This is a genomic window from Schaalia sp. lx-260, assembly GCF_021083645.1.
GTDB lineage: Bacteria > Actinomycetota > Actinomycetes > Actinomycetales > Actinomycetaceae > Pauljensenia.
In genome coordinates this window covers 173,015-288,357 of sequence record NZ_JAJNRQ010000001.1, presented here as the reverse complement: position 1 = coordinate 288,357, position 115,343 = coordinate 173,015, and the positions used below count along the sequence as shown (strand labels likewise).

Genomic DNA, 115,343 nt, shown 5'->3' with positions numbered 1-115,343 from the left:
GAAAGCGCGTTTTCTTTGGCCGCCAGAGAGGGCACCAATTTGTCGGTGCCGTAGGTCTGTTAGGCCGACCATTTCTATTGCTTGATCGACTGCGTTTTTATCTGCTTTTCGGGGGCGTCGTAGGAAGCCCATATGTCTTTGACGACCAGAAATCACAATATCTTCGACGCTGATGGGGAAGGTGGTATCGACATCTTCGTTTTGAGGTACGTAAGCGATTCTTCCGGCAGCTCGTGCTCGGGCTGGGTTCAAACCGCCGATGGTTATTGTTCCGGTGGTTGGTTTGACGAGTCCGAGTATGGATTTCAGGAGGGTTGATTTACCTGACCCGTTCACACCGACAAGAGCACACAGCTTTCCAGATTGCAGTGTCAAATTGACATCATCTAATGCGTGTACGTCACCGTAGTCAACAGATAGGTGTGTCACTTTTAGAGCTGTGTGCTCTTGTGTAGGCGTTGTCTGGGTCAATTTTTTGCTCCGGTAAGGGCGTGAGCGATGAGTTGAGCATCGTGTGTAATCAGGTCAAGGTAGGTAGGAACCGGACCATTTTTATCACTGAGGGAATCGACGTAGAGTACTCCACCAAATTGCGCGTCGGTGGCATCGACGACTTGTTGCATGGGAGCGTCTGAAACGGTTGATTCACAAAATACTGCGGGAATGTTATGCTCTTTCACAAATTCAATGGCTGAGGCAATTTGCCCTGGGGTTGCTTGGTTTTCTGCGTTTACTGCCCACAGGTATTTTTCAGTGAGTCCTGCGTCTTTTGCGAGGTAGCTGAATGCGCCTTCACAGGTAACTAATGCGCGTTGGTTTTCGGGTAGAACAGAGAGGGTATCAATGAGGTCTGTGCGCACTTTGTCGAGTTTTGTTTTGTAGGTTTCAGCGTTGTTTCGGTATGCCTGCGCGTGTTCTGGGTCAATGTCAGCAAATGCGCGCGCCATATTATCAACGTAGGTTTTTACGTGCGTTGGTGACATCCAGGCATGGGGGTTGTCGTGCCCTTGAGCAGCATCTTCAGCAATAGGAATCGAGGGGACTCCTTGAGAGGCCACGATATGTGGGACGGCTGCTTCGGCGATAAATTTTTCAAACCATAATTCAAGGCCAAGGCCGTTGTCGATGACAAGGCGAGCTTTTGAGGCTTTTGCGATATCCCCCGGTGTGGGTTCGTATCCGTGGATTTCTGCGCCTTCTTTGGTGATAGAGACAATGTCCAAGTATTCACCAGCGACGTTGCGTGCAATATCTGCGAGGACTGTGAATGTGGTGGCCACTGTTGGTTTATCGCCTGTGGGTGTGGCGCTTTGTGTGCCAGATGGTGCTGTGTTTGTTGAGCTGCATGCAGCAAGGAAAAGGGCTGCAATGGATATGGTGCTCACGACGGTTGCGCGGATGCGGGAAAATGTACGCACGATACCTCTTTCGTAATTTTTCGGGTACCCGAAATATTACCTACTTTTTTCAGGAAACGCCACCTAAAAACAGGGACTATAGGCCAAAAACAGCAATCCCCTTAACAAAACAACGCAACACGCGCTCTTGTAAAGGGGATATAAAGGACCTACGTCCGCTAATTTCTACTGGCCAACAGAGGTTAAATCTGCCTGCGCTGGATCGACTTTTGGCTGTCGGGTAACAACTTTATGTATCAGCCACACGCATAAGAACAATGGCAAACCAATATAACTGGACAGTAAAGCTGTCATATCAGCATTTCCTAGCAACGCCTCTACGTTCTGCCCCACCACCACGATGGCACACATCACCAAGGCAATAATCGGACCCGCAGGATACAAGCGCGCCCGATAAGGCAAACGCGCAACATCAAAACCTTGAGCCGCCAAAGCCTGACGGAACTTCATATGCGACCAAGCAATACCCATCCACGTAATAAAGCCAGCCAAACCTGAAGCATTCACCAACCACGTATAGGCCGCACCATCACCGATTAATGAGGAAATGAAACAAATAGCACCAATTGCCGCAGTCGCAGCCAAAGCAAGAACAGGAACACCGTACTTATTTGTGCGGCCAAATACCGCTGGCGCCGAACCGCGTTGAGCCAAAGCGTACAACATACGAGTAGAAGCATACAGACCCGAATTACCAGCAGAAAGAATCGACGTTAAAATCACCGCATTCATCACCGCCGCAGCAGCAGCAATCCCCGCACGATGAAATACCAAAGTAAAAGGAGACACTGAAATATCTGAAATCTCAGAGTTCAACAAATTCGGATCGGCGTAAGGAATCAAGAAACCAATGACAGCGATCGTCCCAATATAGAACAGCAAAATACGCCAGAAAATCGTACGAATAGCTCGCGGCACTGTCTGAGAAGGATTATCAGCCTCACCAGCGGCAACCCCTACAAGCTCAGTCCCTTGGAAACTGAAACCCGCCACCATAAAAATAGCGAGGATCCCCATTCCACCGCCCACAAAAGGCGCATCCCCTTCAACCCAGTGAACAAAACCCGGTGATTCTCCACCAAGAATACCGAGGATCACCAATAACCCGAGGACAAGGAATACAATAACAGTCACTACTTTAATAAAAGCAAACCAGAATTCACCTTCCCCGTAGGCCCGCGCCGACAGCGCATTCAACAGAATAAGGACTGCTAAAAAGAGCGCTGACCAAACCCAGCCGGGAGTATCCGGAAACCAGAATTTCATGACAAGCGCCGCTGCTGACAATTCTGCTGCCACCGTAATTGCCCAGTTAAACCAATAATTCCACCCCAAAGCGAAACCAAAACTTGGGCTAATAAAACGTGTCCCATACTCCCCAAAAGAGCCAGCCACTGGTAAATATGTCGCCATTTCACCCAGAGACTGCATCAGCAGGTACACCATGAAACCAATCAAGGTGTAAGCCACCAGAGCGCCACCAGGACCGGCTGTGGAGATAGTTTCACCGGAAGCAACAAAAAGGCCAGTGCCTATCGAACCGCCGATAGCAATCATCGTTAAATGTCGTGTACGCAATGTGCGCTTCAATGTATGACGCTCTGCAGGCGTGCCGCTGTCAGGCATTCCAATCTCCTTGTATTCACTGTGTCCGCATATGCGTATGTGGAACACACCTGCCTATTGTGAAGTATTGCTTTCCAGTAGCGCTGTTCGTTCTAAAATATGGCATTTCCGCTTATCAGTACACTATGAGCACTTTTGTTCACGACAAATCTCGATGCGCTAGTGCCGCCTGATATAGGTCATTTTTTCTTGCCCCCGTAGCCTGAGCAACCTGACCTGCGGCCTCTTTCAGTCGCATACCTTCAGCAGCAAGGGCAAGAACAGCGCCCACATGATCTGCAGGATCAGCCATGCCACGATAGCCCTCAACAACAATAGTGATTTCACCGAGTACGTCATTTTCTGTGGCCGCAATTAAGCTTTCCAGATCTCCTCGGATAATTTCTTCATGGCTTTTCGTCAGTTCACGACAGATCACTGCTCGGCGTTGTGGGCCAAAAGCTTGTGCCATCTTCTGTAGGCTCTGGTGGAGTCGCCGCGGAGATTCAAAGAATATGAGCGTATGAGAATCTCGTGCGAGCCCGTCAAGGAAACGTTGGGCTTCACCTTCTTTACGGGGTAGGAACCCCTCAAAACTGAAACGATCTGATGGCAGGCCAGAAACAGCTAAAGCCGTCACGGGAGCCGAAGGACCCGGCAAGGCTGTGACTCGCACCCCTGCTTCCACGGCTTCACTGACTACTCGATATCCGGGGTCAGATACTGTCGGCATTCCCGCATCAGAAACAAGCAGAACATGAGCACCGTTCTGCGCTTGAGCAACAAGGCTATGTGCGCGGTCTTTCTCGTTGTGATCGTGCAAACTTATGAGGGAACCGACTACTCGTACATCTAACCGGTGAGCTAAAGCTAAAAGGCGGCGGGTGTCTTCCGCAGCAACAATATCTGCTTGCGCTAGCGCATGTACGAATCGGGGGGATGCGTCACCGATATCACCAATAGGTGTAGCAGCAATGGTGATGTATCCTTCAGCAGAATTGCGCGCCTGTTGCGTCGTTTTCATTGTTTTATTGTCCCACGCATGTCATAAGAGCTCCACGTTTTGCCCCGCTCTTTCAGACTGATAAGCTGAGGGAAGTTCGTGAGGGCGCGTTGTACTGCAAACGACCTCTCGCGTAAACGGAAGTGGTTATTCGTTTTTAGGCGGCGACCACTTTTCAGATATGTACAAGTGAGCGCAGGTACCCAACACCGATTTTCGGTTGGGAGAGGATAATGACATCAGAAAAACCGGCGAAGGAACAAGATGCCACCGTGTATGAAAATCCATTAGGCGGTGGTAACCCTCATCTGGACGGCCCTCGCTCACGTCAACTCATGATCGCTGAAGCTGTAATTAAAGGCGGCACGACCAGCGTGGAACGCCTTGCAGAGCTGACAGACGTATCCCTCATGACGATCTATCGTGATATCGCTATTTTGGAAGAACGCGGTATCCTTCAACGTCACAGGGGCCAAGTTGTTGCGGTAGCAAGTGGCTTACATGAAGCTGATGCTGAATTTCGCCTCGAACAGTCCTCGGCTGCCAAACGAGCAGTGGCTTCAGCCGCGGTGTCACTCATCCCCGCAGGTAGTTCACTGATGCTTGACGACTCCACATCTGGAGTGTGGCTGCTTCGCGCTCTGGGCGATCAGGCTTCTATCACCGTGGTCACGAATTCTTTACTTGTAGCCTCTGAAGTTGCTCAAAGCCATTCCAATAAGCTCGTCGTAACAGGTGGCGAATATCAGCCGTGGTCACGTGCGCTCATGGGAAATGCGGCTACCGGTTTCATTCGTTCCCTTCATGCTGATTTTTGTGTTATTTCAACATCGGGGATTTCTCGTTTTTCTTGTTTCCATCCTTACCAGGAAAATGCTGAGATTAAACGGGCTATGCTCGATTCAGCTGAAAATAAGATTCTCCTCGTCGATCACACGAAATTTACTCGACGCGCACTCTATGAGTTCGCCACGCTTCAAGAATTTACGCATGTTGTCATTGATGCGCACACGCCAGAGAAAATCATTGCCACACTTGAAAAAGAAAAAGTCAATATTTTGGTGGCACGTTAATGCGCGTCGCAATATAAGGGAGGGAACCGGAAAATCCGATCCCCTCCCCCATTATTTTTCTCAGTGCTTACGTCTTTCCCGCATATGAGAGGCATCGAGTGATCCCCTCAGCGAAAAATACGCAGAACTCAGGTCAGGCCAAATGGTCCACTGTCTTATGAATTGATTCTTGGAGTGCAGCGTAGTTATCCATGTAGCGTCCAAGGAAGAACTGGTATTCTTCGTGTAGCTCTTGATTTGGTTCAAGCACATCAATTTCGTGAACCATATGCTGAGCGGCTTCTTGCAGATCGCTGTAGAAACCTGCGCCTACCGCTGCTGCCATACAGGTACCCAAAGCAACAGCGTCGCCCACCTCAGTAAGGCTGATAGGCGCACCGGAAACATCAGCGTGCATCTGAATCCAGTCGCGGCTCTTTGTTGCGCCACCGCAGGCCACCATCTTGTTGATGGAGAATCCGGCTGCTTCCATAGCCTTAATATTGTGCGCGGTTCCGTAGCATACTGCTTCCATGATGGCACGGTAGATATGCGCTGGAGTGTGCATGAGGGAAAGGCCCGAAATAATTCCGCGTGCCCGAGAATCTGAATATGGTGTGCGGTTGCCTTGGAAGTATTCATTGATGACCAGGCCATCACAGCCAGGAGGAATATTCGCAGCCTGTTCGTCGAGTACTTTGTAAGGATTCAAGCCGACTTTTTCTGCCGCGGCGACAAGATCAGCAGCAAAGTTATCTTTGAACCATTTGAGTACTGAACCTGTGGACACGCCGCCGCCTTCAACAGTGTATTGACCAGGAACAACACCATCAGTGTAGGCACCAAAGAAGCCCTTGCCATGGATTTCTGTGGCTGATTGAGCTGAAAGCACATGGGAGGAACCGGTGATTAGTGCTGCTGAACCAGGGTTGAGTACGCCAAGACCGATCTGACCAGCCCATGCGTCTGCTGGACCTTGAGCAACCGGAATACCCGGACGCAACCCAAGTAACTGTGCTGGGATAAGGCCGAGGGTACCGATCTGTCGGCCGATATCCTCAACACGTGTGGGAAGTTTGTCGAAAATGTCACCGCACCCAATGGTTTCGTAGAAATCTACTGGCCAACCGCCGCGATCGCGGTTGTAGTACATGCGGTGAGCAGCAGAGTTAATGTTAATTGTCCATTCGCCGGTGAGCTTGTAGGTCACCCAGTCTGGGGCATCAACGATATGAGCGGCTTTTGCCCAGATTTCTGGCTTATTTTCACGTAGCCATGCAGCTTTGAAGGGAAGCCATTCAGCGATTGCAGGGGAAGTGCCGCCCCCGTTATATAGGCGGGCAACTGATTCAGATTGCTCAGCGCGTTTGGCTTGTTCGGTGGCGCGCACGTCCATCCACATGATGGCGGGGCACAGTTCTTCACCTTTTTCATCCATGACAACCATCGTCAATGTGGTGGCGTCATAGGAGATTCCTGCAATTGATGAGGTAGGGATTCCTGCTGCAGCAAGTGCTTTGTGAGTGGATGCTTGGAGTGCTTGCCACCAGTCTTCAGGCTTTTGTTCGGCCCAGCCTGGACGAGGGTAGTAGGTGCGATAGGCAGTGGCAGCAAATGTGAGGGGATGACCATTAAGGTCACAAATAGCGACGCGGCATGATTCTGTACCGAAATCAATGCCAAGCAGGTATGGTCCTTCGGTGTTATGCATGTGACTCTCCCTTGAGTTGTCAGGTATTGATAAAGGTCTGCGTGCAAGAAAAGCTCAAGGCTTTCTGCACTCAGTGCTGAGCTCGTTTGGCTTTTGCACGTGCTCACGAAACTTTCAGGTGGAGGTTCACCGTCTTGAAGCTGTGCTGAGCCTGTTCACATATCTGACTCACGTGAAACAACAACGTCTCGAAATCACATCATGACTGATAAATTTAACAGTGTCAATTGATAATAAGTTGAGATTCATGCTTTGAAACAAAGACTTATGCGCCGAGAGTGCGAAGTAAAACCCTACTACACAGCAAATTTTTCGCATGCAAGAATCTGCAGAAAACATGATTTTTCTTTGAATTTTAGCGATTTTTACTGAAGATTCCCAGCTGACAATCCCTAATTTCGCAGCGGAGGGTTAGGTGAACAAAAATTTCAGAGCCTCACAAAAATTTTTCACATTTTCACAATTAATGCGAAGAAATCCGGAGAAATTCACAGACTTCACATAAAAATCTATACAATAAAACTATGGGCTAGATTACATTCTAGAATAATAAACGTCCAATAATTCTAGTGAGGATTGCTCATAATTTACAGTTTAACAATATCTATATCAAAGTAGCACAATAAGAAAAGAATCCTTGAATCGCACGCACATGTCTACCTTGAAAAAATAAGAAACAGCTTGCACGATGTTCTTAACATGATATATGTTAATTTCAATCCGCAGGAGGACGTAAACCACTCAGCGCGGTACACAGATCACACACATGTCGCAAGGAAGGGACAAACCATGGGGTATCGAATTGTAGTGGCCTCAGACTTTGCAGGTTTTGACTACAAAGAAGCCATCAAAAAAGACCTAGAAAGCGACCCCCGCGTCGATGAAATTATTGACGCCGGCGTACTTGCTTCCGACGACACAAAGGAATACCCGCACATCGCAGTCACAGCAGCCCGTAAAATTGCCGACGGCGAAGCCGACCGCGGAATTTTCGTCTGCGGCACAGGTATGGGCGTAGCCATGTCAGCCAACAAAGTCAAAGGTATTCGCGCCTCAACAGCCCACGATTCCTTCTCTGTTGAACGCCTTGTCCTGTCAAATAACGCTCAAATACTCTGCCTTGGCCAGCGCGTCATCGGCCTTGAACTCGCCCGCCGACTCGCACGCGAATTCCTCGGATACACATTCGACCCCTCATCACATTCAAAAACCAACGTAGACATTTTGTGCGCATACGAAGACTGAAAACTTCTTCCCCACACCACGTGCAAAGCTGCACAACGAACACACAATCTCATTTTCAGATCACATGCGGCACACCCGCAATCACCAGAGATTAAGGAACAATGATGTTAACAACCTCGCTCACAGTATTCTGTATCGGATTACTCGTAGCATTAGCCGGAGGCGCTTTCGGTGCCTCAATCGGCGCTAACTACGGTTTCATCCTCACAGGCTTCGTCGTACTCGCATCATGGGGTATCGTCGTAGCCACCGGCAGCACCTTCAGCCTCGACTACATTGCATTCGGCCCATTCATGGGTCCCCACATCGTCTTCGCTGGCGGTGTCGCCGCAGCCATTTACGCCGCCTACAAAGGCCACATGGATAACGGCAAAGATGTGAACTCCCCTCTCGCTGGCCTAGGCAAACCCAGCGTGCTCTGGGTAGGCGCACTTTTTGGCGCAGGCGGACACATCGTTCAAATCGCCATCACCTACATCCCCTGGTTTGGCTCTCACACCGACTCCATTGCCCTCACCGTCCTCCTTTCCGGTATTACTGCTCGCCTCCTATTCGGCGGCCTACCCGGGAAAGGCCTTTTCAAAGGTTCACTCCACAACCTCAAAGGCCGCTCAGGAACTTTCGCGCAAAAGATTGCTCCAAGCGACGACTTCGGCTCACAATGGCTACGTTGGCAAGAAAAACCAGGACAACTCAGCGCAATCGGCCTTTCCTTCGGCACAGCAGCTGGCGCGGTTTCCTTAGTACTCGCCTCAATGGTTTCTAGCTCACTCACCGCACGCGGACTCGACGGCTCAGTTGCCATATCCTCAGCAAACACCTTCGCTTTCGGTATTTCAGCCGTTATCATCCTTTTCCTCATCACCAACCGCAACATGCCGGTTCAACACCACGCAACAAATATTGCTGGCCTTGCTGCCATACAGTTCTTCCCCATCGTCGGCGGATCCTTCACCGCCACCGAAGGACTTGGCGCATGGTTCCACGCAAACGAAAGCGCAGTACTCATCACGCTTGTGATCTCAGCAATTGCCGGTGTCGTCACCATGTTCGCCGGCGAATTCTTCGCACGCATATGGCACTCACGCGGCACCTCACACATTGATCCACCAGCTGCCGCCATCTGGATATGTAACACCGCGGTCGTCAGCTTAGCTGCCCTCTTTGCCTAAACCCAATCCTTTGCTCTGATACCAGAGCTTTCCCTACAAAATGACAGCACCCATTTCCACTCACACACAGAAAGGTTGAGACGATGAAACGTACGGCTCCTACTGAGCTATACGACGCATACATCTTTGATATGGATGGCACGATCTACCTCGGGGACGACCTGCTCCCCGGTGCCAAACGCCTCATTGAAGGGCTACGTGAACTCGGTAGGCCCGTACGTTTCCTCTCAAATAACCCCACCAAAGATCCCGAACTTTACGTCGACAAACTCAAAAAACTCGGCATCCCCACACCAATCAACGAAATAGCTAACACCGTAGTAACCACCGTGCGCTGGCTTACAGCACACCACCCAAACGCTACCGTTTTCCCCATCAGCGAAGAACCCCTCAAAAAGGCCCTACGCGACGCAGGAATCAAAATAAGCGAAAACCCGCAAGAAATCGACATCGTTATCGCCTCCTACGACCGCACTTTCGATTACCGTAAACTCCAGATCGCCTTCGATGCTATCTGGTACCACAAACGCGCATTCCTCATCACAACCAACCCCGACCGTTACTGCCCATTCCCCGGAGGACGCGGAGAACCCGACGCGGCAGCAATCGTCGGAGCCATCACCGGATGCACCGGCACCACACTCACAGCCAACATGGGAAAACCTGAACCCATTATGCTCTCAGCAGCTATTGATGGCCTCAATGTTGATCCTGCCCGTTGCATCATGGTGGGTGACCGGCTCACCACCGACATTGGTATGGCAATAAAAACAGGAATGTACTCCTGCCTTTTACTCACAGGAGACTCCACTCTCGAAGAAGCCGAAGCGCTAGACAAATCCCAGCAACCAACCTACGTTCTCGACCGGATCGATCATCTTATTCCTCAGCAAATCCGCGACCAGTGGGGCTGGAAAGACAGCGATAACTAAAACCGCACGCACCACATGAAACATGCCTCACCTTTTCCTGCCGCAGCTACCACCGCAACAGGAAAAGCCAAGCCTCCCACACAGCACCCCAATTCAATAAACACATTTCACACACCCAGCAAAGAAGAAAGATACACAAATGTCGAGTGAATTAATTGAGAAAGCACTCACCACCGCAACCGAAACCCGCGACATCATCTTCGGTGATAACGTAACAAAACAAACCGGTACCCTATTTGCCAAACTATTCCCAGGCGCACAAGTACTCCTAGTCGCTGATGGCAACACTTTTGCCGCAACAGGCGAAGCAGTTATTCAATCTCTTCAAGCCGCAAATGTGGAATTCGCTGACGAACCCTACATTTTCCCCGGCACACCCACCCTGTACGCAGGCTACGAAAACGTCGAAATCCTACGCGAATACATCCGTCCCTTTGAAAAGGCAATCGTATGTTCAATCGGTTCAGGATCCCTCAACGACATCGCCAAACTCGCTTCCGGTGAACTCGGACGCGAATACATGAATGTCTGTACCGCTCCCTCAGTAGATGGCTTCGCAGCTTTTGGCGCCTCGATTGCGCGCGACGGTTTCAAAATCACTCGTTCATGCCCAGCGCCCGCCGGCCTTATCGCTGACACAGAAGTCGTATGCAATTCACCCCAACGCCTCATCGCTACCGGATACGGCGACCTCATTGAAAAAATACCCGCCGGAGCTGACTGGATACTCGCAGACGCTTTAGGTATCGAAGCCATTAACGAATACGTGTGGAATATGGTGCAAGGGCCTCTGCGTGATTCTTTAGCTGACCCTGAAGCCATTGCTCAAGGCGACAAAAAGAGCATCGAAAACCTCATGGAAGGCAATCTCATGTCAGGTCTGGCTATGCAAGCCGGCCAGTCCTCACGTTCAGCTTCAGGTGCAGGCCACCAATTCTCCCACACGTGGGAAATGGAAGGTCACGGTTTAGATTGGGAACCACCGCTCTCTCACGGCTTTAAGGTCGGAATCGGCACAATCGCCTCATGCGCCATCTGGGAAGAATTCCTCGCAATGGAAGCCGACGACTTCGATATTGAACACGCTCTTGCCAGCGTAAAAACGCCAGAAGAAATCGAAACTCAGGTACGATCCCTCCTGCAACCTCGTATGCAAGACGAAGCATTACGCCACAGCCTCACAAAACGCATCGAAGGCGAAGAACTCGTTGACCGAATCAACCTTCTCAAAGAAAAATGGCCCGAACTGCGTGAACGCTGCAAAGCACAACTCATGTCTCCATCTGATGTCATGGCACGCCTCAAAGCCGTGGGAGCACCCTACCACCCTGAACTCATCAAAATCGACTGGGATCGTTTCCGTGAAACCCACATCAAGGCCCAAATGATCCGTGACCGTTACACGGTCTTTGACATTCTGGTTGATTTAGGTATTTACGACAAGATCATTGAACACCTGTTCTCCAAGGACGGTTTCTGGGGACAGCACCGCCACCCAGAAGCCTGATTTCAACGCACCCATTTACTTTTTGCAAAGGAGATAACAATGTCCAAGAAATACCTCATCGGTATTGATTTTGGTACCCTCTCCGGCCGCGCCGTCATTGTTGATGCCGCAAATGGAGAGCAGGTAGGCACTCACGTCACCGAATACCCTCACGGCGTGATGGACCGCACCCTCACTGCTGGCGACAACCAGCAGCTTCCCCCCGAATTTGCTTTACAAAACCCCGCTGACTACATCAAAGTACTCCGCGAATCCGTGCCCGCAGCAATAAAAGATGCCGGAATTGACGCTAAAGATATCGTCGGCATTGGCGTAGACGCGACCTCAGCAACCGTGTTCTTCACAGATAAAGAAGGAACACCCCTGTGCGAAAAACCCGGTTTTGAAAACAATATTCACGCCCACGTTAAACTGTGGAAACACCACGGCGCACAAGACCAAGCAAACCGCCTAGTCCAAGTAGCTCAAGCTCGCCGCGAAGACTGGCTTTCACGCTACGGCGGCGTACTTTCCTCCGAACTGCTTTTACCTAAAGTTCTCGAAGTATTTGAAATGGCGCCCGATGTTTACGAGGCAACCGATTACATCGTCAACCTCTTGGACTGGCTCACATGGAAAATGACTGGCCGACTCACAGGTGCCGCCGGCGATTCAGGTTACAAGCGCATGCTCCAAGACGGTGCTTTCCCTTCCTACGAGTACCTTGAAGCCGTCAAACCGGGCTTTGGCACAATGTTCACCGACAAAATGAACTACCCGATTGTGCCTCTCGGCGGTAAAGTCGGCGGCCTGAACAAAGAATTTGCTGATCTGATGGGATTACCTGAAGGTATCGCCGTCGCAGCCGGAAACATTGATGCCCACGTCGTAGTAGCTGGTGTGAATGCTGTTCGTCCCGCACAGCTCACTGCCATTCTTGGCACTTCCTGCTGTTACGTTTTGAACAGTGAAAAATACAGTGACTGTCCCGGAGTTTTCGGAATCGTTGACGGTGGCGCTGTAGATGGCTACTGGGGTTTTGAAGGCGGTCAAACGGCTGTAGGTGATATCTTCGCTTGGTTCGTTGACAACTGTGTACCCCAAAGCTACAAGGACGAAGCTGATGCGAAAGGCATCTCAGTCCACCAGCTCCTTGTTGAACTCGCCAAAGACCAAGAAGTAGGCGAACACGGGCTTGTGTCCCTCGATTGGCACAATGGCAACCGATCTATCCTCGCAGACGCGCGTTTATCCGGCCTGACAATGGGCCAAACGCTTACGACACGTCCTGAAGAAATCTACCGTTCTTTACTTGAAGCAACAGCTTTCGGTTGCCGAGTCATCATTGACAACTTCGAGAAGCACGGTATCAAAGTCGATGAAATCGTTGCTGCAGGTGGTCTGCTGAAAAATAAGTTCTACATGCAGCTCCTTTCCACTGTTACTCGTCGCCCAGTCACTATTTCCACCTCAGATCAAGCTGGAGCGCTCGGTTCAGCAATTTTTGCGGCCGTCGCAGCCGGAATTTACCCTGACATTTTCTCTGCTGCCGACGCAATGGCTCACGTACAGAAAAACGCGTACACACCTCACCTTGAAGATTCAGCTAAATACGATGAAATCTACGCGATCTACAAGGAACTACACGATTACTTTGGGCGCTACACACAGGGAGAATCACCTATGCATCGCCTCAAAGATATTCGCGCTCGCATATTCCGGGACCGTGCGGTGGCTGAATCTGAAGCCGAAAACCCTCATGAGGCTCAGGACGTGAAGTGATCCGGCTTAGCGAATTACCTGAAGATATTCAGGAACGCGTCCACGCAACAAGGGAACGGGTAGCTCGTCTCCACGGCGAGTTACCCGCCAATAACCTTGTCGTGTGGACAGCCGGAAATGTTTCCGAACGAGTGGAAGGCACTGATTTTTTCGTTATCAAACCTTCAGGTGTGCGTTACGATGAGCTGTGCGCAGAAACAATGGTCGTTTGCACATGTGATGGAGAAAAAATTGATGACGGCACGCCTGCCGAGCTTTCACCATCTTCTGACACAGCGGCCCACGCCTACGTTTATCGTCATATGAGTAAAGTGGGTGGCATTGTGCATACTCATTCCACATATGCCACAGCTTTCGCCGCTGCCCATCGTCCAATTCCATGTGTACTCACAATGATGAGCGACGAATTTGGCGGTGAAGTTCCCGTAGGACCTTTCGCAATTATCGGTGACGATTCTATTGGGCGAGGCATCGTTGAGACTCTGAAAGATTCACGTTCCCCTGCCGTGCTCATGGCTAATCATGGCCCTTTCACCATAGGGAAAAATGGCGAGGCAGCAGTGAAAGCCGCTGTCATGGTGGAGGAAGTTGCACGAACTGTCGCAATCGCTGAACAGTTAGGAACCCCGATTCCTGTTGCTCAAAAACACACTGATACGCTCTATGAACGCTACCAGAAGGTATATGGTCAGCATTGAGATTATTGAAACAGGCTCCAAGGGCCGCCGCATGTTGAAAGGACAACAATGGCAAAAATAGCTGTTCTCGGAACCGGCATCATGGCTACGGCTCTTTCGTTCCCAGCCTCAGAGAACGGGAATGAGGTCCGTCTGATCGGCACTTTCCTTGATCGGGAAATTATTGATTCAATTCAAAAAAGTGGAATTCACCCAGATCTTGGCCTTCACGTGAATGAGGGTGTCACGGCCTTCCAGCTTGAAGATGCCGCTCATGTTATCGCTGATGCTGATGTTGTGATGTGCGGCGTGAATTCTTTTGGCATTGAGTGGGCAGGTCAGCAGCTAGCGTCCTTCATGAAACCCGGACAGAAACTCTTGTGTGTTACTAAGGGGATGCGTGCCGACGAAGATGGGACGCTTCATATTTTGCCTGATGTTATTCGTTCCTATTTTGATCCTCACCTTGCTGACCAGATTTCGTGGAATGCAATTGTTGGTCCTTCAATTGCCGGTGAACTGGCTGTTCATCACGATACTTGCGTGGTTTTTTGTGGCCGTCATGCTGAGGATGTGGAGTATCTTGCTGACCTTTTCCGCACAGACTACTACCATGTGTGGACTTCTACAGATTTCGTAGGCCATGAAACTGGTGCGGCAACAAAGAACGTGTACGCTTTCGCTGCTGGTTTTGCTCAGGGGCTCCTGCGCAAAGCGGGTAAAGAAAATGACCGTTACGTTATGTACAACTACGGAGCCGCCATATTCGCTCAAGGTCAAATGGAGTTACGTTCGTTTATTGAACTCATGGGCGGCAATCCACATACCGCTGACGGTTTAGGAGGGGTTGGCGACATGTTCGTGACCTCGATGGGTGGGCGTAACGTCAAAGCAGGAGCTTTTGTTGGTGAAGGTATTCCTTTCTCTGAGGTGAAAGAACGCTACATGAAAGGTGTCACTCTTGAAGGTGTTGCGGCGATTCAGGTGATTGGTCAGGCTCTGGGGCCGCTCACTGAACGCGGAATAATTGGTGAAGACGAGTATCCGCTCTGTCGTTTCCTTTATTCGGTAGTGGCACAAGATGCCCCACTTGATGTGCCGTGGGACAAATTTTTTCGCACCGTGAAGTAAAAGTATTCGTCCGTCTCTGCTCGCAATAGCCTGTCAGCTTTCCGTGCTGATGGTTTGTGTGCGAAAGTTTCGTCGGTTCAGAATTTTCCTACAAGGCAAGACGGCGTTTCACCAGCACTCCAAGCAATACAGGCAAAGCTGAGGCTACACTCAGAGTACCTACTCCAAGGGCGATACGTCCCGGAGTGTCTTTCCAAGGCTCTGGAGCACGTAGCGCAGAAGTCTCATTCCTTTTTTCCCGAGCAGGTTCGCTGGTTTTCTTTTTCTTCGCTTCTTCAGAACCTAAAGTTTTGTCACTCTGCCCTTCCTCCGCATTACGTGTTTTCTGCGAAGATTGCTGGTCAGGGTTTACGGGTTTTTCTTTGTTCTGACGAAAATTCTGGCTCCGTGCCTCTGCGTTGTTGGGAGGATTGTGCGCTGCTCCTTCATTTTCTTTCATCTGAGCATCGGAAGGAATAGTTTCAGACGGTGGAACAGGAGGAGCTGACTGGGCTGGATCCGCTTCATCTTTTGGTTGAGGTGCGCTCAGATTTCCCTCATTCTGCGCTGGGGGCAGGGTAAAGGCGGAAGAAAATGACACATTCATAGGGGAGGCAACTTTCGCGCGGTCACGCTGACCATTTGAAGAATACCAGTAGGATCCTTGCCCCGTCAGCCCTTGAAAATCCACAAAATCTTGAGGAAAAGATCCCCAAAAATCCTTGTTTTGTTCAGTACGAGGAGCCTGAGCTTCACTTCCGTTCGGCGTGCGGATAGCAACCCCCACGTATTCTGGAGTATGGCTGAAACCACCCGCACGGCGAGCAGCACTCATATCAACTCCACGTAACTGCGCCAAAGTGATTTCTTGTTCAGGAATGGCTTTCCATTCCTGCGTGTTTTCCCGATCAGCTCCGTACCCTGATGCCAGTGCTCGAAGTGTCCCATTTCCCTGCGCGTCCAAAGTTAAAACAGGGTTTTTAGCGCTCCAGTAGGTCATTCCTCCGTAGTAAACAACCGTCCAGCTTCCTGTCCATGACACACGTAAAGAACCGTCACTTCGGACTTCACCTTTTCCTTCAGATATTTCTACCTCACTCTGAGTGGTCCACCCGATCGGTTGTAAGCCAACTTGACGACCGTTACGGTCAAGGCAACGCGTTGCCCAAGAAGCCTGCGTCCATCCGCCGTTGCTATCCGCTTTAACGATGCGAACATGACCGTCTTGTGAGGAATATAAACCGTCGGCTTCGGTCCACACCGCGGAGCTTCCTTTGCTTCCAGATGTGCCCGCAGACAGGAAATTGCACGTCCCCGGGTTGAAAGAGGCTGAAGAACTTTCGTCATTCATTCCCCACCGTATTTTTACACCTTCAAGAGGAGTACTACTCCCCTGCTCATCCGAAGGAGCAGGTGTTTCCTCAGCGTGAGCAGGAGCGAGCAGCCACCCGCTTCCAGCCAGCAGAACAGCGGCGGCACAGATGTAGCAGGCTTTCTTCAGAGCATGTGTCATTGCCTCAATCATTCCCCTTTTCCTTTCACCTGATCTGTGAAGAAGCTGGGCATTGTCCCTGCCTGCGCGCGCGTGTCTTCTACATCTTCTAACGCGGGGAGGACACGGGTTTCTTCCGCTTGACTGCTTCGAGGTAAAGACAGCGAAGGAGCAGACTCATTCTCTAATTCTCTGCGACGGTAGCTGCGGCGGGATGGGCGCTGTTCACGTTTTTCCTCGCGTACTTTACGGCGTTCTTCCTCGCGCTGAGCAGCTTGAGGGGATATCCCCACGATAAGAGTTTTTATTGCCAGATAAGCACCCGTGCCTATGGCAAAAAAGACAAGAGTGGCAGCGGCAATTACTGCGGAAAAAATAAGAAGCCACGTGGAGACTCGATTATCTTCACTCACCTGCACATAAGGAGTTCCCGCGTCCTTTGTTGCCGTTGTTCTCCTTATCGTGGTGTCCTCAGCGAGCGAGGCAGACTCTCCAGTTTCGTCTTCTTCAGAAATATTGCTCTCATTATCTGGGGTTTCTTTAAGAGGCTCGTTCGTGTTCTCTTTATTTTCTGCCGTAGCGTTCTGAGTGTTATTTCCTGTAGTCGTATCATGAGAAACCCCGGGGGCCGCTGCGGGAACGGGCGCGGTGGAAGTAGAGAAATTCACGGGAGTGAAACTCTCATTATGAGCGTTCTTTTGTCCGTGCGCTCCGATTGTAATGATTCCGCATTGAACTTGGGTGCAATCAACCTGCGAGGCATTTCCTGAACGATCGTAGGTGGTGAACTGTGCTCCTGGAATCGTTAGCTGACCGTTCCAGGTTCCATCAGCATTAATCTGGCCGCCGTTGGCTGCAAAAGAGGTAGAAGAACCAGGGAAAGCAACAAAAAGCTGGTAGCCTGCGGGGTTGGTTTCGTCGTCGTAAGCGTAACGATAGTTCACGCCGGTAAGGCCCCCGTTGCTGGGTGACCAGCTCATCCCGTAAGGATCATCTACCCATCCGAAAAAGACGTAGATACCGCCGAATCCTCCTTTCACGGATTGGAAGCCTGATCCTGCTATTTCTAAAACGCTGGGGGCGTCTGCAGCGAGTGTTCCTGAAGCGATGCTGTAGCTCACCCGGCCTCCGGCGTGCGCTGAAGCTGGCATGAAGAAAAGCCCGAGCAGGGTGCTCATAGTTACCAGCCCTGAAATTATGAGAGTCCTCATTCCTTTCTGGCGAGGCGAATACATGGTTTTCACTTGTTATGCTCCTTCAGTGGTGGCTGGGTAAATGATCGCTAGGGGACAGTGGCGAAAAAGGACGTTGAGGAATAATCAGGAGATTTGCGGTGTCGGGGTCTTCTATAACTCTGATCGGGTGAGAATACACTGTGCTCAAAATTTCAGATTTCAGCACGTCTCGGGGTTTTCCTTCTTCGACGATAGTGCCGTCTTTCATGAGGATAATACGGTCGGCGTAGGCTGCAGCAACATCGAGGGAGTGGACGACAAGAAGAACACCTCCCCCTTGGCGCGCGTAGTCTCTGGCAATTCCCATCACCATTTCCTGATGGCGGATGTCCATAGCTGCGGTAGCCTCGTCAAGAAAGATGAGTGGTGTTGCTTGCGATAGGACTCGCGCGAAAGCTACTCGGCCTTTTTCTCCCCCAGATAAAGTGGTGTAGGAACGTTCACGTAGTTCTTCCACTTGGGTCATACGCATAGCGGCTGAGACGATTAATTCGTCTTGTGTTTCCGCTGGTGTTCCCGCCCAGGGAGAACGCCCCATGCGTACCACTTCTTCCACGGTGAAGGGGAAAGAAATACCGATATTTTGCAGGAGAACAGCGCGACGCATAGCAAGTTCAGTCGTATTCCACCGAGATATTTCCCTCTCATTTATCAGCACTTCCCCACGGCTCAAGGGCAGATCTGCGCTGATTGCGGCAAGGAGTGTTGATTTTCCCGCACCGTTAGGACCGACAAGAGCAACTACTTCCCCCGCGTAAAGGTCAATGTTAATGTCGTGAATAATGCGTTTCCCAGCGATTTCCACTTCCAGATGACGCGCACGAACGAGGCGCTCCCCTACACGGTGAGTATCGGGGATGCGATGATGTCGATTCAGCATCAGGCCCACCCTCCTGAACGTGTGCGTGAACGCCGTAAAAGGTAGAAGAAGAAAGGCCCGCCCACCAGCGAGGTGAGCATACCGATTGGCAGATCAGCGAAAGTAATCAGCGTGCGTGAGGCAAAATCAGCAACAACAAGGAGGAAAGCTCCGCCTAGTGCGCATAGGGCAAGAAGATACCGGTGAGAGGGGCCAACGAGGAGACGTAAAAGGTGTGGGACGACAAGGCCTACGAAAGCAATGATCCCAACAAATGCGACGGCTGCGGATACGAGTAGCGCAACGAGTCCCATTGCGCTCAGGCGCAGCATCTCAACATTGACTCCTAGGTGTCTTGCGGCTTTTTCTCCCAGTGAGAGAAGGTCCAATTGACGGGCCAGAAAAAATGAGGAGCAGATAGCCACAATTCCAAGGGGCGCAATGATTGCTACTTGCTCCCAGAGACTCCCGTTGAGGCTTCCCATCTGCCAGAAAACAATCTGTTCTCTGGCATGCGTAGGCGCGTGGAAAACAATGAACGAAATGATTGCTCCGGCGATAGCGTTCACCGCGACACCGGTCAAAATGAGTGTAATCACCTCAGTACGGCCGTGGTGTCGTGCGAGGAAATAGACTCCCATTGTTGTGACGAAACCACAGATAAAAGCAATGGTAGGTGTCGTCATGGCACCAAGAAAGTTCCATCCGAAAACAATGGAGGATGAGGCTCCCACGGCAGCGCCTGAGGAAACTCCTACGGTCCCGGGTTCTGCCAGAGGGTTACCGAAGATTCCCTGCATAATTGCTCCCGCAACTGCGAGCGCGGCTCCAACTATCACAGCCATGGCGATACGTGGAAAGCGGACGTTCCATAGGGCTTCGTTACCGAAAGGGTGGGAGGGTTCTGGAAGCCAGTGGATTCCCAGGGTGTGCAGGATGCTCCCTGCTACTTCGCGTGCGGGAATAATGAGCTGCCCATATACTGCGGAGATTCCTACCGCGCAGCACAGGCCAATGATAAGAAGTAGGGCAAGAAAAGCGGGGCGTATTCGTTTTTTCATCAGCATCCTCACCTCGCTTTTCCATCGGTGGAGGTCGAGTCTGACTGGGCGGAGTGCGCATTGTACGTGCCGTAGTCGGTGGCGGAAGGGAAGGTAGCGCCGGAAGATATAGAGTTTGAGGAGTCAGAATCAGCAGTAGGTTTGGAGGCTTCACGCTGTATTTCTTCTGCGGCTTCGGGCGCGTATATGGCTGTTGCGAGGGCGGCAATCACTTCAGCTGTCCGTGGGCCAAAGCTCATCACTTCGTAGTCGCTCATATCCACGATGCGGCGGTTTTGTCCTGCTGGCGTTTGGGCGACTCCGGGGAGGGTAACAAATCCTTCCAGTCCGCCGGCTGATTCCAGTCCTTTTGTCATGGCGATAATGATGTCAGGCTGGGCACGTATCAGGGCTTCAGAATTTGTTGGTACCATGCCTTTGAGTCCTACTTCTTCTGCGACATCTACTGCGCTAATGGCACGAATAAGAGAATCTGCTCCTGAGCCTTCTCCGAACCAGTAGTAGGTGCTTTTTCCTCGAACGTAGAGGAAAACAATGCGGGGTTTTTTCGCAGGGTCAGTGGGGGCAATTTTTCCGATGGTTTGAACGGTTCGTGCTATTTCTTCATCGGTACGTTGTGCGAGCCGTTCTCCTAGTTCAGGTACTCCTAGGGCTGCCGCGACCGCGTGGATTTGAGGGGCGACTCCTTGGATTCCTTCGTGGAAGGAATGGGGTATCATCACCACGGGGATTCCTGATTGGCGTAGTTGAAGTTGCACGTCGTAGGGGCCAACGGTTGTGTCGGTGATGATAAGTGTAGGGCGCAGAGCAAGGATGGATTCTGCGTCCAGTTCGTGCCCGTTTTTAGTCACCAGCGGCAGGTGTTCTGTTCCGGGAAAGTTTGTTGAGGTGTCTTTGCCGATAAGGGAGCATCCAAAACCTAGTCCAGCAACGGCCGCAGCGAGGCCTCCGTTTTGGTTGAGGGCAAGAATCCGAGTGGTATCACGTATTTCCTGCATAGGCCCATCGGAGGATTCAACGTGTACGGGAAGTTTTTGGTATTGAAGCGGGTTGTCGCTGATTGGCACTATCCCATGTGTTGCTGTGCGAGCGGTGGTGGGGCCGTGATAGTGGGCTGGTTCTGCGATGAGTTGATCGGGACGGGGCAGGACAGGAATGCGTGCTTCTTCGGAGGCGGGAATGTTCTGGCACTGTGAGGTGTAGTTTTCGTTGAGAGTACCGATATTGGCGCACCCTGCCAGAGCGGGTACGCATACGAGTAGAACACAGAGTATCCCCGTGTAAAAGGAAGGGGCAGCGAGGCGGTGTGCGCTGAATCGTTGCAAAAAGTTCGTCATGTATCTCAGATGCTTATGCGGAGCGGAAGGCCTAAGTGAGCGGCGCGGATTCCATAGCTTCGGGAGGGTGCTCCTGCGGGCGGTGCGTGACCAACCCGCAGGAGCGCGCTTTTTCAGGGGAGTTTCAGCCCTGTAAACGGCGCTTTGTGAGGATTCCTCCTGCGAGGACAAGTATCCCGCTTCCTAAGAGGATAGTCAGGGTTGAGGCACCTGTGACTGCGAGGTGTTGTCCGCTGTTCACGTGGGAGGTAGTAGTTTTCTTCTCTCCGTTGTGTTTTGCTTCTGCGGCTCCAACGGTGATCTTCTGGGATAAAGTCACCATCTGTTCCTTGCCGTCTGCGCCGCGGGCCAGACCCGTAGCGAGTATGGTGTGTTCACCTGCAGGGAAGGATGCGGGTACTTTCCATGTGAGGCGTGCGATTCCTTGCGCATCGGCTGTGATAGTGCCGATGGTGAGAGGATCAGAGTGAGCCTCGAAGGTCACGTCAGCTCCGGGCATAAATCCTGAGACGACAATTTCTAAGGATTCTCCCGCTGCCACTTCAGTACGCGCAAGGGTGAGCCTTGGTTGAACAAAAGCGGGTGTTGCCGGGGTATTTTCTGCCTCTGGTGAGGACGGTTGGGTATGTGAGTCCTCAGGCTGGGTAGTGGATGAGTTTTCCGGCTGAGTAGCAGATGAGTCCTCAGGCTGGGAAGGCTGCGGGTTTACGGAAGGAGTTTCTGGCTGAGCAGGCTGGGAAGGCTGCGGGGACACAGAAGGAGATTCCGGTTCAGGCTTTGAGTCAGTGGAAGCATCCACGCCTACGTAAACCTTGTCAGAAACCACCCATTCGGTTTCCTTGTAGTCATTTCCGTACCATCCTGCGGAGCGAACGGAAAGAGTGTACACGCCATGAGGAACCGCGGTGAAGGTGGCAGAGCGCGCATCGGGATCATTGATGCTCTTTTGTTTGCTCTGATACAGCGGATCGGAGCACTTCTCTACACAGACGATTCGTACGTCCCATCCGTGGGACGGGGTTTGTCCGGAGTAGGTCCATTCAGCGCGAACATCACTTTCGTTGCTCAGGCTTCCCGTCACGGTATCCGGAGCAAAGATTGCGTTGGGATCGTAGGAGATCGTGTTGAATGTGAGCTTTTCTGCTCGGTCGAGGGAACGCTCAGTCAAAGCAAGAGCGTGCGCGGCCATTGTCCCTGCATAGTAGGTCTTAGAACGGTCCATACTATTAGCGCCCAGAGTGAGCTTCACTGTGAAGGCACCATCTTTGGCTTGGAGTTGTTCGGGAGTCACCCAGCTGGAAGCAAGGAATTCGCCTTCACCTAAGCCTTGGGTGTGGATGTATTCTCCCGGCTTCCACACACGTTCTTCACCGACAACCACGTACACACCGTTACGCGCGGCATCTCCCACAAAATCCTTACCGGTAATGGTGAGGATATTTTTCGCTGCTGGGTCAAGATTCTCGTGCGGTTCAACGGTCACAGAGGGCTTGGGGCGAGTAGTAGGAGCAGCGTTAGGCGCAAAAGTTGCGGTGATCTGCACTGCTGAAGCAGGCATGGTAAAGGTTGTTGTTGGGCTGGTCCAAGCGGTCGGGGTAACATCAGGGGTTTCAGTCGTCCAGCGAAGGAAGTGATGATTTTCTGGGACTTGAGCTGTGATGGTCACGCTCTGCCCTGCACGCGCCGTATCCGGAGAAGCTGTGCCGCCGGTGACGGTGATCGGATGGGCAGCTAGTGCCGGATCGTCCTCATAGGTTGCTGTGATTGAAACCGCGGAGGCAGGCATAGTGAAGCTGGTATTCGCATCTTTCGCGTTGGCAAAGGATACGCCGGCTGTTTCGGTGCTCCATTCAACAAAACGTTTGCCCTGAGGAATCGTTGCGCTCAGTGAAATATTCGTTCCTTCTTTTGCGTTTGAGGGAGACGCTGTTCCACCGTCAACGGTCACTTCAAAGCTGGGAGTAATTTCATCTGTGTAGACGGCTTTGATGGTTACGTCAGATGCCGGCATAGTGAAAGTGGTTGTGGGCTGTGAGGGGTCGGCGATAGTTGCGCCTCCGTTAATTCCCTGCCACCCGGCAAAGCGTTTACCTTGAGGAACTTCAGCGGTTAAGGTGACTTGGGTTCCTGCGGTTGCTTGAGTAAGGGAGGCTGTTCCGCCTTCAACTGAGATGGCGTATGACGCGGGCGTGGCAACACTGTAGGTGATGCCGATTTCCTGGGGGATTTTACGTGCGTCTGCTGCGCCGCCGCTGGAGTACCAGTAGGGTGCTTGCCCAGTTTCACCTTGGAAATCAACAAAGTCTTGTGGCCATGAACCCCAGTTTGCTCCGGAGCGTACCTGGGTTGCGCCGTTGGGAGGAGTAATCTCTACTCCCTTGTATTCGGGGGTAACTTTGATACCGTTTTCGGTTACCGTGACATTTTTCAAGGTGGCGAGGGTGACTTCTCGGCTACGCAGACCTTTCCATTGGCTCTGGTCTTCCATGGATGTCCCGTATCCGGAAACACGTCCTTTGAGGGTGCCTTCACCGTTGACTACGCTGAGTTTAGGATTGACAACGCTCCAGTAGGTCATTCCTGAGTAGTAGACAACTGTGAAAGAGCCGTACCAGCGGATTTCTGCTGAGTTTGCGGCAGGATCAACCGTTCCTTGTCCTTTGACGATACGAACAATATTTTCTGATGTTTTCCCTGAGGTATTTGTTTTAGAACCGTCTCGGGTTTGGCATTTGGTGTCCCAGGTGGTTGGAACTAGTTCTCCGCTGCTATTGGGTTTGAGGATGGAGGTGTTGTCTTCGTTTTGCCTCCACATCACGTCTTGGTTTTCAGTGTTGACAAAGGCTGCGCCGTTTTCCCGTAGTTCGCCTTGCCATACGCTGGAAGATTCGTTGTCTCCGGCTACGCCAGCGCCAAGGAAGTTACAAGTGTTGGGTGCGTATCCGGCGCTTCCTGATTCTGCGTTCAGACCCCATTGGAAGACTGCGTCTTTAATTTCTTGCTGGGAGGCTTGAGCTGCCATTGGAATAAGGAAGGAGGTGGCTAGTGCCCCGCAGAGCGCGGCAGCGGCGATACTTCCTTTCCATTTTCCCCTGCTTCTTTGCATGTCTTTCTCCTCACGTCACTTTGACATTTGAACTTAGGTGAGCGTAAGTAAGTATAACCTAAGTAAATACAACTTAGGTAGACCCTTAAAGCATTAGTCACCTAAAAAATTTCTGCGCGCACAACCGAGAATAACACACTTTTAATAGTCATAAAATGACAGCTTGTAAGGAAAAAATAACATTAACATAAGAAAAGGATATGACACTCAATCAATAAAAATCAGCGCAAGATTTACCCGCTTTCCTTCTCAGTCACCTGTACAAATAGACAGCATCAGCCTCCACACAATGCGATTCCACGCAATACGCAAAACTGCCAGCCCACGAAGCCGGCCCTCCCATAAACACGCGTCACACTCTATGCGCGCGACACCACACACTATCGCAACGGTCACGTTGCTGATAAAATCATGCAGCACCACAACAGTGTTGCAGTGCTGCATGAGGTGGGGTGGAGTACTACTCCCAGTGAGCAGGAACGTCTACGATCCAGATGTCCTTTGTGCCGGTTTGACGAGACTCTTTACGGTATTTCGTCACAGTTTCATACTTGGCGGGGATTTCAATTGGACCTTTGATATATTTTTCGCTAAAGTTACCAATTTTATCAGCGTACATGAGTTCTAGTTGATGAGCATATACTTCTTTCCAAAAAGCGTCATGGTTTGCTTCATTTTGGACAGGATCAGCAACCCTGCCAATAGTGAATAGACGTTTGCTTTCAGGGAAATAAATCTCTACTCGTACAGTTACATACTCCGTACGAGCTTCCTCAACGAGAACGTTCTCGGTGTAGGGAACATCCACTTCCTCGTACACCGGTTGCTTATCCCAGTGACCTTTTTCAGCAACCCACTTCTTAGGCTTTGCTGCTGGAGCAGCAGGCGTTGCAGGCTTGGGCGTGGCAGGGGACGCGTTAGGTGCAGGCTCGGCAGGCTTTGGAGCAGACGGTGTGACGTCCACATGAGGTTTATCCTCAGGTGCAGGGGTGACAGCACTTGTGGTTTCCTCCACCTTGTTCTTATCATCCTCACTCATGTTCGGGTTTGCCTTGCCGTTCTTTTCAACGGTGTCCAAAGCGTTCTTACCAGCATCCCCCGCAAGAGTAGCGTCACCGGTGGCAATAGCTTTGCCGGTTTCTTCTGCGATCTTATGGATCACATCAGATGGAACATCAGCGGGCTTAACGTTGGCAATTGGAATCTCAACGGTAGAGAGTTCATTGCGAGCAGACACGTCGATAGGAGTGGAAACAGCTTCAGCCTTGGCAGGATCAGAGGTGACTTCAATCGAACCATCAGCGTTGATTGGAGAGATAAGAGAGACATTATAACGTCCAACAGGCACCTCAACAGTGCTCACGCTTTGTGGATCGTTTGGACGCACAGCATGATGGAAGTCCGTGCTCTTATTGGATTCTTCAGCGCCTTGGATACGCGTGATCGCAGGCGAAGATGAGTCTGTCCACGTCTTGTCTTTCGACTGGACATCGAGCTTGAGCTTCGCCTTAGGCTTAGGAGTGGGCTTAGGAGTGGGCTTAGGAGACGTAGCTGGCGTGTCAGCGCTTTGAGCAGTGATACTCTCAGGCTGGGAGCCAAGCTGTGCGACAGCAACTCCACCTGCAACAAGAGCGAGAATCGTTGCAATGCCAGTTAAGGCAGACAGCAGCTTGTGTTCTTTAATTGTGAGCATCAGTGTTGATGCGAAACGTCGTAGTGTTTTCATGAGTGTTCCTCCGCGTCATGTATGCCGTTCCCCGTCCGAAGGCCTCCACGTGATACTCGCTTAAAATTCCTCGATGGGATCAGATAAGTTCAGGTAAGCGAGTATCAGTAGAGAGCCTGGAAGTAATAGCAAGCTGTGAGTGTGCGGGTAAGAAATGAGATAAACACGCGACTAGTAGCACCAGAAAAATACTCACAATTCCCGCACATCAGGCACCTGTCTTAGCCCTTCTGTGGACTCTTGAAACGACATGCCAGCATTATCTAGTTTTGGTCATTAAGCCGGTTTTCGTTTTGAACCTGCATTTGTTGAAGCTGCATCTGCTGCAATTGCATTTGCATCATGCGTGCCATTTGAGCTTCATCATGCCGTGTCGCATCCAAATCAGCAAAAACTCGCCCCTGAAGCTCTTTTGCGAACTGCTGAAGAACATTCTTATGCAAAATTGAAACCTTTACCGACGTAACACCGCCTGCATGATTAACCACATTAAGCTGCGCCGGAAAAGCCATCGCAAGGAACATCACCCCAAAAATCACAAAAAGAAGGGCCTGACCGCCTAGCCCAAAACCAGCAAGCACCAAAGCAACACCTAGGATTATCCGGCCAACTTCAAAAGACGTAGAAGTATTAACAGAAGCAATCGCCTTAAGCGGAACCGTATTCTCCGACGCGCCAGCCGGAATAAGACCAAAAATGGTGTTAGGCACCTTGTACACCAAACGGGTCGAAGAACACATAAGCTCACCCTTAAGGTAGGGTGTCAGCAACGATGGCGCGACCTTTGCGCCGTACACATTTGTTTCACCAGGAGCCAGCTGGAAAGAAGTCGTATTCTCGGTTGACATTTGTCACCCTCCTATTCTTGGCTTTTATTTCAAGACCAAAACTACCCCCCCCCCCCCGAAAACTGTCAAGCAACAGGTTTGACAAAACGTGAATGTGATGTTCAATCACACTGCATTCTTTCAACAATCACTTAAAGTCTTAAGACAAATTTGTACTTTAACTGCCACTTAAAAATGCGACAGGACTAGAAGAAAACAGTGTTGACGAACCTCCATAGGAAAAGTGGGGATGAATGAAATTAATGGATCATCCTGCACAAAGACGAGTTGCATGGCGCTATTGCTGAGCACGTAACACACGCACCACGTATCGTTCTGTACCAGGGCGCAAAGCGACAATCAGTTTGTTAGCCGGGGCGTAACGGCACGTATCGTTTTGTACCGGCGTGCAAAACAAGCGCAGAAACGATGACACATCAATCATTGGATAAAAATCGGATCAATCCTGCGTCCTTGACTTACTCGTTCAAGACAGCAATTGACGAGAAGCCTCGTGCGAATTGACATTGGACTCAATCGTTCAGCCCGGCTTCACCTCTTGTGGTGTGAGTACGGGCTGGATTTCTGTCCAGGAGCGTCCCGTGTTGAGAAAGATGAAGCGAGCTAGCACCATCCAAGCGATCGCTATGCCCAACGCTTGGTAACGCTTTACACACTAGGTCCTTTAGGGGAATTTGAGTCACTCTTAAGTGTTTTTCTAGCCACAAAAGTGACAAAAACACCCCCTAAAATTGCACCCAAAATTGACACTGGGTCAAAGAATGCCCAATCTCTAGCAAATGAGATAATCACCCAAAATGCCGGCACAATAGTGGCGAAAAAACCTAACGTAAATACAGTATTCGCACGCATCGGACTTCCCCTAGATTAAAGAGCACAGGATACCGCTGCGACAGAGAAGCCTGCTCCCAATTAATTTGAAGTGCTATTGAAGACCGCCGCGACTGTGCGAAAATCTTCAAGTTGATCTGCGTAACCATCTTCAATGACGGCTTCTTCGTTTACGATATATTTTCCATCGACTTGAGGTACGTACTTGGTGAAAAGCGTTTCTAAATCTTCCACCAATTTCGCTACTTCAGCTTCAGACACTGTTGCACTAGCGCTCGCGAAAAGTTGCTTACCACCAGAATCAGTAGCGTATGCCGTTCCAGAGATGCCTCCTGACCCCAAAACAAGAGCAACAGCAGTGCCAGAACCGATCAGCGCTTTAAAAGCACCTACTAGAATTTTTGTCATTGTAATTCTCCTTGTGCTTATTTTCGTTTTCTCGGTGTTCGTGTAGGAAATGTGCGTAAAATTTATTAACCCGAACAAGCCGTACAGTGACTATAAACTCGTCATACATAGTGACGTATCCAACACCACTACTCAGAGAGTACCTGAGAGTTTCATCGCATGCAGCATATAACTTGACATTACATGAAAAAAATATGCTTTTTGTTGTACGCGCTCTTGCTGCTCGTAAACCGATTCACTGGCAGGCCCACTGCATCTGATGGCACGGTCTAGGCCCATGATGGTGGTGACGACGCCGTTGATTTTCTCGGTGGATTTTTCTTTGTCGGATTTGATGCTCCCGGCAGGGTCGCTGCGGATAAAAATGTTGTCCATCATCCACCGCAGTACCGGGTGTCCGTCATGAGTGAACTTGCCCTCCAACGCGAGTTTCATCAGCTCCTTAGCGGGAGGAGACATGTCTTTGAAGCCTTACTTGAACGGGATAACCAAGAACACGACACGTCTTCGAATACGAATGCACTTTCCGATACGTCGCGATAGCAACACGACGCTGCTCAGACGTATAAACAACCTTCATCACAGTCTCCTAAAAACTCCAAGAAACTGTCCGAACCCCCAAATGACCAATAAGCTCCTATTTAGGACCACATATGCCAAAAGCTGCAAAAGTCCTAATTTGCACAACTTGCTATTTTCCGCTTTATTTCAACGAAAACCCCGTGATCTCAACGAAATCACGGGGTGATTGTGGAGCTAAGGGGATTCGAACCCCTGACCTTCTCATTGCGAACGAGACGCGCTACCAACTGCGCCATAGCCCCAAAGGAACTCACCCATTTTAGCACTGAAGTAACCACGGGGTGAATTCTTCACCGTTTCTTTCGTCATATTTCGACACGTTATACATACCTTCAAACGGCATCGAAAAATATAAGTCCCGGCCACTATTCGGACCGGACTGCTTAGCCTTGCGCAGTCCTATATTTCACGCTTAAAGCCAGCCCCCTATTCGGGCTGCCTTCGTCAAATGCTTCGTCATCTCCGATGGACAACCTTAAACCCACACCTCTGTTCGGACCGTTTGCTTCGGCACTATCCCCCTACTTGGGTACGATATTTCAGCGATCAAATCATGAGCACCGTTACTTGAGCGCGATCCGAGAAGTTCGTTAACCCGGGGCTACAGAGCACATGGGCACCGTCAAATGGGAAACGACTCTGATGTGGCATATGCGCTCTGGCCCGCACCAGACACGCGCACGTTACTTGAGCACAATACTTACTGAGCGCGACGAGCTTCTAGGACAGCTTCAAGGTCCAAACGCACAGCCTGGTCTGCCACTACTTCCTCGGTGGTTTGTGTAGGCGCAGATACCTGCCCAATCGCAACAGGACGCACAGGTACGCGAGCGCTGACTTGAGGAATACCCCTCATATCCGTATCAACATGAACCATGCGTCCTGCGACACGGCTACGAGTCGCATAGGTGGGCGCAGGAATCGGTGTCACTGACCATGTCATTCCGCTCGTTGTGGCCGCGCCTGTTTCTTCCTCAGATTGACGTGCGATAGCGGGTGCTGCGTCTGAGGATTCTTTCGTTTCGTTTTCGTCGTATTGGTTTATGCCTGTTTTTCCCGTATGCGTTTGTGAGGTGCGCGTGACTACTTCATCGATTGTGCGCGCCGTTGATTGGCTGGTTTCCTTGATTTGTTCAGTCGAAACATTGGTGACAGAACCATTGATTGTGTAGGCATGAGGTTCCGCAGTCACTTCGTGGGAGGCTTGGTCGCGTAGTTCTCGCAGGCGCGTAATTTCAGCCTGATTGCGACGTTCGGAGCGCATAGCAGCTACACGTGACCATGTTAAAGCCCCTACCAAAGGAAGCGTTCCTGCCAGCGCCCATGCCCATGCAAGGGAACCCAGCACGGTTGATATACCTAAGATAACTGTCAGTGCCGCGCATATAAATGTCACGATCATGCGGCGTTGTCCTCCTGCCGCTTCACGTGAAAGTCGTGCGGCGCGCTCGGCACGTAGTCGCGCAATTTCACGGACCACGTGAACGCGTGAGAATTGCGCGGATTGTGGTGAACCTTTTTCGTGTGCCATAAGGCCCCCATTGTGTGAGTGGACAGGGCGTGTTCCGTTAAGCAAAATGCCGTGTCCTGTTGTGCAGCTTTCTTCGGTATGCGGGTGGGAGGTGTTCAGTAATCGCATTTGCGGTGAGAATCTATCAATTTCACGTGATTGTGCGATTGCTGTTCGTCGGGTGACGAGGTAAGGAATAAGTGAGATAACTACCCCCAGTACTGCGACGATAAAAATTCCTCCATACTCCACACGTCACACGGTATTGCGTAGGAGGCATTGGATGAGGAAAAGAATCGCGCGTGTTGAGAGTTTCTTTGTGGTCTTTTCTGTGAAAAAATCACTTGTGTCACACATGCCCCACTGGTCCCTCATACATCATCTAAAAGCCGTTTCGTGATGCGCAGGCACACACTCCAAGCTCTGCCGCATAGGGCCGCCGAGACTGTTTGACAACGCGCCTACGCACGTCTTTCTCACGCAAACCCGCGTGCACGCATCAAAGCCATCACGTACCCGCCTTCAGGCATTGATTCTTGATCCGCATACCATGCCACGTGATCTGCCCATTGGCCAGCGATATGCAGATATCGAGGCCGTAGTCCCTCACGAATTAATCCAATCCGCCGACACAATTCTAAAGAACGCACATTTTCCGGGCGTACACACACTTCAACACGATGTAAACCCAATTCACCTAAAGCTAAATCCATCATCATCGCAGCACAGGAAGCTCCGATACCTCGTCCAGCTACTTTCGCTGATATCCAGTATCCCAGTGAGCCCATACATGCAGCGTCCCACTGCACGTTACTCAACGAAAACTGGCCGACAATTTCCTCATCGAGTTGAACCTGCATGAAAAGAGCCTGCGAGCGAGCTTGTAACCGATCCGAGCGTCGAATAAATGCCGCCATTGACGTAAAAGGTTGATTGTTTTCCGGCGGTAAAGTAGCTTCCCACGGTTCCAACCATTGATAGTTGGCGCGCCGCACAGCATCCACACGCATATGGTCAGAACCCACAATAGGACGCATCACTAAAGTACGGGGATCTTTCTGGCCCTGGAAAGGGTGAATATATCCGCGTGCGACCGGTGAATCTACACGCAACTCATAGGTGCGCGGCGATTGCCCCCACACGTGTGTCCGACGGAAAAATCCCATGCGATATTTCCTCACCTATTGGCATGATGACTGACAGCGGCCAGTGACAGTTAAAAGCGACGAGGAAACGCCCCTCATGCTTTTCTTTTATTCAAGAACCATGCACTGCAGTTCATCACCGGCACGCACATTCGTTACTTCTTCTGGAACAACGGCTAAAGCATTTGAATCGGCCAATGCGGATAAAAGCAAGGAAGCCGGAGCGCCCATCACTTTCGCTTGGTAACCGCTGCGAGGATCACCCAGTAAACGCACTCGCACAAATTCGCGCCGACCACGAGGGGAATACCATGAACGATCAACACGTGCGCGAACGCTCGGGCGACTTAAAGCCGTCCACCCTTGCATATGACGTAAAGCTGGACGCACGTACACTTCAAAACATACTTGAGCTGAAACAGGGTCACCTGGTAGACAGAAAATGGGGACGCCGCCACTCCCATCCGTATTTACCCCTACTGTTCCCACACCAAGGATGTGGCCGGGCCAGGCTGCGACATTATCAAAGCGAACAGTACCCAACGCACCTAACACTTCACGCACGGTATCGCCTGAACCGTAGGAGATTCCACCGGTTGTGAGAATCAAATCTGCACGAACAAGCTGGTCTTCTATGGTTTCACGCAGTGCTTTACGTTCGTCAGGAACCGCAGCGACACGGAAAGTCTGGGCACCTGCATCTGCGATAGCGGTTGATAACGCGTGACCGTTCGCATCAAAAACAGTGCCTGGACGTGCTTGTTGACCTGGCTCAACAATTTCATCTCCGATTGAAAGGATGACTACGCGCGGACGGGGGTGAACTAAAACACGCGAGCGTCCCACTCCCGCAAGTAATGCGACTTGGCGAGCGCCAACACGCGTTCCTTTACGTAAAACAACCCGGCCTTCTTCAACGTCTTCAGCGCGGCGACGAATATTTTCACCGACTGCGGGCTGGGTACGTGCTGCCACCTGCGATATACCGTGATCGGTGAAATCGAGTGCAAGTACCGCATTGGCTCCGGCGGGCATAGGAGCACCCGAGGCGATACGGATAGCGTTGCCTGGTATCAGCGCGGCAGGATTCACGTCACCGGCACAGACTTCTTCGATAACTGGTAAATGGATGGGAGCATCCGGACGTGCTCCTTCCAGGTCAGCGGCGATGACCGCGTATCCGTCACAGCCAGCAAGATCAGCTACGGGCAGGTCAAAAGGAGCTTCCACATCCTCAGCTAGGACGCAGGACACTGCGTCTGCGAGTTGGACATCGAGGGGAGGTTGTTGACTGACAGCGGCGATACAATCTTGATAAAAATCAGCAACAGTACGCATGTCGTCCTTTCAGCTTCTGTGGGTTCAGTGGCTTTTGTATTCACTTTGACTAAAGCATGTTTTTCAGTGTCGAGCATAAGTTTTTAAGGGGAAGGACCGGGTTGGTTTCGTTATCTTTTGGTCCTGTGTGTCTCGAAAAGGTATCCCCATCCCTACGCCGGTTGCTTCAGTGGCCGCGTATTGATGTGTGTGGCGGCCAATAATTGGGAATATTCTTTGAGGTTTTACTTTCGTTGCGGGCAAGAAACACGTTCCTTCGTTTGTAGCAGGATGCGCCGTGTGGCATACATGGTGAGCGTGTTCTGGCATAATTGCCAGACTAGCAGAGCAAAGTGAGGGGCAAAGCAGTGACACAGGAAAAGAACGTATTGCGGGCTCATTTTCGTGCTCTACGAAACAAGCGTATTCCTGATACTACTGAAGCTGACGCTCTCCTGAAGTTATGGCGTTCCTTATGTCATCAGATGCTTCTGCCTGATTCAGAGGGTATTCCTACTGTATTTTTTCCTACTGCTCATGAACCTGATGTGCGTGCGATTGTTGAAAATTCACGTCCTTGTCTTTTACCTGCACTCGTTGATGATGAGGGGCGTCCATACGATACTCCTCGCTGGGCTTTGTATGAGAGCGGTCCTGATGGTTGCTTATGGAAACCTGAGCGCGCTCCTGCACAACCTCGTGGAAATGTCATGTCGCCTACAGCTATTGCTCGTTCCTTAGTCGTATTAGTTCCCTGTCTTGCTGTGGATTTATCTGGAACTCGTTTAGGACAAGGTGGGGGCTGGTATGACCGAGTCTTACCTCATGTACCTCCTCATGTGCCCATTATTGCTGTCGCACATGATGAGGCGGTGTTGCCTGCGGGTTCTTTGCCCCGTGAAAGGCATGATATTCCTGTACATGCTTTTCTCACACCGACCCGCTATGCGATTGTGAATAAATTGCGTGATCCGTTACTCTGATGTTCTTTTGCTTCCGCATTGAATTGTCCTTATCTGGTCTTTCAGTTTCATATTCAGCATATGCTTCACCGCAGGTGCGCCTTCAACGTGGGTAGTACTTCACCACAGATAAAAAGTAAAGATACTGAACTGCAATCTCCACCTAGTGAAAGCGAAAATCCTTTATCAGTATCAGGGAACACTGTGTTTTCATACCCTCTATCCACAGATGGCAATTCTGTACATCATTTTTTCCACAGAATGCTTATAAAAATCTCTGGTGTTCTTGGGGATATGCTCTGCTATTCCTATGAGGTTCTTACATACTTGGCCCCTTGTGCGGCGTTTCCTGTACGGGCTCACCATCGTGACGGCTTTGGCTGCTGCTCTTTATGTCTTCTGGCCTACGCAAGAGCGTCACGTCCTCATAGCTGCCCGTCCCCTTATCACAGGAACACGTATTGAAGAAGGCGCATTAAAAACCGTACCAGTTCCTTCTCGTTATGTTCCAGAGGATTTTCTTTCTCCAAATGCTGTCCTTCCTGAAATGTGGGATGGCATCTCCTTGAAAGCAGGGACAATACTCACAGAATCCCTTTTAGCAGCTTCTCCTGCAGGACGCGCTATTCCACCCGGCTTTGCAGATATTCCCCTGCTCATTGACGCGGCACATACCCCAGAACTCGAAAATGGGGACCTTGTAGATATCTGGGCTTTACCTTCATCATGCGATTCTTCTGAGTGCGCAGCCACACGTATCGCCCAAAATATTTACGTCGTATCTTCTGCTGCCAAAGAGGGAACAAGCTGGGCTTCTTCCGCTCAACGAAAAATTATCCTTCGCCTTCCCGGTAGCGACACGGAAAAAGTCTTAGGCTACGCTGGGGGCGGCATATTGAGCGTAGTTCTCCATTCGCGTGGAGGACCACCCCCTCTATAGAAAGAAAATGATGATGCTTAAAGGATTCCGAGATTTTATTTCCCGTGGAAATGTCATTGACCTAGCGGTTGCGGTTATCATCGGCGCTGCCTTCACTCCTATCGTGAATGCTGTCTCCAACCTCATCACGCAACTGATTGCTTCCATCATTGGCAAGCCAAGTTTCGATAATGTCCTTGAATTCACCATCAATGGCACCCTCATCCAGCCGGGCACAATCATTACCGCTATTGTGAACTTCCTGCTGATCGCTGGGTCAGTGTACTTTGTTATTGTTCTGCCAATGAATAAGTTCAAGGAACGCCAAGCAGTAAAAGAAGCTGTTGAAGAAGCCGCCGCAGAACCTTCAGCAGAAATTCAGCTTCTCACAGAAATTCGTGATGCTCTCACTGCAAAGAAGTGATCTTTCATAGAGCCTCTACGAAAGCAGTACGGCCCGCCACTTACCGCATGGTATTCGGTGGGCCTCACTTTTTGTCCCATACGTTTTTGTCCCATACGTCGCGCTTTATACCCGCACGCCCTTTCACGGCTGGCTTGTTTGACGTTCGGGATATCGTTGAGTGTACGGGGAGGCGCATTTCCTTTCACGGGTGGCTTATTTGGTGGCAGAAAGCGCTGTAAAGAAAGGGTTGTTCACACTCCCTTTCACGGGCGGCTTATGCTCACATAATCCTTTTATACTCACACACTTGTGCCTTTTCGTAGAAGCACCACAAGCACCCAGCACCATCCCTCTCGCGCTTTAGCTGCCCTATCACAGTAGAAAACCCACTGAAATACCTACAAAGGCATATGCCAGTGAGGGGGAACTTCCTCGCGTAAACGCTGCTCATTCCCACCCTGAGGCTCCCCTATTTTCCCTGTGCCACCAAGCGGGACCCCTACATTCATTTCAGATACACGTGATAAACGAGCCGCAACATGCGCGGCTCCTGCACACTCATCCCATGACACAGGCAAACCATGTTCACGTAAACGCTGATCTACCTTACTGAGCATAACAACACGACGACGTTTCCGCGGCCCTTGAGCATACTGAGTCGCCCTGCCTGCCACAGCTCGATCACCTGCTATGGTTTCATTTTCCTGCGTCACGCCCTTGCCCCGTCACTCGTAATGATCCGCGTTCCCTTCAACGCCAGCATCTTGCTGCGATTCTTGCGAGAGTTGAGATGTAGGCGCAGTACGACGCACAACATTACGTAAAACAGCATCCGACTGAGCGCCACGCCGACGTAAATCTAACGCTGAACGTAATTCTTCAACAAGTTCATCATCTGTGCGTTCCACACCATCAGAACGTACCCACAGCGCTAATTCATCCAACTGGTCATCACCGTAAGCCGCTAAAGGTAAGCCCTGAGCAATAGGCGGACGTGGACTACGCGCAGACAGCGACGGAGTAACCACCAGAGGTTTTTCTGTTGGCAAAGCATGAGCCAACACTTCCTGTGATACTTCATCATGACGTAAGCGCAGACCATCAGCTTCACGTTCAGCCTGAGAAGGGACAACAGAAATAACTGTTTCCTCCACAATGTCATCATCTACCTGCGGTACTTCCACTTCCTGAATAAGTGAATCATTCACCTCATCAACAGCATCAAGAACCAGCTGAACAATAGAATCGGCTTCCTTCCCCGGATCAATGAATACCGGCATAGATAAAGCCGTGTACACCTTCCATCCTTGGGCTTCTAACATTGCAGGAAGCAAACGATCACGCATACGCAAAGACGGCTCCGCAACGTATTCTTCATCGTCAGTCAAAACTGCGACAAGTAGGCGACCCGGAACCTCAGGATGCCCAATAGCTAACGGAATACGTAAACCTCCGGGAATACCCACATTCGGCACTACTTCCAAGCCCATGCCATACAGACGCTCCGCTAAATCGACCAGTAAACGATCTGGAGCCGCTTCCAATGTCGGCCACGCATCATTCCCGCGCCCTGACTGCCCTTGAGCGATTTCTAGCAGGTCCACCAGCATTTGGGCACCCTGAGCGCTCACACGAGCACGATCAATTTCCTCAGAGCGAACAGAGGAAATAATGGTCATATCGCCACGGACACACGACAGTACGGCACACATATGCTTCACGCCTTGAGGCGTTGAGAAGATACCGAAATCATGCAGAATACGACCATGCGGGGTCTTTGCAAAACCAACAGAAATAATCACACGATCACGGCTCAGACCGCGCGCTTGTTGCGGGTCAACAACAACGAATGGTTCCACCACAGCCTGGTCAAAGAAAGACGCAACCCCTACTTCGGTGGCGATAGCACGGTGAATCGCATCCTTAATACGTTCTGCATGTCGCGTATTCAAAGCAATCACCATAAGGCTACGTTCAGGCTGTTCAACAGCGTGAGCCACAACGGATTCGACCACTGCAGATACTTCCTGCGACGTTGATTCCACCGCATGAGCACCGGGAGCAGGCATACCTGTCCCCTCCGTCCACAGGGCTGTTACCGGGGCCGTCGCAGTTGTCCAAGGAATTGGCACACCTGTATGACCAATACCGTGACGCGCCAATAGCAATGCCACTTGGTCGTTCAAACGTGTAGGCGCTACGCGAATATGCATCGTCGGTAAAACTGAAGCGATCTGCTGTACAGCCTCACCAACACGGGCAGAATCCACATCAGCGATCAAGACGACTTGTTCTGCTCGCGCAATAATTGGGATCAATTCCGCTAGGGGAAGCATGTCGATATCATCGAGAATCAGCAAGTCAATCCGTGCCTGACCTGGCAAAATCCACGGAACAAGTGTCGGAACTGTCAAGGCCACAGGAATAAGTCGCCTCACCAGAGGGTGTTGAGCGTATACATCAGCCGGATGAGCGTTGCCTGCAAGGACCGTTTGAATATCCGTTTGAGCGTCAGGCGCTCCAGCTAAAGCCGTGCGGCGCATACGACGAAGCTGACTAATGGTTTGCGGAGCAAGTGTTGCTACTTGTTCTTTATCAAGGTCACGGCCCTGCGCTAAAGCCGTTTCAAGATGAACAGGGTCAAAACCACCAAGAGACGGATCTGCAGCAATCATCAAAGCTAAAATTGAGGCCCACCATGCGAGGTCAAGTTCAGCGTCAATGTGTTCAGGCTGAATATGCCTCTGGCGTAAATCCTGCGTAAGGCCGTCCAGCCCTAAATCTGTGAGTGCTTTGAGGACGGCAACACGTTTCGGCAGTTCATGCGCCCCTTCAGGGTCAGCCGCCAGACGATCAAAGATACGGGTCACCTCATCTAAAGGCATACGTAACATTTCTGGGTGAACTGTCGAGAAAATAGGTGACAGCCATTCAAAATCGTCACGTACCTGCTGGGTAACTTGCAAGATTTCATCCATATGTTGCGGCAGAGTCGGCCAACCGTCTGCGTCACAGTGATGACGCCACACGTCACGCCGTTCTTGGACAAGCAAAAGCTCCTTGTGGAGGTCTTTCACTGTGATTCCTGGGCGCAGCATTTCTTTTGCTTGTTTGACAAGGCGCCCCCGTGCAGCGCGAGACATGGAAATCCCATGACTGTTACGCCATTGCCGTGAAGCGGTGGCAAAAACCATATCGGCTGCGGAGCGTTCAAATATTTTTGGTTGAAAGACTTGAAGAACGTCACGTACTCCGGCGAACATAGCAAGCTGAGCTTCCCAAGCTGCCATTGATTCTGCAGGGCGGATCTTGGTTTCGCGGGCAACAGCAGCGATATATCCCTGTAAGGCTGGGAGGGTTTCTTTTGATAAGCGTTGAACACGTGTCAGGATTTCTTCGACTTGTTCATGTGAATTAATCACAATGCCTTTCCACGCGCCGTGCGTGGTTGAGCGAGAAAAAATTCCTAATGTCGCTGCCCGGTGCAGCAGGGTACGTGCTCGTTCGCCTCGGTCTGAAGCAATATCTAAAAGGACTTCTTCACGTAATCGTACTTTTGTGCGTGGTTTCGGATGTGCGCCTGTGAGGTCTGTGAGGACTTGAAGTGCATCAAAAGCGCTCACACCAAATTCGTGGAAGGGTTTATGTAAATGCGTCATGTGTTGCGAAAGCATATGTCGTACTTGAACAAGTTGCTTACGCATGTCATCTACTTGAGCGGGGTCTTCCACCCCTGTCGTATCAACGATTGCACCGGTTAAACGGTCACGCATAATGTCTGCGCTTTCGGTGCTTCCGTCAATGCGGACAGCAATTTCGTCAAGGCCTAGTTCACGTAATCGTGCTTCAGCTCGTGCTGTTCGCGAGGGGGAGCCTGCGATATGGAGGGTGCTTCGGCCGTGCGCTGCAGCGTCAGCAAGCAGGGCACCAAGTATTGTTCCACCGTCGGCTCCTTCAGGAACATTGATGACGAGGGAACGGCCTGCGGCCACTGTTTCTACAACGTCTTGTTGTTGGGGTGTCAGGTCACCTGCGCCGCGTTCTTTCCACGGGTCACGATCATGAGGATTTGGTTCAGGTAAAGGCGCGGCGAAGTTTTTTTGAGCTTCTACTTCCCCTGCAAGGGCGCGGATAAGTGGAGTGCTCAAAAGCGGGTTTGATTGGGTCAGTTCTCGAAGTAAAGTGGAAGCCGGATGCTCAAAGATTCCTAGAATCAGTTCATCTGTTAAGTTAAAGTTTTCTAAGCGTGAAGCTGCTTCACGTAGTGCTGCAAGAGCCTTCGTTGAAGAAAAACCGTGAACTGTTGTGGCTTGTGTGAGAAGTTTTTCTAAGTCGATGTGAACACCTGAAGCTGTTAAGGCCTCATGAATCACAGGAGCCAGTGTTGTTCCGGAGCGAAGCGTTAAAAGAACATCGTCTCCGTCTTTTTCTAAATGGAGTGGACGTAAGAATACGGCTGAGGACATGCGTTGCCCGTTTTGGGTCCATGAGGCTCTGCCGATTGATAAGTGGACGGGTCCTACGCCGTGATGAATGGTGAGGTCTTCTGCGCGCGCAATGATGGTGCGTGCCCGTTCCATTGCGCGTTGCTGTGATGCGGGTTCACGCACCAGATTAGACAATCGTGTCGTGTGATGTGCGTATAGTTGCGCTAATCCTCCGGGGTGGGCAGTACCGATTGTCAGGCGTGGCGCACTGTCCCCTCCCTCATCTGCGGTAATGCGCGCAAGATCGTCACGCCATTGCTCAATGGCGTTGTTCATAGCGAAAGGACGATCAGATGTCAGGCTTTTTTCAGTGGCCGCTGTATCTGCATGTCGCGTATTTACACTTGTTGGACGTGAAAAAAACGTAGGCACCCTTTAACGGTAGTGCGCCTGATTCATTCAGTCTCTTGGAAGCGCCGAGGAAGTACATTTTTAAGGCACATAAAATCCCTATCAATGTAAGAAGCAGGGCAGAGCCACGAAGGACCCTGCCCCACCGGTGCAAAGGAAAACAGAAGTATGAAGGTCAGAGAATTCCGTTGAGCAATTGCGTCGGATTACCGAAACGATGATTTGTTGCTGATACTGACTGTTCTTTCAGGAAAGGCAACAGTTCAACACGACCACAGTGAGTCACCGGTTCAGAGTAAATAGCAACATCAACACTCCCCTGAACTGCTTGTGCTACAGCGTCAGCTTGCCCATCGAGTACACGGTAGCGCACACCGCGTGGGTTATGTGCTAAAGCCGCTGCTCGGTTCAGGAAAACCTCAGCGCTTTCCGTCAGCACATTCACCCCGTTTTCTTGTAGGAATTCAGCCATTGGGCGTGGCATCTCTGTGGCACATGACAGTACTGGTGTTGCGCCGACCGCTAACGCGCCTACCGCAAGAGCTATAGCATCGGTGAGGTTGTCACCGCCACGGATCACTACATTTTCTTCTGGCAGATATCGCAGGACGTTCTTTTCTACACCTAAAGCACAGACATCTTCAGCACAAAAATGCGTGGCGATAGCTTCCTCCATGCTTTCAAGCATGGCTGTTATACGGTCCGTATCTGCATGTGGGCATTGAGTAATGGCACTTAAAGTCTTGCGGAAGATCGGGATATTCAAAGAACGTCCTGTAGGTGCCAGTGGAGCATCTTTGACATGGCCGAGGCCGATCAGGTAGTTCGGCCCTCCAGCTTTCGTTCCGCTCCCCACGCATGAGCGTTTCCAGCCGCCGAAGGGCTGACGACGCACAATTGCTCCGGTGATGGTGCGGTTGATGTATACGTTTCCAGCTTCGACACCTGCAAGCCAGATTTCTACTTCGGTGGGCTCCAGCGAGTGGATACCTGCTGTCAGGCCGAAATCCACCGCATTTTGCCATTGCATAGCTTGCTCTAACGTATCAGCGCGCATAACACCAAGGATCGGACCGAAGTATTCTGTCAGGTGGTATTCGCTGCCAGGTTTCACATTGACGCGCACGCCTGGGCTCCACAGCGTATCGCTGATCTGGCGTGGTTTGATTGCCCATGCTTCGCCTTCACCTAGAGTTGTCAGGCCGCTGAGCAGTTTGCCGTGAGGTGCTTCAACCATTGGCCCCATTTGCGCTGAAAGATCATCAGGGTAGCCTAGTTTCAAGGAACGAACCGCATCAATGAGCTGACGTTGGAAGCGACGTGAGTATCCGACCGAGCCTACGAGAATCACTAAGGACGCGGCTGAGCATTTTTGTCCGGCGTGCCCGAAAGCGGAAGCAACAACGTCTTTCACCGCGAGGTCGATATCTGCGTGCGGTGTCACAATGATTGAGTTTTTCCCTGATGTTTCAGCAAATAGGCGTAGGTTTGGTCGCCATGAGCGGAAAAGACGTGCGGTGTCGATAGATCCTGTGAGGATTACTTGATCGGATTTTTCAACCAGGGTTTGTCCGCACACGTTTTCAGCGGCAATTGCTAAGGCCAGAACGTCACGTGGTACACCGGCTTCCCACATCAGGTGAGCGATGTAGGCGCCAGTGCGTTGGGTCAGGTTCGCTGGCTTCAAAATGGCCCCTGAGCCTGATGCGAGAGCTGCAAGTACACCACCAGCAGGTATGGAAAGCGGGAAGTTCCATGGTGGTGTGATGAGCGTGGTTTTGACGGGCGTGTATTCAGCGCCTTCGAGGGCTTCAAGGTCAAGAGCCAGTTGCGCGTAATAGGTGGCAAAGTCAACGGCCTCAGAAACTTCCACGTCACCTTGATCGACAGCTTTCCCTGCTTCGCTTGCGGCGACTTCGATGAGTTCTGCTCGGTGGTCCTCGAAAGATTGCGCGACGTTCCGTAGGATTTCTGCGCGTTGCGCTGCGGGGGTTTGTGCCCATTTTTGCGCGGCTTTTGCTACAGAGGCTACAAGGTTTTCTGCTTCTTCGGGGGAGTTCACGGTGTGTTCAGCAACAATATCTTCACCTAAACGTGAAGTTGTTACTCGGCTCGCGATGTCCTCTGCCCAGGCAATATTGGCGTGCAGTGATGGGTCTGTGTCGCGTGAGTTCTCAACACCGGGTAAAAGTTCTGTGCCTTCACAGCGATTTTGTTTACGACGAGGCCCGTGGATGAGTTTTTCCGCTTGGTCGGCAGCTCGGCGGAAGCGTTGTTCTTCAAGGAGGACCGTGTCGGCGGTATCCAGGTCAAAAACATTCGACATGAAGTTATCAGGGGTTGCATTTTCTTCGAGTCGTCGAACAAGGTAGGCCACTGCTACGTCGTATTCTTCTGGCCGGACAACTGGGACGTAGTACAGGACCGACCCTACGGTGTCACGTATTGCGTGAGATTGTGGTGTTGCCATACCTGAAAGCATTTCGAAGTCCACACCGCTGGTTACGCCGCGTTCGCGCATTGTTTCCAGTCCGAAGGCGATGGTAAAGAGGTTCATCCCTGCGATTCCAATATTGACTGCGTCCAGTCGTTCAGGTGTGAGGGCCGTATCAAGGACGGTTAAGTAGTTCGCGTCTGTGTCGCATTTGGAGGGTTGTACTGTGAGTTCCCAGCCGTGAATGATGGCATCGACTCGTTCCATTGATAGGTTCGCGCCTTTAACGATCCGGACTTTAATGGGAGCGCCTCCGCGTGCGCGGCGAGCTTGAGACCATTGTGTGAGGTAGTTGAGGCGTTCAAGAGTGTCAGGTAAATAGGCTTGTAGCACGATACCGGCGCGGTAGTGTAGGAATTCCTCCATATCAAGGATGCGTGTAAAGACATCGATTGTCAGGTCGAGGTCTTTGTATTCTTCCATGTCAAGGTTGATGAAAGTGTTTTTTTCTTTTGCTATCCGGTACATGGGGAGCAGTTTTTCAACTGCGTCTTTCACTGCTGCGGCGTGTCCGAAAGGCGCGTGTGGGCCAATAACTGCGGATACTTTCAGTGAAACGTAATCCACGTCGTCTCGTTCAATGAGTTCTCGCGTGTCAGCCATACGGCGGGCTGCTTCTTCGTCACCGAGGACTGCTTCGCCTAGGAGGTTCAGGTTGAGTCGTGAGCCGTCTGCACGAAGTTTCGCTATTGCGCGGCCGAGTTTGTCGGGTGTGACATCGAGGACTAGATCTCCGACGAGGGCAGCGAATACTTTATTTGCTGTTGCGGCGGCAAGTTTGGGCGCTAAAGGAGCGAGGCGGCCGCCAATAGCTGCGGGGGCGCTCAGGTAGGAAGGTAAGAAAGAGGTGTCTTTCTGTGCGAGGTTTTTCAGGTGGGCGGCTGCAACTTTTTTGTCTTCAGGTCGAATCACGTCATCAACGAAGGCGACGGTGTATTCGAGGCCGTCTGGGTGGTCGAGTACTTCCGCGAGTAGTTGCGCAGAGCGGGGTGTGGGATATTGCCGAGATGCCTCGATCCATGCGTGAGCTTGTGTAACTGCACGATCGATTCGATCGGACAAGAAAGACATCTTTGACCTCCTTGAGGGGAAACGTACTTGTCCACTATATACCGCAATCCAGATTTTTTGGGACTTTCAGCCCATGAGATTCTTCCAAGTTTTTGCGTACTGTTTCACAGGGCCTGAAATAATCTCGTCGTTACATACTCGCTCAGACAGCGTTCTTACTTTGTTCTTACTTTCCCGTACAGCGAAAAAACACTATACTCACTAACAGCCCTACGCTTTGAGGGCTTTTCGACCTCGGAGGATAACAATATGAGTACCCCCCCCCTGTAGTTCCTGAGAGCGGTGTTTCACCAACGTATAGCAATGGAGCTACTCACAAGTCAACAACCGTTTCTGGAATCGCTGGCCTCATCCTTGGCATTCTTGCGCTAGTCATCAGTTGGGTTCCGATCATTAATAATTTCGCTTTCTTCCTTGGCGGGATTGCCCTGATCCTCGGCATTGTCGCTGTCATTGCCACTAAACCACAAGGAAAGCGTCAAGGCAGGGGCCTTGCTATCGCGACTGTTGTCGTAGCTGTTTTGAGTATCGCAATTACCCTTGGCACACAGCATTTATTTGCTAAAGCATTGAACTCAGCAGCAGAGTCATTACAGTCCTCTGTTTCTGCACGAAGCACCTCAGCTCAATCAGATAAGGCGGAGTCTGCTCCTGCCGAAAAACCAGCCAACACTGCAGCAAAAACCGCTTCTGACGCTGAGGCAGCTGAAGGTGATGTTGCTGACGGCAAGTACCACATCAAGATTACTTCCGTTACTAAGTCAGTTGCTGACCATGAATCAAAGCCCACTGTCGCTGTGGGGCTGGAAGTAACGAATAATCAGAAGGATAAAGAATCCAATATTTTTGATTACCGCATTCAGGTCTTCCAAAATGGTGTTGAGTTAGATAGTGCCATCTATTTCAGTGAAAAACCTGAAGGTTATGATGCTACCGACATGATGAAAGAAATTCAGCCGGGCGGAACATTGGGCTTTGTGAAAGGCTACGTGCTCTCAGATGAAACTTCACCGGTAACTGTGAAGATTTCAGGGACATTCTCTGGCGATAAATTCTCCAAGGAATTCCCCTTGCAGTAGCAATTGTCCACGTGAGCTTCCGTGTTTTCAGTTTCTTGGAAACACGGAAGTTTTTTATATATCAGCTCGCAGGTATGCGCATATGTCAAGTCTTAGTCTTTGTGACATTGTTCAGACACTTTATTACGGAACGTCAGAATAGCTTTTGGGCACTATCGCGTGGCTCATTCAGACGATACCCTAGGAAGGTTCGTACTGAGGGTAACCATAGCCTTGTATGTAGATACGCAGAAAAATAGGTAAGTCCTTACTGCCTCTATCGCACCGGCGCAGGTCACCCTCCATAAGGCCCACATGTGAACGCTGAGGACACGCCTCATTTGCACGCGGCTATAGTGCGAGCGCCCCACCATTAGGTGATTGATTCCAAGGGAGACACTGAAATGCCTCGCAATGGTACGCATATGCCGGCGGCAAGCTCATCTGCTCGTCATGCGTTTTCGTCTGATTCTGCTGCTAGAACATCTTTGCCTGATACGAGTTCAGCAAAAACTCCTTTGCATCCTTTAGTTCAGGGGATTGTTCCTCGAAAAGAAAATTTCCGGCAAATCGCGTACCGATGGGTCACAGTTTCAGCTTCCTGCTCCCTTGCGGTTCTTGTTGGTCAGGGTCTTGATTTCATATTGCATGGGTATTCTCTGCCCTTTTTCTGGTGGTTGCTCGCCGTCCTATCCGTTAGTGTCGCGGGTTGTGCTGGAGCGTTGGCTACTGCTCATTCATTGCGCACACAATCGCATACGGAGCGAGTATTTCGAGAGTTGAGCCAACGCGCATGTTTCACATTAGGGCCGTTGCGTATCCGTGAACGTGCGGGACAAATCCTTGATCTTGCAACGAATGGAGCTATGCGGGCGGCTCGTTATCGTGGTGGTTTCTTGTCGGCAACTGTTGCTTCTTTAACTTCCCCTCTGATCGTATGTATCGCAATTGCTGGGACCGTGGGGCTCATACCTGCGCTACTGATGGCGGCCCTCATCATTATTGGCCCTATTCTCGTGCGAATTTTTACTCATACGACAGCGCGCACAGGTCAAAAATTCCGTGAATCGCAGATGAAGCTCAGGCAATCATTTTTGCAGGGTATCAATGCGTTAGAGTCACTGGTTTATGCTGGCGCTGGCGATAGTTACGCTGATTCTTTAGCGCAAGAAAATGAGCGTCATCGTATCCGTATTATGAAGTTGCTTGCTGGTAATCAATTATTGATTTTCTTCATGGATATTGTGTTTTCATTGGCAGCGTTCGTACTGGTTACTGTGCTGAGTGTTCGCGGGATCTCTGCTGGAAGTTTGAGCGTCGGGCAAGTCCTGTCTTTCTTTATTTTGACTGTGCTTCTGGTAGCTCCTGTTGATCTTATAGGCCAGTTTTTCTATATCGGTATCGGGGGGCGTGCCACTCAAAAACAGTTCAGTGCTTTCTTGTATGAAGCAGATGCTGTTCCTCGTGTTGCACGTGAAAATGTTGCTTCCGCTGCTGGTGTTTCCTCTCAGAATCAGCACGATAGGCCAGCAGATTTTTCTTCTGAACCACCTGCTGTCTTTTTGCAGGATGTGACAGTTTCTTGGGATGAGGCCCCTGCTCTACTTGAAAATGTGACGTGGGAAATTGTCGAGGGTCAAAAAGTGGGGCTGGTCGGCCCATCTGGAATTGGGAAATCAACACTTTCTTCCCTCATACAAGGGTATATTCAGCCCACGCATGGACAGGTTTACATACAGGGTGATGATATTACTACTCTGACACGTCGCGTTTTGGCTCAACGGATTGCTGTTGTTGAACAACGCACTTACCTGTTGAATGACACCATCGCAGAGAATCTGCGTTTAGCTTCTCCACAGGCCAGTGACGCTGAACTATACGAAGCGCTTGATTATGCGAATCTTGGCGATGAGGTACGTGCTTTCCCCCACGGTTTGAACACTGTCATTGGTGATCGTGGTTCTTGCCTGTCAGGTGGGCAAGCTCAGCGTCTTGCTATCGCTCGCGTATTCCTCACACATGCGCCACTTATCATTTTGGATGAGCCAACATCTCAAGTAGATCTGAGCGGTGAAGCGCTGATCGTCAACGCTTTACAGCGAGTAGCCCATCAGCGCACTGTCCTGATGATTGCGCATCGGCAAAGCGCACTTGCTGACGCGGATCGCGTCTATGCCCTCAGTAATCGTTCTTTGACGGAAGTTGATGGAGCCCAGTCATGAATAAGAACCTTCAAACCGCTTCTGAGCGTAGTTCGCAGATGTCCATTTTGGGGTGGCTGCTCACCCGCACTGGTGGCGTTCGTTTCATGTGGGGCTTGTCAATCTGTGCGCGGATAGCAAATCAGCTGCTCATGACCGCTATTCTCGTGCTGGCCAGTTTTTCTGTGTACAAGGCCTACTGGGATTATATTGGGACTTTTTCATCTGAAAGTGTTTTTGCGTCACGTGGGAATGTGCCGCTTTCCTCGTTACACGAAGCTCTTTTGTCTTTACCTTTATCTGCCGTGCTGATGTGGATGCTCGGCCTGTCACTGGTCAAAGCTTTGCTGCGTTACCTGGAACATTACGCAGGGCATTGGGTTGCTTTTACGATGTTGGCTCGGTTGCGCACCGAATTTTACCGGGCGATTGTTCCGCAAGCTCCTGCGATCACGAAAGGTAATGCTGCCGCCGAACTCAGCGAACGCGCTACCCGCGACATTGATCGCGTTGAGGTCTTTTTTGCTCATACTATTCCACCGGCTTTATCTGCCATTATTGTCCCCACGATTGTCATTGTGTGGGCAGGAAATACCTACGGTTGGGTATATGCAGTAATCATGGGAGCAGCTTCGCTGCTGATGGTGTGTTTACCATCTGTGGGACGACTTCTTTCTTGGCGCGACCAGCAGCTTTTAGCTGAATGTCACGCTCAGATTGCTACACACCTTGGTGATTCCATTCAGGGGGTGCGTGAAATCTTGAGTTTCGGGGCGGAAGATCACCGGCTTTCTCAGTGGCGACACGCAGAAAAACAAGCTGAGGCTGTTCGTCGTCGTATTCGTTTACGTTCGAGTGTGCGTTCTGGCCTTCTGCTGAGTGTGGAATTGGGCGCTCTTATTGCTCTTGTAGGGGCTTTCAGCGCCTATGCTGCTCCCCTGTCTCAAGGGGCGCATTTGTCCGAGTTGGCTTTACATTTTGTCTCGCTTCTTTTGATGTGGGTGTCGTTGTGGGCGCCTTTGCGTGGAGTCGATGATTTCGTTGATGGCTTAGATGAAGCCATTGCATCAGCTGAACGTGTTCGCCGTACCATTGAAACCCTTCCGTTGGTGACCGATAAGCCGCCGGTAGACGTTAAGTCGCATTTTTCTGGGGAAAATAGCGTAACGAATTCCTGTGGCAGCAAGGGTGGGGCTGCTGTGTCACCTTCTCTTTCTGATTTTCCTAGCACAGATACTGAGCCGGGCTCACCTGTGATGGCGATGCGTTCTGTCTTTTTTAGTTATGACGGCCGTACAGAACATGTGCACGATATTTCTATGGAATTACCTGAAGGCTCATGGACGTATGTTGCTGGTGTTTCAGGTAGTGGGAAATCAACGATCGGCGCGCTTTTGGCACGTGGTTGGGATCCTGAACGTGGCTCAATTACGTATCGTGGGATTGCATTGTCTGATTATCCGCTCGCACAGTTGCGCTCTCGTGTGGCTCTTGTCGTGCAAAGGCCGTCGCTTTTATCAGCTTCTGTGAAAGAGAATTTATTGCTGTCCAATCCTGAGGCGCATGAGGACAAACTGTGGGAAGCTCTCCATGTTGTCGGTTTAGACCAGTGGGTTCGTTCCCATACGGATGGTTTGCTTCAGCCTATTGCTACTGAGGGTGTGAATGTGTCGGGCGGCCAAATGCAGCGGTTGGCTATTGCACGTGCTTTGGTTTGTGCCCCTGATGTGCTGATTTTAGATGAGGCGACCAGCCAGTTAGATGAGGAGACTGCGCGTCTTATTCGGCAGCGTTTACGTCAAACGTATCCTCGTTTGACAGTTCTTGAGATTTCGCATCATGTGAATCGTATTCCTGATGAGGCCCCTGTTCTTGTTATTGATGCAGGTCGCCTTGTTGAAAATGGTACGGCCGCACAGTTACGCGAAATTCCTGGTGGTTTTTTCCAGCGTTTATTGATGCGGGTATGACAGGTCATTGTTTTCGTTTCTTTGAGGGCACTCACGTCCTCAACGACGTGTCTATCCGTTGAAGGGGCGCCCATCCAATACGCTGTCACACGGAAAGAGCGCTACGGAGCCTCATGTATTGCATATTTGAGTGAAAGGACACCTCATGAAAATTGTTTTTGGCGCTGACCATGCCGGAGTGGAACTGAAAGATTTTTTGCGTGAGTATGCGCAGCAGCTCGGTCATGAAGTGATTGATATTGGCACTCATGACGATCAGAGTGTCCACTATCCTCTTTTTGGTCGTCAAGCCGCTGAAGTGCTTGCCGCAGGTGAAGCTGATCGTGCGGTGATTGTGTGTGGCACAGGGGTCGGTATTTCTTTGGCTGCAAATTCTGTGCCGGGTGTGCGTTGTGTAGTGTGTTCTGAGCCTTTTACGGCGCAGCTATCTCGTCAGCATAATGATGCGAATGCTCTGGCTTTGGGCGCAAGGGTTGTTGGCCCTGGACTTGCCGCGATGATTATGGATTCGTTCTTATCCACGGAATTTGAGGGGGGCCGTCACCAAATCCGCGTGGATATGCTCATTGAGTATGACAATACTTGCGGCCAGTAATGTGACCTTCAGATGCCCTCACGGGCCTTCCTTTCATATTAGGTAAACATTTTGTGAGGTCCTGCGTGAAAGTGAGGCCACCGTGAGGGTCACGTAGCGTTCCGGCCAAGCGTGATACTATCAGCTTGGCCGTTGCGCTAATCATTTTCCTATTATGCACACATAATAATCTCATTGTAGCTTTAGTGGATATTCATATCAGATGAGCCAGAGCATCTGCATGCGCATCGCCGCATTTCACCACTGCCTTGAGTCATGACGCTTTACCACACGTGAACAAAAGTCCACATCATTTCCTCATATTGACATCCTCAGGTAAGCCCCTATAAAAGCTGGCACGATACGTTTTCTTTACCCTCATTACCAGCGAGCGGGCACCCTGCTACGCGTAATACGCAATAGACCATACCCATTATTCGCGAGCATAATCCGGCTCATTTTGACGCATTTCAAACTTTCGGCGGGCATATTTCCTCCTGCGAAATGCGCAGAAGGAAGAATCAAGCACCCTCTAGCACACTAAAGCCTCAACAAAAAGATCAAGAGGCAATAATTTTGTGGATTTCGTCATTGAATGAAAAAAAAAAATGCCCTGTAGCTTTAGTTTTCAAGTAAAGTATCACTGTATTAAATCTTTTTCCTTGCTAGTTTTCGGAGTCTTCATTGAGAACTCGATCTATTACCTACACGACGTGTATCACTATTGCACTCGCTTTTGTCGCTTTATTTCTTTACATGCGACCAGCTTTAGCTGAAACAAATGTCAGTACCGAACAAGAGCTTCGTGAAGCTTTGACGCGCGGCGATACCTCTATTGCTTTATCTAGCGATATCACCATCACCAGCCCTCTGGTTTTCGCAGCAGGTACTTCATCTCTTGACTTGGGTGGTCACACTTTGAGTCTGGGTGCTCGCATTGACAACATGTTCGAAGTCTCATCTGCACAAGCAACTTTATCCGTGTCACATGGAACTATCGATGGACGCGCTCAGGGACGTTTATTCTTTTTGACCAATGATGCGACCCTCAATTTACAGTCCGTGACTGTGGAAAATGGCTCTACCCAGCTTTTTGACAAGAAACTGGAAGACGGCACAAATAAGCAGTTCTATGACGGCGGCGCTGTATATGCTTTGCACGCAAAGTTGAATATGACGGACACAATTTTCCAAAACAATTCAACAAAAACTGATGCTCCCGTTCAGGAAGCAGGGAAAACACCTGCAACAAATACGCATGGTGGGGCAATCTATTCAGGAACCTCAACGATCACCGTTCACGGCGGCAAATTCATCAATAACGTCTCAGGTAAAAATGTCAGCGGCTATTACGGTGAGGGCGGCGCCATCAAAATGGAAGGCGGCTCCCTATTAACCATTAATCCTGACGCTAACGACGAACGAACAGTTTTTGACAAGAACCACACCTTCAAGAGCAGCAATGGCGATGGCGGCCTCCAAGGTGGAGCAATTGAGGTAACAGGGGATGGCACTCGTGTCAATATCCAACGGGCTGATTTCACTGTGATCGGTGGTTTTGACACAGGTGGCGCCATCAAATTTGAAGGTTCTGGTACTTCTTCGACGCATAACATCATCGCGGATTCCACATTCACGCTGGTAGGTAAACAATTGCCGCAGCAGCCTGAGCCATCAGGGTATTTTGGTACTTCTGGCGGCTCGATTATGACTGAAAACTCCTACGTCACTATTGAGCGTTCAACATTTACGATGAAGGACATTCCTTCCGTTGCTTTTGCTGGTGGCCATATTGATGTTGTAGGTGGCGGTGAACTGAATCTCTTTGATTCACGCCTCAGCGGTAATGGTGTTGGGTGGAATGAAGCCTGGCGCTCATCTGCAAAATATGGTGGCGCACTTGCATTTGAGAATGGGGCATCCGCTCGGGCGCATATTCGTGGAACAACTTTTACCGGTTTCACGACCGATCATGTTGGTGGCATCATCGCTGTTGGTCACCGCACAGGTTCCGATCTTGGGGCTTCACTGGGTCAGACAAGCGTTCGCCTTCTTCTGGAAAATTCCACTCTGAGCAATTCGCGTGCCTACACGTGGAACGCAAATAGTGCCGGTGCTGGCCTGTACATTGCAGCTGGTTCTGAAGTGGAAATTCGTGGTGGAAGCATTACGGATGCTCAGGCAAATTACGGTGGCGCGGTCTACAACCTCGGAAAACTCACCTTAACGAATAAGGCTCGTATTATCAGCAATAATGCCACGCAGATGACTGCCGGCATTTTCAATGACGGTTACCTCAATGCGCATTCCGCTGAGTTTTCAAATAACTCAAAAACAACTGACGCATTCTTTGCAGGGGGTAATCATGAGCTGTCGTCAGGAGAACACTCAGGTGGCACCATTTACGCTCGTAAAGATGTCATTATCGGATCAGATGCCAAGTTCTCAACAAATGCTCGCGATGATGTGCGCGTCATCGAAGGGCAGTCGAGTGTGATCCTGTCGGGTCCTCGCACCTCGCAGGTCAATGTATCTTTGTCAGAGAAAGAAAATGCTGCTGGAGGCGGTTTCTTCTCTCGTTTCTTCGGTGAGAATGCTCATCGCCATGTTGGATATTTAGTTGCTCGCGGCCTCACGTCGTCAGATATCCTCTCAACTGAGTCAACACCTGCTGACATGGCATCGAATTACACGGTGACCCCAGCAGATGCACAATCATTCCATTACGTATCAAATACCGTGGAATCGTCAAAGATTGCCGCATATGGCGATCATACGGGTATTGCCTTGTGGGATTATGTCTTTGATCCTGATGCTTCCACCGTTGTTCTGGGGCAACGTGCCCGCATGGTTTACCATACGAATCATGCGGATGCAACCATCACTGATGGTGTTGCTGATTCGGATCCTGCGGGTCAAAAACTCAATCAGGATTACACTTTCTATGCCACTGGCAAGGTTTCCATTGACAATAAGCCAGCAACAGAGCTCACTGTTATTGATTCAAAGCCGACCCTTCGGATAGATGGGAAGAAATGGGATTTCCGTCATTGGCATGAGCCAAGCGAAAAAGGTAATCCTTTATACAGCTTTGATACAGCGACTCCTAGTGACGCTTCACGCTACAATTTTGAAGAGCGCACATTCTCACATGAGTGGAATCCTGCCGGTAATGAGATCACCGATATTTTGAATGTTGCTGCTGCGAATACGCTTCACACGTATGCGGTGTACCAGCCAACACGAAATATTGTGGTGTCAAAGGTGTGGAATGTGACAGATGATTCCCACAAAGCCGAGGTCACTTTCGTCCTCACTGGCGGGGATACCCCTGTTGAAAAAACACTCGCCGCCGGCGAAACAACACTACGCTTTGATGATCTTCCCGCAACCAACGCAAACGGTGAAGCTATCACCTACACGGTTACAGAAAAAGGCGTAACAGACGGGAAAATCACCTTAGGGGAAACCAAGTTCACCGCAACAGTGGAAGACACAACAAACTCCACCACCAACCCCCAAGCAAACACCCGCTACTACACCGCAACCAACACTGAAATAAGGCAAAAAGTCACACAAGTGTCGGGTGATCTGATCGTGCATTACGTCGATGAAGAAGATCAACCAATTGCTGCTGATAATCAAAAACCAGCAAAATTGGTTGCGACACGGACATTTGTCGATGATGTTTTGACGAATGAGGTTCTCACTCATGAGTCCTACAACACGGATAATTCAGACGATAAGCCAACGAACATTACCTTCAACCAGAAGAACTACGAGTTCGTCCGTATTCATGCCAATAGCGAACCTGAATCCGGTGAATATCGTGAAGGCACCATTCACGTGCGATACGTGTACCGTTTGAAGAATCACGAAATGCCAAATGACTACCCGACGGTTGATAAGCCAATCTTGACTGAAGATAAACCGACTGCTGTTCTCACGAGTGAAGAAGTCTCGGGTGATCTGATCGTGCATTACGTCGATGAAGAAGATCAACCAATTGCTGCTGATAATCAAAAACCAGCAAGGTTAGTGGCCACGAAAACCTTTATCGACGGCACTTTGGCTGACACAGTCTTCACACACGAGACTTACAACACGGATAATTCAGACGATAAACCAACGAACATTACCTTCAACCAGAAGAACTACGAGTTCGTCCGTATTCATGCCAATAGCGAACCTGAATCCGGCGAATATCGTGAAGGCACCATTCACGTGCGATACGTGTACCGTTTGAAGAATCACGAACTGCCAAATAACTACCCGACGGTTGACAAGCCAAGCATGGAATGGCACCGTGAGGTTCCACGTGATTACCCGACGGTTGAAAAACCAATGCTAGAGGTACCTTCAACGCCAGAAGTTGAAGAAGTTCCAGTAGTAATAACACCCCAGCCTTCAAAGAAGTCAGGGATGCTGGCACATACCGGTACGAATTCACTAGCACTAGGTGCGACCGCTTCTGCACTGGCATTACTCGGGATGATGATGACAAAGCGTCGCCGTCATACGAATATTGCTGCTCGACACGCAAGGTACTGATACCTAGAGGTATTTAACGGGGGTGTGTTGTTCAGAATCATGATTCTGAACAACACACCCCCGTTAATATATGCTTCAGGACTTACTTTCAGGCTACAGACGCCCCACGTTACGCTCCATAATTAAGTCCTTTTGAACGTCATCGCCTAAAACAAATGTGTGTGCTCCGACGGTCTGAAAACCCAACTTCTCATAAAAAGTTTGAGCCGCTTTATTGTGCTCCCACACTCCTAACCAAACTACTCCGAGGTTGAGGATACGGGCCTGTTCACATGCGTGATGGACCATCAGCTTTCCTAGGCCTCGGTTTTTTGCAGCTTTTCGCACATAAATTCGTTCAATTTCAAGGCAATGCGGGCCGCGATCTTCCGTTTGCGCAGTCCCTACATTAATTTTCAGATAGCCGGCAAGTTCCTCGTCAAGAAAAGCCAAGAAGAACTGGGAATCTGGATTTTGGACTTCTTTTTTTAAAACTTCCGTATGAAATGCATGAGCAATGTATCGTTCCATATCCTCGGCTGTGTTATCAGCAGCGAAAGTTTCAGTAAATGTTTCAATACTGATTGTGCGGATAGTTTCCACGTCCTCGACACTGGCTTTGACAAGTCGCATGGACAGGTTTTCCTTTCAATAAAGTATCCAGCGTGTATGCCTAAAAGTAGGCTCATCATACCCTTCCCTATCGGCAGGAAGCATGGAGTGGGCTACACACAGATATTTTTCTTTATGAGTACGCCTATGAAAAGCTGGTGATGAAAGTAGGGATTGTCGGATAAAAAGTAAAAAGAATGAGGGCGTGGCATCGAAATTATTCGGCGCCACGCCCTCATACGTGATTGATTGAGCGCTCAGCTATATTCCTAGCAGGAATACGCTTTTGCTATGTTTTGCCTTGTCAGATGTGACTCTGACGACGACGTGATACGGCGGAAATAGCACCGGCACAAGCAAGCAGAGCACCTACTGCGAAAGAGTAAAGAACGGCTTGGGAGCCTGTACGAGCCAGTTTCTGTCCGTCTTTGTCTTTAGCCTTTCCTTTATCTTTGGGCACAATCACTTGCTCTACCTGAGGTGTTCCATCAGCAGCAATCACGCTGAAAGCTGAACTTGTCGCTGCCCCACGGCTCATTGCAAATTCAGCAGTGACCGTATGCGAACCTACCTCAAAATCGGAAGGAACAGTCCATGTCAAACGTGCTACACCACCTTCAACAACTGCGGTTCCCGCAACAACTGGATCAGAATGGACAGTGAAAGTTACTGTTTCACCTTCATCACCACCTGCGGCTGTAAAAGTGATCTGTTCGCCTTGTTTCACTGTGTCCTTGTCAGGGTTCACACCGAAAACACGTTGCGGCTTTTCTGTTACGCTGAAGGTTTGGCTTGTCGCGTTTTCACCGGTGGTTCCAAATGCGGCAGCTACGCTGTACTCACCACTTGCAAGATCAGCAGGAACATTCCACGTAGCTGTTGCGCGGCCTTCTGCATCTACAATGGCTGTACCGGCAGAGATGTTACCTGGGTTCACAGTGAATGTGACGGTTTCACCTTGTTCGCCACCTGTGACGGTGAGAGTAAGGGTGGCACCCTGTGTTGTTTCGGTGGTATCAACATTCACAGTAGATGGTTGACGTTCAAGCGTGTCAAAACGATTAACTCGACATTCATGACCGTTCACGGTACGGGAATGTAGGTCTTTCGTTTCCATTTCTGGTCCTGATTCGGTTCCATCTGCAGGAACAGTGAGGTCCATAAAGTACTTGTTGACGATCTCATTGCCGCAGGCTGAGGAACCGTATGAGGTGTGACGTGCACCTGAAACCGTCACCAAAGTACCTTTCAGGCCCATTGCTGCGATAACACCATTCGGGTACGGCGTAGCAGAGTCATGAGTTGTGGACATGACTAGTACATTCGGCGCATTCTTTACTTCAACGCCTGTGGGCAGGTCGCCGCGTTTCTTGAAGTACTGGCACCAGCCGTACTTTTGTTCTGCTTCACGTTGTTTACCAGTTTGTGGGTCTTTACCTGGGTCTGTGAAAGGTGCTTTCTGATATTTCTCCAGGGCTTCAGCCGCTAAAGTATTACGGTCACTGTAGTCAGTGCCATCGTCAACACAGCTGATAACTTGGAAAGCTGAAAGACCGAACTCGTATTCACCAGCATCGCGTCCCCAATATTCGTCAGCAAGTCTTTGAATCAGGGTTCCGTTACCGCTGCCATCAGCCAGTTGTGTGAGAGCCGCGTTCAGGGTTGGCCACAGTTCGTCACTGTACATGGCTTGAATAACACCAATACTCACATCCGCCCAGCTCACATGACGGCCATCAGTCGTATTTTCAAAAGTTGCTGCAGCGTAAGCGGGTCGGGTGATTTCATAGAAACGTTGTGTCAGTTCAGTAAGAGAAGCATTCTTTGCGCCCAAAGCACAAGGCACTTTTTGTCCACCGTATGTGAAGCCTTCTTCTTTGGCGCAACGTAAAGCAAACTGTTCAAAGGTTCCTTGGAAGCCAATCATCTGGGCGACTTCTTCAGAGCCTGTCTTTGTTGGGAAGTATTCATCGTATTTGGCTGCGACGGCTTTATTGTTCTGATAAGGGTTCACCACACCATCCAAGAGGATTGCGCGAGCGTTATCGCGGAAAGCTTGAACGTATTGGTAGCCAATTGAGGTCCCGTAGGAGAATCCCATGTAGTTCAGTTTTTCGTCGCCAACGATTGAGCGCATCACGTCAAGGTCTTGGATGACGTTACGTGTGCCAATATTGGCAAGGTATTCAGTGGAATCAAAATTCGCAAAGCCTGCACCGGTACGTTTGTAACATTCGTTGGTATTGTATTCGAGGATTTTATCGAGTTTGTCGCCGCTCAGTCCGTCGCTTCCTTGTCGCTGCGCATCTGTAGCAGCATTGGATTGGCAACGAATTTGAGGCAAGGACACCCCAGTTCCACGAGGGTCGAAACCAACGATGTCAAAATTCCTGTGGAGTTCACGCATGTGTGACCGAATGCCAAGGCTTGCCATCCACATGCCACCAAAGCCAGGGCCGCCCGGATCCATGAAGATGGTTCCTTTATATTCACCCGACGCTGGGTAGCGGCGAAGACCGATTGCTGCGCGTTGGCCGTCCGGTTTACTGTAATCCACCGGCACAATAATGTATGCGCATTGGAACATACCCCTACTGCTGGTTTGCTCGAATGGTTCACATGCGCCCCATTCAATTCGCTGGCTGTAGTAGGCTTCCAGACCAGCGGGAACCTTTCCTGTTGCTGAGCTGCCCGGCTGCGGGGCTGGAATCACGAGGTTACCAATCGTTCCGAAACGACGAGCAGACTCAGGCATCTTGTAGTCATCCGGATCTTCAGCGAAAGAGGAAAAATCCAGTGGGTTTGGGATCTCAGCACTCGGTTGAGCTTCTGCTTCATTGAGAGTTTCAGCGTCGTCAGATTCAGTGCTGTCTTCATCTGTCATTTCAGTATCTGACAGTTCGGATTCGTCGTCAGCATTTGATGCATCCGATTCTGGATCTTCTGAGCTTGTTTCGGATTCAGTGCTTCCGTCTGTATCAGAGTTTTCGTTGAGTGCTGATACGAATTCACTCATACTATTTGTCACAAGCGGAGCGGATTCGCTGTCAGCAGCATAAGCAGTGTGTGTTGTCATCACACCGCAAGCAGCGAGTGCGCATACTGCGCCACTTGCAGTGAATCGAAGGAGTTGCCTTTTCATATACACCTTCTTTAAGTAGAAACTTAGAGCATGGTTGATCGAACAAGACAACTTTAATAATTCTTGAAGAATAACGCATTGAATGTCTTACAATAAGATACGCATATATACACAAAATTTTTACACGTGATACATAATTTCTGTTTCTTTACAAGGAATAACTATCAAATAGCATGCTTATTTATACATAATACAGATTATTTATACTTTTATTTTGGGGGAGCTGCCCCTCGTAAAGGGTAAAGGCCTTGAGGGTTCGCATACCAAATATTCAACATCATGTTTCCTCATATCTTAGGTAAACAACATGCGCATGAAACAGAAGTCATTCAGCGCTGCGAGCGCCTGCCCAGATCGAAAACTTCATTGCACTCACTGCGCTCAGCAAACTCAACTTATTCACGAGGGCAGTCTGACGGTTCACTTGCACAAATAAAGATAAGTTGCATCCCGTGCACCACAGTTCTAACCATACAAAAGGCAACGCAAGGGCTTACTAGGGACGAGCCTTCAGTTCCTGAGCACACTTTTGATTGTTAGCAAATATAATCCCAGCACTTCAACATTGTAAAACATTGAAATACTGGGAGTTTGTGCCCCCGAGACGATTCGAACGTCCGACACCCGCTTTAGGAGAGCGGTGCTCTATCCCCTGAGCTACGAGGGCCTTGCAATTTCCTTACGCAGAAGAAATTACTCAGCTATTTTAGCATCCTCAGAAAGTTTTCTTTCCTTGCCCTTCCATGCGCCGCAAGCAAAATACCTCAGTCGCTTTGCCACCGTGCAATACTCACATCCACGCAGCAGCTCATCGTCAAAGCACCTGAAACACACGCCAAAACCACAAACAGAAAACTACACACTCCCCCGCAACGTTTCCATATCCACATGCAAGGGAATGTGCAGTCCCCATCAACAGAACAAAGTATCTATCGGCGTTCCCACACTGTCCCTGGATGAACAGGTTCATGATTCTTCATACGAGAAGGAACAATCATGACTGGGCAAGTCGAATGATGAAGCACTGTTTGCGAAGTTGAGCCAAGGAGGACTCCAGCAAAACCACCCCGACCACGCGTACCCACCACAATCAAATCAACTGCTGTTGAAAATTCGATGAGTAGCGAAGCTGGGGAACCATCTAACACATGGCGCGCAACCTTCATATCTTTACCGTCACACGCTGCATCCACTGCCTGCGATAGGCTTTGACGAATATCATCCAAAAGAGCACGCCGATCAACTGCCGTCGGCAGCCATGACATCATCGTGCCCCCTGAAGCCAGAGGCACCGCAGAAACCGCTGTCAAACGCGCATCCCATACAGCAGCCTCAGCAACCGAATGTTTCAAAGCAACAGAAACAGCCTCCGAACCATCAACACCAACAACTATTCGTTCAATCGGTGTGAATTTCTTTCCGGAAGTATGCCGTGGAACAACAACTACTGGACAGTGCGCATGAGCAGGTAAAGAAGCAGACACTGTACCTAATAAGCGGTCAGCAAAACCACCCCGACCACGCGAACCCACAACAATCAAGTCCACTTCACGGGACATTTCCACCAAAATACCTGCAGGATCACCCGCTTCTACCGAGGAGGACACATGCTGAGCACCACGTTCACGAACATATTCCATTGCCTCATCAACAACCTGCTGCGCACCACGCCTCAGAGCATCATCATCAATAACCGTATAACCAGCATCAAGTGCCGCAGCAGAATACGAAGCAACAGCGTATGTGCACATCAAGTGAATCCGAGCTCCTGTACGTAAAGCACGAGCCGTTGCCCACGATGCAGCATCAAGGCTCTCCTTCGAGCCATCAACACCGACAAGGACGACTTCCGTAGTAGCCATAAACTCCTCCTTGTGATCTAAGTCATTCTATTGTGCCTGATCTTTCTGAAAATCTCTCAAGAACAGCACTGCCAATGCTTCAGTTAAAAATGAATACCCTCCTGCGCTTGCCCACATTACCGGCATAAGCCAGAGAAAAATCCAGACAAAAATCAAGGGACTGACCTCAACGGCCAGCCCCTTGCAAAGAATAGTGAAAGACACATCAGTAACGAACGAAACTGTCATATCCCCATATCGGTTGAAGCGTCACGGTTGTACCCGGAACAGTTGCCTCGATCACCATGCCATTACCAGCATAAATACCAACATGACCATATGCATGCCATACCAAATCACCTGGCTTAGCTTCCGCATAGGACACCTTGGTTCCTGCAGCACCCTGCGCACCTGAAGTACGCGGAATACCGATGCCCGCCAGACCGTACACATACTGTGTGAAACCTGAGCAGTCAAAACCAGCTGGGCTGTTCCCGCCGTAAACATACGGGCTTCCCACCAAGGACATGGCGATTGATACGATATCGCCTCCTGCGGCATTTGCGGCTACGGCTCGTGCCGTGGCAGCTTGCTGCGCCACATCAGCGCGCACAGAATCACGTGAAGCAGCTTCGACAGATTGTTCTGCCGTAGTTTCAGGGGCTTGCACAGTAGGTGCTTCAGCAGAAGCAGAAACCTCATCAGCAGCAGTCCATGCGATATCAGGAACAGCAACCGTTGCCGGCGCATGCGTTGCCGTCACCGTTGCAGGATTAACAGCGGCCTCTCCTACCTGTTGAGCAGGCGCAGCATTGGCGGCCCCACCTACAACGGCAGTCAAAGCAAGACCTGTCACAGAAGCAACAGCAGTTGATCGTGATGAGGACAGATTCAATGAAGTAACAGTGTCAGTGAGCACTTCAATAGGCATCACTGGACGACGAACCTTGCGGTGTCGCGCCTGATACTTAGGCTGTGTCAAATGTTTTCTCCTTTTTCACCCTACGAGGTAAGCTGTCGGATTCGGGCAGGAGAGCCCGGTTCGGTTTCCCAAACTTCACCCCAAGACCTAATGGTCGCAGTGGTTCCCCCGTGTTGGACTTTTATTTTCTTGTTCTCCAGTAGTCCAACTTCGGTAACCCGGAAACAAGCCTGTTCAAATGAACTACTACACATAGTAGCGACAGCAGCAGTAAATGTCACATCTTTATAACGGTAATGTTACGTAACACTCACTCAACGGCAATAAACATATGTGGACTCAGGACCAATGGAATACACACCACCGCTTTTTCACCCAAAGTATCCGCATCTTCACAGTTACGGACCAGCACCTCATCAGCAGAAGCCGATTCAACTTCTACCCAGCTTCCTGGACGAATTCCCGCCGCGTCAAAAGCCTGAAGAATAGAACGCTCCGCTTGTATAGGCTCACCAATGCGTACAACTCGCCCACGTGTAGGTACCGATGCCCTCACAGCCAGTTCAACAGATAAACCTTCTGCCGGGTGCGACTCCCCATCAATCGGATTACCGTACGGGTCAGATGTCGGCGAGTTCAACAAAGTATGTAAACGCTGTTCCACGTGCTCTGACATGACATGCTCCCAACGACATGCCTCATCATGAACTTCGGTCCAATCTAAACCAATAAAGTCAGATAAAAGACGCTCAGCCAAACGATGTTTACGTAAAACGCTGACAGCACGAGCACGTCCCTGCTCCGTCAGTTCTAAACGCCTATCCCCTAACACATGCAACAAACCATCACGTTCCATTCGGGCAACAGTTTGCGACACGGTTGGCCCTGAATGGCCTAAGCGATCAACGATACGCGCACGTAAAGGCGTAACACCATCTTCTTCCATTTCTAAAATGGTTTTCAGATACATTTCTGTAGTGTCAATGAGATCGGGCACGAGAAGGCTCCTTTTCGCTCATTTCAGCTGTATCAGGTTTATGCACAGAATAAAGCCCTTCGTCAGTTATCACATCTCCATTTTCTTAAAATACGTATTTTCATTGAAATATCAAGACTTTTCGTTATTTCATTTACGAAAAGCACAGTAAAGCCGCACACGGAAATCCGATCACTCCGTGTCACGCAATTCTTTCTCAGCCTCTGCGCGATACAGTCAGATACATGACTGTGACGCTTCCTGCCGATATTCTTCCATCCGATGGGCGCTTTGGGTGCGGCCCTTCACGTATTTTTCCACAGCATATTCAGGCCATTAATGATTCAGGTCTAATGGGGACTTCCCACCGTCAAGCCCCGGTGAAAAACCTCGTTGCTTCTGTGCGGGCAGGTATCCGTGAACTCTATGCGCTGCCTGATGGGTGGGAAGTTGTCCTTGGCAACGGTGGGGCAACCGCTTTTTGGGCTATCGCCACTACTTCCTTGGTTCAACAGCAAGCATGCCACGGTGTTTTCGGTGAATTTGGGTCAAAATTTGCTGCTGAAACTCAGGCTGCCCCTCATCTGGACCCCTCCATTATTGTCGAGGCGCCAGCAGGCCACGTTGCCTTACTCAGCGGGCATGAGAAATCTGATTCCCCCGCGGGCCTCCACGCTGATTTTGTAGCACCTGATGTTTTCGCGCACCCACATCATGAAACATCAACAGGCGCTCTTTCACCAATACGTCGGATAGGTAATAACGAGCAGCTCCTCCTCGTTGATGCCACCTCGATTGCCGGAGGCATCAATGTTGATGTTACTCTCTGTGATGCCTACTATTTTGCCCCTCAAAAATGTTTTGCTTCGGACGGGGGCTTGTGGATTGCATTGCTGAGCCCCGCAGCGCAAAAGCGAGCGCATGAATTACATGCTGCTAGCGACCGTTGGATGCCTCAGTTTTTAGATTTATCGTTGGCTATCAATAATTCTGTCAAAGACCAGACACTCAATACCCCTGCTTTAGCTACGTTGATTATGTTGGATCAACAAATTCAATGGATGCTTGCAGAAGGCGGCCTCGAAGCAATGGAAAAACGCAGTCGTGCCGCTTCCCAGGTGTTGTATAACTGGGCAGAAAATTCAGAAGACCTTATTACCCCCTTTGTACAAAAGGAAGAATGGCGTTCCCCTGTCGTCGTAACCTTAGATTTTAACGATTCCCTATCCGCAGGCCATATCGCGCGTATCCTGCGGGACAATGGTGTTGTTGATGTTGAGCCTTACCGCAGTCTGGGTCGAAATCAACTACGTATTGCGACTTTCCCTTCAACTTCTGTTGCTGATGTGGAAGCCTTAGTTGCCTGTATAACGTACATCATCGAAGGCATGTAGCTCCACTACTGCCCCAGCAATATTCATTTATTGCCTGATCGCAGGCAATAACACTGTGGGAAATACAGTGTTACTTGTGTTGTCAGTGCGGGCTAGGTCCTCGTTTTTTCATTCCCTACAAGGCTGCCACGACAGGCACCGTAAAAGAGGCTCACACCCCTACGAGTAACGACCAGCGAGCAGCGAAAGTTTCACCTATCCACCCGATGAAAGGCGACGATAAGGGAAGCAGAAGTATGATTCACAGTGTCTTTCCTGAATGTTTTATCTCGCAATCAGACAGTTCGCCATGTCCAAGAAATAGCATGATTTAGTCGCCAATATAAGAAGTACGCCCCTTGCGCCATTTGGTCACAAGGGGCATACATATAACGTTTAGTTCATCAGCCAAGCAGAGCGTGTTGGATAGGTCCAAGCACGAAGTAGAAGATGAACAACAGCGAAGCAACCCACATAAGCGGGTGGACTTTCTTTAAGTGCCCTTGAGCAACCTGGATGACGCAGTAGGTAATGAAACCAATACCGATGCCAACCGTGATCGAGTAAGCGAAAGGCATGAAAGCAATCGTGAGGAACGCAGGGATTGCGATTTCAGGCTTTGTCCACTCAATATCAAGGACCTGAGTCATCATGAGGAATCCGACGAAAACCAGTGCAGTTGAGGCGGCCTCTGTAGGAACCAGTTCAACCAGTGGCGACAGGAAAGTAGACAGGAGGAATAAAACACCTGTGACAACCGAAGCCAGACCTGTACGCGCGCCTTCACCGACACCTGCTGATGACTCAATGTAAGAGGTGTTAGAGGACACGCCGCCGACACCGCCAAGGATTGCAGCAATAGAGTCAATGAACAGGATGTGCTTGGAACGCGGAGGATTACCTTCCTTATCAATCAAGTGTGCTTCAGAGCCGATAGCAACCATTGTGCCCATCGTGTCAAAGAAGTCAGCAAGCATGAGAGAGAAAATCAGCAGAACAACCGCGAGCGGGCCGATCTTTGTGAAAGCCCCAAACATGTCAACCTGCACAAGCGTTCCAAATTGAGGAACAGCAACAGGGGAACCCGTGATTTCAGGGATTGTTTGACCCCAACCAGTCGGGTTTTCCTTAGTCTTTTGCCCTAAGTGCAAAAGTAGTTGTAAGACAATCGCTAATACTGTTGAGGACAGCATACCGATCAGGATTGCGCCCTTGACTTTGCGGATGTACAGAACAATTGTCAGCAGCAGGCCGATAACAAAGACGACTGCTGGCCAGCCAGCTAGCGACCCATTCACACCAAGCTGAACAGGTGTTCCGCCCGGACGAATAATGCCTGCATTGATGAGGCCGACGAATGCAATAAAGAGGCCGATACCTACAGAAATAGCGGTTTTAAGCTGCAATGGAACTGCGCGAAAAACTGCTTCACGGAAACCAGTTAACACAAGGAGGGTGATGAGGATACCTTCCCACACAATCAGACCCATAGCTTCCTGGTAGGTCAGACCTGAACCAAGAACAAGGGTGAAAGCGACCATTGCGTTCAGGCCCATGCCTGCCGCTAAAGCCATCGGGAAGTTTGCGACAACACCCATGAGGATAGTAACAATGCCGGCAACGAGAGCGGTGCCGGCAGCGATATCTTGCGTTCCAAAGGCTGAACCTTCTGGTAAAGCAATCGACAAGATCAGAGGATTAACGACCAATATGTACGCCATTGCAAAGAAAGTGACGAAACCGCCGCGGATTTCTTGTGCAATGGTGGAGCCACGTTCGGAGACGTGGAAAAACTTGTCAATCGAATTGACAGGCGCTTTGCTCTGGGATTGAGCGTTCTTTTGCTTAGTGCTCACGAAGAAAATCGTGCACGTTTTAGTTTTCTAATGCAAGGCACACATAGCTTTTTCTGAGACAATACCGTAAGTCGTGCTCAATATCACTTAGCTCAGCTTTTCAGTTTCCACTGAAAAATCGTTGATACGTGAGGGGCGAACCGTCCAATCTGAAGGAGTTTTCGGAGCATCCGTCTCAGAATGTGCGCCGCACGCATGGTCTAAACTCACTACGCGACCATCATCTTGCGACCACTCATTTGCACAGACCCCGAAAACACTACGCATAGAACCGCTCATTTTCATCAAAAAACCGCACGTAGAGCACGTATCTTTCGGTAGCCTACCGCGCCGAGGACCCTGATCTGAACGGTACCAGCGTGAAGCTGCTTGACTGATTCCTTCAGCTGAAAGCACACGGACACGACCGTATCCTGGTTCGTTTGCGCCATAGACCTCTAAATTTTCGTCCGCGCTTTCGTAGTTTGGTTCAAGACGCTCATCATGGGCGTTGTAGGGAATTGTGTCCTCACGCCCATAGTCGCCCGGACGTAAACGCTGTTCCCACGGTATCCATTCGGGAGCTAAAAGAGCACCTTCGGCTGGCAGCATGTCGATTTCGCATATTGTGACAGTGCGCGAACGTGGAGCACGTGCAACACTTACCGCCCAGCACCAGCCACGATAACCGGGTTTCAGAGAGTGAAAGAAATGCGTTCCCAGGCGTTCAGCTTCCATGACGAAACCACAATGGTCGCCAAGGTGTTCCTCTGAAATAAACTCAGCTACAGCCTCACGTGCCACTAAAGTTGCCGAAGCTAAAACTTCATCGATGCGAATTTTTCGCACGCTCTTAGTCTTAGGCATCAAAATCCTCAGCTACTGCCCGTAAAACTTTCGCAATCTTTGGGGCATTGTCAGGATATTTTCCACGACGCAGCGCTCCTGAAGATGCGTCTAAAAGTTTAATGAGATCCTCAACAACAGGCACCATCACTTCTGGGCGTCGCCGCTGATTACGAGCAACAGAAGGCTGTTCTGCAAGGAGTCTCACTGACAAGGCCTGTGGACCTTTACGACCGTCAGCAACGCCGTATTCCACGCGCGCGCCTTTACGAGGTGCCGACAAATCTACAGGGAGCGCAGAAGCATGGAGGAATACCTCAACACCATCATCACCATCAATGAAACCAAAACCGCGTTCTGTATCAAAAAATTTAATCCGGCCGGTGGGCATATGGCCCTCCTCTCATCGTCTCCCCGCAGGAGGGCTTCCCGCCGGGTCCTAGGTAAGAACCCAGGGTGTCTTTTCTGGTTGTTCACAGCCGCCATCAGAAAGGCCGCCTTGAAACTCCGTATTAATGATAGGTGCAGGGCACGCATTGAGCACAGCAAGTGCGCAATCACATATATCATTTCGCCGCACCATTCACGTAAAAAATAGTGTGTGGACCTATCTCAGCGTTTTATCACAGCAGTTCACAGGGAATATTACCCACGTCAGAGGGCATTACAGTAAACTATGCTCCATCGTACTGCGGTGTGCATTCAGGCCATCGTGTTATGAAAAATAAATAAAGATACGGCACATAAAACGTGTCGATATACGCGAGATAGGTTAAAAAAATAATGGACGCATGTGGGCAGCCTTCCCTCGAGGACAAGACTGAAAAAACATATCTGGTCATTGATGGCGAAAATATTGACACTACTTTAGGTCTATCCGTCCTTGAAAGACGACCAAATTCTGAAGAACGTCCCCGCTGGGATCGGGTCATTCAAGCGGCCAGCAACCTATGGGGACAGCCAGCTTCGGGACTATTTTTTCTGAATGGATCTTCTGGTTTTTTACCGATGGGGTTTGTTCAGGCTCTTACCGCAATGAATTATCGAGCTATTCCCCTATCTGGGCCTGAAGAAATCAAAGTAGTTGATGTGGGTATTCAACGTACCCTTGAAGCAATTGGGCAACTTGAATCAGGTTCTGTGATTTTAGCCAGTCATGATGGGGATTTCGTTCCTCAATTGGAGGAACTTTTACATTCGGGCCGCAGGGTCGCGGTCATGGGCTTCAAAGAATTTATTTCAAGTCACCTGCAAGATTTACAGGAGGAGGGTTTAGAGATCCTTGACTTGGAATACGACGTAGAGGCCTTCCAAGTGCATTTACCGCGCTTGAAGATCATTGATGTGGATGATTTTGATCCTTTCGATTTCCTGTAGTGAGTAGGTATAGGTGTGCCCTGCCGTTTGTTTACGGCAGGGCACACCTGTCATTGGATGCGGCGGTGGATTATTTTAGCGCCGCATCCAATGGTTTTTTCCGTGTTATTTCACGTCTTCGTCAACCCAGTCGAATGTGCGTGTCACTGCTTTCTTCCACAGGCGGTACAAGCGTGCGCGTTCGTCCTGTGCCATTGCAGGTTTCCAACGTTTGTCTTCAGCCCAGTTGTCGATCACGTCTTGTTCACCTGACCAGAAGCCCACAGCAATACCTGCCGCATATGCTGCGCCCAAAGCTGTTGTTTCAGCAACAACTGGACGAACAACATCGACACCAAGCTGATCGGCTTGGAACTGCATCAATGTTTCATTTGCAGTCATACCGCCATCAACTTTCAGGGCAGCGAGTTTCACACCTGAATCAGCTTCCATTGCGTCAAGGACTTCACGTGTCTGGTAAGCGGTTGCTTCCAAGACTGCGCGTGCAATATGTCCACGGTTCACGTAACGTGTCAGGCCAACGATGGCGCCGCGCGCATCAGAACGCCAGTAGGGGGCGAATAAGCCCGAGAACGCGGGAACAACATATGCTCCACCGTTGTCTTCCACAGAGGTTGCGAGTTCTTCGATTTCCGGTGCGCTTTCGAACATCTTCAAGTTGTCACGTAGCCACTGGACCAATGAGCCAGTTACAGCAATCGAACCTTCAAGAGCATAAACAGTGTCAGCTTCACCGATCTTGTAGCAAACCGTGGTCAGCAGGCCGTTCTTGGAAGGAACGATTTCTTTACCGGTGTTCATAATCATGAAGCAGCCCGTGCCGTACGTATTCTTTGCCATACCTACGTCGAAACATGCTTGGCCGAAAGTTGCAGCTTGCTGGTCACCGAGGATACCTGAGATTGGCACACCTGCGAGGAGTCCTTGTGGTCGTCCCACACCGTATGTTTCTGCGGATGATTTAATTTCTGGCAGCATTGAGGGCGGAATGGTCATATCTGCCACGATCTTTTGATCCCAGTCAAGGGTCTTCAGATCCATCATGAGGGTACGTGACGCGTTGGTGACATCTGTTACGTGAATACCGCCGCTTACACCGCCTGTCAGGTTCCAGACAACCCACGTATCCATTGTGCCCATCAGCAGGTCGCCACGTTCTGCCCGTTCGCGTGCGCCTTCAACATTGTCAAGGATCCATTTGACCTTGGGGCCAGAAAAGTACGTAGCCAGAGGCAGGCCAACGATATCTTTGTATTTATCAGGGCCGTCTGCGCCACCAAGCTCATCGACGATTTCCTGTGTACGAGTGTCCTGCCACACGATTGCGTTGTAGACAGGTTCACCAGTATTTTTATCCCATACAACCGCTGTTTCACGTTGGTTAGTGATACCGACTGCGGCAATTTCTTCTTTATTTGTTTCGCCTTTTGCGAGCGCTTGAGCAACTACTTCACGAACATTTGTCCATACTTCCGCTGGGTCGTGTTCAACCCAGCCAGCACGAGGGAAAATTTGTTCGTGTTCTTTCTGGCCCACTGCAACGATACGTCCAGAGTGATCGAATAAGATCGCGCGGGACGATGTTGTGCCCTGGTCAATTGCGAGTACGTACTTTTTTTCAGACATTGAGTTACCTTTCTCGTTTCCACGTCATCGTGATACTGAGGGATTGATGAGGCTCACTTACATATCCGTATGGGGTATGTGCAAGTGAGCCTCACCCTGCGAAATATTATGAGGCCAAGCCAAGAATTCCGAGGCCGTACACGAAAACCGTTGCGATGACTGCACCGATAATCGGACCAACCACAGGAACCCATGAGTATCCCCAGTCTGAGCCACCTTTGCCTTTAATCGGCAGGATTGCGTGAGCGATACGTGGGCCAAGGTCACGCGCAGGGTTGATTGCGTAACCAGTGGGGCCACCAAGGGAAATACCGATGCCGACAATGATGACGGCAACACCAAGCGCACCTAAACCGTTTGCGTTCTGTGTGACTCCTGAGACAAAGACCCAGATAATAAGGACTGCTGTACCGATGGCTTCAGTAAAGACGTTCCAACCGTAGGAACGAATCTCTGGACCTGTGGAAAATACAGCGAGTTTAAGTGCCGAGTCGCAGTTCTCATCAAAGTGCTTCTTGTAGGTCAACCATACGAGGACTGCACCAGCAAAAGCACCAAGGAATTGTGCGAGGATGTACACAGCAACATTGGCAGCGGTCACTGGGACGTCACCACCAAGTGTCACCGTGTGATCAAACATGTAGGCGACAACTTTAGCGATTGTTACCGCAGGATTGAGGTGGCCGCCAGTGGAGTATGCGACATACACACCGGCAAAGACAGCGAAACCCCACCCAAAGTTGATGAGGAGCCATCCTCCACCGTTTCCTTTGCTCTTAGGAAGGAGATGGTTTGCGACGACGCCACCACCAAGGAGCAACAGCACCGCAGTTCCAAGGAACTCCGACAAGAAAATTGACAGCATTGTGTTCTACCTTTCTCCAATGCTTCATTGCACTGGTCACCAAGAAGCGAGGAGCTTCTTGTGTCAGCCTTAAGTGCTAACAATCATTCATTTCCAATAACCGTCCACGATCATGGGAAGTGAATAATGTGAACGCTTACAGTATCGCAATTTGTGAAAGAATTCGATGCCATTTGCACAACTGTTCACGACAGGGAAAGTATAACGCTCATATGTGACCCAGTGCTCATAGTGAAGAAACGAACGTTTTCCCAACGCATAAGCACACACGTGCATGACACAATGTGACTGTGAGCACCAGAGACGAACAGGCACACGAAGCCGCCTCCATGTACTACCTCCAAGGGCAAACGATGGAAACCATCGCGCGCCACTTAGGAATTTCACGCTCCTCCGTTTCACGCCTCCTCTCACATGCGCGCGACACCGGACTCGTCCGCATCTCTGTTCCCCCATCCCCCAGTATTCGTGGAACTCTCGCAGGACAAATCAGCAACCTATTCGCAGTCAATACCTCGGTTGTCCCCGTCCATGACGTTCACACAGAAATCAACCGCCTACACAATGTGGCCCTTGTCGCAGCCGAACGACTCATCGACCTCATGGAACCGGGAGCCACACTTGGAATAGCATGGGGAAATACAACTTCCGAAATCACTCGATGCCTACCGCACGTCCATTTCCCAGGCTCCACAGTTGTACAGCTCAACGGTGCAGCAACCGCCACAGAAAGCGGAGTCCCCTACGCTGATGCCATCATTTCGCGCGCAGCCACCTCACTCGGGGCACGGATGGTGCACTTCCCCGTCCCCGCTTTCTTTGACTACGCCTCAACAAAAGAAGCCATGTGGCGAGAACGCGCCATCACCTCGGTCCTCAAAACCATTGACCAATGCACCGTCGCCCTTTTCGGCGTTGGCTCAATGTCTGCCAGACTCCCCTCGCACGTGTACGCAGGTGGCTTCCTTGAACCCGAAGAAATAGCGGCTGCACAAGCCGATGGACTTGTCGGAGATGTCTGCACCGTACTCTTACGCGAAGACGGCTCCACAGACCACGAACTAAATCAACGCGCCTCAGGACCGACACCTGATACTTTGAAAAAAATACCTAAACGCCTCTGCGCAGTTGCTGGAGCATCAAAAGCATTACCGCTACTTGCCGCTTTACGTTCAGGAGTAGTCACCGACCTTGTTCTCGACGACGGTGCAGCACGCGAACTCCTTGACCTTGTCCGATATAAAACACAAAAGCACAACCGCCGATCAGTGCTGTAACACCTCCGTATTTTCTTTTACAGAGGCAGTACGAGCACTACCTGCCCCTCCGTATCAAACGCCCTACCCGCAGATTCTCGAATTTTCACACAACGAGGACGAGCGCACGTCAAAACAGATTACAAAACTCACCTTTTATTAAAAACATCCGTGATACTTATTTCACGAGTCACTGCACAGGCACGCGCGATAAAAACATTGATTTTCCAACCAAAAAATATGCGCACACAAATGTAAAAATAACGCGCTATTTTGAAGCTATCCCCGCCACAAGACGGGAGTTGACTGGCTCAAAGGAAAAAATATGCGAATCGCATTATTTGCTACGTGCATTGGGGACACCATGTTCCCACAAGCACCACAGGCCACTACTCACCTACTTGAACGACTTGGCCATGAAGTAGTTTTCCCAATATCGCAAGCATGCTGCGGGCAAATGCACATCAACACAGGATATTTCCCTGAATCTGTCCCCCTCATCAAAAATCACGTCAAAACTTTCGCCCCCGTACTTGACGGCGAATGGGATGCAATCGTGGTTCCCTCAGGATCATGTACAGGATCCCTACGTCACCAGCAAGAAATGGTCGCAAAAAACCAAGGAATGCCCGGCATGGCACGAATGGCAGCACGTATCGCTGAACATACGTACGACCTCTCCGAATTTCTTGTTGACGTCCTTGGAATAACTGATGTCAACGCTTACTTCCCTCACCGCGTGACATACCATTCCACATGCCATTCCCTACGCATCACACGTGTAGGCGACCGCCCTCTCCAGCTCCTACGCGCAGTTGAAGCAATTGACCTCGTTGAACTTCCTGAAGCCAAAAGCTGCTGCGGTTTTGGCGGAACTTTCTCGATGAAAAATTCCCAAACATCAACCGCCATGCTCACCGATAAAATGAGCAACGTCATTTCAACCCGCGCAGAAATCCTTACCGCAGGCGACTACTCCTGCCTCATGCATATTGCGGGCGGCCTTTCACGCGCCCGTGCCGGCATACGCGCTATGCACCTAGCAGAAATCCTTGCAGGCACCCGTGAAGAACCTTGGGAAGCCCCTGTGACAACAACGAAGTTGGGAATCTGACATGACACGCACATCAAATGACAACCACACCTTGCAGGAACGTCCCTCAGGAAATTGGGCACCCTCAGTACCCGCACCGGATGACCCGCTGAAATGGGGAGAACCCTTCCCTCAAGCAGCGCAACGTACCCTCCGGAACACGCAGATGCGACGCAACCTCGGACATGCGACACGCACAATCCGTAATAAGCGAGCCATCAGAGTTTCCGAAATGCCCGATTGGGAACAGCTTCGCGTAGCAGGTTCAACCATTAAAAACTATGCAATGACGCACCTGCCTGAACTTCTCGAAGAAATGGAAAGGAACGTCACCGCGCGTGGAGGCATTGTCCACTGGGCAAAAGATGCTGAAGAAGCCCGCTGCATTGCCTACGAAATTGCTGCCTCACACGGAGCTGACGAGGTTGTTAAAGTCAAGTCAATGGTTACCCAAGAAATTGGGCTGAACGAATACTTTGAAAAACGCGGTATCCGCGCGTGGGAAACAGACCTCGCTGAAATGATTGTCCAACTCTCAGACGATATGCCCAGTCACATCGTTGTTCCAGCAATCCATCGCAACCGCTCTGAAGTACGAGCAATTTTTGCTGACCGTATGGAAAATGCGCCAGAAAACCTCTCTGACGATCCTGCAGAACTGACCGCAGCAGCACGCGCACACCTACGCCGCAAATTTTTGCAAGCAAAAGTTGCAATATCAGGCGCCAATATGATGATCGCAGATTCTGGGACACTCGTTGTTTATGAATCTGAAGGAAATGGACGTATGTGTCTGACACTGCCAGATACACTCATTTCCATTGTTGGTATTGAAAAAATCGTTCCCACATACCGTGACTTTGAAGTGATTGGGCAACTCCTGCCGCGCTCTGCCACCGGTGAACGTATGAATCCCTACACAACATTGTGGACCGGTGTCACACCGGGTGATGGGCCTCAAGAATTCCACCTGATTTTGCTGGATAACGGTCGTTCAAAAGTACTCGCTGACCCTGTTGGACGCCAAGCCTTGCATTGTATTCGCTGCGGTTCCTGCATGAATGTATGCCCCGTGTATGAGCATGTAGGTGGGCACGCCTACCAGAGCGTCTATCCTGGACCAATCGGCGCAATTTTAACCCCGCAGTTACGTGGCGCTTTCACACATCATGATCCTGCTTCCACATTACCTTTCGCCTCATCATTATGTAACGCGTGCTTTGATGCATGTCCGATGCGTATTAATATCCCCGAAGTCCTCGTGGAACTACGTCATCGCGCTATTGAAGCTAACCGTGGTGGCATACCAACTGCGTGGGATATCGCAATGAAAGCAGCATCAGTCCCCATGTCGAATGGCCGGATTTTAGGTAGCGCAGGAGCGATACTTCCTATAGCACGCGCAGCCGCAGGGAAAGGCCAACGTTTCGTTCATTTACCGTGGCCTGCAACAGCTTGGTCTGATACACGTGACATTCCTGCGCCGCCAAAACAAACCTTCCGTTCGTGGTTCAGTGAACATAGTGCAGATTCTGATAAGGGAGGCCAAAAATGACTGATAAAGCAACATTTTTAGCAACAATTCGTCAGGCTTTGGCTGCATCCGCAGATGCTGCTCCAGCAGATACAATTATCCGCGATTACCGTGTAGAAACCGATGAAAAACCTGGTTCACCTGCGGTGATTGCTGAATTTGTCGAAGCTTTAGAAGATTACGACGTTCAAGTACTACAAGTAGAATCCAAACAGGTACCCGAAGCAATTGCTCAGTTCTTGACTGATACGCACTCACACAGCGTAGTTGTTCCCGAGGGTTTGGATCCTGAGTGGGCGAAAGCTGCTGCGCGTAATGGACGCGCGCTCTGCACTGATAGTGCTGAAAACCCCGTCAACAAAATGGATCTGGCACATATTGATGCAGTTGTTACCGCTTCACGGACCGCTGTTTCATTGTCAGGTTCCATTGTTTTAGATTCACAACCCGATCAGGGGCGACGCATTATCACTTTGCTTCCTGACGTACATGTATGTGTTGTACGCTGCAGTGACGTGCAACCCACTGTAGCTCAGGCTGTCAGTATTTTAAGTAAGCATCCTGAACGTCCTACCACATGGATTGCAGGCGGTTCAGCGACCTCTGATATTGAATTGGTTCGTGTCAATGGGGTCCACGGTCCTCGTACACTGCGAGTCGTCCTTGTGACAGATTGCTAACTTTTGTTCCTGTGTGTGGGCGTGTACATGATGTATGCGCCCACACATTTATCTTTATATGCATGTGTTCCGCTCATTTTCGTTACCTTCACCCTCGTATAGGCTTTCGTTTCACAGCCTCCCCTTCAAAAGCCCCGGAACATACTCCACAGCGGCACACACAAACAGTGACGAACTCTGCTGCCGATCCACAGCCACCCATGCATAGCGCATACGATACGCATATGGTTGATACTCCACCTGCTCACAGTAATGATTCTGAGCGTCAGCACTCACTTCGGGCGAAAGTTATCATCCTTACTGGTCCTTCAGGATCTGGGAAAACATCTATAGCCGCGCGTACCGGCATCCGCTGTCTTTCTTTGGACCATTTTTACAAAAATGATACAGACCCGAATATGCCACGAATACGTTCAGGACTCATCGACTGGGATAACATTACTTCGTGGCATAAAGAACAGGCTTTAGCAGCCCTCATACACATATGTCACAACGGATACGCGCAGATCCCTACATACGATATTGCGTTGAATCAACGAATTGGCACATATGAGTGGTCATTATTGCCTGAAGAAAAAGTTTTCATCGCGGAAGGCATTTTTGCTTCCCACTTGGTGCAAGCCCTACGCAATGCAAACGTATTAGCAGATGCTGTATGTATTTCGCGTTCCCCCATACGGAACATGTGGTTTCGTTTCCTACGTGACCTGCGTGAAGGCAGGAAAGCTCCGCATATTTTATTTTTCAGAGGGATCCGTTTGGCTTTTGAGGAGCCGTCAAAGATTCGCCACTGGGTTGCTCGCGGGTGTCGGCCTCTTTCAAGCCTGACACAAGCTGAGAAAGTACTCATCAGCCTACGCGATCAGTGATTGCGCGTTTTCATCCTCAAACGTAGTTCTTTAAGCCATATGCGATCTTCATTGGATGTTTTACGGCTTTCAAGAATTTTACGGAGGGTGTATTTTTTCAATACGATTCGCTCATTTGGTCCTTCAAGGAAAGAACGAATATGCAGCGGTTCCTTTTCAAAGACTGTGGCTAAGTACCATGCGCAGGCCATTGTCACATAGTAGTTGCCATCGCGTTGGGTGCCGACGCGGAAAAAATCGCTCGATAAATGAATAATCCGGCTCATGTCTTCATCTACGAAGAAACCTTTTTGCGCGGCAAGCAATAAAATAACAATACCGACCCGCACAGAATAATAGTCGCCGCTTTCAAGCCAACGGTACGCATATGCGCGCACGCTCTCTGGACGCTCATATACAACACGCGGATTTACCGCGTCAGCTACCATCCAGTTATCAACATATGGCAAGAATTCTTCCATTTTCTGTGCCCATATATCAGCATCTGTTATTTCGTTAAGCAGCATCATATGGACCAGATCTGCTTCAACAACAGGATGCGGTAAAGCTGCAAGAAACACCTGATCGCTGTAATCTTTTTGCAGATTTCGCACGGTTTTTCGCAAGTTACTCATAGATACTCCCACAAAGCGTTCAGGAGCAATTGTGGGAACAAGTTTCGCATTGAAACGTGCTCGTTCATCATGCGCGTAAGCGCTAAGTGCCGCAAGGAAAGTTTCATGAATCGAAGTCACACACACCATATTCTCATCCTCACGTGCTTTGGACTATACCTTAGGAGCCTCCGTCGCTTCATTTCCTTGAAATGTTCAGCATAAAAGCAAGGTGCGAACCCACATGAGATGGATCCGCACCTTGCGCTATTCGTCATTTGGGCAGCGATAGGCAGTATCACCTACGACCCACGCCAGGACCTTACGAGTTCGCTAAAGATTCACGTACTGCTTTCCCAGCTTCCACCATATGAGTCAGCGAAGCAATGACCTGTTCGTAATTACGAGTCTTTAAGCCACAGTCAGGATTAACCCATACGCGCTCAGCTGGAACTGCTTGTACCGCTTCTCGCAGTAGTTCTGTGAGTTCTTCAACGGTGGGCACACGCGGAGAGTGGATATCGTAAATACCTGGGCCTATTTGCCGTTCAAAACCGGTTGCTTCCACTGCGGGCAGAACTTCCATATGCGAACGTGCAGCTTCCAAAGAGGTGACATCCGCATCCAAAGCGTCAATTGCATCAATTACTTCACCAAACTCGGAATAGCACAGGTGCGTATGAATCTGCGTGTCTGGTCGTACTCCGCTGGTTGCCAAGCGGAACGAGTTCACGGACCAACGCAAGTATTCTTCTTGTTCTGCGTGACGTAAAGGTAAAAGTTCACGTAAAGCTGGCTCATCCACTTGAATAATAGCAATCCCTGCTTCCTCAAGATCACGCACTTCATCACGCAAAGCAAAGGCAACTTGATCTGCTACGTGAGCAATCGGAAGATCTTCACGTACAAACGACCACGCAAGAATTGTTACCGGCCCTGTGAGCATACCTTTTACTGGACGGTCAGTCAGTGACTGCGCAAAAGTACTCCACTGGACTGTCATGGGGGCGCTTCGTGTCACATCGCCCCACAAAATTGACGGCCTTGTGCAGCGTGACCCGTAAGACTGGACCCAACCATTACGTGTGACGTCGAAACCGTCAAGTAGTTCCGCGAAATACTGAACCATGTCATTACGTTCAGGTTCGCCGTGAACCAGCACATCAATATCCAGTTCTTCTTGCAAACGGATCACGCGAGTCACTTCGTCACGCATGGCCTTCTGGTAGGCGGCATCATCAAGTTCGTGACGCGCGTGAGCGGCACGTGCCTGACGAATTTCCACGGTTTGCGGGAAAGAACCAATGGTTGTCGAGGGCAGGAGCCTCAAATTTAAGCGTTTTTCTTGCGCTTCACGACGCACGTCGTAGGCACCGCGGTCACGATCTTTTTCGTTCAAAGATTCTACGCGAGCACGCACATCGGCTTTATGCACTCCTGGGGCGCTGGCTCGTGTGTGCTGGGCTTGATCGGCAATGTCAAGATCCTCAGCAATTGCCTGTGGCCCTTCGTGTAGTCCTTGAGCAAGGGCCACAACTTCACGTACTTTTTCTTCCGCAAATGCCAACCACAGATGTAAATGGTGATCCAAAGTAGCGTCTTCCCATTTTTCAACAGATGTCGTGTAAGGCACGTGTTGCAAGGAAGTTGATGTTGACACTGACAAAGCCACGCCTGCGGGAAGTTCATCGCGCACCGTGCGAACGGACTCTAAGGTGGCGCGCAGGTCAGATCGCCAAATATTGCGACCATTAATTACGCCAGCAACCAGTGTTTTTCCTGCAAAATCAGCGAAAGACGGATATTGTCCTGCAACTGCATCCACATGAATGGCTTCCACTGGGGTATGCGCTAGGGCTTCGACAGCTAGACGAGCTTCACCGTAAGGCGTGGTCACCACAATATGTGGGCGAGTTGCGACGGCCCCTAAACGATCATAAGTATGACGTACAAAGTCGCACGCTTGCTCAACGCTCACACCTAAGTTGTCGCTGGTCAGCGCTGGTTCATCAAATTGAACCCACGGGACACCTGCTTCAGCTAAATCAGCAAGTAAAGCCTCATAAGCATTCACGACATCATCGAGGCGTGACACCGGTTGGAAATCTTGGGGAGCGTCAGCAGCAGGTTTTGACAGCAGCAGGTATGTCAAAGGCCCAACGATTGTGGGTCGCACAATGAAACCTGCTTCCTTTGCTTCAAGGAAGCGTTGTACTGGCCAGTTTGACGCATAGGAGATGGGCGTATCTGGAGCGATTTCAGGGACAAGATAGTGGTAGTTCGTGTTGAACCACTTTGTCATTTCGAGTGGGGCAACCGCGCCTTCACCACGTGCTAGGAGGAAATATTGTTCAAGCTCCGTGTTTTTTTGCTGTGCACGGAATCGTTGAGGGAAAGCTCCCAAAAGGAAAGTCGCGTCGAGGACTTGGTCATAGTAAGAGAAAGAAGCAGGTATTGCGCTGTCTTCTGTAAGTCCTAGTTCTTTGAGACGTTGATACGTGTCGATACGTAAATTCGTAGCGATTGTTTCTAATTCATCACTGTTTATACGACCGGCCCAGAAAGACTCAACTGCTCGTTTTAATTCACGGTTGGCACCGATTCGCGGGTAACCAACAATTGTTGAGGCGGGGAATGTCGTGCTCATTTTTCTTATTTCTTTCTTGTGAGTAAGGGACAGTTTTTACGTATGAGTAAAGGACGGTCGGTTCAGGGTAGATATTACAGGGAGGACTCCTCGGCTAATAAGTCGCCGCAGCGGGAGTGTCGTTTGCGCTATGCGGAGTCCAGTCGCAGCGGCGCGGTTGTAGGTTCGGTGACACAGTTTCACCGATGAGGTGCGAATGTTGCAAAATTGCGAGTGTCGGTTCAGCTTGGTTATAGGTGTACAGGTGTACACCGGGGGCACCAGAAGCAAGTATGTCACGTATCAGGGTTGCGGCGGCTTCCACACCGATGTGGAAACAATCAGCTTTATTTGCTTCCTCTAAACGACGCAGCAGTTTCGCATCTGCTTTTACTCCTGTGAGTTCTTCTACACGTCGTAAGCGTTGCGGGTGTGTGGGAGGCAAAATGCCGGCAAGGATCGGAATAGTAACTCCGGCAGCGCGCGCTTCGTTTACAAAGTCAATGTAAATATCAGAGTGATAGAAAAGCTGCGTAATCGCAAAGGAAGCGCCTGCCGCTTGTTTTAAGAGAAGTCGTTCCACTTCCTGTGTGGGTGTAGTTCCTGCTGCAGGATTTCCTGCGGGGAATGTGGCAACTGCAATGATGAGGGGATGGATTACGCCTCGCAGGACGTTACTTGCAGAATATTGGCAGCGATAGTATTCGCGTTGTTTCAGTAGCGTGATGAGTTCAAGGGAAGACGTGAGTTCATCTGCCATGCGCACACCGTTACGGGGAGGGTCACCACGTAACGCCAAGAAAGCGCGAACTCCGTTGGCAAGGTAGTTGTCGATTACGGCTGTTGTTTCTGCACGCGAAGCACCTACACATGTTAGGTGAGCAAGTGAACGTTGAGGAGCAGTGCGCACAAGCCGAGTGATTACTTCTTGTGCGCTGCCGCGGTTGTGTCCGCCAGCGCCGTAAGTCACTGAAATAAAATCCGGGAGGGTTTCTTCTAATGCTGCCACTGTGTTCCAAAATTGTGGAATCGTATTTTCAGATCGCGGTGGCATCAGTTCAAATGAGATTGTCGGAGCAGCGGCAAAGCAAGGGCTTTCACGCGTTTCACTTTGTAAATGCTCATTTTTCAGATCACGGATAGCGTTATGCTCGTCTGTGACGTTCAGCGATGGCATGGTTTTCTCCGGAGTACCTAGTAGAAGCTCAGTGGGTACGGGACAGAGCCGAAAGAATTTGTTGGGTCTGTTCGAGTTACTTTGAGCTACACATTCGCATTCGCAGATATACGCGCCCTGCGGTGGGTGCGGAGTTATCTGCGGTAAAGAACATGGTTACTACCATGACTTAGTAGTGGGGAAAGTATGAAATCGTCTCACTCAGTGAATACATGTAAAGAGATCATTAGTGACGATTATGCCAACCTCAATTCATTATATAAAGTTTTTAATTAGAAAGATCTACAGTAGATTAAACAATAAAACGCTGTAGCATTACGATCGGAGACCCGCATGTGAGAATCTCAATGCGCAGATAATTTCATAGTGCAGAAAAATAACGTGTGACCTGCTATAGCAGGTCACACGTTGAGGACGCGCTCAAAATTTTCAGAGGCCCCGCCCCTGCTTACACTTCAAGTAACACTTTGATTTCTTGGCGTTCATCCATTGCTTTATAGCCTGCAGGGGCTTCATCAATAGGAATACGCTTTGTAAAAACACGTCCTGGCTGTATTTCCCTGCGCTGAATACGTGCAATAAGATCCGGTAAAAAACGACGAACAGGTGCCGGCCCACCTAAAAGATGCACTTGAGAAAGGAACAAGTCCCATCCATTAATCATTTGATCGTGAGACACTCCAACAAATCCGACATATCCGCCCGGACGACAAGAGGCAAGTGCTTGTTCCATTGATTCTTGCGTCCCAACTGCTTCACATACCCCGTGAGCACCTAAACCATGTGTCAGTTCTTTTACTTTCTGCGCACCCTCAGCGCCACGTTCAGCAATGACAACATCCGCACCAAATTCACGAGCAAGGGCAGCCCGGTCCTCATGACGAGAAAATACGATAACTTTTTCGCTCCCTAGGGTTTTTGCTGCTAAAACAGCGCATAATCCCACCGCTCCGTCACCGACTACTGCGATTGTTTTTCCCGGACCGGCTTGTGCAGCTACGGCTGAAAACCATCCTGTGCCCAGCACGTCAGAAGCCGCAAGATAGTCAGCTAAAAGTTCTGGATCCTCCGGTTTTCCACCGGGGATAACAACAAGAGTGCCATCTGCTTCTTCGATGCGCATGTACTCGGCTTGACTTCCTGTGTAGGATCCAGCGTGAGCGCAACGCGAAGGGTATCCAGCTACACAGATTTCACATGTGCCGTCAGAAACCATAAAGGAACCGACAACAAAATCACCTACTGCTAGGCTTTTCACGCCTTCACCTATTTCAACGACCGTACCAACGTATTCATGTCCCATAGGTCGGTTATGCACCGGAGTTTCATCAAGGTCACGATAGGGCCACAGGTCAGAACCACAGATACAGGCAGCAGCAAGGCGTATGACTGCGTCACCTGCTTTTACTACGCGCGGCACAGGGACTTTTTCAACAACAACGTCACCTGGCGCACGCATTATTACGGCTTTCATTTCCTCTGGAATGGTAACGGATTCTTTTGAACATACACAGTCAGTCATTATAACCTCCATTATATTCTATTATGTGTTACATGATGATTCCTATATGCAGGTACCGTACAACATAAAGCTCACTTGAGGTCAAGCCAACAGATCAAGACACATGATTGAGCTACACATGCGCAAACACCGCAGCTTTAAGGGAAGGTTATAAATGGACGGGCAGGCCCTCTATCAGATTGCAACAAAAACAGCGCTGGAATTACCGGGCAGTGAAATATACGACTTCGCGCCCCAATGGAAAGCAGCACGAGTAGGCGGAAAATGGTTCGCACTGTTCACCATCCTTAACAACGAACACCTAGTCACCGTCAAAGCTGACCCCGCAGAAGCTCGCGCACTTATCCAAGAATTCACCGGTATAACCACCGGCTACCACATGAACAAGAAGCACTGGATTTCCTTACACCCTGACCCTGATCTGGACGGGCAGCTCGTCACTGAACTTGTGATCGAGTCCTACCTCATTGTTGTTTCACTCTTGCCCCGCAGCGAGCGCCCAGTAGACCCTGCAGATAATTCACGTGCTTTAAGTGGGCGTTCTGCTTGCATTTCTGCGCGCATATGACTCACCACAGCATCTAATGACCCGGAATTGAGCTGCGCAACCTGACGCAAACGTTCATAAGCTGCGCCCTCGCGGATGATCTCCAAGGTTCCAGCGAGTTCATTCAGGCAGCCGAGTTTTTCCGCAGTGGGTTCGAGTTGCACAATCAGTTGCCTCAGAGTGTCTTTCACAGGTTCTTCGTTACCGTGTTCGTCAATAATTAGCACAGCATCCATACCGTAACGCGCAGAACGCCATTTATTTTCAGATACGAACCAGCTTGGCACAGAAGGTAGGTCCCGCCCTGCTTCGTATTCATTCGAGTAAAAATCAACGAGGCAGTGAATCAAGGCGGCAATGTAGCTCAGTTCAGCCATATTCGTATTTGCGTCTGCCACACGGATTTCGAGCGTCCCCCATCCTGGGGCTGGTCGCACATCCCATCGCACTTCATTGAAATGACGTATTGTGGAGGCTTGTTGCATCCCCTGCGCAAAATGTTCGAGTTCTTCCCAGCGGTCAAATTGCAGTGGCACACCAGCCGTGGGGAGCTGTTGGAAAAACATGGAACGATTCGAGGCATAACCTGTATCTGTTCGACTCCAAAAAGGCGAGGAAGCTGAAAGGGCTTGTATGTGATAGGCCCGCGTAAGGACAGCTTTAAGCAGGGGGAGGACTTTTTCCCTCTGGTCGATACCTACATGCACATGGGTGCCAAATATCAGCATCTGTCGGCCCCAGTATTGTGTGCGTTCCACTAGTTCTGTGTAGCGTTCTTTGTCAGTAACACGCTGATACGCCGGGTTAGCAAAAGGGTGGGAACCTGCGGAAGCCAGTTCGATACGTAATTCATCGGTAATATCGGACAGTATTTCTAAACCTGTACGCAAGTCGCCAACACAACCTGCTACATGCCTGTGAACACCGGAAGTGACTTCCACCGTATTCAGTAACATTTCGCTTTGTATGAAAGGTTTTCCTGCTACTCGATCAACAATGTAGGCGGCGCTTTGACGTAGGTCATTGGAGTCTTGATCGATGAGTTGCAGTTCCCATTCGATACCAATTGATGATTGTGGAGAATGTGCGAATTCCATTGTTTCCCCTCTCTTTAGCGTTGGTATCTTTGAGTAAAAGCGGGGATGAGTCCATGTTCCGTATGGACTGAGGTGCATGCGCTCAGAATGTCCTCGTATTCGGCGGGATCAAAGTAGACACCTACATAGTGTTCAATACGCAGTCGAATACCGTATGTGTCAATTTCGGGGTGGTGCTGGGTGCCGTATATGTTCTGGCCGAAACGTCCAAGGTGCACAGGAGTTGTGGGCGAGGATGCGAGAACAGTCAATCCGTCCGGAATGTCAGCAAGTGATTCCGCATGAGCGACATAGTTATAAAAAGAAGGCGGGAGCTGTCCTGTCAGAGGGTCTTTTTTTCCTTCTTCTGTCAAGGTAATCGGGTAAGCACCCATATTTTCAGGGTGGGCGCTTGTCAGCGTTCCACCTGCGGCTACGGCAAGCATTTGCAGGCCGAAACACAGTGCAAGTGTTGGAAAATCTGCGGCAAGGAGGCGTTCACATAGGCGTAAGAGGTGTTCTTCTGTCCAACGCTGCGCATCTGTTTTTTCGGTGGAAAGGAAATTGTAGGGTGAGCCTGTAATGATGACACCAGAGTATAAGGAAAAGTCCGGTAGGGATACGGATGGCTGGTCTAGGGTTAGGGGGACAAGACCAGAAGCATCCAGGTGTCCAAGCTTTCGTAAAGCTCGTTGCTCATCATTTGCGATTTTTCCCGAGGGGCGGGCTACCGCTACAAGAAAGGGCCTCACAAAGTGCGAGACTAACAGTTCATATGTTGCTGCGCCAGATCTGTCCGGTAGGTAAGTTTAAGTAACGTCCCCGCGATAAAACATGACTTTTGATCGTGTAGACACATATTTTCCTGCGTATTTTATTTGCGCTTTTCTGCGAAATATTTTCCTGTGAAGCCCCCGCATACGTACACACCGAAATATGTTTATAGCAAGAAAACCTGTACACTTTGTTTGTCTGTTTTTTACGTTTCACGAAAGAGCAACCGATGCTTAAGTCCCCCCACAAAAAACGACGTTTATCTGCACTTGCAGGATTAACGTCATTGATAGTCTTGTTAGCTCCGACCGGAGCCTACGCCAATGTAGATTCTCTGACTCACACAGCAGCAAGCTCTGTAAGCGCGGATACTTCAGAGCCTCCTGCTGTTGCGGGACGGCAAATATACGTCCGCGAAAATCGTGGTCAAGCAGATGGTGATGGCTCACAAGAAAGTCCCTACACGAGTTTTTTCCGTGCTTTAGAGGCTGCTCATGATGGGGATGAGATTCTCCTATTAGATAATGTTTCTTTAGGTTCTGACACTAATACGCCACGTGGCAGTATTGCCCTCACTCAATCTGTCACAATCAATGGCCAAGGAAATGAACTGGCTTTCCGCGGTTCTCCTCTGGAACTTTTGGGCGATATTACCCTGAAGAACCTGACCCTTGGGATTACACCTGATGGCAGCAGTGAAGCGTATATTTTTGCTTCCGATCACACCATTACTTTTGATGCTGTCACAACAAAACCGGCTTCTGTTTTAACACCTCCCACTCTGGTTGCTGGCCCTAATAGTGGTGTCGAAGGCGGTTCTGGCGCTCATATTACTTTCAAGAATTCGCGGCCGATCCAAGGAAACGCGGGAACAGCTTTCCAACGCATTGTTGCCGGTGATATCTACAAAGATAAAACTCTCCCTACAACCATTGAGCTTGACGCTTTCGTGTCAGCCACCAATGGTGTTGATCTTTCTGGCGACAATCACCAAAATACCGCTGCCACACGGGTTAGCTCACACTCGAACAACAAAATTTCCGTTTATCGAGCACAAAACGCGTCACATAGTTCACTTGCTTTTAGCGGTCGCACGCCATCCACACTCACAGTGAGCGGCACACTGGATCAGCTTCATTTAGAGGGTGTGAATGTAAGAATGGCTGACGGTTTCGCGGGAGCTGACACACTGACATTGGCTGCTTCTGATGGGGAAACAAGTTCCGTTACACTATCGGAATCTGACACACCACGCACCATCACTTTTGGTGCCATTGATTCAAATAACGGGAAAATAACTCTGCCCCTTAACTCTGCGCTGCATATAAGAGGAAACGTCACCGGGAATCTGGCCGTTGAAGTTGATAATAGCTCTGAGGATCTGGATGACTACGAGGATAAAACCTTTGTAACAGTTGACGGAGGATTGCAGGATTCTACTGCCGTCACTTTGTGGCGTGACTCTGATGAATACACCCTTGCTCGGGAAGGAAATTCCATCGTTTTACGCTCAGCCATTTCAACCCTGCCAGATGTCCCTATCATTGCACGCCTCTCTTTTGATGCAAATGAAGGCACCGGCACGATGGAAGACATTGAAGCTCCAGTTGATTCCGTACATAAACTACCTGCCAATGGTTTTAATCGGGAGGGCTACACATTCACCGGTTGGAATACTGAGGCTAATGGGATGGGCGATACCTACCAGCCTGAAGCTGAGTACACGGTGACTGATAATGTCACTTTCTACGCGCAGTGGGCTCCTCAGCCGCAGCCGCCTTCAAACAATGATTCCTCAGAAAACCATGAAGGCACTCCTCCTGCCCCAGAAAATGGCGCTGGTACTCAGCCCAGTGGGGGCAGCTTAGCTGACGAAGATTCCACTCACACACCTGGGGCTTCAGAAGGCACTCCTGAAGGCTCTGGATCTTCAGAAGGCGCTCCTGAAGGTCCCGGCTCTGCTGATACACCCGGTTCTTCAGAAAATGAAAATGGAAGCACCGGCTCCGCTGAGAATGATTCCTCATCAGATACAGGCACTCCAGGCGGCACAGCCTCTACGGAAAACACTGGTTCGGCTGGCACTTCCACACCCGGTACTACGGGTGATGATTCTACCCACGCTATACCAGAAAACAGCGCAGGAATGGGCACAGAAAACTCAACAGATCCAGCAGATAACGCCTCTGATGCCCTTGACTCCCCTGGTATGCAGGACACGGATTCTCAGGCAGATGATGGGATGTCCACATCCGATACGACATACGGACCTGGAGCACCGCAGGGGGCAGGCAATCCTGTTCCTCAAACCACACAGCAACTGGCTCATACAGGTGTAGGCTTTTCCTTCCTTGCGGCAGCCTTCATGATGACTGTCATTGCGCTTGGTAGCACAGGTATTTTCCTGCGCCGTCACATGAAGCGCTAACCTATTTTCACCCTTGAAGTGAGCGAGTACCCCTGTGATACTCGCTCACTTCTTTTTCTTCTTGTAGCCTCTCGCCTCCCCGCTCAGATTCACTGAATATGCCCTAGAGCACAATATTTCACATTTCTTTCAGGGGCGGTATGCGTTCTTTCCGCGTTGGTGTTTTATCCTGAGTATGTAAGCAAAGTTTTCACAGGCGAACGCACCCTTCTTTTAACAAGCCCCTTAAGGACTCAAAGAAAAGCCCAAGGAAAATAATGACCGTATTCCTTAACGAAAGCACTCGACTCCCGCGCCCCGTAGTAGCCGCAGCAATCGTTAATTCTTTACACTGCCCCACACATCTTTTATGCGCCGCTCGATCATATCCACAACACTTACGCGGTTTATATGAACTTCCCGGAGGAAAAATAGAAGAAAATGAAAGTCCCCTACAAGCACTCGCTCGTGAAATACGCGAAGAACTAGGATGGGAACTCACCTACGGGAAAGAAATATGCGACTCGTCAGGCGCATGGTGGCCAATCGGGCCTCAACGACATATGGGTGTATGGCTTAGCGAATACGCCTCACCGGATCTTTCCGAGCGTCCTGCAAAAGAATTCATTTCTTTACCTCAGCTTCCCACACTCACACAAGCACATGTAGATATCCGATGGCAACCACTGCATACTGTGGAAACACTCCCGTGGATTCCCGCTAATTTAACGATTGTGCGTGAAATTACGCGGGTATGCGAACAAATACGCGCCCAGAGATAACGCATGTAGTCACCTGTTGGCATATTTCGTCGACTCAACACGTGTGACGACATACTTTTCACAAAATAAAGGGCTGCACTAAGTCATGAGGCATCCTCATTGTGAGATTTTGTTTAGAAAACACCTCTGATACAACAGAATTTTCAGACACTGAACGAAAATCTGTCAGAATATACCTATGCCGAAAATTCTGGGTCACACACTCACTGACCATCGCGAAATGACACGAGCACGCCTATTTACCGCTTTACGTGAACTCATGGCAGAGCAACCATTCAATATGATCACAATGTCAATGATCGCGAATCGCGCAGAAGTTGGACGCACTGCCGTGTACAACCATTTTGCTGATAAAGAAGTCCTCCTCCTCGCTTTCATGGAACAGACCACGGCCGACTTTTCTGAGCTGCTCACTCAAGCAATCAAAGATCACGACGATCCGATTACCCAACTCATCGCTTACGTGCGTGCGCATATTGAAATGACTGACAAATATCACCTAGCCGCAGGATTGAACTTACGTCAACACGTATCCCGCGAAACCAGCCATCGCCTGCATCATCACGCCGACTTAATCGCCTCAATCTTGCGTCACATCCTCTTAGAAGCAATGAAAACTGACCGTATCCCCCATCAAAATCCTGATTTTTTAGTAGCACTCATACATTCAGCTTTAGCTGGGCACCATTTACCTTCCTCACCTGCACGGCGCGAATCCAGCATCCAGCAAATACAACTTTTTATTCTGCGCGGCGTCGGCGCAGCCCCTTCAGACCTTCCTGAAATACCTGCTCCACACCAAGGCCCACAGCATATGCGCACATCCCCAGACAACACACGTTCACAAGCAGCTTTCCTGCGCTGCCCCGTACATTAAAGCCGCATTTTTCATAAATGTTTCCTCTTTTGGTGTCCACTACCACTGTGTTAGCCCATGCGTACTGCCCATAAATAGTGCATGGTTAAGACAAGGCATATTAACCGAATATGCCACCGTCAGATTTCAAGGAAACACATGAGCACTATTAACCTCACCAAGGACACTTTTGAAGAAACAGTGACCAGCAACCCGATCGTGCTAGTTGATTTCTGGGCAACATGGTGCGGCCCTTGCCGTCAGTTTAGCCCTATTTTTGAGGCAGCTTCCGAAAAACACCCTGACATTGTTTTCGGCAAAATCGACACAGATGCCGAACAGGAACTCGCCCTTGCCGCTCAGATTTCTTCTATCCCTACCCTGATGGCTTTCCGTGACGGAGTAGCAGTTTTCCGTGAATCAGGTGCGCTGCCAGGTCCCGCATTAGAGGACCTCATCCAGCAAATTCGTGATCTCGATATGGATAAGGTCCGCGAAGAAATCGCTCAAAATAACTAAGACGATTCCGCTACACATACGTTACGCCCGCTGGGAAGAAGAAACACTTTCTCCCAGCAGGCGTAAACATATATAAGATCAGTTCTCAATCACTCGCACAGATCCCGAGCAACCAATTCAGCCAACTGCACAGCATTCAAAGCTGCACCCTTACGCAAATTGTCACCGGAAACAACAAATACCAAACCACGGTTACCCTCAACAGCTTGATCTTGACGTACTCGGCCCACCAGAACCTCATCACGACCAGCAGCTTCCAACGGTGTCGGCACATCCACAAGGCGCACGCCCTCAGCCTCAGCAAGAATTTCCTTAGCACGCTCAGGAGTTAAAGCTCCCGCTAATTCAATATGAACCGTCATCGTGTGACCAGTGAAAACAGGAACACGCACACAGGTTCCTGACACACGTAACTCAGGAAGATGCAGGATACGACGCGACTCATGACGCAGTTTTTGTTCCTCATCAGTTTCATAGGAGCCATCATCAACAATCGAACCAGCTAAGGGCACTACGTCAAAAGCAATCGGAGCCACATAGACTTCAGGATCCGGTAAAGTCACCGCTCGCCCATCAATACTTAAAGCAGCAAGATCTTGCTCTACGCCACTACGGACCTGAGCCACCAGTTCCTGCACACCTTTCAGACCCGAGCCAGACACAGCCTGATAAGAGGAAACAAACAATCGCTTCGCACCACCGGCCTGAGCAATCAGTGGCTTAACTACTGGCATCACAGCCATCGTTGTACAGTTCGGATTTGCGATGATTCCTTGAGGCCGATCTTTCACATCCTCAGGATTCACTTCAGAAACAACTAAAGGCACCTGCGGATCTTTACGCCACGCAGAAGAATTATCAACAACTACAGCACCTGCCTGAGCAAAACGCGGCGCATACTCACGTGAAGCTGTGGCCCCTGCGGAAAAAATAGCAATATCGATACCAGAAAAATCTGCTGTAGCCACATCCTCAACAAGGATATCCTGACCTTTCCACGGCAATGTTGTGCCCGCGCTACGCGCTGATGAAAAGAAACGAATCTTAGACACAGGAAACTGGCGTTCTTCCAACAAAGCCCGCATAACACGGCCCACCTGACCGGTGGCACCTACAACTGCAACAGTAAGTTCACGCATAAGAATTCTTCTTTCCGTTAAAGAATCGGTGAAAAAATTTCTATTCAGAGTAATAATCAGCTCAGAGTAATAATCAGCGCCCTGTGCCGCCGTACACCACAGCCTCAGATTCTGTGGCATCAAGATCAAATGCCGTGTGAACAGCCTGAACTGCTCGATCAAGATCTTCTAAACGAGTCACCACAGAAATACGGATCTCTGAAGTGGAAATCAGATCAATATTAATATTTGCTGCGGCAAGCGCACCGAAAAGGCGAGCTGACACACCAGGATTCGTACGCATTCCCGCACCAACAAGTGAAAGTTTGCCAATATTTGGGTTATAGCGCAGTTCATGGAAACCAAGCTCTGATTTATGGGCCTCTAAAGCATCCAAGGCTTTTTGCGCGTCACCTTCAGGCAAAGTGAAGCTGATATTTGCAAGCGTCGGGTCAGAGACTGGAACATTTTGAACGATCATGTCAATATTCGCACCCACTTCAGCGACAATCGCAAAAAGACGAGCCGCCACACCAGGAGAGTTCGGAATATTTGTCACAGTAATTTTGTCTTGTGAGCGATCGTGAGCAATACCTGAAATCACGGGTTTTTCCACAGTGTCCTCCTGAGTGTCATGCAATGCGTTTTCAGGCACAAGCCCTTTCAAATCAGGGTGTGCGGGCGAGTCAGAAATCCAAGTGCCTTCTTTTTCAGAAAAAGACGAACGCACATGGAGGGGCACACCGTAACGGCGTGCAAATTCAACGGCGCGTAAGTGCAAAATTTTTGCCCCATGCGCTGCCAGTTCCAAGGTTTCTTCTTGACTGATGGTGCGTAAACGATGCGCCTTTGGCACGATTCGTGGGTCTGCACTGAACAGGCCATCCACGTCCGTGTAAATCTCACACACATCCGCATTCAAAGCAGCCGCAAGCGCAACAGCGGTCGTATCAGAGCCGCCTCGACCTAATGTGGTCACATCATCATCTTGGGAAATCCCTTGGAAACCGGCGACGATAGCAACCTGCCCGTCGTGAATAGCGCGGGCTACACGTTCAGGAACCATGCCGATAATTTGAGCACGACCATAATGGGAATCTGTGCGGATTCCTGCTTGCGCGCCTGTGTAAGCAGTAGCTGGTACTCCAAGCTCATTCACAGCCATAGAAAGTAACGACATGGAAATACGTTCACCCGCTGACAGCAGGATATCCATTTCACGTTCAGGTGCGCGAGTGGTGAGCGCCGCTGCCGTATCAAGTAATTCATCTGTAGTATCGCCCATGGCTGAAACGACAACAACAACTTTATGTCCCGCATTGTGCGTATCAACTACACGCTGAGCAACTCGTTTCATAGCGTCAACATCTGCAACAGATGAGCCGCCGTATTTCTGGACAATCAGTGCCACAAGTTTTCCTCTGACTTAGCCATCATGTATCTGGATCGTCTATTTATCCTAGAGTTTCACACACATACGCAAACTCATGACCGCGATACGGGCACTTCAGCGTATTCATCCTCATCTTTAAAAAGTCGTACTTCATCTGCGAGGGCGTGGCGGCGCATACAGAAAATACGGCCACACGTACAGCAAATACATTTGTTTTCTCTTGACATTGTTACGCATTATCAAAGTCATTTCCCACTCACAGCTATGCAAAGTCGCTTAGACTCAAATCAATGCACCTAAGTGCGCCGTATCCTTTCCCGTCTGCGCGGGAACTCACGGAAAGCAGCCTGCTATGAGTACAACAATTACTGGAACACCAGTTGTCCAAGGTATTGCATACGCTCCTGCAGTGTGGGTCCGTCGCCCTGAACTACCTGAACTTTCAGATACGATCTTGCCTGAAAGTGAACGCTCCAACGAAATCGAACATTTTACGCAATGTGCGCGCACCGTCGCTGATAATCTTTTTGCCCGCGCCGCACGCGCACAAGGCGAGGCCGCAGATGTCCTCATTGTGACCGCTTCACTTGCCACAGACCGCGCATGGGTGAAAGACATTACGGCCCGTATCCAATCAGGTGCATCCGCTGTTCATGCCGTTATTGCTTCAACCAACAAATTCGTCGCTGCTTTTGAAGCAGCAGGCGGGCTGATGGCTGAACGAACCACTGACTTAAAAGATGTGCGTGACCGTATTTTGGCGCATCTCCAAGGGGAACCTGAACCGGGAATTCCTCAGCGTGACACCCCTTATATTCTTTTAGCAGATGACCTGACTCCCGCTGACACCGCTGGGCTGGACCCTCGCGCATGTGTTGCGATGGTAACAGAACTTGGTGGCCCCACTTCACATACATCTATTATTGCTCGCCAATTAGGAATCCCCTGCATCGTCGCAGCACGCCAGCTCAGCCTCATTACCTCTGAAAGTCCCGTCCTTGTTGACGCACATGCAGGCACACTCACCCTAGGAGTAGATCCTGCTGAAGCTGAAGCCTTGGTACAAGCCGACGCCAAGCGTAACCAGCTGATACATCAGTGGCAAGGCCCCGGTCGAACACGCGATGGCCATGCTGTGCAATTACTAGCAAATGTTGGTGACGGAGCGGCCGCTCGCACAGCAGCGCAGTCAAGTGTTGCAGAGGGTGTGGGTTTACTGCGCACAGAATTAGCTTTCTTGGATGCTCCTTTTGAACCGAGTATCCATGAGCAGGTTCATATTTATTCGGAAGTTTTTGAGGTTTTTGCTGGCCATAAGGTCGTCGTGCGGACTTTAGATGCCGGTTCTGATAAGCCCGTACACTATGCGACTTTGGATAATGAGCCAAATCCTGCTCTTGGTGTGCGTGGGGTACGTACAACTGGGCCTCATCCTGAAGTGCTCGACCATCAAATTGATGCGCTGGCTCTTGCTGCTCAACACAATCCTCAGACAGATGTGTGGGTGATGGCGCCCATGGTGTCAACGATTCCTGAGGCCCAGTGGTTTACATCATTGGTACGTGAACGGGCACAAGCTGCGGGAGTTTCTTTGCGTGCCGGCATTATGGTGGAAGTCCCCTCTGTTGCCGTACTTGTGGACCAGTTCATGCCTTTAGTTGATTTTGTGTCGATTGGAACAAATGATCTGACTCAGTACACGATGGCAGCAGATCGTTTATCTGCTGATTTAGCGGAGTATTCAGACCCGTGGCAGCCTGCGCCTTTGGCTTTAATTGCTCGTGTAGCTCGTAGTGGGCAGGAGCATCATAAGCCCGTGGGAGTGTGCGGGGAGGCTGCTTCTGATCCAATTTTGGCGTGTGTTCTGGTAGGTATGGGTGTCACTTCCCTGTCAATGGCCGCTGGCGCTATTGCTGGTGTAGGTGCGGCTTTAGGTCAGGTGAGTCTCGCGCAGTGTCGCGCAGCAGCCGAGGCTGTGGCGGGGGCACGTGATGCAGGTGATGCGCGTGTTCGCGCGCGCGCAGCTTTAGGTATCTGAGGGGCCTTTTAGGTAGATAGGCCCTCGTCAGGCATGTCAGAGGACGCTCATTCGTAAGGCTTTTACATGTCACATTCACCATGTCGTGTGCCTGTATTTGTTGGCGTTCTCAGAGATCCCCCCCCCCCGCATAAAAGTACATTCATACGCAAAAATCCCTTTGATTCACGCGTCAAAATAACAATTTCGTGCATCAAAATAACGTAGAATTAAATTCAGCGTTGAGCAAAGCTCCGCTGCGCGACACCGTACTACTGTTCTTTTCACAGAAAAGAACACGCATATTTTCCACATTGAACACATCTGAGAGGCTCAGTGCCATGAAAACACGCATGAAAGCCCTGCCTCTGTACCGTATGTAATCCTCTCGGGTAGGAGCGAACAATGACGTCATATCGGAAAAAGATTTCTCGCAACAGTGTTCTTGGGATACTGCTGATGGCTATTGCGTTTTCTTTAGCTTTAGCACTTATTTTCGGCGACATACACACCACTGTTGCAAACAAATTCCTAGCGGGATGCATAGTTTGCGGATACCTTGGGTCTTTTTTTCTGCAACGCTCATGCACGCATACGAAAGACACCAAAGAAAACCCGAGCAACACGCCAGCGTCATAAGCAAAAACACAAGCACAACACACCGAGGGGTGTCAGGTCACTTCCTGACACCCCTCGGCATCAATATATGTCAACGGAAATAACTAGGAGGCTCCTACAAAGTCACCTAATCTTTACCGCACAGAACACTTCAGAACAGTTCACGTAAAGGCGATTCCACGCGGGTACGCAGGTCCTCTACATCAACACACCAGCCCGCTCCATTACCCGCGTCAGCCAGCACATCATTCCCATGCACAATCATCATGCCGCCACCGGTCGTACCAATACGCGCACACGGCACACCCTCAGCCTCAGCAGCAGCAAAGACCGCAGGTATCGCCCCTTCGGGCACAGCAATAATGGCTCGCGCCTGAGATTCAGAAAACAACAGCGTGAAATCGTCGATCTGATCGCGCCCCACCACAGCCGACACGTCAAAAGACCCGCCCACACCGAAGCGCACAACCATATCCACCAACGCTTGCGCCACACCACCAGTGGATACATCATGAGCAGCACGAACAAGCGGAGCGCCATCAGGACCATCAGCGGCCGAAAGCGCCTGCACCACATTGCCCAGCGCCACTTCAGCACCCAAGTCAACGCGCGGCGGGACGCCTCCTAAATGATTGTGACAAATACGCGCCCAAGCGGAACCATCCAGTTCCTCACGAGTCTCACCCAGCAAAACGACTGCTAAACCATCTTCGGTAAAACCAGACGGATTCGCACGACGCACATCAGGGAGCACACCTAACATACCGACCACAGGTGTCGGATTAATAGAGGAATTCGGCTGACCTTTCACTGTGCCAGAGGAGTTATACAGGGACACATTACCGCCGGTCACCGGTACTCCCAGCTCAATACACCCATCAGCTAGCCCTGTCATTGCTGTCACTAACTGCCACATCGCGTCAGTGTCCTCCGGATTACCAAAGTTCAGACAGTCAGTGATCGCTAAAGGCTGCGCCCCCACAATTGCAACATTCCGGTAGGATTCTGCGAGCGCCTGCTGCGCCCCCTGATAGGGGTCAAGTTTGGTGTACCACCCATTCGCATCTGTTGATAAGGCAACTCCCAGATGACTTTCCTCATCTACGCGGATAACACCCGCATCATCAGGTTGAGCTAAAGCCGTATTACCTTGAACGTAACGGTCGTACTGGTCGGTAATCCATGATTTCGATGCCTGATTCACGTCCGAAATCACACGGTTAATGGCATCAATCAGCTGTGCCGCGTCACTTGGACGCGCTAACCCCCATGTCGTATCGGCAACAAGAGCGTCTTGCCATTGTGGACGCGCGTAGGGACGGTCATACACAGGGCCGTCATGAGCTACAGTCTTTGGATCTACCTCTACGATACGGTGGCCGTAATGGTCGATTGTGAGTTTCCCGTCCCCTGTGAGAACACCGATAACGGAGGCTTCGACATCCCATTTGTTGATGATGTCAAAGAATCGTTCTTCATCTTCAGGGGTCACAATTGCCATCATGCGTTCTTGTGATTCTGACATGAGGATTTCGCCTGCTGTCAGGGTAGGGTCACGCAGAAGTACTTTTTCTAAATCAACGTGCATACCTGATGACCCATTCGAGGCCAGTTCTGAGGTTGCGCAGGAAATACCGGCAGCACCAAGGTCTTGAATGCCTTGGACGACCCCTGCTTGGAAAAGTTCAAGACAACATTCGATGAGGACTTTCTCCATGAAAGGGTCACCGACTTGCACGGAGGGGCGTTTTGTTGGCATACCGTCTTCAAAGGTTTCCGAAGCTAAAATCGAGGCTCCTCCGATACCGTCCCCACCGGTGCGCGCACCAAAAAGAACCACAAGGTTTCCTTCACCGGTAGCATTCGCAAGGTGAATGTCCTCGTGACGTAAAACCCCGACGCATAGGGCATTTACCAGTGGATTTCCTTGATAGGACGGATCAAATTCTGTTTCCCCTCCAATATTGGGCAGGCCTAAGCAATTCCCGTATCCTCCAACCCCGCTGACGACTCCGTGGACGACACGCGCAGTGTCTGGGTGCTGCGGGGCACCAAAACGCAGTTGATCCATGACGGCAACAGGGCGTGCGCCCATAGAGATAATGTCACGCACAATGCCGCCGACACCTGTTGCTGCACCCTGGTAGGGTTCAACGAATGAGGGGTGATTGTGGGATTCAACTTTGAAAGTGACCGCCCATCCTTGACCGATGTCCACAACACCAGCGTTTTGTCCCATGCCGACCAGTAGGTGGCGGCGCATATCGTCAGTGGTACGTGCACCGAATTGTTCGGCCAAGTGTTTTTTGGAGGACTTGTACGAGCAGTGTTCAGACCACATAACGGAGTACATGGCGAGTTCTGCATTTGTTGGTCTGCGCCCAAGGATGTCACATATTTTCTGGTATTCATCAGCTTTGAGGCCAAGTTCAGCCCACGGCATTTCTTTGGTGGGTGTGGCGGTAGCGTCTGCGACGGTATCGGGGATTTCATGTGGAACAGTGGCTGTGGTGCTCATGTGTTTTTCCATCGGTGAAAGGAATGGTGGGTTTATCGGAGTGCTCATACAGTTGTGGTCTGTGTAGCGCGAGAATATGCGGTTTCGCAGGGTTGCGGTTCGCCGTCAAAAGAAGAACGTATCCACTTTTTGACGGTGCTTTATCCCGCGAGCGCGTTGAGGACAGAGATGAAAATAGTCAGCCCGTCTGTTCCGTCGTGTCCGGCTAAACTGCCATCTGGGTAGGTGCGGGCAGGGCCGAAACCTTTTTCGACTGCGTGTTCGGGGTGTGGCATGAGGCCAACGACGTTTCCACGCTCATTTGTGATACCGGCGATGTCATGGGCAGAACCGTTAGGGTTAAAATCCACGTAGCGGAAAACGACTCGTCCTTCGCCTTCGAGTTCTTTTAAGGTTTCAGGGTCCGCTTGGAAATTTCCTTCCCCATTTTTCAGTGGGACTGTGATCTGAGCGTCCTGCGTGAAAGCGTTACTCCATGCAGTGCTCGTATTTTCAACGCGCAGGATCTGGTCGCGGCAAAGGAATTTTTGATGGTCGTTACGGATGAGTGCCCCCGGGAGCAGGTGTGCTTCGCAGAGTACTTGGAAACCGTTACAAATACCAAGGAGCGGCATTCCAGCGTGTGCTGCACGCACTACCTCAGTCATCACAGGTGCGACAGCGGCGATTGCCCCACAGCGCAGGTAGTCACCGTATGAAAAACCGCCGGGAAGCACTACCGCATCTACTGAACGCAGGTCCGTGTCTTTATGCCAGAGGCTAACTGCTTCGGCTCCTGCGAGGCGCACGGCGCGCGCTGCGTCACGGTCATCTAGTGTGCCGGGGAATGTGACAACTCCGATACGGGTCACTGGGCACCTCCGCATCCGCATGCGGTGCCACATTCTGTTTCAGGGAGGGCTTCAACGCGTACAACATCTTCAATAATCGGGTTGGATAGGACATTTTCTGCGGCGCGGCGTGCCTGTTCCAACGCTTCTTGTGTGACGGGTCCTTCACATGTCAGGTGGAAGCATTTTCCTTGTCGGATGGAGGTGAATGTGGTGATTCCGAGCCTAGGTAGGGCTGAGCCGACAGCTTTTCCTTGGGGGTCTAAGATTTCAGGTTTCGGCATGACTTCAACGATGATTCGCCCCACGGGGTCCTCCTGTAGTGTGTTGGATATGCTGGGTCAGATATGCGCTTATGCGGTGGTATTTCACTTATGAGAGCTGTGGCTCTTTTCCTGTTATTTTACGGAATGCTTCACAGTAGCGTTCTTGTGTGGCAGTAATGATGTGTTCTGGTAGGTGCGGTGGTTTTTCTCCTGTGTTTTTGTCCCAGTGGGATTGCGGTGAAGTGAGCCAATCGCGTAGGTATTGTTTGTCAAAACTTGGGGTTTTACGCCCTGGGTGCCATTGGTCGGCAGGCCAAAAACGTGACGAGTCTGGGGTGAGTATTTCGTCAGCGAGGACTAGGGTACCTGTCTGTGGGTCGCATCCGAATTCGTATTTGGTGTCAGCTAGGATGATGCCGCGTTCAGCAGCGAGTGTCCGCGCTCTCGCGTATAGGGCCAGTGAGGTGTCGCGGAGTTTTTCTGCGAGTTCGGTTCCGATCATGTCGGCTACGTGTTGAAATGACACGTTTTCATCGTGTTTGCCGATGTCTGCTTTGACTGCAGGGGTAAAAATCGGGGGTGTGAGGGCGCTTGCTTCACTGAGGCCTTCTGGAAGGGGAATACCGCAGACTGAACCTGTGGCCTCATACTCTGCAAGGCCTGAGCCTGTCAGGTAGCCTCGAACAACACATTCGACAGGGATCATGTTGAGCGCGCGGCAGATCACTGCTCGTCCTCGCACATTTTCGGGCACGGGTAACAGTTCGCCATCTTGATCGCGTAGCAGGTGAGTGTCAATGATGTCGCTGAGCTGTTCCATCCACCAGATAGCTAATTGGTTCAGTATTTTACCTTTATCTGGTATGAGGCTGGGCATGATGTAGTCGTAGGCGCTAATGCGGTCAGAGGTGACCATGAGGTAGCGATCAGGTGTTTTTCCTGAGCTTAGTGTTCCTGCAGGCGCGTAGATGTCTCGTATTTTTCCGGAGGATACATGTTCCCATCCGGTGATGGTGAGTGGGCGTGTGCTCATATGCGTATCCTCCGGTAGTGTCAGAGCTTCAGCTATTCAAGCTGTCTGGCCATGTGCCGATGTCGGTGCGGTAGTGTGCGCCGTCAAAGCGTATGGCATTGACAGCACGATAGGCGCGTTTTCTGGCTTCTTCTACAGTTGTGGCGCGCGCGGTCACGTCAAGTACTCGACCGCCTGTATTTACGAGGACTGTTTCACTTTCTGTGCCGCAACAGTTCCCTGAGCCTTGTGGATCTGGCTCATCGGTGCGCAAACGTGTTCCAGCGTGAATGACGTGAACACCGTCAATTGTTTCAGCTGTTTCGATTCCTGTGATGGTTTCTCCTGTGCGAAGCGTCCCAGGGTATCCTGCAGAAGCCATGACAACGGTCACTGCGGCTTCTTTTGACCATTCGAGTTTCGGATGGTCAATGAGTGTTCCTGTTGCTGCCGCGTAAAGAAGTGGAGCCAGAGGGGATTCAAGTCTTTCGAGGACTACTTGGGTTTCTGGGTCACCAAAACGCACGTTAAATTCAACGACGCGTGTTCCTGCGCTCGTCAGGGCGAGGCCACAGTACAGTAGGCCGATAAAAGGTGTTCCGCGTTCGACCATACGTGTGATGGTTGGGAGGGCTACTTCGCGTACCACTTCGTCAACGAGTCCGCTTGGCAGCCACGGTAATGGACTGTAGGCGCCCATACCGCCTGTATTTGGGCCTTGTCCCCCATCAAGTAAACGTTTGTAGTCTTGCGCAGGCACCAGTGGCACAACGGTTGTGCCGTCGCTGAGACAAAAGAGTGAAACTTCTGGGCCGTCTAGGTATTCCTCGATGACTACTCGCCCATCTGGGCGCGCTAGGCATGAGGACGCGTGTGCGTAAGCGGTGTGTCGGTCATCGGTTACGACAACGCCTTTACCTGCTGCTAAGGCGTCATCTTTGACCACGTAGGGGGCACCAAAGTTATCAAGAGCAGCTTCCACTTCTGTTTCGCTTGCGCATGTGTATGCGCGGGCGGTGGCAACTGCTGCTTCATTCATTACTGTTTTAGCGAATGATTTTGAGGCTTCAAGTGCGGCGGCTGCTTTGCTGGGGCCAAAACAGGCAATTCCTGCTGCTCGTACAGCGTCAGCGACTCCGGCAACTAGGGGAGCTTCTGGGCCGACAACAACAAGGTCAATGGAATGTTCTTGAGCCAGAGCACTTACGTGTTTCGGGTCACATGGGTCGAATGTTATGGGTTGCCCCAGGGCATCTATGCCCGGGTTTCCTGCTTGCACATACAAGTCAAGGTTAGGGGAGGTACGAACCATTGCTCGGGCTAGCGCATGTTCGCGCCCACCATTTCCTACGAGAAGGACCTTCACGCCACCAGAGTAGCTTGTGTGAGCATGTGAGAAGGTTCTTATTCATCACGTGGGCATTCTTGTCTCATGCGCACTGTGTTTAACAGCATCAGCTTAGGTGTTTCCGGATTTATGTCGTGAAAGTATCCCCAAGCTTTTTCGATATTTTTGAGGGCGTGGCACAGTTCTTTTATTTCCGAAAGAAAGAATGATTTTTCGCAGAATATAAAGGGTTGACGCGCGTAGACTACGCGCGTAGAATCCATGTATTCATCCAACAATGAATACAGATACTCGACGAGGAGATCAACCCATGAGCACATCTCGCACAAAATCCACCGGCTCACGGTTCCAAAATCGTGTGGCCGTTCTTTCTGGCGCAGGAATGTTCCTTGACGGCTTTGACGTATCCGTTATCGCCGTAGCCCTACCCGGACTGAAAGCACAGTGGGAAATCACAGGCACTATGGAAGGCATAGTCGCAGGTTCAGCCATTATCGGCATGTTCCTCGGCATGCTTTTCGGCGGCAAACTCACCGACACATTCGGCCGACGCAAAATGTACATGATTGACCTTTCAGGTTTCATCATTTTTGCCCTCCTTGCCGCTTTCACACAAAACGTATGGCAACTCATTGCGACACGCTTCCTCCTTGGACTTTTCATCGGAGCCGACTACCCCATTTCCTCATCCATTACCGCCGAATTCACCGCCCCTGAACGCCGTGGCCGTTTCATCATCTTCATGTCACTCCTATGGCAAGCAGGCGCATTCTTCGCTTACCTCACAGGTATCGCAATGTTCCCCATCGGCGCTTCCGCATGGCGCTGGATGCTCGGACTAGGCGCACTCCTTGCCGCCATCGTCCTCGTCTTACGGCACGATGTTCCAGAATCTCCCCGCTGGCTACGCCAACACGGACGTATCGAAGAAGCCAACGCAATCATGGCAAATATTGAGCACCTCCAAGGCAACTACTTTGATAACAGCAGTGAAAAAGCCGCTCGCGCTCATAAAGGCACATCCGCCCTACACGGCACTTGGTGGGAACTGTTCTCGCCTCACATGATTCGTTCAACAATCTTTTGCTGCACATTCTGGTTCGCTTTCGCAGTTTCGTTCTACGGTATCCAGATGTACACGCCCTCCATACTCAAACCATTCACCGGCGGCAACCCTGTCCTCGCCTACGTAGGTTCCTCAGTCATTGCCCTGCTCGGTGTCCTCGGCGCAGCTATCGGCATGGTAACCGTTGAAAAAATCGGTCGACGCAAACAAATCCTCTGGTGCTTCGTCGGTATGGTTATCGTGCTCGCAACACTCGCACTCATCCAAAACCCTTCAATGATCGTACTTATTGTGCTGCTATCGAGCGCTATCCTCTTAGCAAACCTCGGTCCAGGCGTTCTCAACATGGTTTACCCCAACGAACTATTCCCCACACGTTTACGCGCTTCCGGCGTAGGATTTGCCGGCTCAATCAGCCGAATCGGAGCGATCCTCGGAGTCACCGTATTCCCCATCATGGTTTCAAAGTGGGGTATGGCGAATTCAACGTGGCTTTTTGCTGGAGTCGCCATATTCGGCCTTATCATTTCCTTCTTCATGGCCCCAGAAACTCAAGGTAAATCACTGGAAGAACTCGAAGAACTCGCAAATAATGGGTGGAAAGAAGTACCCACACATGCGTAGTTTTTTTGAAACAACCGAAGAAGACTGGACACACCCCGCAGGGCAGCTTCACCTCTACCTCACACCGCGCGAGGATTTTGCTGCCCTGGTACATCCCTACGAGGAAGCCCTTGAAGCCAGTGAGCTTGTCGCATTGCAACCTTCGCAAGCACTCCACGCCACTGCTCAACGCCTTCCGTTTTTCGCAGATTCACCTCAAGCCGAGCGGATTGATGAATATATTGCTGCGCTCCACGCTGCCTTCTGTGAATGGGACGCGCCCGCAATCACGTTCACAGCGCCCATTGTCACCGAGGACTCGGTGCTTTGCCCCTCAGACAACCTAGACATATGGGGACGCTACACCAGTCGGATACGTCAATGTTTAACAGAGGTTTTCGGACCGGAAGGCACACATTTTGGTCCTGTTCCTCGACCTCACATCACATTGGCCTACGGTATTGGCACTGGTGATTCAACAGAACTGGAAAAAACACTCCGCAATATCACTGCACATGAGGGACTCAGCACACAGAATACTTTCTATAGCCAACCCCTCGATCATCTTGATATTGTCACAGTTCACCAAAAAATCAGCGAAGGCACTTACCTATTCGACACGTTGAATCGAGTAGCCCTCATATAAAAGACAGGAGAAATCATGATCTACGCCGTGCAGCTGGGACTCGTCCTGCTGGCACTGGTCCTTTCCGCTTGCATCGGTTTGGAACGCCAACAACACGGGAAATCCGCAGGAATCCGAACCCAAGCAATCGTTGGCTTCACGGCGGCAATCATGATGCTCATTTCCAAATACGGTTTCCTTGACGTTGTTGGCGATGGGATCACAAAACTTGATCCTTCGCGTGTAGCCGCACAAATCGTCTCCGGTATCGGTTTCCTTGGCGCAGGTATCATCCTGACGCGCCACGGCACCATCAAAGGTTTAACGACTGCTGCAACTATCTGGGAAACCGCCGCTATTGGAATGGCCTGCGGAGCAGGGCTGTGGTGGCTCGCACTAGCTGGCACAGCCCTGCATTTCCTCGTTGTCTTCGCTATAGCACCAGGACTGATCTACCTGACCGCACGGATAATGCCTGACACCCACACTCTCCTCGTCGAATACACGCAAGGACACGGAGTTCTCGGCAACACCATCAGTCATATCACTCTACTTGGCTGGTCAATTGTCACCGCTTCTTCTACACGTGACCGTCAGGAAAATGATGTCACTGCTCGCCTGACGGTTCGTTCTGACCGCGGCCTCAATATTTCCACTCTCATCGCCGCTGTTGCCGATATTGAAGGAATACATGCTGTCAGTCTTGCTGAAACAGATGATGACTGATCTCCCACTCGCATCTGACCACACTCAATAGGTCATAATAAGAATCGGCGCCTAAGAGTTTGTGGAGTACGAATGCCCAATAAACGCCCTACCCGCGAAGATGTTGCACGCGAAGCCGGAACATCTGTAGCTGTTGTCACTTACACCGTGAATAACGGGCCACGGCCTGTCGCACCTCACACACGAGCACGAGTTCTCGCCGCAATCAAGAAACTGGGGTATCAACCTAACCGAGCAGCACGCGCACTTGCGATGGGAAAAACCGGAACCTACGGCCTGATATTACCCAATATTACAAACCCATTTATTTCAGAAATTGCTCACGCAGTCCAAGCGCGCGTACACCACGAGGGCTACACCCTGTTGCTTGGAGACTCTGCTGACGACCCTGCACGTGAACGCCGCTTTCTTGAACAGTTTTTCGCACACCAGGTCGATGGTATTTTTTACATGGGGACCACCGAAAAACTCGCTTTTGACCTTCTGAGTCATTCTCCTGTTCGCGTGGTTGTCTTTGAAGATTCACGTCTTGACGGGAGATTTCCTTCCGTTCAAATTGATGAGGCACTTGCCGTCCAACAGCTTGCCGAGCATTTACAAGGACACGGCCATGAGCATATTGCAATGATGACAGGGCCAGGCGGCATATGGAATTCACATCTGCGTTTACGTGGCTGGTGTCAGGCAACCGGTTATGACGCTGATTCTGCATTAGTCACGTGGCAGGCTTATTCGCGTTTTGCCGGGTATCAGTGGCTCATGGACGCCCATGAACGTGGAGCCCTCCCTACTGCACTTATTACAGGTAATGAGCGTCAAGCAGTGGGTGTCCTCGCTGCGTGCGCAGATTTAGGTATGCGAGTCCCTGAAGATATGGCGATTGTTGCAGTTAACGGTTCTTCACATTCAGGTTTTACTGTTCCATCTTTAACCTCAATCCGTCAGCCGCTGGATGCAATGGCGAATCAGGCATTTGCACTTTTACATGACCCTGACCTTGCTCACGACACACAGGCACATGTTTTTGATTTCGATATAGTTACCGGCCAATCATGCGGTTGTATCAGTATGGACGCGCCTTCACGTCATGCTATTGCTTCGTGGCGTACACATGATTCTGGACGTTTAGACTCTGTTGCCGGCTTGTAGTTTTCCCGCTCTTTTCTTCTATATGAAGGCATAAGCACACAATATTTTGCCGTCTCAAGTGACTCTACCTTTTGGGCTATACGCCAGCCTTTTGCTCGCTACCCCTAACCGCTCCCCCTCATGCGCTAACGCATTATTTAGGGTAAAGCAGAGCATATGCGTGTTGCCCCGACCACTCACATGATCGGGGCAACACACTTGTAGTTTTCTCCGCAGTGGCCTAGTCACTGCCTTTCAACAGCGACTGTAACTAGGCCACATTGAAAACTCAGGCCTTTGCGGCAGCGATACGCTCGCGGAACTTCGCCAGCTGTTCGCGGATAGCTGCAGGAACCTTGTCACCAAACTGTGCGAAGTATTCCTCAGTATCATCCATTTCTGCTGACCATGCATCAGGATCAATGGCAAAGAGCTTCGCCCAGTGAGCCTCATCAATGTCCAGTCCGTCAAGGTTGAAGTCTTCAAACTTCGGGTAACGACCAGTCACACCGTCAATTGCTTCAACTTCACCGGTGGCACGACGAACGATCCAGTCCAGAACACGGGAGTTTTCGCCATAGCCTGGCCACAACCAGTTGCCGTCTTCATCCTTACGGAACCAGTTCACCTGGTAAACCTTCGGGAAGTTTTCGCCCAACTTGTCTTGCATTTCCAGCCAATGTCCCCAGTAGTCAGCCATGTTGTAACCACAGAAAGGCAGCATTGCGAATGGGTCATGACGCAGCGAACCTGCTTTAACGTCTGTTGCAGCAGCTGTCACTTCGGAAGCCACAGAAGCACCGATGAACACGCCGTGAGCTGGCTCGTACTGTTCAGCAACAAGCGGAACGTTGGTCGCGCGACGGCCACCGAACAAAATCGCGTCAACTGCTACACCCTGAGGAGCTTCCCAGTCGGAGCAAATAATCGGGCACTGTGCGGCAGGTACCGTGAAGCGGCTGTTCGGATGTGCAGCCTTTTCGCCTGACTCAGGAGTCCAGTCGTTACCGTGCCAGTCAATGAGGTGAGCCGGAACGTCACCGTCAATGCCTTCCCACCACACGTCGCCGTCATCAGTCAAAGCAACGTTTGTGAAGATGGAGTTGGCTTTCATGGTTTCCATAGCCATCGGGTTTGTGTCGTAAGAAGTACCCGGAGCCACACCGAAGAAGCCTGCTTCAGGGTTGATCGCGTAGAGACGGCCATCTGGTCCTGGACGCATCCATGCAATATCGTCGCCCACTGTTTCAACTGTGTAACCAGGAATGGTGGGTTGAAGCATAGCGAGGTTGGTCTTACCGCAAGCTGAGGGGAAGGCTGCGGTGACGTGGAACTGCTGGCCAGTGGTTTCACGGGTCAGGCGCAGGATGAGCATGTGTTCAGCCATCCAGCCATCACGACGAGCCATTGTGGAAGCGATACGCAGAGCGAAGCACTTCTTACCGAGCAGAGCGTTACCGCCGTAACCGGAACCGAAAGACCAAATTTCGTTGGTTTCAGGGAAGTGAGTGATGTACTTTTCTTCGTTGCAAGGCCATGCGGTATCTTCCTGGCCTTCTTCCAAAGGCACACCTACAGAGTGAACTGCAGGAACCCATGGCTTACCTTCAGCGATCAAATCCATTGCAGCTTGACCCATACGAGTCATGATGCGCATGTTGCAGACCACGTAAGGAGAGTCAGAGATTTCGATACCCAGCTGAGAAATAGGGCCACCCAATGGACCCATGGAGAAAGGAACCACGTACATGGTGCGGCCCTTCATTGCACCTGTGAATTTCTCTTTCAGGGTTGCTTTCATTTCCACGGGATCTGCCCAGTGGTTCGTCGGACCAGCATCTTCTTCTTTTTCAGAGCAGATGAAGGTACGAGATTCAACACGGGCCACGTCTGAAGGAAGTGAGCGAGCGAGGAAGCAGTTGGGGCGCTTTTCCTCATTCAGGCGTGTGAAAACACCTGATTCAACCATGAGGGATGTTAAACGATCCCATTCTTCTTGGGAGCCGTCGGCGAATTCGATGGCGTCCGGTGTAGTAAGGGCAGCAATTTCAGCAACCCAGTTAAGAACATCTTCGGGAGCGTTTGCCGGAGCGGCTGCGCGCACATCCTGTTCAGTCACGGACATATTGCCTCCTGAGGCACTCGGTATTTTTTGGGCACGCGAAAGTGTCCATCGTCTACATGTCAATATTGACTGATTCTGACGCAAAATGCGCGGGCAGTTGGTCCCGACAAAAAATGTGTCAGATCACACAACTCACCCTATTTGCTCACTTTTATCCACACTTTTCCCTCTCATCGACAGATAAAAAGTGCCCAATACGCCCCAAGTGCCCTAACCTGTATATGCCCGATGTATCTGTTCACTTCTCACTTGGAGGACACTCATGGGTATCCGAAAGCCCGAAGGACCCACGTTCTTCGACATGCTCACCAGTCAGGCTGAGCACCTTGTCACTGGCGTTGGCTTACTTTCATCCATCCTTGGATCTTCACTTCAAGAGCAGGTCGCAATCCGCGACAGGCTTCACGAAGTCGAGCATGCCGCTGATGAGATTAATCACGATATTATCCAGCGCCTCAACCAATCATTTATCACTCCATTTGATCGCGAAGACCTGCAAGAGCTCGCCTCATGTTTGGATGACTGCATGGACCTCATGGACGAATCAGGGGATTTATTCGTCCTGTACGGAATTCATGACATTCCTGAACAGATCATGACACTCCTAACCGAACAAGTCAGCGTCTTGGCTCGTTGCGCTGAACAGACAGCCCAAGCGATTCCTGACCTGAAAAATCCACTATCGCTACGCGACTACTGGGTGGAAATCAACCGCCTAGAAAACGATGGTGACCGGGCTTACCGTCACACTTTGACTGCACTCTTTGATTCTGGTCTTGATCCCGTCACGATCATTAAACTCAAAGACATCATCGAAGTCCTCGAAAAATGTTGCGACGCATTTGAGGACCTCGCTAACACCATTGAAACCATCGCGGTAAAGGAGTCCTGACCTCGTGGACATTAACCTCGTCCTCGTGGTCATGGTGATTGTCATTGCCTTAGCTTTTGACTACACCAACGGATTCCACGACGCAGCAAATGCTATTGCTACTTCAGTTTCAACCCGCGCACTCACACCACGTGCCGCACTCATTATGGCTGCAGTAATGAATGTGATTGGCGCTTTGCTTGGAACAGAAGTAGCCAAAACCATCGGGCAAGGCATTATTGATATTTCGCATTACACTTCTTCAGCAGATGTGGGTATGCAACGTGAAGGCCTTGTCATTGTCCTCGCTGCCCTTCTGGGTGCGGTGGCGTGGAATCTCATCACATGGTGGTTTGGCCTTCCTTCCTCGTCCTCACACGCGTTAATTGGGGGACTTGTCGGTGCAGGCTTAGTGTCAATGACAACGGTTCAGTGGGGCGGCATCACCGCTCATGTCATCATCCCCATGTTCACCTCACCGTGTATTGGCTTTTTCTTTGGCTACATCATCATGCGGATCCTCATGAGGTTCTTACGGAATTTGCCATACCACCGCACGATGCGCCAATTCCGTATTTTGCAGACCGCCTCAGCAGGCGCAATGGCACTTGGACACGGCTTGCAGGACGCTCAAAAAACTATGGGCGTCATCGTTATGGCTCTGGTTGCTGGAGGCTACGGTCATACCCACAATATTTTTGATGAGGCAACAGGCGATCTCACTGTTCCCTTGTGGGTGAAAATTGCCGCAGCACTCGCAATTTCAGCGGGAACATATTCAGGCGGTTGGCGAATTATGCGTACCCTCGGTCGCAAAATCATCGACTTGGATCCTGCTCGCGGTTTTGTCGCAGAAACAGTTTCCGCCGGCGTGCTGTATATAGCGGCTTTTGCCCTCCATGCGCCGATTTCTACCACTCACACCATTACCTCTGCAATCCTTGGTGTGGGTGCCACACGTCGTTTCTCGGCAGTACGTTGGGGTGTGGCTGGCAATATCGTTATCGCTTGGTTCTTGACTTTGCCTGCGGCGGCCGCAGTTGCTGCCGGCATGTTCTGGGTTATACGACTTTTCGTAGGGCCATAGGATGCTTTTCTCGTTGACTGCCAATAAGCGTCGCCACCGTTGCACTTTTATGCGCGTGGCGGCGCTTATGTGTCTACTCTCCGGTGTAGCTTTTTTATTTTCCGCTTGCTCGCACATATCAGTTACTGATCTCCACGTCGGTCAATGCATTGATATGCCGGGTGAAAATGAAACAGCTTCCCTTTCCACTCGTCATTGCTCTGAACCGCACACAGCAGAAGTAATTGCGCTCCTGCCTATTGACGCTTCGGATCTGCCATCTGTTTTTGAACTCGATAAGCAGGCTCACACCGCGTGCAGCGCAGAGTTCACACAATATGTAGGTGTTGATCCTGAGGATTCACTTTTAGAAATCGCATGGTTACGACCAACACCTGAATCATGGGCCGCAGGCGACCATTCGCTGACTTGTGTTGCTCGTTGCGCTCAAGATTCACCTCTCCTGACTCGTTCTGTTGCTCAATCACACATGTGAGCGCATATATCCCACGCCTGCTTATCACCTATCAACAAAGAGGCAACTAATCGTTTATCGCACTGTTTATGCGTAACTGGTAGGGGCTTCGGTTTTTTCTTTACCTGCGCGCTTACCCGTCGCTGAAGTAGGAGCGAAGAAGGTCACAGCACCACCCCACTGGCTCAAAGTGAATATAGTGCGTAGCTGGTCTGTATTTTTTCATTCCTGTGGGGTTATTTTTACCCGTAAAGCGTGGTGTTCACGAGCAATAATTTCAGGGCTATCCGTATGCGCAATATGGGCAACAATAAAGTCCGCAAAAGTATATGTGAGGATTTTTTGCTGTAACGTGTCCCGTTGAGGAACCAGTGTCGCTGCTTCCAGAGGCCCCACAAGGCTATGCAGACACTCATGATCTGCGCAAACAACAGTAGGAATATGCGGCTGGGCGACCAGTTTTTCCACCACCTGCTGTGCTTTCGACGCATCGGCAGTAATAGCTTCATAGGAAAGTTCCGCCAGCTTAATGACACGTCCTTGCGAAAGCGCAACCCACGGCCCTAAAGTCGCGGTGCAACTGGCCTGCGGCGATGTTAAAGCTGCTTCAATACCGAATGCTGAAAGTACGTCACTGATCCGCAATGCCTGATAATTCCCTAAACGGCTTAACGGTAAAGCCTCAGGTGTTCCCTCCCACAAGTCTTGAGGAATAGTTGCCGCATTCGAAAGCAAAGCAAGCGTGGATGTGACAAGGGTACCGTTTTGCGCGCGTGCGAGTAGTTCTTGCAAAAGTCGTCGATCACCACGGCGTGTCAGAAGTTCATGGGCTTGGTCAGGGGAAAGCCATTGCGCCTCGTCAATTTCACGCGACGATGCGTGCTGTACAGGACGGCGTGCGCGTAAAGGCACTGGCCCATCGTGAGTGAGTGTGTCCGTTGAATCAGACAGAGGCGTGCCTACCCAGTAAAAAACTTCTTTTGTTTGTCGAGTTCCTAGGCGATACCGCTGAGTGGTCAAAGGGGCCCACAATCGAACGGCATAACCAGTTTCTTCTTCCACTTCACGCACAGCGGCCTGCGCGAGAGGCTCTTGAGATTCTGATTTGCCTTTTGGCCACGACCAGTCATGGTATTTAGGCCGGTGTACAAGCAGAACGTCTATATCTTCTGCTTGAATTTTTTCGCCCGTAACCAGAGGCCTTTGTCGATCACGAAAACGCCACACAAGCGCACCAGCTGCACGCACAAGATGCGACGGCACAGGAGCAGGACGAGGACGAGACACCATCTAAGGGTATCGGTCCTACGCATGACCTGCATCCGAACTGACTTACTTCACGTATATTCCAAAGCTCTGCGCTTTTCATTCAAGGCGACCGTGAGCAGCTTCTTGTGCAGAACGTTCCAGTTCTTCTGCTGTTCGCACTAAAGCGTGTGAACGTAATGTCACAGGATAGGCAAGCGGGTCGGTAATATCTTCAATCCAGCTTCCCTCAGGATTATTTCCCGCAGCAATAATTCTCATCACACTTGAAGTCCACAGTAAAAGATTTTCGAGGTCGTCATCTGTTAGTTGTCCTGCAAATAAGTGTTCTAATTCATTGAGAAGCGCATTCAAACTTCCAGCGCTATGACGAGTTTCATATTTACCAAGGCCGTATTCTTGTAGCCCTAATTCATACAACCGCGTCACCACATGCAAGTCACGCACGCACCATTCATGGAATAGGTATGAACGCCACAGCGCACCCGGCAGCGTAAATTCCGGGCTACGTGCCCAAATATGGGCAATAATGTCCACTCCTTCAGTCGCAATTACTTCATGGAGACGCTGAATTACTTCAGCTCCGAAAGTGCTATCACTCACATTCAAAATGGCCCATGCGCAGGCATGAGCAAGCGCAGATTCCTGCGCTGGGTCAATATCTCCTACCAAAGATTCTGTTTGAGCAGGAGTCAAAATAGCCGGTCGTCGTGGACGCCGATTTTCGACCACGGGGATCACCTCGTACAATAGTTAGCGTACCCTTAAGGGGTTGGGCCTATAGCTCAAATGGTAGAGCAGCGGACTTTTAATCCGTGGGTTCGGGGTTCGAGTCCCCGTGGGCCTACAAAACCAGCTCTCATCTGCACAGATGGGAGCTGTTTTCATACTTACCCTTTCTTTCAGTCACATTACTTCACGTGACTTTTATTTGATGTGAAACATGCGTATTAACTGTATACGCATGTACACGAGGCCAAGTATGTCATCAAATAAAACCTCCCTTTCCATCCAAAAAGCGGAACAATACCTCCACTTTTAACAGTTACGTTACTCACAACACTGGCACCACAAAATCCTTTCCCACCATTTTCCACAGACAAGTCCCCCACCTTCCCTGCAGTCACTGTTAATCTTCAGATCAGCAGCCCCACTTATCGGATTCACAACTGACAGCAGTTTTCGTTGGTTTTAGGCTTGAACGGGCAGCCGCGGCAGCTCTGGCGGCTCCTTTGCCCCCGAGGGAACACTCACCCCTCAAGGCAAGCCACATGATGCGCTACACCTTTGACTGCCCCTCGGAGTAAATAACTGAGGCGCAGCTCATGGCAATTGTCATGGGGGCGGGTAGGGATTCCCGCGCGTTCACACCTCTGTACCTGAAGATGAGGACTGACCAGAAGGAACATCCTGACGTGAAGCCAACCACACAGCCACAGAAATACAAACCAACCCCACAAGCTGCCCTATGGTAGGAACCTGCCTCAGCAGGAAAGCTCCGATCACCGCAGAAGTTGCCGGCTCTAAAGCCGCAAGTAACGAAAATGTTGAAGCCGACAAACGAGTCATCGCAACTGCTTCCAAAGTGAAAGGTAAAGCTGTCGACAATACGCCGACAAGAATAACGCTCAGCAACAGCGAAACATCATAGAACGCTACACCTGCACCTGAACCAAGGAAAGGGGCATATACGAGGCAAGCTCCCGCACATCCTAAAGCCAAATTCGTTACTGCTGAACGTTTCGCTGCAATTTTCCGCCCAAGGACGATGTAACAGGCCCAAGACAGGCCTGATAGCCCCGCCCACAGCAAACCTGAAATCACAGCAGGATCGCCCGTATCAACCCCAAGCCCTCCAATACATGCCACACCTACACATGCAAGGAGCGCTGCCACACGCACCGACCAGCCACGACCACTCAACACCGCAACTGCTACTGGGCCAACAAATTCCAACGAAACAGCAGCCCCTAAAGGCAAAGTCACCAGCGCCTGATAGAAAGCCGCATTCATCGTCAAAATCGTGATACCGAAAAGCGTTGAACGCGCAAAATCAGCCCATGTGATACCTGATTGCCACGGCCTGCGCCATGCAACCAAAATAACTGCTGCTACTGTCACACGACACCAAGCAACAGAAGCCGGATGCATCGCATGAAAAAGGCTGATCGCTAAAGCTGCTCCCATGTACTGCGAAAGCGCCGATCCAATGATTAGGCCTGACGGTGGTAGGTGGCCAACCCCTCGATGTAGGTGATACGACAGATTCACTGGGGATCAGCCGGTGTAAAAGTAAGGCAGACAGAGTTCATGCAGTATCTTTGTCCGGTGGGCTGATCTGGTGCGTCATCAAAGATATGACCAAGATGACTATTGCAGGTAGCACAGCGAACTTCTGTGCGCCTCATACCGTGGGAATTATCTGTAAGAAATACGACGGCTCCTTCTTTTGCTTGATTAAAGCTGGGCCACCCACAATGTGAATCAAATTTTGTTGAGGAGTCAAAAAGTACAGCCCCGCATCCTTTGCAATGGAAAGTACCTACACGATTTTCGTTCAATAATTCGCCTGTGAACGGTCTTTCTGTGCCTGACTCACGAAGAACGTGATATTCCATTGGATTTAAGATTTTGCGCCATTCATTATCTGTGCGTTCGGCGGCTGAGCGTAGTGAAGGAAAGTTCTCCATAGTGCGAGTCCTCACAATGAATAAATAGTGATGGAAACAAGTGTATATACCTGTTTTACCAGAGATTTGTTCCTCTTTTCTTTTCAGCGACCTATCAGGCCATTCTTCATATATGCACTCATAAGTAGCGGAAGCCCAGAAGGGTACTTCTTTGCCTGTTATTTCCTTTGCCCGTATGTATCGTGCAGCTTTATTCCTCGTTAAAATTCACGTTAATTGATGAGGTGCTAGACTCGCCTTTATAGTTGCCTGTCGTAAAACTTCAGCAATTTGGAGAATAATTATGAGCCGCCCACTTGTCAGTATCGTCATGCGCACAAAGGACCGTGCAGTACTGTTAACCAGAGCAATCGCTGACTGCGCGCAACAACGGTACGAAGACTTTGAATTAATCATCGTCAATGACGGCGGCGCTCCAGAACCTGTAGATGCACTTCTTGAAAAACATTCAGCAGCTCTGAAGGGACGTGCGCGAGTATTCCATAATCCGCAATCTTTAGGTATGGAAGCGGCCTCAAACCTCGCTATTTCGCACTCCACAGGTAAATATATTTGTATTCACGACGACGACGATTCATGGCATCCTTCTTTCCTTGAAAAATGTGTGAATTATTTAGAGGAAAATCCGACCGCCGGTGGTGTCGCAGTACGTACACAGATCATTCACGAAAAAATCGAAGGTAACCGTGTCATTGAGCTCAGCAGAGAAATCGCGTGGCCGGGGATTTTTCAGTTTTCTTTATCAAAACTGATGGAATCAAATATTGCTGTCCCTATTTCCTGCATGTACCCACGTGCAGTCATTGATGATCTCGGTGGTTTCCGTGATGATTTGCCGGTGGTAGGTGACTGGGAATTCCACATCCGTTTAGCAGCGAAGTATCACGTGGAATTTATTGACGGCGAACCACTTGCCTACTGGCATCAGCGCCGCACACAAAAAGGCGCGCTCGGTAATTCAGTTTTCGCAGGAGCCGACAAGCACGCTTACTTTGATCTGCAAGTACGTGACGAGTACCTGCGCGATTTCGTAGAGCATCACGGTGTAGGGGCCTTGCTGTGGCAAGCAGCGATGTTCAATGACCTGGCGCGCCGACGTGAAACTTTCTTTTCATGGGCAAAAATGCGGGCCCGTAACTTCCTGCGCCATCGGAAGTAACACGCCCGCATCACCGCACGGCTAGGCCGCTACTTTTGCTCTGGGTATTCAATGCGTGGGCGTTGGAAGAATCCTTCAAAAGCCGCTTTCGTCAGTTTCAGTTTTAACTTACGGCTGACTGGGGCTCCACGCAGTTGTCGATATAATCCAGCAAAAAGGTCAACAAGGATCCGTGGTTTACGCAAGGATATGCCGGCGGACACTTGGTTTCGTGCCCCACGCGAATACTTCCAGAAGTTCGCTTCGGTGACTTCTGACCAAAAAACCCCTTTATTTTCTGGTGTGAGGTGATCCACGTACGAGTCGGTGACGAATATGCCTGGACGCCACTTTGACAGGCGGTAGGTGTACTCGGCGTCATCGAACCAAATGAAGTATTCCTTGTAGGGGAATCCACAGTGAGCGACAGCTTCACGGGTCACCAAGCAGGAAACAAATGAGGCGCAGTCAATGTCAATCCAGTTTTTCTGGTAAGGCACCGGTCGCACCCAATCCCATGTGGGGGTGGGGAAATTCATTTCACATGCGGAGCCGTCTGTCCATAAAACCATTGAGGCAGCGTAGGAAGGCATATCTCCCCCGCGAAATTCGGCGGCATCATGCAAAGTGGTCACTAGTTTTTCAAGCGCTTCTGGACGTGGCGCGGTATCGTCATCCATCACCCAGAACGCGTCATAGCCTTCTGTGTAACCGATTTTTATTCCTGCGTTAAAACCACCAGCGCCACCAGTGTTTTCGGCTAAACGATGTACCTGAAGGCTCGACACACTATCACGTGCAGCCAACATATGTTGAGTGTCATCAGTTGAGGCGTTATCAACCACAATGATTGCTGCTGGCGCGTAGGTTTGTGCTTCAAGTGCCGCCAGAGTTTTTTGTAGGAGCTCGCACCGGTTATAGGTGACAACTACAGCTGCAACCCGTAATTCTTTCATTGTTTGTCCTCAGCCTTCATTACGCATCCGTGCGACACATTCTTTCACAGGTCCGTCAAGGACCATTGTGCCACGCTCAAGCAAAATTCCACGGTCACATAGTTCACTCACCATATTCAAGTCATGAGAAACAATGACTAGCGTTTTACCTTCGCCTTGGAGCTGCCGAATACGTTGAATACATTTACGTTGGAATGGTTCATCACCAACAGAAAGAATTTCATCGATTAAAAAGACATCCGGATTCGTGTGGATGCACACAGAAAATGCGAGTCTGAGGAACATACCTGAGGAATAAAATTTCACCTCAGTATCAATGAATTTTTCAATTTCAGAAAAGGCAACAATTTCATCGAAGGATTCTTCAATTTGAGCTTTCGTCATCCCTAAAATCGCACCGTTAAGAAATATATTTTCGCGGCCGGTGAGATCAGGATGAAAGCCAGCACCTACCTCGATAAGACCCGCAATTCGACCGCGATAACCAACGGTCCCCGACGTTGGCTGTAAAACACCTGAGATGAGTTTCAGCATTGTTGATTTACCTGAGCCGTTGAAGCCCAGCAATGCCACGCTTTCGCCTTTCTTAATGTCAAAAGAGACATCATCAAGGGCGCGGAAGTAGTCAGTTTGCGCTTGATTACGCCGAGTAAATCGCCAAACCAGTCGATCTTTCAAAGTATGCGTATGGCGAAGTGAGAATTCTTTTTTCACATGGGAAACATGCACTGCCACATGTGTACTGTCTTTAATGTGCTGAGGATTCATCACAACTCCTGTGCAAAATTTCCGTCATAATGCCGGAAAGTTCGCTCTCCTAGAACAAGCATTGCCAACGAAATAACGCATCCAATGGCAACCCACATACCAAAATGCGGAAGTAATGATGCGCGCACTCCGGCTGTGGGATGCCAGAATGCGTAATGAAAGAGTTCAACGCATACGCTTAATGGATTACTCATGTAGACATACCAGAGCCAGCGCAAAGGGCCTGTAAAAACTGCATCGACCATAGTCCACATGTACAGGACCGGTGAAGCCCAGGTCGCAATCATGAGGAGCAGATCAACAAAGTTCTCTGTATCGCGGAACATGACATTCAAGGCTGCGGCGCACAGGCCAAGCCCCAATGCAAAAAGGGTCATTATGACAAAACCCGCAACGATAGCTAAAAGGTTCAAAAACCCTGGTCGCCACCCAAAAAGAAGCGCCCCTACGGATAAGATCACGAGTTGCGGAAATAAATGAACGATCGCCACGCGCACACTGGAGATAGGGAATAACTCGCGCGGCAAATAGATTTTTCGCACAAGTTCTTTATTTTGAACAATTGATCGTGTTGCTTGTCCGAAAATCTCGCTAAAGTAGTTAATGAGCACAACACCTGAAAACATGTACACCACGTAGTTTTCAATTGCACGGCTCATTCCCATGAACTTACCAATTGCAACATAGAAAACCAGGAATTGTGTTGCAGGTTTAGCGTAAGACCAGAGCATTCCCAAGTAGGAACCACGGTAACGGATACGTAATTCTTTCTTGACAATCAAATTCAGCAGGTATCGCTGCTGAATAACTCCCCAGAGTCCTTGTGATTTACCAGGTATCGTAAATCCAGAAAGGTTTCCTGCTGCCATTAGTCTTGACTTCTCATTTCACTCGTCGCGCTAGGAAAATGTGGCGCGATAATACTACCTACATAATTCCATACTGAAACGGTTGCCATGCGCATATTCATCGCTTTACATAGGTAGAAGGTCCAACAAGTGACATATGAAGTTTACCTTCCGTCACTTGAGAACTTGTTCGCACCTGACCGTTACTCTCATACACATTCACATGATTGTCGGCATCCTCGCCAGCAAAAAGCCTCTTTTATGAACAAAGTGAACGGGTTTATTCACCAGCATCTCGCTTTCTTGTGGTGGCGTTGTGAAGTGTTCTGCCTGCACACAGGCATAATACCGGATGAAATTTCACCTACTGTTCGGTTGCACCGTAACTTTTCTCGTCGATATGATTAAAACCAAAGCTCGTCCAAAGCTGTGCCAAGCGGGAGGAAACATGAGTTTTCCGCAAGTATCAATAA

The 115,343-nt window shown here is 50.3% G+C and carries 89 protein-coding genes, 3 tRNA genes, 1 pseudogene and 1 riboswitch (2 of these 94 running past the window's edge); of the genes and pseudogenes, 39 read left to right on the top strand and 54 right to left on the bottom strand.

Translation table 11 applies throughout. The features are described 5' to 3' along the window. The 4 genes from LRP57_RS01145 to rsmI form a co-directional block, all read right to left on the bottom strand. Positions 1-429 carry the 5' portion of a metal ABC transporter ATP-binding protein gene (locus tag LRP57_RS01145; protein ID WP_231204236.1) on the bottom strand. Its footprint begins 303 nt before the window's first position, so only the first 429 of its 732 coding nucleotides appear in the window; the start codon lies at positions 427-429; its stop codon lies off the left edge, out of view. 38 nt (positions 430-467) lie between these two features. Beyond that, positions 468-1,418, bottom strand: a complete 951-nt coding sequence (locus LRP57_RS01140; RefSeq protein ID WP_231204234.1) for a metal ABC transporter substrate-binding protein — start codon at positions 1,416-1,418, stop codon at positions 468-470. Positions 1,419-1,583: 165 nt separating this feature from the next. Continuing rightward, complete coding sequence (locus tag LRP57_RS01135; protein ID WP_231204232.1) at positions 1,584-3,044, bottom strand: amino acid permease; 1,461 nt, start codon at positions 3,042-3,044, stop codon at positions 1,584-1,586. A 139-nt stretch (positions 3,045-3,183) separates the two neighbouring features. Continuing rightward, a complete protein-coding gene (gene rsmI / locus LRP57_RS01130; protein ID WP_231204230.1) occupies positions 3,184-4,047 on the bottom strand; it encodes a 16S rRNA (cytidine(1402)-2'-O)-methyltransferase in 864 nt (287 codons plus the stop codon). A gap of 212 nt (positions 4,048-4,259) precedes the next feature. Here rsmI and LRP57_RS01125 point away from each other — a divergent pair, with 212 nt between their 5' ends. Then, positions 4,260-5,099, top strand: coding sequence for a DeoR/GlpR family DNA-binding transcription regulator (locus LRP57_RS01125; RefSeq protein WP_231204228.1), 840 nt, complete (start codon positions 4,260-4,262; stop codon positions 5,097-5,099). Positions 5,100-5,232: 133 nt separating this feature from the next. Here LRP57_RS01125 and LRP57_RS01120 read toward each other — a convergent pair whose 3' ends face one another. Next, complete coding sequence (locus LRP57_RS01120) at positions 5,233-6,789, bottom strand: FGGY-family carbohydrate kinase (protein ID WP_231204226.1); 1,557 nt, start codon at positions 6,787-6,789, stop codon at positions 5,233-5,235. A gap of 789 nt (positions 6,790-7,578) precedes the next feature. Here LRP57_RS01120 and LRP57_RS01115 point away from each other — a divergent pair. The 7 genes from LRP57_RS01115 (at position 7,579) to LRP57_RS01085 (ending at position 15,214) form a co-directional block, all read left to right on the top strand. Next, a complete protein-coding gene (locus LRP57_RS01115) occupies positions 7,579-8,034 on the top strand; it encodes a ribose-5-phosphate isomerase (RefSeq protein WP_231204224.1) in 456 nt (151 codons plus the stop codon). Positions 8,035-8,135: 101 nt separating this feature from the next. Beyond that, the gene (locus LRP57_RS01110) at positions 8,136-9,206 is read left to right on the top strand and encodes a hypothetical protein (protein ID WP_231204222.1); all 1,071 of its coding nucleotides are present in this window, start codon (positions 8,136-8,138) and stop codon (positions 9,204-9,206) included. A gap of 83 nt (positions 9,207-9,289) precedes the next feature. Further along, a complete protein-coding gene (locus LRP57_RS01105; protein WP_231204220.1) occupies positions 9,290-10,138 on the top strand; it encodes an HAD-IIA family hydrolase in 849 nt (282 codons plus the stop codon). Between the two features lie 139 nt (positions 10,139-10,277). Continuing rightward, entirely contained in the window at positions 10,278-11,645 is a 1,368-nt protein-coding gene (locus LRP57_RS01100) for a sn-glycerol-1-phosphate dehydrogenase (RefSeq protein WP_231204218.1), read from the top strand. 39 nt (positions 11,646-11,684) lie between these two features. Continuing rightward, positions 11,685-13,406, top strand: coding sequence for a ribulokinase (locus LRP57_RS01095; RefSeq protein WP_231204216.1), 1,722 nt, complete (start codon positions 11,685-11,687; stop codon positions 13,404-13,406). After that, positions 13,406-14,104: an L-ribulose-5-phosphate 4-epimerase gene (locus LRP57_RS01090; protein WP_231204587.1), complete on the top strand. Its 699-nt coding sequence runs from the start codon at positions 13,406-13,408 to the stop codon at positions 14,102-14,104. Before LRP57_RS01095 ends, LRP57_RS01090 begins: the two co-directional genes overlap by 1 nt. A 48-nt stretch (positions 14,105-14,152) precedes the next feature. Further along, positions 14,153-15,214, top strand: coding sequence for an NAD(P)H-dependent glycerol-3-phosphate dehydrogenase (locus LRP57_RS01085; protein ID WP_231204214.1), 1,062 nt, complete (start codon positions 14,153-14,155; stop codon positions 15,212-15,214). Between the two features lie 88 nt (positions 15,215-15,302). Here LRP57_RS01085 and LRP57_RS01080 read toward each other — a convergent pair whose 3' ends face one another. The 14 genes and pseudogenes from LRP57_RS01080 to LRP57_RS01015 form a co-directional block, all read right to left on the bottom strand. Next, positions 15,303-16,718 (bottom strand): hypothetical protein, encoded by a 1,416-nt coding sequence (locus tag LRP57_RS01080; RefSeq protein WP_231204212.1) that lies wholly within the window; start codon positions 16,716-16,718, stop codon positions 15,303-15,305. Continuing rightward, positions 16,715-17,806: a hypothetical protein gene (locus tag LRP57_RS01075; RefSeq protein ID WP_231204210.1), complete on the bottom strand. Its 1,092-nt coding sequence runs from the start codon at positions 17,804-17,806 to the stop codon at positions 16,715-16,717. The genes LRP57_RS01080 and LRP57_RS01075 overlap by 4 nt, the downstream gene beginning before the upstream one ends. A 136-nt stretch (positions 17,807-17,942) precedes the next feature. Beyond that, the gene (locus tag LRP57_RS01070; RefSeq protein WP_231204208.1) at positions 17,943-18,800 is read right to left on the bottom strand and encodes a heme ABC transporter ATP-binding protein; all 858 of its coding nucleotides are present in this window, start codon (positions 18,798-18,800) and stop codon (positions 17,943-17,945) included. Further along, positions 18,800-19,840, bottom strand: a complete 1,041-nt coding sequence (locus LRP57_RS01065; protein ID WP_231204206.1) for a FecCD family ABC transporter permease — start codon at positions 19,838-19,840, stop codon at positions 18,800-18,802. Before LRP57_RS01065 ends, LRP57_RS01070 begins: the two co-directional genes overlap by 1 nt. Before the next feature lie 8 nt (positions 19,841-19,848). Then, positions 19,849-21,177 carry a heme/hemin ABC transporter substrate-binding protein gene (locus tag LRP57_RS01060; RefSeq protein ID WP_231204204.1) on the bottom strand — a complete coding sequence of 443 codons (1,329 nt, stop codon included), beginning with the start codon at positions 21,175-21,177 and terminating at the stop codon, positions 19,849-19,851. A gap of 124 nt (positions 21,178-21,301) precedes the next feature. Continuing rightward, positions 21,302-24,283 (bottom strand): InlB B-repeat-containing protein, encoded by a 2,982-nt coding sequence (locus LRP57_RS01055; protein WP_231204202.1) that lies wholly within the window; start codon positions 24,281-24,283, stop codon positions 21,302-21,304. 460 nt (positions 24,284-24,743) lie between these two features. After that, the gene (locus tag LRP57_RS01050) at positions 24,744-26,009 is read right to left on the bottom strand and encodes a hypothetical protein (protein WP_231204200.1); all 1,266 of its coding nucleotides are present in this window, start codon (positions 26,007-26,009) and stop codon (positions 24,744-24,746) included. 263 nt (positions 26,010-26,272) lie between these two features. Continuing rightward, on the bottom strand, positions 26,273-26,857 hold the full coding sequence (locus tag LRP57_RS01045) for a hypothetical protein (protein ID WP_231204198.1): 585 nt from the start codon (positions 26,855-26,857) through the stop codon (positions 26,273-26,275). A 912-nt stretch (positions 26,858-27,769) separates the two neighbouring features. After that, entirely contained in the window at positions 27,770-28,096 is a 327-nt protein-coding gene (locus LRP57_RS01040) for a hypothetical protein (protein WP_231204196.1), read from the bottom strand. A 216-nt stretch (positions 28,097-28,312) separates the two neighbouring features. After that, positions 28,313-28,567 (bottom strand): annotated as a pseudogene (locus LRP57_RS01035) (terminase TerL endonuclease subunit); the annotation flags it as partial. 280 nt (positions 28,568-28,847) lie between these two features. After that, positions 28,848-28,920: transfer RNA gene (locus LRP57_RS01030), tRNA-Ala, on the bottom strand. 458 nt (positions 28,921-29,378) lie between these two features. Beyond that, positions 29,379-30,440 (bottom strand): hypothetical protein, encoded by a 1,062-nt coding sequence (locus LRP57_RS01025; protein ID WP_231204194.1) that lies wholly within the window; start codon positions 30,438-30,440, stop codon positions 29,379-29,381. A 224-nt stretch (positions 30,441-30,664) separates the two neighbouring features. Then, on the bottom strand, positions 30,665-31,354 hold the full coding sequence (locus LRP57_RS01020) for a GNAT family N-acetyltransferase (RefSeq protein WP_231204192.1): 690 nt from the start codon (positions 31,352-31,354) through the stop codon (positions 30,665-30,667). 87 nt (positions 31,355-31,441) lie between these two features. Further along, positions 31,442-32,671 carry a molybdopterin molybdotransferase MoeA gene (locus tag LRP57_RS01015; RefSeq protein WP_231204190.1) on the bottom strand — a complete coding sequence of 410 codons (1,230 nt, stop codon included), beginning with the start codon at positions 32,669-32,671 and terminating at the stop codon, positions 31,442-31,444. 347 nt (positions 32,672-33,018) lie between these two features. Between LRP57_RS01015 and LRP57_RS01010 the strand changes: the two genes are divergently transcribed. The 3 genes from LRP57_RS01010 (at position 33,019) to mscL (ending at position 34,955) form a co-directional block, all read left to right on the top strand. Beyond that, positions 33,019-33,633, top strand: a complete 615-nt coding sequence (locus tag LRP57_RS01010; protein ID WP_231204188.1) for a 5-formyltetrahydrofolate cyclo-ligase — start codon at positions 33,019-33,021, stop codon at positions 33,631-33,633. A 289-nt stretch (positions 33,634-33,922) separates the two neighbouring features. Beyond that, the gene (locus tag LRP57_RS01005) at positions 33,923-34,552 is read left to right on the top strand and encodes an SAF domain-containing protein (RefSeq protein WP_231204186.1); all 630 of its coding nucleotides are present in this window, start codon (positions 33,923-33,925) and stop codon (positions 34,550-34,552) included. Positions 34,553-34,565: 13 nt separating this feature from the next. After that, complete coding sequence (gene mscL, locus LRP57_RS01000; protein ID WP_231204585.1) at positions 34,566-34,955, top strand: large conductance mechanosensitive channel protein MscL; 390 nt, start codon at positions 34,566-34,568, stop codon at positions 34,953-34,955. A gap of 380 nt (positions 34,956-35,335) precedes the next feature. Here the strand turns inward: mscL and LRP57_RS00995 are convergent, their stop codons facing one another. The 3 genes from LRP57_RS00995 to LRP57_RS00985 form a co-directional block, all read right to left on the bottom strand. After that, on the bottom strand, positions 35,336-35,650 hold the full coding sequence (locus LRP57_RS00995) for a hypothetical protein (protein ID WP_231204184.1): 315 nt from the start codon (positions 35,648-35,650) through the stop codon (positions 35,336-35,338). A gap of 12 nt (positions 35,651-35,662) precedes the next feature. Next, positions 35,663-39,796 (bottom strand): prevent-host-death family protein, encoded by a 4,134-nt coding sequence (locus LRP57_RS00990; protein WP_231204182.1) that lies wholly within the window; start codon positions 39,794-39,796, stop codon positions 35,663-35,665. Positions 39,797-39,950: 154 nt separating this feature from the next. Further along, positions 39,951-43,340 (bottom strand): bifunctional proline dehydrogenase/L-glutamate gamma-semialdehyde dehydrogenase, encoded by a 3,390-nt coding sequence (locus tag LRP57_RS00985; RefSeq protein ID WP_231204180.1) that lies wholly within the window; start codon positions 43,338-43,340, stop codon positions 39,951-39,953. Positions 43,341-43,861: 521 nt separating this feature from the next. On the opposite strand from LRP57_RS00985, the gene LRP57_RS00980 reads away from it, so the two are divergent. The 5 genes from LRP57_RS00980 (at position 43,862) to LRP57_RS00960 (ending at position 53,694) form a co-directional block, all read left to right on the top strand. Then, positions 43,862-44,419: a DUF5067 domain-containing protein gene (locus tag LRP57_RS00980; protein WP_231204178.1), complete on the top strand. Its 558-nt coding sequence runs from the start codon at positions 43,862-43,864 to the stop codon at positions 44,417-44,419. A 383-nt stretch (positions 44,420-44,802) separates the two neighbouring features. Then, positions 44,803-46,620: an ATP-binding cassette domain-containing protein gene (locus tag LRP57_RS00975; protein ID WP_231204176.1), complete on the top strand. Its 1,818-nt coding sequence runs from the start codon at positions 44,803-44,805 to the stop codon at positions 46,618-46,620. Then, positions 46,617-48,569 carry an amino acid ABC transporter ATP-binding/permease protein gene (locus LRP57_RS00970; RefSeq protein WP_231204174.1) on the top strand — a complete coding sequence of 651 codons (1,953 nt, stop codon included), beginning with the start codon at positions 46,617-46,619 and terminating at the stop codon, positions 48,567-48,569. Before LRP57_RS00975 ends, LRP57_RS00970 begins: the two co-directional genes overlap by 4 nt. Before the next feature lie 145 nt (positions 48,570-48,714). Further along, entirely contained in the window at positions 48,715-49,164 is a 450-nt protein-coding gene (gene rpiB, locus LRP57_RS00965) for a ribose 5-phosphate isomerase B (protein ID WP_231204172.1), read from the top strand. 663 nt (positions 49,165-49,827) lie between these two features. Then, positions 49,828-53,694 (top strand): Cna B-type domain-containing protein, encoded by a 3,867-nt coding sequence (locus LRP57_RS00960; RefSeq protein ID WP_231204170.1) that lies wholly within the window; start codon positions 49,828-49,830, stop codon positions 53,692-53,694. Between the two features lie 93 nt (positions 53,695-53,787). Here LRP57_RS00960 and LRP57_RS00955 read toward each other — a convergent pair whose 3' ends face one another. From LRP57_RS00955 to LRP57_RS00930, 6 genes are all read right to left on the bottom strand, one after another. Then, positions 53,788-54,306 carry a GNAT family N-acetyltransferase gene (locus LRP57_RS00955; protein ID WP_231204168.1) on the bottom strand — a complete coding sequence of 173 codons (519 nt, stop codon included), beginning with the start codon at positions 54,304-54,306 and terminating at the stop codon, positions 53,788-53,790. A 283-nt stretch (positions 54,307-54,589) separates the two neighbouring features. Beyond that, positions 54,590-57,427, bottom strand: a complete 2,838-nt coding sequence (locus tag LRP57_RS00950; RefSeq protein ID WP_231204166.1) for an alpha/beta fold hydrolase — start codon at positions 57,425-57,427, stop codon at positions 54,590-54,592. 594 nt (positions 57,428-58,021) lie between these two features. Further along, positions 58,022-58,094, bottom strand: a tRNA-Arg gene (locus LRP57_RS00945). A 262-nt stretch (positions 58,095-58,356) separates the two neighbouring features. Next, positions 58,357-59,289 (bottom strand): universal stress protein, encoded by a 933-nt coding sequence (locus LRP57_RS00940; RefSeq protein WP_231204164.1) that lies wholly within the window; start codon positions 59,287-59,289, stop codon positions 58,357-58,359. 205 nt (positions 59,290-59,494) lie between these two features. Beyond that, positions 59,495-60,250 (bottom strand): C40 family peptidase, encoded by a 756-nt coding sequence (locus LRP57_RS00935; RefSeq protein ID WP_231204162.1) that lies wholly within the window; start codon positions 60,248-60,250, stop codon positions 59,495-59,497. Positions 60,251-60,252: 2 nt separating this feature from the next. Continuing rightward, positions 60,253-60,379: riboswitch (cyclic di-AMP (ydaO/yuaA leader) on the bottom strand. Positions 60,380-60,500: 121 nt separating this feature from the next. Continuing rightward, entirely contained in the window at positions 60,501-61,187 is a 687-nt protein-coding gene (locus LRP57_RS00930) for a metal-dependent transcriptional regulator (RefSeq protein ID WP_231204160.1), read from the bottom strand. A 224-nt stretch (positions 61,188-61,411) separates the two neighbouring features. Here LRP57_RS00930 and serC point away from each other — a divergent pair, with 224 nt between their 5' ends. Further along, on the top strand, positions 61,412-62,560 hold the full coding sequence (gene serC, locus LRP57_RS00925; protein ID WP_231204158.1) for a phosphoserine transaminase: 1,149 nt from the start codon (positions 61,412-61,414) through the stop codon (positions 62,558-62,560). Between the two features lie 383 nt (positions 62,561-62,943). Here the strand turns inward: serC and LRP57_RS00920 are convergent, their stop codons facing one another. From LRP57_RS00920 to LRP57_RS00910, 3 genes are all read right to left on the bottom strand, one after another. Next, positions 62,944-64,395, bottom strand: a complete 1,452-nt coding sequence (locus LRP57_RS00920) for an NCS2 family permease (protein ID WP_231204156.1) — start codon at positions 64,393-64,395, stop codon at positions 62,944-62,946. A gap of 87 nt (positions 64,396-64,482) precedes the next feature. After that, positions 64,483-65,223 carry a DUF3027 domain-containing protein gene (locus tag LRP57_RS00915; protein WP_231204154.1) on the bottom strand — a complete coding sequence of 247 codons (741 nt, stop codon included), beginning with the start codon at positions 65,221-65,223 and terminating at the stop codon, positions 64,483-64,485. A gap of 10 nt (positions 65,224-65,233) precedes the next feature. Beyond that, the gene (locus LRP57_RS00910; protein ID WP_231204152.1) at positions 65,234-65,611 is read right to left on the bottom strand and encodes a cold-shock protein; all 378 of its coding nucleotides are present in this window, start codon (positions 65,609-65,611) and stop codon (positions 65,234-65,236) included. Between the two features lie 392 nt (positions 65,612-66,003). Here LRP57_RS00910 and LRP57_RS00905 point away from each other — a divergent pair, with 392 nt between their 5' ends. Next, positions 66,004-66,597 carry an NYN domain-containing protein gene (locus tag LRP57_RS00905; protein WP_231204150.1) on the top strand — a complete coding sequence of 198 codons (594 nt, stop codon included), beginning with the start codon at positions 66,004-66,006 and terminating at the stop codon, positions 66,595-66,597. A gap of 105 nt (positions 66,598-66,702) precedes the next feature. Here LRP57_RS00905 and glpK read toward each other — a convergent pair whose 3' ends face one another. Together glpK and LRP57_RS00895 are read right to left on the bottom strand one after the other, a co-directional pair. Beyond that, entirely contained in the window at positions 66,703-68,223 is a 1,521-nt protein-coding gene (glpK, locus tag LRP57_RS00900; RefSeq protein WP_231204148.1) for a glycerol kinase GlpK, read from the bottom strand. Positions 68,224-68,329: 106 nt separating this feature from the next. Continuing rightward, complete coding sequence (locus LRP57_RS00895) at positions 68,330-69,088, bottom strand: MIP/aquaporin family protein (RefSeq protein ID WP_231204146.1); 759 nt, start codon at positions 69,086-69,088, stop codon at positions 68,330-68,332. Between the two features lie 329 nt (positions 69,089-69,417). Between LRP57_RS00895 and LRP57_RS00890 the strand changes: the two genes are divergently transcribed. From LRP57_RS00890 to LRP57_RS00870, 5 genes are all read left to right on the top strand, one after another. Beyond that, on the top strand, positions 69,418-70,365 hold the full coding sequence (locus tag LRP57_RS00890) for a sugar-binding transcriptional regulator (protein ID WP_231204583.1): 948 nt from the start codon (positions 69,418-69,420) through the stop codon (positions 70,363-70,365). A 304-nt stretch (positions 70,366-70,669) separates the two neighbouring features. Next, the gene (locus LRP57_RS00885) at positions 70,670-71,458 is read left to right on the top strand and encodes a (Fe-S)-binding protein (RefSeq protein ID WP_231204145.1); all 789 of its coding nucleotides are present in this window, start codon (positions 70,670-70,672) and stop codon (positions 71,456-71,458) included. 1 nt (position 71,459) lies between these two features. Then, positions 71,460-72,992 (top strand): lactate utilization protein B, encoded by a 1,533-nt coding sequence (locus LRP57_RS00880; protein ID WP_231204143.1) that lies wholly within the window; start codon positions 71,460-71,462, stop codon positions 72,990-72,992. Further along, positions 72,989-73,651 carry a LutC/YkgG family protein gene (locus LRP57_RS00875; RefSeq protein WP_231204141.1) on the top strand — a complete coding sequence of 221 codons (663 nt, stop codon included), beginning with the start codon at positions 72,989-72,991 and terminating at the stop codon, positions 73,649-73,651. Before LRP57_RS00880 ends, LRP57_RS00875 begins: the two co-directional genes overlap by 4 nt. Before the next feature lie 167 nt (positions 73,652-73,818). Next, positions 73,819-74,520: an ATP-binding protein gene (locus tag LRP57_RS00870; RefSeq protein WP_231204139.1), complete on the top strand. Its 702-nt coding sequence runs from the start codon at positions 73,819-73,821 to the stop codon at positions 74,518-74,520. Here LRP57_RS00870 and LRP57_RS00865 read toward each other — a convergent pair. The 4 genes from LRP57_RS00865 to LRP57_RS00850 all read right to left on the bottom strand — a co-directional run bounded on the left by LRP57_RS00865 (position 74,514) and on the right by LRP57_RS00850 (position 80,390). Then, positions 74,514-75,254, bottom strand: a complete 741-nt coding sequence (locus LRP57_RS00865; RefSeq protein ID WP_231204137.1) for a DNA alkylation repair protein — start codon at positions 75,252-75,254, stop codon at positions 74,514-74,516. The genes LRP57_RS00870 and LRP57_RS00865 overlap by 7 nt on opposite strands. A 181-nt stretch (positions 75,255-75,435) precedes the next feature. Next, complete coding sequence (gene metE, locus LRP57_RS00860; protein WP_231204135.1) at positions 75,436-77,760, bottom strand: 5-methyltetrahydropteroyltriglutamate--homocysteine S-methyltransferase; 2,325 nt, start codon at positions 77,758-77,760, stop codon at positions 75,436-75,438. Between the two features lie 94 nt (positions 77,761-77,854). Further along, positions 77,855-78,916: a methylenetetrahydrofolate reductase gene (locus LRP57_RS00855; protein ID WP_231204133.1), complete on the bottom strand. Its 1,062-nt coding sequence runs from the start codon at positions 78,914-78,916 to the stop codon at positions 77,855-77,857. Between the two features lie 448 nt (positions 78,917-79,364). Beyond that, positions 79,365-80,390, bottom strand: a complete 1,026-nt coding sequence (locus LRP57_RS00850; protein WP_442984700.1) for a zinc-binding dehydrogenase — start codon at positions 80,388-80,390, stop codon at positions 79,365-79,367. 202 nt (positions 80,391-80,592) lie between these two features. On the opposite strand from LRP57_RS00850, the gene LRP57_RS00845 reads away from it, so the two are divergent. Continuing rightward, the gene (locus LRP57_RS00845) at positions 80,593-81,006 is read left to right on the top strand and encodes an MmcQ/YjbR family DNA-binding protein (protein ID WP_231204130.1); all 414 of its coding nucleotides are present in this window, start codon (positions 80,593-80,595) and stop codon (positions 81,004-81,006) included. Here LRP57_RS00845 and LRP57_RS00840 read toward each other — a convergent pair. Together LRP57_RS00840 and LRP57_RS00835 are read right to left on the bottom strand one after the other, a co-directional pair. Further along, positions 80,898-82,082: a glutamate--cysteine ligase gene (locus LRP57_RS00840; RefSeq protein ID WP_231204128.1), complete on the bottom strand. Its 1,185-nt coding sequence runs from the start codon at positions 82,080-82,082 to the stop codon at positions 80,898-80,900. The two genes, LRP57_RS00845 and LRP57_RS00840, sit on opposite strands and share 109 nt — an antisense overlap. Before the next feature lie 14 nt (positions 82,083-82,096). Beyond that, a complete protein-coding gene (locus LRP57_RS00835; RefSeq protein ID WP_231204126.1) occupies positions 82,097-82,813 on the bottom strand; it encodes a glutamine amidotransferase-related protein in 717 nt (238 codons plus the stop codon). A gap of 251 nt (positions 82,814-83,064) precedes the next feature. Between LRP57_RS00835 and LRP57_RS00830 the strand changes: the two genes are divergently transcribed. The 4 genes from LRP57_RS00830 to trxA all read left to right on the top strand — a co-directional run bounded on the left by LRP57_RS00830 (position 83,065) and on the right by trxA (position 87,399). Continuing rightward, positions 83,065-85,263: an InlB B-repeat-containing protein gene (locus tag LRP57_RS00830; RefSeq protein WP_231204124.1), complete on the top strand. Its 2,199-nt coding sequence runs from the start codon at positions 83,065-83,067 to the stop codon at positions 85,261-85,263. A 257-nt stretch (positions 85,264-85,520) separates the two neighbouring features. Further along, complete coding sequence (locus tag LRP57_RS00825) at positions 85,521-86,024, top strand: (deoxy)nucleoside triphosphate pyrophosphohydrolase (protein WP_231204121.1); 504 nt, start codon at positions 85,521-85,523, stop codon at positions 86,022-86,024. A gap of 178 nt (positions 86,025-86,202) precedes the next feature. Continuing rightward, the gene (locus LRP57_RS00820; RefSeq protein ID WP_231204119.1) at positions 86,203-86,901 is read left to right on the top strand and encodes a TetR/AcrR family transcriptional regulator; all 699 of its coding nucleotides are present in this window, start codon (positions 86,203-86,205) and stop codon (positions 86,899-86,901) included. 138 nt (positions 86,902-87,039) lie between these two features. After that, a complete protein-coding gene (gene trxA / locus LRP57_RS00815) occupies positions 87,040-87,399 on the top strand; it encodes a thioredoxin (RefSeq protein ID WP_231204117.1) in 360 nt (119 codons plus the stop codon). Positions 87,400-87,488: 89 nt separating this feature from the next. Here trxA and LRP57_RS00810 read toward each other — a convergent pair whose 3' ends face one another. Together LRP57_RS00810 and LRP57_RS00805 are read right to left on the bottom strand one after the other, a co-directional pair. Beyond that, positions 87,489-88,538: an aspartate-semialdehyde dehydrogenase gene (locus LRP57_RS00810; protein WP_231204115.1), complete on the bottom strand. Its 1,050-nt coding sequence runs from the start codon at positions 88,536-88,538 to the stop codon at positions 87,489-87,491. 73 nt (positions 88,539-88,611) lie between these two features. Then, positions 88,612-89,928, bottom strand: coding sequence for an aspartate kinase (locus tag LRP57_RS00805; protein WP_231204113.1), 1,317 nt, complete (start codon positions 89,926-89,928; stop codon positions 88,612-88,614). A gap of 334 nt (positions 89,929-90,262) precedes the next feature. On the opposite strand from LRP57_RS00805, the gene LRP57_RS00800 reads away from it, so the two are divergent. After that, positions 90,263-91,948 carry a phosphoenolpyruvate--protein phosphotransferase gene (locus tag LRP57_RS00800; RefSeq protein WP_231204111.1) on the top strand — a complete coding sequence of 562 codons (1,686 nt, stop codon included), beginning with the start codon at positions 90,263-90,265 and terminating at the stop codon, positions 91,946-91,948. Positions 91,949-92,696: 748 nt separating this feature from the next. On the opposite strand, the gene purL is transcribed toward LRP57_RS00800, so the two are convergent. The 5 genes from purL to purD form a co-directional block, all read right to left on the bottom strand. Continuing rightward, entirely contained in the window at positions 92,697-95,063 is a 2,367-nt protein-coding gene (purL, locus tag LRP57_RS00795; RefSeq protein WP_231204581.1) for a phosphoribosylformylglycinamidine synthase subunit PurL, read from the bottom strand. Positions 95,064-95,203: 140 nt separating this feature from the next. Further along, positions 95,204-95,914, bottom strand: a complete 711-nt coding sequence (purQ, locus tag LRP57_RS00790) for a phosphoribosylformylglycinamidine synthase subunit PurQ (protein WP_231204109.1) — start codon at positions 95,912-95,914, stop codon at positions 95,204-95,206. Next, positions 95,911-96,201, bottom strand: a complete 291-nt coding sequence (locus LRP57_RS00785) for a phosphoribosylformylglycinamidine synthase subunit PurS (protein ID WP_231204107.1) — start codon at positions 96,199-96,201, stop codon at positions 95,911-95,913. The genes purQ and LRP57_RS00785 overlap by 4 nt, the downstream gene beginning before the upstream one ends. A 64-nt stretch (positions 96,202-96,265) precedes the next feature. Next, positions 96,266-97,192, bottom strand: a complete 927-nt coding sequence (locus LRP57_RS00780; protein ID WP_231204105.1) for a phosphoribosylaminoimidazolesuccinocarboxamide synthase — start codon at positions 97,190-97,192, stop codon at positions 96,266-96,268. Between the two features lie 28 nt (positions 97,193-97,220). Beyond that, positions 97,221-98,537, bottom strand: a complete 1,317-nt coding sequence (purD, locus tag LRP57_RS00775; RefSeq protein WP_231204103.1) for a phosphoribosylamine--glycine ligase — start codon at positions 98,535-98,537, stop codon at positions 97,221-97,223. 292 nt (positions 98,538-98,829) lie between these two features. On the opposite strand from purD, the gene LRP57_RS00770 reads away from it, so the two are divergent. From LRP57_RS00770 to LRP57_RS00755, 4 genes are all read left to right on the top strand, one after another. Continuing rightward, entirely contained in the window at positions 98,830-100,209 is a 1,380-nt protein-coding gene (locus LRP57_RS00770) for an MFS transporter (protein ID WP_231204101.1), read from the top strand. Then, the gene (locus LRP57_RS00765; protein ID WP_231204099.1) at positions 100,202-100,834 is read left to right on the top strand and encodes a hypothetical protein; all 633 of its coding nucleotides are present in this window, start codon (positions 100,202-100,204) and stop codon (positions 100,832-100,834) included. The genes LRP57_RS00770 and LRP57_RS00765 overlap by 8 nt, the downstream gene beginning before the upstream one ends. A 15-nt stretch (positions 100,835-100,849) precedes the next feature. Further along, the gene (locus tag LRP57_RS00760; RefSeq protein ID WP_231204097.1) at positions 100,850-101,539 is read left to right on the top strand and encodes an MgtC/SapB family protein; all 690 of its coding nucleotides are present in this window, start codon (positions 100,850-100,852) and stop codon (positions 101,537-101,539) included. 72 nt (positions 101,540-101,611) lie between these two features. After that, on the top strand, positions 101,612-102,688 hold the full coding sequence (locus LRP57_RS00755) for a LacI family DNA-binding transcriptional regulator (protein ID WP_231204096.1): 1,077 nt from the start codon (positions 101,612-101,614) through the stop codon (positions 102,686-102,688). A gap of 268 nt (positions 102,689-102,956) precedes the next feature. Here LRP57_RS00755 and LRP57_RS00750 read toward each other — a convergent pair whose 3' ends face one another. Next, positions 102,957-104,792, bottom strand: a complete 1,836-nt coding sequence (locus LRP57_RS00750) for a phosphoenolpyruvate carboxykinase (GTP) (RefSeq protein ID WP_231204094.1) — start codon at positions 104,790-104,792, stop codon at positions 102,957-102,959. Positions 104,793-105,054: 262 nt separating this feature from the next. On the opposite strand from LRP57_RS00750, the gene LRP57_RS00745 reads away from it, so the two are divergent. Genes LRP57_RS00745 through LRP57_RS00735 form a run of 3 tightly spaced genes read left to right on the top strand, consistent with a single transcriptional unit; the run spans position 105,055 to position 107,225 of the window. Next, positions 105,055-105,684: a DUF47 domain-containing protein gene (locus LRP57_RS00745; RefSeq protein WP_231204092.1), complete on the top strand. Its 630-nt coding sequence runs from the start codon at positions 105,055-105,057 to the stop codon at positions 105,682-105,684. Between the two features lie 4 nt (positions 105,685-105,688). Next, positions 105,689-106,750, top strand: a complete 1,062-nt coding sequence (locus LRP57_RS00740) for an inorganic phosphate transporter (RefSeq protein WP_331274728.1) — start codon at positions 105,689-105,691, stop codon at positions 106,748-106,750. A 1-nt stretch (position 106,751) separates the two neighbouring features. Continuing rightward, positions 106,752-107,225 carry a septum formation family protein gene (locus LRP57_RS00735; RefSeq protein ID WP_231204089.1) on the top strand — a complete coding sequence of 158 codons (474 nt, stop codon included), beginning with the start codon at positions 106,752-106,754 and terminating at the stop codon, positions 107,223-107,225. Positions 107,226-107,426: 201 nt separating this feature from the next. Here LRP57_RS00735 and LRP57_RS00730 read toward each other — a convergent pair whose 3' ends face one another. After that, a complete protein-coding gene (locus tag LRP57_RS00730; RefSeq protein WP_231204087.1) occupies positions 107,427-108,491 on the bottom strand; it encodes an NUDIX hydrolase in 1,065 nt (354 codons plus the stop codon). 78 nt (positions 108,492-108,569) lie between these two features. Beyond that, positions 108,570-109,202, bottom strand: coding sequence for a hypothetical protein (locus tag LRP57_RS00725; protein WP_231204085.1), 633 nt, complete (start codon positions 109,200-109,202; stop codon positions 108,570-108,572). 42 nt (positions 109,203-109,244) lie between these two features. Between LRP57_RS00725 and LRP57_RS00720 the strand changes: the two genes are divergently transcribed. Then, positions 109,245-109,317, top strand: a tRNA-Lys gene (locus LRP57_RS00720). 518 nt (positions 109,318-109,835) lie between these two features. On the opposite strand, the gene LRP57_RS00715 is transcribed toward LRP57_RS00720, so the two are convergent. Together LRP57_RS00715 and msrB are read right to left on the bottom strand one after the other, a co-directional pair. After that, a complete protein-coding gene (locus LRP57_RS00715) occupies positions 109,836-110,741 on the bottom strand; it encodes an EamA family transporter (protein WP_331274727.1) in 906 nt (301 codons plus the stop codon). Further along, a complete protein-coding gene (gene msrB, locus LRP57_RS00710; protein ID WP_231204083.1) occupies positions 110,738-111,160 on the bottom strand; it encodes a peptide-methionine (R)-S-oxide reductase MsrB in 423 nt (140 codons plus the stop codon). Before msrB ends, LRP57_RS00715 begins: the two co-directional genes overlap by 4 nt. A 283-nt stretch (positions 111,161-111,443) precedes the next feature. Between msrB and LRP57_RS00705 the strand changes: the two genes are divergently transcribed. Next, positions 111,444-112,319 (top strand): glycosyltransferase family 2 protein, encoded by an 876-nt coding sequence (locus tag LRP57_RS00705; RefSeq protein ID WP_231204080.1) that lies wholly within the window; start codon positions 111,444-111,446, stop codon positions 112,317-112,319. 29 nt (positions 112,320-112,348) lie between these two features. On the opposite strand, the gene LRP57_RS00700 is transcribed toward LRP57_RS00705, so the two are convergent. Genes LRP57_RS00700 through LRP57_RS00690 form a run of 3 tightly spaced genes read right to left on the bottom strand, consistent with a single transcriptional unit; the run spans position 112,349 to position 114,891 of the window. After that, positions 112,349-113,254 carry a glycosyltransferase family 2 protein gene (locus tag LRP57_RS00700; RefSeq protein WP_231204078.1) on the bottom strand — a complete coding sequence of 302 codons (906 nt, stop codon included), beginning with the start codon at positions 113,252-113,254 and terminating at the stop codon, positions 112,349-112,351. A gap of 9 nt (positions 113,255-113,263) precedes the next feature. Further along, on the bottom strand, positions 113,264-113,989 hold the full coding sequence (locus LRP57_RS00695; RefSeq protein ID WP_231204076.1) for an ABC transporter ATP-binding protein: 726 nt from the start codon (positions 113,987-113,989) through the stop codon (positions 113,264-113,266). A gap of 32 nt (positions 113,990-114,021) precedes the next feature. Then, positions 114,022-114,891, bottom strand: coding sequence for an ABC transporter permease (locus LRP57_RS00690; RefSeq protein ID WP_231204074.1), 870 nt, complete (start codon positions 114,889-114,891; stop codon positions 114,022-114,024). A 427-nt stretch (positions 114,892-115,318) separates the two neighbouring features. Between LRP57_RS00690 and LRP57_RS00685 the strand changes: the two genes are divergently transcribed. After that, positions 115,319-115,343, top strand: the start of a protein-coding gene (locus LRP57_RS00685) for a glycosyltransferase family 2 protein (RefSeq protein ID WP_231204071.1). 1,010 nt of this gene lie beyond the right edge of the window; only the first 25 of its 1,035 coding nucleotides appear in the window; the start codon lies at positions 115,319-115,321; the stop codon falls past the right edge of the window.

Excerpts from the sequence above, each read along its gene's own strand:
- LRP57_RS01135 (WP_231204232.1), bottom strand. The coding sequence starts at position 3,044 with ATGCCTGACAGCGGCACGCCTGCAGAGCGTCATACATTGAAGCGCACA.
- rsmI (WP_231204230.1), bottom strand. The coding sequence starts at position 4,047 with ATGAAAACGACGCAACAGGCGCGCAATTCTGCTGAAGGATACATCACC.
- LRP57_RS01125 (WP_231204228.1), top strand. The coding sequence starts at position 4,260 with ATGACATCAGAAAAACCGGCGAAGGAACAAGATGCCACCGTGTATGAA.
- LRP57_RS01120 (WP_231204226.1), bottom strand. The coding sequence starts at position 6,789 with ATGCATAACACCGAAGGACCATACCTGCTTGGCATTGATTTCGGTACA.
- LRP57_RS01115 (WP_231204224.1), top strand. The coding sequence starts at position 7,579 with ATGGGGTATCGAATTGTAGTGGCCTCAGACTTTGCAGGTTTTGACTAC.
- LRP57_RS01110 (WP_231204222.1), top strand. The coding sequence starts at position 8,136 with ATGATGTTAACAACCTCGCTCACAGTATTCTGTATCGGATTACTCGTA.
- LRP57_RS01105 (WP_231204220.1), top strand. The coding sequence starts at position 9,290 with ATGAAACGTACGGCTCCTACTGAGCTATACGACGCATACATCTTTGAT.
- LRP57_RS01100 (WP_231204218.1), top strand. The coding sequence starts at position 10,278 with ATGTCGAGTGAATTAATTGAGAAAGCACTCACCACCGCAACCGAAACC.
- LRP57_RS01095 (WP_231204216.1), top strand. The coding sequence starts at position 11,685 with ATGTCCAAGAAATACCTCATCGGTATTGATTTTGGTACCCTCTCCGGC.
- LRP57_RS01085 (WP_231204214.1), top strand. The coding sequence starts at position 14,153 with ATGGCAAAAATAGCTGTTCTCGGAACCGGCATCATGGCTACGGCTCTT.
- LRP57_RS01080 (WP_231204212.1), bottom strand. The coding sequence starts at position 16,718 with ATGATTGAGGCAATGACACATGCTCTGAAGAAAGCCTGCTACATCTGT.
- LRP57_RS01070 (WP_231204208.1), bottom strand. The coding sequence starts at position 18,800 with ATGCTGAATCGACATCATCGCATCCCCGATACTCACCGTGTAGGGGAG.
- LRP57_RS01065 (WP_231204206.1), bottom strand. The coding sequence starts at position 19,840 with ATGAAAAAACGAATACGCCCCGCTTTTCTTGCCCTACTTCTTATCATT.
- LRP57_RS01060 (WP_231204204.1), bottom strand. The coding sequence starts at position 21,177 with ATGACGAACTTTTTGCAACGATTCAGCGCACACCGCCTCGCTGCCCCT.
- LRP57_RS01055 (WP_231204202.1), bottom strand. The coding sequence starts at position 24,283 with ATGCAAAGAAGCAGGGGAAAATGGAAAGGAAGTATCGCCGCTGCCGCG.
- LRP57_RS01050 (WP_231204200.1), bottom strand. The coding sequence starts at position 26,009 with ATGAAAACACTACGACGTTTCGCATCAACACTGATGCTCACAATTAAA.
- LRP57_RS01045 (WP_231204198.1), bottom strand. The coding sequence starts at position 26,857 with ATGTCAACCGAGAATACGACTTCTTTCCAGCTGGCTCCTGGTGAAACA.
- LRP57_RS01040 (WP_231204196.1), bottom strand. The coding sequence starts at position 28,096 with ATGACAAAAATTCTAGTAGGTGCTTTTAAAGCGCTGATCGGTTCTGGC.
- LRP57_RS01020 (WP_231204192.1), bottom strand. The coding sequence starts at position 31,354 with ATGGGATTTTTCCGTCGGACACACGTGTGGGGGCAATCGCCGCGCACC.
- LRP57_RS01015 (WP_231204190.1), bottom strand. The coding sequence starts at position 32,671 with ATGCGTACTGTTGCTGATTTTTATCAAGATTGTATCGCCGCTGTCAGT.
- LRP57_RS01005 (WP_231204186.1), top strand. The coding sequence starts at position 33,923 with ATGAGGTTCTTACATACTTGGCCCCTTGTGCGGCGTTTCCTGTACGGG.
- mscL (WP_231204585.1), top strand. The coding sequence starts at position 34,566 with ATGCTTAAAGGATTCCGAGATTTTATTTCCCGTGGAAATGTCATTGAC.
- LRP57_RS00985 (WP_231204180.1), bottom strand. The coding sequence starts at position 43,340 with ATGTCTTTCTTGTCCGATCGAATCGATCGTGCAGTTACACAAGCTCAC.
- LRP57_RS00975 (WP_231204176.1), top strand. The coding sequence starts at position 44,803 with ATGCCTCGCAATGGTACGCATATGCCGGCGGCAAGCTCATCTGCTCGT.
- LRP57_RS00970 (WP_231204174.1), top strand. The coding sequence starts at position 46,617 with ATGAATAAGAACCTTCAAACCGCTTCTGAGCGTAGTTCGCAGATGTCC.
- rpiB (WP_231204172.1), top strand. The coding sequence starts at position 48,715 with ATGAAAATTGTTTTTGGCGCTGACCATGCCGGAGTGGAACTGAAAGAT.
- LRP57_RS00955 (WP_231204168.1), bottom strand. The coding sequence starts at position 54,306 with ATGCGACTTGTCAAAGCCAGTGTCGAGGACGTGGAAACTATCCGCACA.
- LRP57_RS00950 (WP_231204166.1), bottom strand. The coding sequence starts at position 57,427 with ATGAAAAGGCAACTCCTTCGATTCACTGCAAGTGGCGCAGTATGCGCA.
- LRP57_RS00940 (WP_231204164.1), bottom strand. The coding sequence starts at position 59,289 with ATGGCTACTACGGAAGTCGTCCTTGTCGGTGTTGATGGCTCGAAGGAG.
- serC (WP_231204158.1), top strand. The coding sequence starts at position 61,412 with ATGACTGTGACGCTTCCTGCCGATATTCTTCCATCCGATGGGCGCTTT.
- LRP57_RS00910 (WP_231204152.1), bottom strand. The coding sequence starts at position 65,611 with ATGCCCACCGGCCGGATTAAATTTTTTGATACAGAACGCGGTTTTGGT.
- LRP57_RS00905 (WP_231204150.1), top strand. The coding sequence starts at position 66,004 with ATGGACGCATGTGGGCAGCCTTCCCTCGAGGACAAGACTGAAAAAACA.
- glpK (WP_231204148.1), bottom strand. The coding sequence starts at position 68,223 with ATGTCTGAAAAAAAGTACGTACTCGCAATTGACCAGGGCACAACATCG.
- LRP57_RS00895 (WP_231204146.1), bottom strand. The coding sequence starts at position 69,088 with ATGCTGTCAATTTTCTTGTCGGAGTTCCTTGGAACTGCGGTGCTGTTG.
- LRP57_RS00890 (WP_231204583.1), top strand. The coding sequence starts at position 69,418 with ATGTACTACCTCCAAGGGCAAACGATGGAAACCATCGCGCGCCACTTA.
- LRP57_RS00885 (WP_231204145.1), top strand. The coding sequence starts at position 70,670 with ATGCGAATCGCATTATTTGCTACGTGCATTGGGGACACCATGTTCCCA.
- LRP57_RS00880 (WP_231204143.1), top strand. The coding sequence starts at position 71,460 with ATGACACGCACATCAAATGACAACCACACCTTGCAGGAACGTCCCTCA.
- LRP57_RS00875 (WP_231204141.1), top strand. The coding sequence starts at position 72,989 with ATGACTGATAAAGCAACATTTTTAGCAACAATTCGTCAGGCTTTGGCT.
- metE (WP_231204135.1), bottom strand. The coding sequence starts at position 77,760 with ATGAGCACGACATTCCCCGCCTCAACAATTGTTGGTTACCCGCGAATC.
- LRP57_RS00855 (WP_231204133.1), bottom strand. The coding sequence starts at position 78,916 with ATGCCATCGCTGAACGTCACAGACGAGCATAACGCTATCCGTGATCTG.
- LRP57_RS00850 (WP_442984700.1), bottom strand. The coding sequence starts at position 80,390 with ATGAAAGCCGTAATAATGCGTGCGCCAGGTGACGTTGTTGTTGAAAAA.
- LRP57_RS00845 (WP_231204130.1), top strand. The coding sequence starts at position 80,593 with ATGGACGGGCAGGCCCTCTATCAGATTGCAACAAAAACAGCGCTGGAA.
- LRP57_RS00840 (WP_231204128.1), bottom strand. The coding sequence starts at position 82,082 with ATGGAATTCGCACATTCTCCACAATCATCAATTGGTATCGAATGGGAA.
- LRP57_RS00830 (WP_231204124.1), top strand. The coding sequence starts at position 83,065 with ATGCTTAAGTCCCCCCACAAAAAACGACGTTTATCTGCACTTGCAGGA.
- LRP57_RS00825 (WP_231204121.1), top strand. The coding sequence starts at position 85,521 with ATGACCGTATTCCTTAACGAAAGCACTCGACTCCCGCGCCCCGTAGTA.
- LRP57_RS00820 (WP_231204119.1), top strand. The coding sequence starts at position 86,203 with ATGCCGAAAATTCTGGGTCACACACTCACTGACCATCGCGAAATGACA.
- trxA (WP_231204117.1), top strand. The coding sequence starts at position 87,040 with ATGAGCACTATTAACCTCACCAAGGACACTTTTGAAGAAACAGTGACC.
- LRP57_RS00810 (WP_231204115.1), bottom strand. The coding sequence starts at position 88,538 with ATGCGTGAACTTACTGTTGCAGTTGTAGGTGCCACCGGTCAGGTGGGC.
- LRP57_RS00800 (WP_231204111.1), top strand. The coding sequence starts at position 90,263 with ATGAGTACAACAATTACTGGAACACCAGTTGTCCAAGGTATTGCATAC.
- purL (WP_231204581.1), bottom strand. The coding sequence starts at position 95,063 with ATGAGCACCACAGCCACTGTTCCACATGAAATCCCCGATACCGTCGCA.
- LRP57_RS00780 (WP_231204105.1), bottom strand. The coding sequence starts at position 97,192 with ATGAGCACACGCCCACTCACCATCACCGGATGGGAACATGTATCCTCC.
- LRP57_RS00770 (WP_231204101.1), top strand. The coding sequence starts at position 98,830 with ATGAGCACATCTCGCACAAAATCCACCGGCTCACGGTTCCAAAATCGT.
- LRP57_RS00765 (WP_231204099.1), top strand. The coding sequence starts at position 100,202 with ATGCGTAGTTTTTTTGAAACAACCGAAGAAGACTGGACACACCCCGCA.
- LRP57_RS00760 (WP_231204097.1), top strand. The coding sequence starts at position 100,850 with ATGATCTACGCCGTGCAGCTGGGACTCGTCCTGCTGGCACTGGTCCTT.
- LRP57_RS00755 (WP_231204096.1), top strand. The coding sequence starts at position 101,612 with ATGCCCAATAAACGCCCTACCCGCGAAGATGTTGCACGCGAAGCCGGA.
- LRP57_RS00750 (WP_231204094.1), bottom strand. The coding sequence starts at position 104,792 with ATGTCCGTGACTGAACAGGATGTGCGCGCAGCCGCTCCGGCAAACGCT.
- LRP57_RS00745 (WP_231204092.1), top strand. The coding sequence starts at position 105,055 with ATGGGTATCCGAAAGCCCGAAGGACCCACGTTCTTCGACATGCTCACC.
- LRP57_RS00735 (WP_231204089.1), top strand. The coding sequence starts at position 106,752 with ATGCTTTTCTCGTTGACTGCCAATAAGCGTCGCCACCGTTGCACTTTT.
- msrB (WP_231204083.1), bottom strand. The coding sequence starts at position 111,160 with ATGGAGAACTTTCCTTCACTACGCTCAGCCGCCGAACGCACAGATAAT.
- LRP57_RS00705 (WP_231204080.1), top strand. The coding sequence starts at position 111,444 with ATGAGCCGCCCACTTGTCAGTATCGTCATGCGCACAAAGGACCGTGCA.
- LRP57_RS00700 (WP_231204078.1), bottom strand. The coding sequence starts at position 113,254 with ATGAAAGAATTACGGGTTGCAGCTGTAGTTGTCACCTATAACCGGTGC.
- LRP57_RS00690 (WP_231204074.1), bottom strand. The coding sequence starts at position 114,891 with ATGGCAGCAGGAAACCTTTCTGGATTTACGATACCTGGTAAATCACAA.